At 53.7% G+C, this 115,343-nt stretch carries 91 protein-coding genes and 2 pseudogenes (2 of these 93 cut by a window edge); 51 read left to right on the top strand and 42 right to left on the bottom strand.

Going from position 1 to position 115,343, the window contains the following annotated elements; translation table 11 throughout:
• The 16 genes from atpD to QWF21_RS09105 form a co-directional block, all read left to right on the top strand.
• Window positions 1–719 carry the 3' portion of a F0F1 ATP synthase subunit beta gene (gene atpD, locus QWF21_RS09180; protein ID WP_330087751.1) on the top strand. It extends 670 nt beyond the left edge of the window, so the window shows 719 of its 1,389 coding nt (coding positions 671–1,389); its start codon lies beyond the left edge, outside the window; its stop codon occupies window positions 717–719.
• A 17-nt stretch (window positions 720–736) separates the two neighbouring features.
• Window positions 737–1,156, top strand: coding sequence for a F0F1 ATP synthase subunit epsilon (locus QWF21_RS09175; protein ID WP_330087750.1), 420 nt, complete (start codon window positions 737–739; stop codon window positions 1,154–1,156).
• 247 nt (window positions 1,157–1,403) lie between these two features.
• Window positions 1,404–1,703 carry a hypothetical protein gene (locus QWF21_RS09170; protein WP_330087749.1) on the top strand — a complete coding sequence of 100 codons (300 nt, stop codon included), beginning with the start codon at window positions 1,404–1,406 and terminating at the stop codon, window positions 1,701–1,703.
• Between the two features lie 174 nt (window positions 1,704–1,877).
• Complete coding sequence (locus tag QWF21_RS09165; RefSeq protein ID WP_330087748.1) at window positions 1,878–4,754, top strand: insulinase family protein; 2,877 nt, start codon at window positions 1,878–1,880, stop codon at window positions 4,752–4,754.
• Between the two features lie 327 nt (window positions 4,755–5,081).
• Window positions 5,082–5,336: a hypothetical protein gene (locus tag QWF21_RS09160; RefSeq protein WP_330087747.1), complete on the top strand. Its 255-nt coding sequence runs from the start codon at window positions 5,082–5,084 to the stop codon at window positions 5,334–5,336.
• Between the two features lie 27 nt (window positions 5,337–5,363).
• Window positions 5,364–5,498 (top strand): hypothetical protein, encoded by a 135-nt coding sequence (locus tag QWF21_RS09155; RefSeq protein WP_281248658.1) that lies wholly within the window; start codon window positions 5,364–5,366, stop codon window positions 5,496–5,498.
• Between the two features lie 16 nt (window positions 5,499–5,514).
• Window positions 5,515–6,300 carry a CPBP family intramembrane glutamic endopeptidase gene (locus QWF21_RS09150; protein WP_330087746.1) on the top strand — a complete coding sequence of 262 codons (786 nt, stop codon included), beginning with the start codon at window positions 5,515–5,517 and terminating at the stop codon, window positions 6,298–6,300.
• Entirely contained in the window at window positions 6,293–6,667 is a 375-nt protein-coding gene (locus QWF21_RS09145) for a hypothetical protein (RefSeq protein WP_330087745.1), read from the top strand. Before QWF21_RS09150 ends, QWF21_RS09145 begins: the two co-directional genes overlap by 8 nt.
• A gap of 64 nt (window positions 6,668–6,731) precedes the next feature.
• Complete coding sequence (gene glmU, locus QWF21_RS09140; RefSeq protein ID WP_330087744.1) at window positions 6,732–8,105, top strand: bifunctional UDP-N-acetylglucosamine diphosphorylase/glucosamine-1-phosphate N-acetyltransferase GlmU; 1,374 nt, start codon at window positions 6,732–6,734, stop codon at window positions 8,103–8,105.
• The gene (locus QWF21_RS09135) at window positions 8,105–8,806 is read left to right on the top strand and encodes a winged helix-turn-helix domain-containing protein (RefSeq protein ID WP_330087743.1); all 702 of its coding nucleotides are present in this window, start codon (window positions 8,105–8,107) and stop codon (window positions 8,804–8,806) included. The genes glmU and QWF21_RS09135 overlap by 1 nt, the downstream gene beginning before the upstream one ends.
• 142 nt (window positions 8,807–8,948) lie before the next feature.
• Window positions 8,949–9,317 carry a hypothetical protein gene (locus tag QWF21_RS09130; RefSeq protein ID WP_330087742.1) on the top strand — a complete coding sequence of 123 codons (369 nt, stop codon included), beginning with the start codon at window positions 8,949–8,951 and terminating at the stop codon, window positions 9,315–9,317.
• Window positions 9,318–9,422: 105 nt separating this feature from the next.
• On the top strand, window positions 9,423–11,579 hold the full coding sequence (locus tag QWF21_RS09125) for a winged helix-turn-helix domain-containing protein (RefSeq protein ID WP_330087741.1): 2,157 nt from the start codon (window positions 9,423–9,425) through the stop codon (window positions 11,577–11,579).
• A 144-nt stretch (window positions 11,580–11,723) separates the two neighbouring features.
• Complete coding sequence (locus QWF21_RS09120) at window positions 11,724–12,953, top strand: efflux RND transporter periplasmic adaptor subunit (protein WP_330087740.1); 1,230 nt, start codon at window positions 11,724–11,726, stop codon at window positions 12,951–12,953.
• Window positions 12,954–12,963: 10 nt separating this feature from the next.
• Window positions 12,964–13,677, top strand: coding sequence for an ABC transporter ATP-binding protein (locus QWF21_RS09115; RefSeq protein WP_330087739.1), 714 nt, complete (start codon window positions 12,964–12,966; stop codon window positions 13,675–13,677).
• Window positions 13,674–16,094 carry an ABC transporter permease gene (locus QWF21_RS09110; RefSeq protein ID WP_330087738.1) on the top strand — a complete coding sequence of 807 codons (2,421 nt, stop codon included), beginning with the start codon at window positions 13,674–13,676 and terminating at the stop codon, window positions 16,092–16,094. Before QWF21_RS09115 ends, QWF21_RS09110 begins: the two co-directional genes overlap by 4 nt.
• The gene (locus QWF21_RS09105) at window positions 16,087–16,608 is read left to right on the top strand and encodes a hypothetical protein (protein WP_330087737.1); all 522 of its coding nucleotides are present in this window, start codon (window positions 16,087–16,089) and stop codon (window positions 16,606–16,608) included. Before QWF21_RS09110 ends, QWF21_RS09105 begins: the two co-directional genes overlap by 8 nt.
• A gap of 35 nt (window positions 16,609–16,643) precedes the next feature.
• Here the strand turns inward: QWF21_RS09105 and QWF21_RS09100 are convergent, their stop codons facing one another.
• The 6 genes from QWF21_RS09100 to QWF21_RS09075 all read right to left on the bottom strand — a co-directional run bounded on the left by QWF21_RS09100 (window position 16,644) and on the right by QWF21_RS09075 (window position 24,944).
• Complete coding sequence (locus QWF21_RS09100) at window positions 16,644–17,870, bottom strand: sensor histidine kinase (RefSeq protein WP_330087736.1); 1,227 nt, start codon at window positions 17,868–17,870, stop codon at window positions 16,644–16,646.
• Window positions 17,870–19,213 carry a sigma-54-dependent transcriptional regulator gene (locus QWF21_RS09095; RefSeq protein ID WP_330087735.1) on the bottom strand — a complete coding sequence of 448 codons (1,344 nt, stop codon included), beginning with the start codon at window positions 19,211–19,213 and terminating at the stop codon, window positions 17,870–17,872. The genes QWF21_RS09100 and QWF21_RS09095 overlap by 1 nt, the downstream gene beginning before the upstream one ends.
• Before the next feature lie 77 nt (window positions 19,214–19,290).
• On the bottom strand, window positions 19,291–21,699 hold the full coding sequence (locus QWF21_RS09090) for an ABC transporter permease (protein ID WP_330087734.1): 2,409 nt from the start codon (window positions 21,697–21,699) through the stop codon (window positions 19,291–19,293).
• Window positions 21,696–22,400, bottom strand: a complete 705-nt coding sequence (locus QWF21_RS09085) for an ABC transporter ATP-binding protein (protein ID WP_330087733.1) — start codon at window positions 22,398–22,400, stop codon at window positions 21,696–21,698. The genes QWF21_RS09090 and QWF21_RS09085 overlap by 4 nt, the downstream gene beginning before the upstream one ends.
• Window positions 22,401–22,420: 20 nt before the next feature.
• A complete protein-coding gene (locus tag QWF21_RS09080; protein WP_330087732.1) occupies window positions 22,421–23,659 on the bottom strand; it encodes an efflux RND transporter periplasmic adaptor subunit in 1,239 nt (412 codons plus the stop codon).
• Window positions 23,660–23,801: 142 nt separating this feature from the next.
• Window positions 23,802–24,944, bottom strand: coding sequence for a dicarboxylate/amino acid:cation symporter (locus tag QWF21_RS09075; RefSeq protein WP_330087731.1), 1,143 nt, complete (start codon window positions 24,942–24,944; stop codon window positions 23,802–23,804).
• Window positions 24,945–25,084: 140 nt separating this feature from the next.
• On the opposite strand from QWF21_RS09075, the gene QWF21_RS09070 reads away from it, so the two are divergent.
• Window positions 25,085–25,648: a DUF1439 domain-containing protein gene (locus QWF21_RS09070; protein WP_330087730.1), complete on the top strand. Its 564-nt coding sequence runs from the start codon at window positions 25,085–25,087 to the stop codon at window positions 25,646–25,648.
• On the opposite strand, the gene QWF21_RS09065 is transcribed toward QWF21_RS09070, so the two are convergent.
• A complete protein-coding gene (locus QWF21_RS09065; protein ID WP_330087729.1) occupies window positions 25,645–27,330 on the bottom strand; it encodes a sulfite reductase subunit alpha in 1,686 nt (561 codons plus the stop codon). The genes QWF21_RS09070 and QWF21_RS09065 overlap by 4 nt on opposite strands.
• 234 nt (window positions 27,331–27,564) lie before the next feature.
• Here QWF21_RS09065 and QWF21_RS09060 point away from each other — a divergent pair, with 234 nt between their 5' ends.
• Genes QWF21_RS09060 through glmS form a run of 3 tightly spaced genes read left to right on the top strand, consistent with a single transcriptional unit; the run spans window position 27,565 to window position 34,069 of the window.
• The gene (locus QWF21_RS09060; protein WP_330087728.1) at window positions 27,565–31,377 is read left to right on the top strand and encodes an ATP-binding protein; all 3,813 of its coding nucleotides are present in this window, start codon (window positions 27,565–27,567) and stop codon (window positions 31,375–31,377) included.
• A 50-nt stretch (window positions 31,378–31,427) separates the two neighbouring features.
• Window positions 31,428–32,198, top strand: a complete 771-nt coding sequence (locus tag QWF21_RS09055; protein WP_330087727.1) for a DeoR/GlpR family DNA-binding transcription regulator — start codon at window positions 31,428–31,430, stop codon at window positions 32,196–32,198.
• Between the two features lie 41 nt (window positions 32,199–32,239).
• A complete protein-coding gene (gene glmS, locus QWF21_RS09050; RefSeq protein WP_330087726.1) occupies window positions 32,240–34,069 on the top strand; it encodes a glutamine--fructose-6-phosphate transaminase (isomerizing) in 1,830 nt (609 codons plus the stop codon).
• Window positions 34,070–34,228: 159 nt separating this feature from the next.
• On the opposite strand, the gene QWF21_RS09045 is transcribed toward glmS, so the two are convergent.
• Together QWF21_RS09045 and QWF21_RS09040 are read right to left on the bottom strand one after the other, a co-directional pair.
• Window positions 34,229–35,632, bottom strand: a complete 1,404-nt coding sequence (locus tag QWF21_RS09045) for a DUF3482 domain-containing protein (RefSeq protein ID WP_330087725.1) — start codon at window positions 35,630–35,632, stop codon at window positions 34,229–34,231.
• Window positions 35,629–36,666 carry a DUF2868 domain-containing protein gene (locus tag QWF21_RS09040; protein ID WP_330087724.1) on the bottom strand — a complete coding sequence of 346 codons (1,038 nt, stop codon included), beginning with the start codon at window positions 36,664–36,666 and terminating at the stop codon, window positions 35,629–35,631. Before QWF21_RS09040 ends, QWF21_RS09045 begins: the two co-directional genes overlap by 4 nt.
• Before the next feature lie 286 nt (window positions 36,667–36,952).
• Here QWF21_RS09040 and ahpC point away from each other — a divergent pair, with 286 nt between their 5' ends.
• Both ahpC and ahpF read left to right on the top strand, forming a co-directional pair.
• A complete protein-coding gene (gene ahpC / locus QWF21_RS09035) occupies window positions 36,953–37,519 on the top strand; it encodes an alkyl hydroperoxide reductase subunit C (protein WP_305946123.1) in 567 nt (188 codons plus the stop codon).
• A 179-nt stretch (window positions 37,520–37,698) separates the two neighbouring features.
• On the top strand, window positions 37,699–39,243 hold the full coding sequence (gene ahpF / locus QWF21_RS09030) for an alkyl hydroperoxide reductase subunit F (protein WP_330087723.1): 1,545 nt from the start codon (window positions 37,699–37,701) through the stop codon (window positions 39,241–39,243).
• 63 nt (window positions 39,244–39,306) lie between these two features.
• Here ahpF and QWF21_RS09025 read toward each other — a convergent pair whose 3' ends face one another.
• The 4 genes from QWF21_RS09025 to QWF21_RS09010 form a co-directional block, all read right to left on the bottom strand.
• On the bottom strand, window positions 39,307–41,424 hold the full coding sequence (locus QWF21_RS09025; RefSeq protein ID WP_330087722.1) for a winged helix-turn-helix domain-containing protein: 2,118 nt from the start codon (window positions 41,422–41,424) through the stop codon (window positions 39,307–39,309).
• 211 nt (window positions 41,425–41,635) lie between these two features.
• On the bottom strand, window positions 41,636–44,506 hold the full coding sequence (locus QWF21_RS09020; RefSeq protein WP_330087721.1) for an insulinase family protein: 2,871 nt from the start codon (window positions 44,504–44,506) through the stop codon (window positions 41,636–41,638).
• Window positions 44,507–44,616: 110 nt separating this feature from the next.
• Entirely contained in the window at window positions 44,617–46,200 is a 1,584-nt protein-coding gene (locus tag QWF21_RS09015; RefSeq protein ID WP_330087720.1) for a serine hydrolase, read from the bottom strand.
• Between the two features lie 75 nt (window positions 46,201–46,275).
• On the bottom strand, window positions 46,276–47,565 hold the full coding sequence (locus QWF21_RS09010) for a DEAD/DEAH box helicase (RefSeq protein ID WP_330087719.1): 1,290 nt from the start codon (window positions 47,563–47,565) through the stop codon (window positions 46,276–46,278).
• Window positions 47,566–47,845: 280 nt separating this feature from the next.
• On the opposite strand from QWF21_RS09010, the gene cysG reads away from it, so the two are divergent.
• From cysG to cysQ, 6 genes are read left to right on the top strand one after another with little or no spacing between them, the layout of a single operon-like run.
• Complete coding sequence (gene cysG / locus QWF21_RS09005) at window positions 47,846–49,252, top strand: siroheme synthase CysG (RefSeq protein WP_330087718.1); 1,407 nt, start codon at window positions 47,846–47,848, stop codon at window positions 49,250–49,252.
• A 9-nt stretch (window positions 49,253–49,261) separates the two neighbouring features.
• Window positions 49,262–50,158 (top strand): sulfate adenylyltransferase subunit CysD, encoded by an 897-nt coding sequence (gene cysD / locus QWF21_RS09000; protein WP_330087717.1) that lies wholly within the window; start codon window positions 49,262–49,264, stop codon window positions 50,156–50,158.
• Complete coding sequence (gene cysN / locus QWF21_RS08995; RefSeq protein WP_330087716.1) at window positions 50,158–51,621, top strand: sulfate adenylyltransferase subunit CysN; 1,464 nt, start codon at window positions 50,158–50,160, stop codon at window positions 51,619–51,621. Before cysD ends, cysN begins: the two co-directional genes overlap by 1 nt.
• Entirely contained in the window at window positions 51,618–53,342 is a 1,725-nt protein-coding gene (locus QWF21_RS08990; protein ID WP_330087715.1) for an SLC13 family permease, read from the top strand. Before cysN ends, QWF21_RS08990 begins: the two co-directional genes overlap by 4 nt.
• Before the next feature lie 18 nt (window positions 53,343–53,360).
• Complete coding sequence (cysC, locus tag QWF21_RS08985) at window positions 53,361–53,978, top strand: adenylyl-sulfate kinase (protein ID WP_330087714.1); 618 nt, start codon at window positions 53,361–53,363, stop codon at window positions 53,976–53,978.
• Window positions 53,979–53,991: 13 nt separating this feature from the next.
• Entirely contained in the window at window positions 53,992–54,756 is a 765-nt protein-coding gene (cysQ, locus tag QWF21_RS08980; RefSeq protein ID WP_330087713.1) for a 3'(2'),5'-bisphosphate nucleotidase CysQ, read from the top strand.
• Here cysQ and QWF21_RS08975 read toward each other — a convergent pair.
• A complete protein-coding gene (locus QWF21_RS08975; RefSeq protein WP_330087712.1) occupies window positions 54,753–55,394 on the bottom strand; it encodes a hypothetical protein in 642 nt (213 codons plus the stop codon). The genes cysQ and QWF21_RS08975 overlap by 4 nt on opposite strands.
• 125 nt (window positions 55,395–55,519) lie before the next feature.
• On the opposite strand from QWF21_RS08975, the gene rsuA reads away from it, so the two are divergent.
• The 4 genes from rsuA to QWF21_RS08955 all read left to right on the top strand — a co-directional run bounded on the left by rsuA (window position 55,520) and on the right by QWF21_RS08955 (window position 59,040).
• Window positions 55,520–56,224, top strand: a complete 705-nt coding sequence (rsuA, locus tag QWF21_RS08970; RefSeq protein WP_330087711.1) for a 16S rRNA pseudouridine(516) synthase RsuA — start codon at window positions 55,520–55,522, stop codon at window positions 56,222–56,224.
• A gap of 96 nt (window positions 56,225–56,320) precedes the next feature.
• Window positions 56,321–56,791, top strand: a complete 471-nt coding sequence (locus QWF21_RS08965; RefSeq protein WP_330087710.1) for a DUF3015 family protein — start codon at window positions 56,321–56,323, stop codon at window positions 56,789–56,791.
• Between the two features lie 63 nt (window positions 56,792–56,854).
• Window positions 56,855–58,735, top strand: a complete 1,881-nt coding sequence (locus QWF21_RS08960) for an Lnb N-terminal periplasmic domain-containing protein (RefSeq protein WP_330087709.1) — start codon at window positions 56,855–56,857, stop codon at window positions 58,733–58,735.
• 59 nt (window positions 58,736–58,794) lie between these two features.
• Entirely contained in the window at window positions 58,795–59,040 is a 246-nt protein-coding gene (locus QWF21_RS08955; RefSeq protein ID WP_330087708.1) for a GlsB/YeaQ/YmgE family stress response membrane protein, read from the top strand.
• A gap of 7 nt (window positions 59,041–59,047) precedes the next feature.
• Here QWF21_RS08955 and QWF21_RS08950 read toward each other — a convergent pair whose 3' ends face one another.
• Complete coding sequence (locus tag QWF21_RS08950) at window positions 59,048–59,293, bottom strand: DUF1289 domain-containing protein (protein ID WP_330087707.1); 246 nt, start codon at window positions 59,291–59,293, stop codon at window positions 59,048–59,050.
• Between the two features lie 401 nt (window positions 59,294–59,694).
• Here QWF21_RS08950 and ilvG point away from each other — a divergent pair, with 401 nt between their 5' ends.
• From ilvG to ilvA, 4 genes are all read left to right on the top strand, one after another.
• On the top strand, window positions 59,695–61,353 hold the full coding sequence (gene ilvG, locus QWF21_RS08945) for an acetolactate synthase 2 catalytic subunit (protein ID WP_330087706.1): 1,659 nt from the start codon (window positions 59,695–59,697) through the stop codon (window positions 61,351–61,353).
• Window positions 61,350–61,604, top strand: coding sequence for an acetolactate synthase 2 small subunit (ilvM, locus tag QWF21_RS08940; RefSeq protein ID WP_305946141.1), 255 nt, complete (start codon window positions 61,350–61,352; stop codon window positions 61,602–61,604). The genes ilvG and ilvM overlap by 4 nt, the downstream gene beginning before the upstream one ends.
• 57 nt (window positions 61,605–61,661) lie before the next feature.
• Window positions 61,662–63,512 carry a dihydroxy-acid dehydratase gene (gene ilvD, locus QWF21_RS08935; RefSeq protein ID WP_330087705.1) on the top strand — a complete coding sequence of 617 codons (1,851 nt, stop codon included), beginning with the start codon at window positions 61,662–61,664 and terminating at the stop codon, window positions 63,510–63,512.
• Window positions 63,513–63,700: 188 nt separating this feature from the next.
• Window positions 63,701–65,260 (top strand): threonine ammonia-lyase, biosynthetic, encoded by a 1,560-nt coding sequence (gene ilvA / locus QWF21_RS08930; protein WP_330087704.1) that lies wholly within the window; start codon window positions 63,701–63,703, stop codon window positions 65,258–65,260.
• Between the two features lie 116 nt (window positions 65,261–65,376).
• Here ilvA and QWF21_RS08925 read toward each other — a convergent pair whose 3' ends face one another.
• Both QWF21_RS08925 and QWF21_RS08920 read right to left on the bottom strand, forming a co-directional pair.
• A complete protein-coding gene (locus tag QWF21_RS08925) occupies window positions 65,377–66,213 on the bottom strand; it encodes a DUF3037 domain-containing protein (RefSeq protein ID WP_330087703.1) in 837 nt (278 codons plus the stop codon).
• Window positions 66,210–66,695, bottom strand: coding sequence for a HipA family kinase (locus QWF21_RS08920; RefSeq protein ID WP_330087702.1), 486 nt, complete (start codon window positions 66,693–66,695; stop codon window positions 66,210–66,212). Before QWF21_RS08920 ends, QWF21_RS08925 begins: the two co-directional genes overlap by 4 nt.
• 239 nt (window positions 66,696–66,934) lie before the next feature.
• Between QWF21_RS08920 and QWF21_RS08915 the strand changes: the two genes are divergently transcribed.
• Window positions 66,935–67,135, top strand: coding sequence for a ribosome alternative rescue factor ArfA (locus QWF21_RS08915; protein ID WP_330087701.1), 201 nt, complete (start codon window positions 66,935–66,937; stop codon window positions 67,133–67,135).
• Here QWF21_RS08915 and QWF21_RS08910 read toward each other — a convergent pair.
• The 6 genes from QWF21_RS08910 to QWF21_RS08885 form a co-directional block, all read right to left on the bottom strand.
• Window positions 67,119–68,882, bottom strand: coding sequence for an alpha-amylase domain-containing protein (locus tag QWF21_RS08910; RefSeq protein ID WP_330087700.1), 1,764 nt, complete (start codon window positions 68,880–68,882; stop codon window positions 67,119–67,121). The two genes, QWF21_RS08915 and QWF21_RS08910, sit on opposite strands and share 17 nt — an antisense overlap.
• 303 nt (window positions 68,883–69,185) lie before the next feature.
• Window positions 69,186–69,965, bottom strand: coding sequence for a substrate-binding periplasmic protein (locus tag QWF21_RS08905; protein ID WP_330087699.1), 780 nt, complete (start codon window positions 69,963–69,965; stop codon window positions 69,186–69,188).
• Window positions 69,966–70,060: 95 nt separating this feature from the next.
• Window positions 70,061–70,945 (bottom strand): DUF4097 family beta strand repeat-containing protein, encoded by an 885-nt coding sequence (locus tag QWF21_RS08900; protein ID WP_330087698.1) that lies wholly within the window; start codon window positions 70,943–70,945, stop codon window positions 70,061–70,063.
• Between the two features lie 181 nt (window positions 70,946–71,126).
• Window positions 71,127–72,104, bottom strand: coding sequence for a methyl-accepting chemotaxis protein (locus QWF21_RS08895; RefSeq protein WP_330087697.1), 978 nt, complete (start codon window positions 72,102–72,104; stop codon window positions 71,127–71,129).
• A 19-nt stretch (window positions 72,105–72,123) separates the two neighbouring features.
• Complete coding sequence (locus QWF21_RS08890; protein WP_330087696.1) at window positions 72,124–72,753, bottom strand: MCP four helix bundle domain-containing protein; 630 nt, start codon at window positions 72,751–72,753, stop codon at window positions 72,124–72,126.
• Between the two features lie 149 nt (window positions 72,754–72,902).
• Window positions 72,903–73,160 carry a hypothetical protein gene (locus tag QWF21_RS08885; RefSeq protein ID WP_330087695.1) on the bottom strand — a complete coding sequence of 86 codons (258 nt, stop codon included), beginning with the start codon at window positions 73,158–73,160 and terminating at the stop codon, window positions 72,903–72,905.
• A gap of 146 nt (window positions 73,161–73,306) precedes the next feature.
• On the opposite strand from QWF21_RS08885, the gene QWF21_RS08880 reads away from it, so the two are divergent.
• A complete protein-coding gene (locus QWF21_RS08880) occupies window positions 73,307–74,545 on the top strand; it encodes an NRAMP family divalent metal transporter (protein WP_330087694.1) in 1,239 nt (412 codons plus the stop codon).
• A gap of 6 nt (window positions 74,546–74,551) precedes the next feature.
• On the opposite strand, the gene QWF21_RS08875 is transcribed toward QWF21_RS08880, so the two are convergent.
• The 3 genes from QWF21_RS08875 to QWF21_RS08865 all read right to left on the bottom strand — a co-directional run bounded on the left by QWF21_RS08875 (window position 74,552) and on the right by QWF21_RS08865 (window position 79,430).
• Window positions 74,552–76,993 (bottom strand): penicillin acylase family protein, encoded by a 2,442-nt coding sequence (locus QWF21_RS08875; RefSeq protein WP_330087693.1) that lies wholly within the window; start codon window positions 76,991–76,993, stop codon window positions 74,552–74,554.
• A 200-nt stretch (window positions 76,994–77,193) separates the two neighbouring features.
• Window positions 77,194–77,688: an acetolactate synthase small subunit gene (ilvN, locus tag QWF21_RS08870; protein WP_228591362.1), complete on the bottom strand. Its 495-nt coding sequence runs from the start codon at window positions 77,686–77,688 to the stop codon at window positions 77,194–77,196.
• Between the two features lie 2 nt (window positions 77,689–77,690).
• On the bottom strand, window positions 77,691–79,430 hold the full coding sequence (locus tag QWF21_RS08865) for an acetolactate synthase 3 large subunit (protein ID WP_330087692.1): 1,740 nt from the start codon (window positions 79,428–79,430) through the stop codon (window positions 77,691–77,693).
• 308 nt (window positions 79,431–79,738) lie between these two features.
• Here QWF21_RS08865 and QWF21_RS08860 point away from each other — a divergent pair, with 308 nt between their 5' ends.
• Entirely contained in the window at window positions 79,739–80,587 is an 849-nt protein-coding gene (locus QWF21_RS08860; protein ID WP_330087691.1) for a tetratricopeptide repeat protein, read from the top strand.
• Between the two features lie 20 nt (window positions 80,588–80,607).
• On the opposite strand, the gene QWF21_RS08855 is transcribed toward QWF21_RS08860, so the two are convergent.
• Window positions 80,608–80,991: a response regulator gene (locus tag QWF21_RS08855; protein WP_330087690.1), complete on the bottom strand. Its 384-nt coding sequence runs from the start codon at window positions 80,989–80,991 to the stop codon at window positions 80,608–80,610.
• A gap of 92 nt (window positions 80,992–81,083) precedes the next feature.
• Here QWF21_RS08855 and QWF21_RS08850 point away from each other — a divergent pair, with 92 nt between their 5' ends.
• On the top strand, window positions 81,084–82,268 hold the full coding sequence (locus tag QWF21_RS08850; protein WP_330087689.1) for a methyltransferase: 1,185 nt from the start codon (window positions 81,084–81,086) through the stop codon (window positions 82,266–82,268).
• Here QWF21_RS08850 and QWF21_RS08845 read toward each other — a convergent pair.
• The 3 genes from QWF21_RS08845 to speA all read right to left on the bottom strand — a co-directional run bounded on the left by QWF21_RS08845 (window position 82,265) and on the right by speA (window position 86,066).
• Complete coding sequence (locus tag QWF21_RS08845; protein ID WP_330087688.1) at window positions 82,265–83,200, bottom strand: acyltransferase; 936 nt, start codon at window positions 83,198–83,200, stop codon at window positions 82,265–82,267. The two genes, QWF21_RS08850 and QWF21_RS08845, sit on opposite strands and share 4 nt — an antisense overlap.
• A gap of 3 nt (window positions 83,201–83,203) precedes the next feature.
• Window positions 83,204–84,097, bottom strand: coding sequence for an acyltransferase (locus QWF21_RS08840; protein WP_330087687.1), 894 nt, complete (start codon window positions 84,095–84,097; stop codon window positions 83,204–83,206).
• A gap of 82 nt (window positions 84,098–84,179) precedes the next feature.
• Window positions 84,180–86,066: a biosynthetic arginine decarboxylase gene (gene speA, locus QWF21_RS08835; RefSeq protein ID WP_330087686.1), complete on the bottom strand. Its 1,887-nt coding sequence runs from the start codon at window positions 86,064–86,066 to the stop codon at window positions 84,180–84,182.
• 198 nt (window positions 86,067–86,264) lie between these two features.
• Between speA and speE the strand changes: the two genes are divergently transcribed.
• Entirely contained in the window at window positions 86,265–87,131 is an 867-nt protein-coding gene (gene speE, locus QWF21_RS08830; protein WP_330087685.1) for a polyamine aminopropyltransferase, read from the top strand.
• A gap of 54 nt (window positions 87,132–87,185) precedes the next feature.
• On the opposite strand, the gene QWF21_RS08825 is transcribed toward speE, so the two are convergent.
• Window positions 87,186–87,836, bottom strand: a complete 651-nt coding sequence (locus QWF21_RS08825) for an OmpA family protein (RefSeq protein ID WP_330087684.1) — start codon at window positions 87,834–87,836, stop codon at window positions 87,186–87,188.
• 150 nt (window positions 87,837–87,986) lie between these two features.
• Between QWF21_RS08825 and proB the strand changes: the two genes are divergently transcribed.
• The gene (gene proB, locus QWF21_RS08820) at window positions 87,987–89,123 is read left to right on the top strand and encodes a glutamate 5-kinase (protein ID WP_330087683.1); all 1,137 of its coding nucleotides are present in this window, start codon (window positions 87,987–87,989) and stop codon (window positions 89,121–89,123) included.
• Here the strand turns inward: proB and QWF21_RS08815 are convergent.
• The 5 genes from QWF21_RS08815 to QWF21_RS08795 form a co-directional block, all read right to left on the bottom strand.
• Entirely contained in the window at window positions 89,108–91,222 is a 2,115-nt protein-coding gene (locus QWF21_RS08815) for a DUF6351 family protein (protein ID WP_330087682.1), read from the bottom strand. The genes proB and QWF21_RS08815 overlap by 16 nt on opposite strands.
• A gap of 52 nt (window positions 91,223–91,274) precedes the next feature.
• Window positions 91,275–92,597 (bottom strand): amino-acid N-acetyltransferase, encoded by a 1,323-nt coding sequence (argA, locus tag QWF21_RS08810; protein ID WP_407935280.1) that lies wholly within the window; start codon window positions 92,595–92,597, stop codon window positions 91,275–91,277.
• A gap of 231 nt (window positions 92,598–92,828) precedes the next feature.
• Window positions 92,829–93,977 carry a glutathionylspermidine synthase family protein gene (locus tag QWF21_RS08805; RefSeq protein ID WP_330087680.1) on the bottom strand — a complete coding sequence of 383 codons (1,149 nt, stop codon included), beginning with the start codon at window positions 93,975–93,977 and terminating at the stop codon, window positions 92,829–92,831.
• Between the two features lie 21 nt (window positions 93,978–93,998).
• A complete protein-coding gene (locus QWF21_RS08800) occupies window positions 93,999–94,616 on the bottom strand; it encodes a DUF1190 domain-containing protein (protein ID WP_330087679.1) in 618 nt (205 codons plus the stop codon).
• Window positions 94,617–94,641: 25 nt separating this feature from the next.
• Window positions 94,642–95,052, bottom strand: a complete 411-nt coding sequence (locus tag QWF21_RS08795) for a DUF350 domain-containing protein (protein ID WP_330087678.1) — start codon at window positions 95,050–95,052, stop codon at window positions 94,642–94,644.
• A gap of 233 nt (window positions 95,053–95,285) precedes the next feature.
• On the opposite strand from QWF21_RS08795, the gene QWF21_RS08790 reads away from it, so the two are divergent.
• On the top strand, window positions 95,286–97,346 hold the full coding sequence (locus QWF21_RS08790) for a M13 family metallopeptidase (RefSeq protein WP_330087677.1): 2,061 nt from the start codon (window positions 95,286–95,288) through the stop codon (window positions 97,344–97,346).
• Between the two features lie 57 nt (window positions 97,347–97,403).
• On the opposite strand, the gene QWF21_RS08785 is transcribed toward QWF21_RS08790, so the two are convergent.
• Complete coding sequence (locus tag QWF21_RS08785; protein ID WP_330087676.1) at window positions 97,404–97,964, bottom strand: porin family protein; 561 nt, start codon at window positions 97,962–97,964, stop codon at window positions 97,404–97,406.
• Window positions 97,965–98,171: 207 nt separating this feature from the next.
• Between QWF21_RS08785 and QWF21_RS08780 the strand changes: the two genes are divergently transcribed.
• On the top strand, window positions 98,172–100,586 hold the full coding sequence (locus QWF21_RS08780; protein ID WP_330087675.1) for a S9 family peptidase: 2,415 nt from the start codon (window positions 98,172–98,174) through the stop codon (window positions 100,584–100,586).
• 71 nt (window positions 100,587–100,657) lie between these two features.
• Here the strand turns inward: QWF21_RS08780 and malQ are convergent, their stop codons facing one another.
• A complete protein-coding gene (gene malQ / locus QWF21_RS08775; RefSeq protein ID WP_330087674.1) occupies window positions 100,658–102,796 on the bottom strand; it encodes a 4-alpha-glucanotransferase in 2,139 nt (712 codons plus the stop codon).
• A 409-nt stretch (window positions 102,797–103,205) separates the two neighbouring features.
• Between malQ and QWF21_RS08770 the strand changes: the two genes are divergently transcribed.
• From QWF21_RS08770 to QWF21_RS08760, 3 genes are all read left to right on the top strand, one after another.
• Complete coding sequence (locus QWF21_RS08770) at window positions 103,206–105,899, top strand: TonB-dependent receptor (RefSeq protein ID WP_330087673.1); 2,694 nt, start codon at window positions 103,206–103,208, stop codon at window positions 105,897–105,899.
• A 71-nt stretch (window positions 105,900–105,970) separates the two neighbouring features.
• On the top strand, window positions 105,971–107,467 hold the full coding sequence (locus QWF21_RS08765) for a tryptophan halogenase family protein (protein ID WP_330087672.1): 1,497 nt from the start codon (window positions 105,971–105,973) through the stop codon (window positions 107,465–107,467).
• Between the two features lie 167 nt (window positions 107,468–107,634).
• Window positions 107,635–109,350 (top strand): hypothetical protein, encoded by a 1,716-nt coding sequence (locus QWF21_RS08760; RefSeq protein WP_330087671.1) that lies wholly within the window; start codon window positions 107,635–107,637, stop codon window positions 109,348–109,350.
• Between the two features lie 24 nt (window positions 109,351–109,374).
• Here QWF21_RS08760 and QWF21_RS08755 read toward each other — a convergent pair whose 3' ends face one another.
• The gene (locus tag QWF21_RS08755) at window positions 109,375–110,952 is read right to left on the bottom strand and encodes an ATP-binding cassette domain-containing protein (protein WP_330087670.1); all 1,578 of its coding nucleotides are present in this window, start codon (window positions 110,950–110,952) and stop codon (window positions 109,375–109,377) included.
• A gap of 216 nt (window positions 110,953–111,168) precedes the next feature.
• Window positions 111,169–112,368 carry an MFS transporter gene (locus tag QWF21_RS08750; RefSeq protein ID WP_330087669.1) on the bottom strand — a complete coding sequence of 400 codons (1,200 nt, stop codon included), beginning with the start codon at window positions 112,366–112,368 and terminating at the stop codon, window positions 111,169–111,171.
• A 115-nt stretch (window positions 112,369–112,483) separates the two neighbouring features.
• On the opposite strand from QWF21_RS08750, the gene QWF21_RS08745 reads away from it, so the two are divergent.
• Entirely contained in the window at window positions 112,484–112,990 is a 507-nt protein-coding gene (locus QWF21_RS08745; protein WP_330087668.1) for a MarR family winged helix-turn-helix transcriptional regulator, read from the top strand.
• 18 nt (window positions 112,991–113,008) lie between these two features.
• On the opposite strand, the gene QWF21_RS08740 is transcribed toward QWF21_RS08745, so the two are convergent.
• Together QWF21_RS08740 and QWF21_RS08735 are read right to left on the bottom strand one after the other, a co-directional pair.
• Window positions 113,009–114,268: a mechanosensitive ion channel family protein gene (locus tag QWF21_RS08740; protein ID WP_407935278.1), complete on the bottom strand. Its 1,260-nt coding sequence runs from the start codon at window positions 114,266–114,268 to the stop codon at window positions 113,009–113,011.
• Window positions 114,269–114,359: 91 nt separating this feature from the next.
• A pseudogene (locus tag QWF21_RS08735) lies at window positions 114,360–114,578 on the bottom strand (phosphoadenosine phosphosulfate reductase domain-containing protein); the annotation flags it as partial.
• Window positions 114,579–114,631: 53 nt separating this feature from the next.
• Here QWF21_RS08735 and QWF21_RS08730 point away from each other — a divergent pair.
• The 3 genes and pseudogenes from QWF21_RS08730 to QWF21_RS08720 form a co-directional block, all read left to right on the top strand.
• Window positions 114,632–114,850: pseudogene (locus QWF21_RS08730) on the top strand (transposase); the annotation flags it as partial.
• Between the two features lie 145 nt (window positions 114,851–114,995).
• The gene (vapB, locus tag QWF21_RS08725; RefSeq protein WP_330087667.1) at window positions 114,996–115,223 is read left to right on the top strand and encodes a type II toxin-antitoxin system VapB family antitoxin; all 228 of its coding nucleotides are present in this window, start codon (window positions 114,996–114,998) and stop codon (window positions 115,221–115,223) included.
• Window positions 115,220–115,343 carry the start of a PIN domain-containing protein gene (locus tag QWF21_RS08720; RefSeq protein ID WP_330087666.1) on the top strand. The gene runs 293 nt beyond the window's last position, so the window shows 124 of its 417 coding nt (coding positions 1–124); its start codon is at window positions 115,220–115,222; its stop codon lies beyond the right edge, outside the window. Before vapB ends, QWF21_RS08720 begins: the two co-directional genes overlap by 4 nt.

The raw sequence follows: 115,343 nt of genomic DNA, 5'->3' as shown, positions 1-115,343 counted from the left end.
CCGGTCTGACCATGGCGGAAAAATTCCGTGATGAAGGCCGCGACGTACTGTTCTTCGTAGATAACATCTACCGTTACACCCTGGCCGGTACCGAAGTATCAGCCCTGTTGGGTCGTATGCCTTCAGCAGTTGGTTATCAGCCAACACTGGCTGAAGAAATGGGTGTGTTGCAAGAGCGTATCACCTCTACCAAGACCGGTTCCATCACCTCCATTCAGGCCGTTTACGTGCCTGCGGATGACTTGACCGATCCATCGCCAGCAACTACCTTCTCGCACTTGGATGCGACGGTGGTACTGAGCCGGAACATCGCTTCTTTGGGTATCTACCCGGCGATTGATCCGCTGGATTCGACCTCACGTCAGCTGGATCCACTGGTGATTGGTAAAGAGCACTACGAAGTAGCCCGTGGCGTACAAACTGTACTGCAACGCTACAAAGAGCTGAAAGACATCATCGCCATCCTCGGTATGGACGAGCTGTCGGATGAAGACAAAACCACGGTATTCCGGGCTCGGAAAATCCAGCGTTTCCTGTCTCAGCCGTTCTTCGTGGCGGAAGTATTTACCGGTTCACCAGGTAAGTACGTGTCACTGAAAGATACCATCCGTGGCTTTAAAGGCATCCTGGATGGTGAGTTTGACCATTTGCCAGAGCAGGCTTTCTACATGGTTGGTTCCATCGAAGAAGCCATCGAGAAAGCGAAGAAGCTGAAATAATCAGCTGAGGAGGCAAGATGGCGATGACAGTGCATCTGGACGTAGTCAGTGCAGAAGATAAAATCTTCTCCGGCCTGGTCGAGTATGTCGAAGTGAGTGGTGCGGATGGTGAGCTGGGTATTTTGCCCTTTCACACCCCGCTGCTGACGACAATCAAGCCTGGCATGGTGCGCATCGTCAAGCAATTTGGTGAAGAGCACTTCATCTACGTTGCTGGCGGCGTGCTGGAAGTGCAGCCGGATGGCGTCACCGTTTTGGCCGATGTGGCTAAACGGGCAGAAGATCTGGATGAGCAGGCGATTCTTGAAGCACAAAACCGTGCCAAAGAAGCCATGCAACATGCCAGCGCCGACTTCGACTACGCGGAAGCCGCGGCTCAGTTGGCAGAGGCCATTGCGCAGCTGCAATTGATCCGTAAATTGCGCAAAACCAAATAAGCAGGCCCTGCGCCTTGCCAAAAAGCCACCTTCGGGTGGCTTTTTTATTTGGGGATTTTTTATTCCATTCTGGTTGGTTACTCCGTTAGCATTCACTCTATAAAAACGCGCAGCGATGCGCTATTTCGCGCATATAAGCGATAGGTTTTACTTTACTTCATTGATTCTAAAGGCTTTATAGTTTTGGCATGTATCTTTCATTGTAGTGATAGAGCCATACACATTCACGCTTTGAAAGGAAACCACTATGAAGAAATTAACTGCAATTAGCCTACTGCTTATCTCTACTTTACTAGTAAACCCAGCAACTACAGTTGCAAATGAGCAATTTTATAGTGCTCAGGCTGCTTCAGCTCAGCTATCGATGACCGCACCAGCGCAGTTATCCGCTGATTTGCAGATCTTGATCAGTCAGGAACTTAGAGCTTTGACTAAGCAGAATCTACAACAGTCAGTACAAGCCTATTTTGAAAAAAGTGATGAGAAGTCTTTAGCGATGTCCATTGCTCTGGCAAAAGCTTGTAATGAACAGTTCAGTTGCCTCTAACTTGGTGGAATACTAATTCCAATATAAAACAATAATATAGGTTGGTTATAACTATGGTTATACGGCCGTTACCGCGAAATCACGCTTTACTCCGATCCTTGTCATTGGAAATTTGCTTTCGACTGAGTAACTTAATGTGCAACCAACAAAGCTGCATTAATTAAAGGATAAAACATGATGAAAAAGCACAGCTTTACCCTAAGTACAGTTAGTCTGGCACTAATAATTGCTGGTAGCAGTGTCGTTTTGCTAAATGGCTGTAGCAGTGCACCTACCCATACGATTGCGGTGGAGCAGCCTGCTGCTCAGTCCATTATCACCAGCCCGAACGATGCACGTCAGTATAAAGCCATTACTCTGCCCAACCAGCTTCAGGTAGTGTTGGTGTCGGACCCTGCAGCGGAAAAATCGTCCGCAGCTCTTAGTGTCGATGCAGGCTGGCTGAACGATCCCAAGGAACAACAGGGACTGGCGCACTTTTTGGAGCACATGCTCTTTATGGGCACCGAGCGTTTTCCAGACCCGGATGGTTTTATCAATTTTATGAGCCAGCATGGTGGAACCTACAACGCCTTTACCAATCAGCTCACCAATTACATGTTTGAAATCAACTACAGTCATTTTGATGAAGCCTTGGATCGTTTTTCCGATTTTTTCAAATCGCCGCTGTTGCTGCCGGATTACATTGAAAAAGAACGTCATGCGGTGCATTCCGAGTGGTCGATGATGCGGACTCAGGATGGCTGGGCCATGCTGGCCTTGGCTGCCAAGTTGCTGGGTGACCATCCATCCAATCAGTTTTGGGTCGGCAATCTGGACACCTTAAGCGATAAAGAAGGCAGCAAACTGCATGATGAGCTGTTGGCGTTTTACCAGAATTACTACTCAGCCAACCGCATGCAGCTGGTGTTGATTAGCCCGCAGCCACTGCCTGATATGCAGTTGCTGGCGCAGCGCTTTTTCGCCGACATAGAGAACAAGGATCTGGCCAGCCCCCGCCCAAGCCACTGCATCAACTTCGAACAGCACGGGCCGCGTTTGGTGCACTTTGTCCCCAACACTGAAATGCAACAGGTTCGATTGGGCTTTACCATCAAAAACAATCTGGAGCAGTTTGCCAGCAAGCCAAACGAGTTTTTAGCGCATCTTATCCGCTCGGAAATGCCAGGCACGCCGGCACAACAGTTAAAAGCCATGGGCTTGGTGGATGCTGTGTCTGTCGACTATGATCCGAAGTTTTATGGCAACTACGGGCATTTCAATATCAACATTGCTTTAACGGCGGCTGGTATGCAGCAACGGGATGCTATTACCGCAATTTTTATGCAGTACCTGGAGCTAATTCGGCAGCAAGGCGTGAATGAACGTTATTACCAGGAAATCCGCACCTCGTTGCAAAACCAGTTTCACTTCCTGGAAAAGCGCGATGGTTTTGGCTATGCCGCTCAGTTAAGTAGTGCCATGCAGTATTACCCGGTAACCTCTGTGGTCAGCGCACCTTTTCAGTACGATGGTTTTGATGCCGAAGCCATCAATACCTTGCTAGCGCAGCTGGTACCGGAACGTTTGACAGTCTGGCACATCAGTCAGCAGGAGCCCGCCGAGCAAGAGCTCACGTTCTTTCAAGCGCGCTATTCGGTGCAGCCGATTGGCGAAGAGCAACTGCAGGCTTGGCAGCAACCGCTGTTGCCACTGAGTTTGCCAGCGCTGAATCGCTTTCAGCCGGAAAGCTTTGCGGTGCAGCACAGCGACTACAGCCAGCCGACGCAGGTATTGAATGAAGACGGTGTTGAGGCCTGGTTAATGGGCAGCGAACATTTTTCCGACCAGCCGCGGGGTCATTTACTGATGCAATGGCATCAACCTACGGCGAAGACCACAGCGCAAGACGCCGTGATGCATGGTTTATGGCAATTGATCTTTATGATCACTAACCAGGCATTGCTGCAAGAGGCCAGTGCCGCTGGCATGCAGTTGCAGCCAGAAGGAGAGGAGTACGATCTGGTCTGGCGCCTGGCCGGCTTTACCGATAAACAACCGGAATTGGTGCAGGATATAGGCCGTTTACTGGCCAGCGAGGTCAGTGCTCAGCAGTTTGCTCAAGGCATGGACTTGTTACAGCGGCAATTACGCTCTTTTGAGCAGCAAATGCAGGCTCGTCAGGCCAGTGAATGGATGAGAACCACCATGCTCGGCGGCCGTTTTGAGCTAAGTGCCATGCTGGAGGCCAGCAACCAGGTTAGCCTGGAGCAGCTGAATGCGTACATCCAACAGACGTTGGCCGCAAGCCAGTTGCGCGTGCTGGCGCAAGGCAATTACAGCCAAGCCGATGTCGTTGCGATAGCGCAGTCGCTGCGCGGCAGCCAACAAACAGAACACGCTTATCAAATTTCGCCTCGTTGGCAGCCCAAAGCCGGCGAGCGCTTGCTGGTGCTACGCAGCAGTCCACAAGACGATAGCAGTCTGGTGCGTACCCAGTTGCTGCCTAATGCTGGTGTCAGCGGACAGGCCGCAGCTAAAGTGCTGTCGGGTCATCTGCATCAGGCTTTCTTCAACCAGCTACGGACTGAAGAAGGCTTAGGCTATGTGGTGCAAGCGGGTGAGTTGCCATACAACGAGCATGCTGGGGTAGTGTTTTATATCCAGAGCCCGGTATTGTCGGCCGAGCAACTGCAGCAGCGGGTTGAGCGTTTTTTGCAGGAGTACAGTGCGCAAGTGGCGGCATTAACCGAAGAGGAGTTTAATCGCTTAAAAGAGTCTCAATTGCTGGAGCTGCGCCGGGCCCCAAACAATCTGACCGAAGAGTTTGCCTCGATGCGAACGGATTGGCTGCGCAACCGGCTGGGCTTTGACAGCAAGGCGCGCTTAACCGCAGCGGTTGAAGCCCTGACATTGCCAAAGTTGCAACACTTCTATCAGCAGGTAGCCTTATCGGAGCAAGCGGCCGCCTTGCAGGTGATTTTGCAAGGCCAGTCGCAGGAGCAGGATTTTACGCCACTGCCTGGTTTTAAGGCGCTGGATGACCTGGCGGAGTTTCATCAAGGCTTCTAAGGTGCTGTAATAACCTTAATCCAAGCCCCTGCCTGTCAGGGGCTTTTTCATCTGTCATTTTTGTGGTCAAACTGTAAATCCATGCGGCTTCAAGAAGCAGGCTTCAGCAGGAGATATCATCGCTGTAACAAATAGTCAGAGCAGTATGCCATCAGTTTTGCTGGATTTTATTTAAGCTGTTGATTTTGTTTTCCTTAATTTTGGTTATAACCTGGTTATAACCAACGGCATCACTCTGTCACAGCAAAGTCCTGCCACCGTTATCGTCTTTGTGCCCTGCTCTGCCTAAGCTGGCGTTGTCTTAATCAAACGCCATTGGAGGCACTTATGAAAACATCACTAAAACGCTATATCGCTGCTATCGCCATCTTATCTGTGAGCAGCTTACCTTTGACTGCTGCGGAACTAACCGGGCAAGACGATGCTTTTCCGGAACTGACACAATACATTCAGCAGGATTTACGACAACAACTGCAAGACCAACTGGAAGTGCTAAAGCAAAGCACGAAACAGCAATTGCAGCAGCAAGTAAAACAGTTGTTGCAGCAGTCCATCCAGCTGGTGTTGCCAGAGCGCAACTAAAGAATAAAACATGGCAGGTAGCGCTTTATGAAACCAGTGATCGATAAATGCATGCCCGTTTTGAGCTATGGCTGTTGGTTGTTGTTGTGCCTGGCTCTGCAGCAGGGGCTGATTGCGCTGCTCAATACCATGGTGCCATTGGGCTGGTACCTGCCGCTTTGATGAAAAGGAATACAACATGACAACTCAGACACTGAACGAAGCGCCGGCTGCTGAAGCCATTGAGCAGCCGCAAACATCGACAAAGGCTCAACCTTTTAGCCGTTCCATCAAGTTTTTGCTGGCCATGGTGGTGACTTACTTTGTAGCGGCATTTGTGTATGGAATTGGTGCTGTGATTTATGGTACAGCCACTCAGCCGGATTTGTCACAGGCAGAGAGCCAGGCCTGGATAAGTGCGCATTTGATCAGCCCCAATGGCATCACCTGGATGTATTTGGTGACCGCCATCCCTGTGCTGCTGGTGTTGCTTAAAGCAGCCAGCTTGCCGCAGCAGCGCTGGACACAAACCTTGGCGTTAACACCGGTCGCGGCCAAGCGCTACTTGCCATGGCTGGGTGCTTTTGCGCTGTATTACGCGTCGGCCTGGCTGATCAACTGGCTGTGGCCGGTAGAGTCGGGTGAATTTATTGAATCCCTGGTAGGGGTGCGTCATCTGGGGCTTTTTGTCACCATGGTGTTGGTGGCTCCGGTGGTAGAGGAACTGGTGTTTCGTGGTTACTTCTTTCAAGCCTGGCGCAACAGTTCTCTGGGTTTGTGGGGCACCTTGTTGCTGACCTCGATGCTGTTCACCTTGGTTCACGCTGGCCAGTACCCGCTGCTAATGATGGCGATGCTGTTTAGCTTTAGCTTAATCCTGGGATTGGCGCGGGAAAAAACCGGTTCGGTCTATGTGCCGATGGCAATGCATGCGGCGAATAATCTGCTGGCATTTATCCTGATCAACTGGATAGGTTATGTCTAAGCGGCGCCTGTGCATCGCCTTGCTGTTGGGAAGCCCGGTGTTGAGCCTGGTTTCCCTGCATGGCTGGCAGTGGTATCAAACGCCCAGAGTGACGTTAAGCCCGGAGTTGTGGCAACCGACTTCTTCAACCAACACGGCTGTCGTGGATCTTAGCTTCTGGACCCAAAAGCGTCATGCCCACCAGTTGCAACTGACGAAAGACTTTGTGTTGCAAAGCCGCAGCGGCAGCATTGGCATCCGCTTAACCTCGCTTAGTTACCCCAGTTTGTATCCGTCCAAGGTTCGGGTTGGCTTTGAGCTGCTCGAGCCGGAGGATTTTGAGGTGCTTAGTCAACAGCAGAACTTTGTGCTGCGTCCACAAGGGTAAATGCTCTGTCATCGGGCGGTAATTTCGGTAGAATAGAGCCATTACGAACAAAGGAAGCATCGTTATGGCATTAAATGTAGTGATACTGGCGGCCGGTAAAGGCACACGGATGAAATCGGACTTGCCCAAGGTGTTGCACCGGGTGGCGGAACGGCCGATGGTGCAGCATGTGATTGATACCGCCCGCGCTTTGGGCTCCGACCAGCCGCAGCTGGTGTATGGTTATGGCGCTGAAGCGTTACAAAGCGCCCTTGGCGAGCAGCCGCTGCACTGGGTGCTGCAGGCCGAGCAACTGGGCACCGGCCATGCGGTGGCGCAGGCGGTGCCGAATATCGCCGATGAGGATACCGTGCTGGTGTTGTACGGCGATGTGCCTTTAACCCGGCTGGATACTTTGCAGCAATTGCTGGCAGTCAAACCTACCAATGGCCTGGCCATTCTAACCGTCAATCTGACCAACCCAACCGGTTATGGCCGCATTGTGCGTGAGAACGGCAAAGTGGTTGGCATTGTTGAGCAAAAAGACGCTACGCCCGAGCAGCTGCAAATCAACGAAGTCAACAGCGGCATCATGGCGCTGCCCGGCAAGCAGTTAAAAGACTGGTTAAGCCGTTTATCCAACAACAATGCCCAGGGTGAATACTACCTTACCGATGTGATTGCGATGGCACATGCCGAAGGCGTTGAAATTGCCACCGCTCAGCCGCAAGATCCGATGGAAGTAGAAGGTGCCAACAATCGGGTGCAATTAGCCGCGTTAGAGCGCGCCTATCAGCAACGCCAAGCCGAAGCATTAATGCTGGCAGGTGCCAATTTGCGCGATCCGGCTCGCATTGATGTGCGTGGTAGTGTGGAAGTAGGCAATGATGTGATGATCGATATCAATGTCATTTTTGAAGGCAAAGTGGTGCTGGGCAAAGGCGTGACCATTGGTGCCAACTGCATCTTAAAAGACTGCACTATCGGCGATAACACCGAGATTAAGCCTAACTCGATGATTGAAAAGGCAACGGTGGGCGCGGATTGCTCCGTAGGTCCTTATGCCCGTCTGCGGCCGGACTCGGTGATGCTGGATGACAGCCATGTCGGTAATTTTGTCGAAATGAAAAAAACCACCCTTGGCAAAGGCTCCAAAGCCAACCATCTGACCTACCTCGGCGATGCCGTCATTGGTGAAAAGGTGAATGTGGGTGCCGGTACCATTACCTGTAATTACGATGGTGCCAATAAGTTTGTTACCACCATCAAAGATGGTGCTTTTATTGGCTCAAACAGTTCATTGGTAGCACCAGTCTCGGTAGGGGTAAATGCGACTGTTGGGGCTGGCACTGTATTAACCCGCGATGCAGGCGATGGCGAACTGGTGGTCGCCCGCGCCAAACAACGCCATATCACGGACTGGCAGCGGCCAGTGAAGCAGCAGCCAGGTAAAAGTTGATGCGAACATTGTGGTGGACTGCGTTGCTGCTGCTCATGCTGTTTCCTGCAGGTGCTCAGGCGCATTGCTTTATGCTGGAAGCTTTTGGCAGCTCTCCTTTTGGTGTTTGTTACACTGACGGACCTGTGTATGTGATCACGTGGGTATTTTTACTGTGGCTGATGGCCACCATCACCTTTGGTCTGCTGCTGTTAAACCCCAGAGTGCACTTGTTGATTAAAGTGGTGCTCTTTGTGTTGTCGTTGCCAGTCAGTCTGGTATTGCTGCCGCTGTTGTTTGCTTTGCAGTGGTTGCAGCAGCGTTTGGGTTGGCTGCAACCTTTGGCTGTTCCTAACGTGCAAGAGCAAGAGCTTGCTAAGGAAGTCGCTGTGGCTGGTGTGCAAACGGCCTCGCCAACTCAGTTACTGCAGCTGGGGCATTGGCAACTGAACCCGGTGACGCATCAACTTGGGTTGGAAGGTGAGTGGCAAACGTTGGAGCCTAAGGTTTATCAATTGCTCGCCTATTTTATAGAGCATCAGGGGCGGGTGATTAGTCTGGAGGAGTTGCATCAAAATATCTGGACCGGTCAGGTGGTCACCGATACGGCGGTGCGGCGCAGCATCAGCAAATTACGCCACGCCTTAGGGGATACGGATGCAAAAAATCCGCGTTTTATCCACTCGGTGATGAAGCGTGGCTATCGCTTTGTTATGGATTAAGCCATTGAAAATAAATGTGGTTATAGCTTGGTGGCCACTCGTTCCATGCTAAGTCCACCCTTGGTTGTCGCGATCATCAAGCGCTGGGGGTAGCCTGCTGGCATAGACTGACACGGGGTCAGTCGTTGCAAGAGGATTACCCATGGATATGTTAGCCATTATCAACGTCAGTACTGAATTGGGCGCTGTAGTCACCAGTAGCCTTGAAGCCGCCAGCAGCGCGCAACTGGCTACAGCAACTGAGCCAGCAGCGACAAGGGGCCCTTGTTATCGGCAGGGCAGTTTTGGCTTTGGCGATTGCAGTATGTCTGAATCAGTCCCATCGGCTGGCTCCACCAGCTTCAGCTGGCTGTGGCTGAATGTACTTTTTGCCATGATGTTCCTGCGACAAGATATCCACCGCTTTTGGAAACTAGCCACCTTCTTGTTTGGGTTACCGGGTACCGCCCTGATAGCTGGCTTTTTGTGGTTGATGGGCCGAAGTCGTACTGCAACGGATCCTGGCCGTTAGAACCCGATAAGTGGCTTGTCAGGTGACGTGGCGTTGGTAATTTAGTTTGTTTGTCGATGCAGCTGCGGTAACATCTTATTATGGTGTGTTGAGTCTTTGAGTGCTGTGTCTAAAATCGTTGTTGGTGACTACATCCTGGATACGAAGCAGCAACTGCTGTTTCAACAGCAGCAAGAAGTGGCGATTGAGCCAAAAGCCTTCTCCTTGTTGCTGTATTTGTATCACCAACGTGAGCGCTATGTCAGTTTAGAAGAGCTGCACCAGCAGGTCTGGACTGACCGGGTGGTCAGTGATTCCGCCGTGCGCAGCTGCATTAAAAAGCTGCGCACTGTGCTGGATGATCATGATGTTCGCCAACCACGCTACATCAAATCGGTCGCCAAGCGCGGTTATAAACTGGTTTGTCCGGTCAGTGAACTCGACGCAGAGCCAGCGATGGAGACGGCTACAGCAGCCGATATTGCAACGACGATTCCTACTCTGGCTCCCGGCTCACCGGCTATCGTGCTGGCAAAGCGCCCTGCTCAATTCATCCGGTGGCTGGTACTGTCTGGTGTTGCACTGGTGCTGTTGTGGTTGCTGTTGCCATGGCTTCAGACCCCCAAGACTACTGAACTATCGCTACCATCACCACTAGCGAGCCAGCTATCATCCAGCCAGCTACTATCTGGCCTGCCTATTTCCACCCCGGCCGGAGAAAAGCGTGGTCTGGCCCTGTCCCCGGATGGTGCCTACCTGGCATTTCTCGGCCGCTCCAATCAAAGTGAGCTTTGGCAAGTTTATCTGATGAATAGGGAGAGCGGTGATATCCGCCTTCTTCCAATCAGGTCCCAGCAGCCTAAAAAACTGCTGTTTGATGGTGAACAATCCCTGTTAGTGTTGGATGAGGTGCTAGGAAGCTCCGCGATAACTCGTCTGACACTGATAGAGAATATGCAACCGACTAAAGAGGAAAAGGTAGCAGGTTTTCCCTTAATCGGGCATTTTAGCCCGGCAGCAGAAAGCAAGACTTGGTTGGTCAATGCTGTTGATGATTTGCAAGGCACCGTTAAATTGTATCGTTGGTACGAAGATTCGGGAGCGTTTAAACTGCTGCAGGCACGAAGCAGTGCTATCGACCATATTTATCACTCAGAGCTTTCCCCCTCTACACAGCGATTAGCTAGCGCCGTGTTCCTTAACGCCTCTGAATTTCGACTGGAAGTTCAGGACGTACAGTCAAAGCAAATCCTCTATTCAGAGAAAGTAGCAGGCCGGGTAGATAGATTGGCATGGCGCGATGAAGCGTCAATTATTATGCTCGACGCTGAGCAAGGTCTGGTATTGGTTGAGCTGGCATCAAATAGCCAGAGGGTGATCCTGGGGCATGGCGATGAAACAATCAAAGATTTTGTTCTTGTCGGAACTGAACAGCGGCTGCTATTGCTGCGAAATGAATATTTATCAGAGCCAGTGTTTCAAGAGTTTGCACTGAACCATGGATTAGCGGCCGAACGCATTATAAAAGTACCTAATGGCGTACGCCGACTCAATTATGCAGAGAGCGAACAGTGGTACTTCGGTCTAGTCAACCAGCAGAGTCATTGGGAGTTAATTAAATATCATCAACTCAGTGATAATAGGGAGACCCTGTTCACTAACGATAAGGCCATTGAACTAGTGGATTATCACGCTGAGCGGCATGCCTTATTGCTGCATGATGGTCAACGACTGATAGTGCTAGATTTGCAGCAAAACTCGATAGAGTTGGTGTCTACTTCACAAGTGTTTTTCGATAGTCATGCCGCATTTTCTCTGGACGGAGCGAGTGTTTATTTTGGCCAGCTTATTGCCGGCGAATGGGGAGTGTACCAGTTTGATCGTGCCAGTCGCTCTAGACGTCAGCTTGTTAAAGGCTATCGCGCATTACGTGAAACTTCCGATGGGTTTATTGCTGCCTCGGCACGGGGAGAGCTGTATCAGCTGGATCAACAATTTCGTCAGCTAAAATCGCTTGGACATAGCATTAACACTGAATTTATCAGCCGTTGGTATGTCAAGGGGCCGCAGTTGATTTGGAGTGATTTCGATTTTGTCTCTACCTGGTTAAACCAGCTCAATTTAGACAGCGGTCAGTTTCAGCAAAGCCGTTTTCCATACCAAACAGTCTGGCCTCGATTTGCCATTAATCAGGATGGTAGCCGTGTGCTGGTTTATGGCTTAAGTTCACGTACCACAAATCTTATCGAAGTTGATTTATCTGCTGACCACTCTTCCCTTTAACCGTTAAAGCCGCATTTATTTACCATTCTTGCTAGTGATCGCTTGGTGATAAAAAAGCGATCATAAAATTATTGTGTTAATTCCCTTTTGTTCATACTATCAAATGTAAAAAATAATACATCAAAGATGAATTTAGGGAGTGCTATGAAAACCAATCTAAGTACGCTGGTCTACAGCGCTGTTGGTTTGGTGTCTGCTTTATTGCTGATCAGTGGCTGGAGCATCGGTTTTGCCGGTGGGCTGCACTACCTCAGTGCATCCAGTGTCAGCGTGGCGACGGTGCAAAGTGGCGACTTTACCCAGCGCGTGACCGGCTATGGCAGCTTACAGTCGCAAAACCAGCGTTTGCTGACGGCCAGCAGCATGGCGACGGTGGATGAAATCAAGTTGCGTCCCGGTGCTGTGGTCGAGCCGGATACGGTGATCCTTACGTTAAAAAATCCTGCCTTGGAAATTGCCGCCCAGCAGGCGCTGGCCAACCTGCACAACAAGCGCAGCAACAGCCGCCGGCTGGCGCTGGAGCAGCAGCGCGAAATTCTGGAGCAAAGCTCGCGCTTAGCTGAACTGAAATCCGATTCTGAACTGGCCGCGCTGCAAGTGGAAGCCGAAGCGCCGCTGGCAGTAGCCGGCATTATTTCGGCGATGGATGCAAGGCGCAGCCGGGCCCGGGCCGAGCAGCTGGCCGAGCGTTATCAGTTGGAGCAACAAAAACTCGCTACCCTGCAGGAAGTGCATCAGCAGTATTTATTGATCCAGCAAGAAGATATCCAGCAAGCGGAAGCCGAGCTGAACAATGCCATCAGCCAGTTGCAGCAACTGGTGGTGCGGGCAGGTCTGGCAGGTGTATTGCAGCGCTTGCCGGTTAGTCTCGGCCAGAGCGTCAATGTCGGCGATCAGCTGGCGTTGGTTGGCAGTTTGTCGCCTTTGGTGGCCGAAGTCAAAGTACCGCAAATGCAGGTAAGGCTGTTGCAGACAGGGGCTATGGCGGAAGTCGATACCCGCCATGGCATTGTCACTGGTCAGGTGGTGCGGATAGATCCTGTAGTAGCCGATGGCGCGGTGCAGGTGGATATTTTATTGCCCGAGCAATTATCCGCCGATATCCGGCCGATGCAGATGGTGGATGCGCGCATTCATGGCCAAAGTCGTGGTCAGGTTAGCTTTGTCGATCGGCCGGCAGGTGTTGCCGAGGATGCCAGGGTGGAGCTGTTTAAATTGGATGCGAATCAGGTGGCCAGCCGGGTAGCGGTGCAATTTGGCAAGGCCTCTGGCCAGCAAATCGAAGTGGTGTCGGGCTTAAACCCGGGCGACCGTATTATTATCAGCGATCTGCAGCTTGATAGCAGCGTGCGGCAACTGAAACTGACTCAGTAAGGATTGGACGATGAAAACCGATGTACTCAAAGTAACACAACTGAAAAAAGTATTTCAATCCGGCCAGCAACAGCAAGCGGTGCTTAATGGGGTTAGTTTCAGCGTGCAGCAAGGCGACTACGTGGCAATTTGCGGCCCTTCTGGCTGCGGTAAATCCACCCTGCTGAATATTCTTGGTTTGCTCGATACCGCCGATGGCGGTGAATACTACATTGATGGCCAACTGGTATCCGATATGAACGCTGAGCAGCGGGCGCAAATGCGCAGCCGCCGTATCGGCTTTGTGTTTCAGGCCTTTAATCTGATTGATGAATACACAGTGCTGGATAATGTCGCTCTGCCGCTGAAATACCGTGGCGATAGTGTTAAACAGCGCCAGGCACGGGCACTGGAGTGTCTGGAGAAAGTTGGTCTGGCCGATAAAGCCGCGCTTTTCCCCAACCAGTTATCCGGTGGTCAGCAGCAGCGGGTGTCGATTGCCCGGGCGCTGGCGGCCGACTCCGGCATTATGCTGGTGGATGAACCTACCGGTAACCTGGACTCCAAAAATGGCGATGCGGTGATGGCGCTGCTGGCCGATTTGCACCAGCAGGGTACCACCATAGTACTGGTCACCCACGACCCCCGCTACGCCACCATGGCGCACCGGCAAATTCATTTGCTGGATGGTCAGGTGGTCGCCGCCGAGGCGCTGCAGACTGATGCAGAGGAGCAAGTGGCATGAATGGGCGCCTAATCTGGTCGATGCTGTGGCGCAACTTTCTACAAGCCAGGCAATACTACCTGACTGTCGTGGTCAGCCTGGTGTTTACCCTGACACTGCTGTTTAGTGTGCTGAGTTTGGTCAATATTACCTTCTTTGCGCCCCTGCCTTATCAGAATGATCGCGAGCTTTATTTTGTGGGCGGTGAGCTGAATTATCAGGGGGCCGTGCATCAAGCCAGCAATGTACAGACTTTGTTTGACCTGCAGCAAAACAGTCAGTTGCTGCAGCAGATGGCGGTGTATTTTAGCTTTCAAACTGAGTACAAGCTGCTGGATCAGCCAACACGGCCAAGAGTTCCGGTACTGTTTGGCGCGCACGATATTTTCGAGGTGATGGGGGTAGAGCCTTTATTGGGTCGGCTTTTTAACGAGCAAGAACAAATGGGCAATAAGCAGCCCTCGGTGGTGCTCAGTCAGGCCATCTGGCAGCAGCATTATGGTGGGCGGCCGGATATTGTTGGCCAAAGCATTCAACTGAATCAGCGCCAGTTTACCGTGATAGGGGTGGTGAAGCAGGCGCTGGAGTTGCCGGGCTTTACCGATGCGCATGAGGCCATTTGGCTACCGCTGGATATGGATGAGCGTATTGATATTCGCGGTTTTGGGGGGTACTCGGGTGGTTTTGCAGCGCTGGGCCGGTTAAAGCCCGGAGTAAGCCAGCAGGATGCCAATGCCGAAGCCTATCAGCTGTTAAAGCAAGCCTCGGCTGAGCGCGACCCTGACTTGCAGGGGGTGTTTGAGTATTACGGTAAAGTCGTGCCACTGCGCCAGCAAATTCAGGGCGACTCCGGCCGTTTGGTGTTGATGCTGTTGGCCGGAGTGTCGTTGCTTACTTTAATTGCGTTGGTCAATTTATCCAGCATGCAGCTGGCGCGGGCGGTCAAGCGCTTGCAGCCACTCGCGGTTTGCTATGCCTTTGGTGCCAGTAAAAAGCAAATGTTTCTGCAGGTGTTTCGCCACAATATCGCCTTGCTGGCCGGTGCCGGCTTACTGGCGCTGCTGCTGACCTGGCTGGGCTTTGGCGTGATTGCCAGTGTGGCCAGCGAGCAATTGCCACGCATCAGTGCGCTGCGTATTGATGGCATGATGTTGCTGTTCACAGCCCTGGTGCTACTGGGAATAGCCTTGCTGTTTAGCTGGATTGAGCTCAGCGGCGTGCGCGAACAGCAGTTGATGGCCAGTTTGCAAAGCAGCGGCAAAGGGGCCGGCAAGCAACTCAAGCAGGGGGTGGCGCACAGTTTGATTGGGGTGCAGCTGATGTTGTCCTTGCTGGTGCTGCTGGCAACCGCCCATGTGTTTGTTGCCGCCTGGGCGGAAGCCAACCGACCTACCGGCATCGACAGCCGCGATCTGTGGTCGCTTGACGTAAATTACAGCGATCTGGATAACCGCGAGCAGCGGCAAAACCAACATCGGGCCTTGCTGCAAAGTCTGGCTGCCTTGCCGCAAGTGCAGCAAGTTACTGCGGTATCTGAGCCACGGGCACCCCGGGTGCGTAACCAGGATACGGTTAGCAATGCGCAAGGGGAAATCATCACCTCGGCCCGTATCATTCGGGTGCTGCCAGGTTACTTCCAATTTTACGGTCTTGAGCTGAGTGGTCAGGATTTTACTGCGGAGCAAGTCGGGCTGGAGCATTACCCGCTGATTATTAATCAGCGATTGGCTGATCGTATTGCCCGCACTTCCGGCAAGCCTGCGTTGGGGCAAACACTATCCATTTACCAGGACAGTACCCAGCGGCAAATTATCGGCGTGGTGGCCAATACCAACTTCCCCGGCGATCCGGGCTATGAGGTGGATGAAGTCTATTACCCGGCAGAAAACCCCGGCTGGCGTGACTACAGCTATCTGCTTAAGTTAACTCCTGGTGCAACCCTGACCGATATCGCCTTGCTGGAGCTACTGCGCCAGCAAGATCCGCGACTCGATTTGATTGAGCTCACCACAGTAGCAGCCGCTTTTGCCCGCTATTCGCTGGCGCACCGGCTGGCGGCGGCCTTGGCGGCCACCCTGGCACTGATGAGTTTACTGACGGTACTGGCCGGTATTGCCGGTATTGTCAGCTACCTGGTGCAGGCGCGGCGGTATCAGCTGGGAGTAGAAATGGCGATGGGTGCCAGCTTAAAGCAATTGCTTAAAGACAACCTGGTTAAGCTGGCGCAGCCAATAGCAGCCGCGTTGCTGCTCGGCTTTTCCTGCTTCTTTTTCCTGGCCGGCATCAGCCGCACCCAACCCGAGCTGATGTTTCAGGCCAACTGGACCTTAGTTGCCGCCCTGCTGGCGCTATTGGCATTAGCCGCCCTGCTCTGCAGCTTTGTGCCATTGCGCCGGGTGCTGCTGACCGATCCGGTAAAGGCACTGCGCAATGAGTGATAACAACGTGAGTGAACCTGGCAAAACAACCGTAAACTGGGAAAAGTACACCGCGCTCAGCTCAATGCTGGTTGCGGTTTGTGCCCTAGTGATTTCCATCTGGCAAAGTTACAGCATCCAGCAGCATAATAAATTGTCGCTTAGACCTTATTTGGAAGCTGAATTTAACACTTCTTTAGAGGGCTACTGGGAACTCTATATTAACAATCAGGGCATGGGGCCGGCACAAGTCACTAGCCTGAAGTATAAAGTGGATGGCAAGCTTTATCAGAATCGTGACGAGTTCTTAATTGCGTTGGGCGAAGATCCGGAATGTTACAGCACAGGCAATATTGGCCGCTTTTATAAAATTGCGGATAGACAGATAGCTTTTCGAACCTTAAATGCTTCTTGTTATAAGCCCCTGGAGCAGATGGAAGCATCCTTGAGTCGGATGCAAATTGTACTGGAATATCAGTCACTCTATGGTGAAAGTTATCGGTTGGTTATTGGTGATCAAGATGCTGCTGGTTAGCCCACTGAGTTGCTTGGTGGGTTTAGTGGCAATACTTAAACCGGCAGTGGCCACTGCATCCGAATCTCGGCGCCGCCCTCTGGTGGGTTATGGGCTTCAATGCTGCCGCCGTGTTGCATCACAATTTCCCGGCACAGCATCAGGCCAATGCCGGAGCCGCCTGTTTTGGTGGTGTAAAAGGGCGTAAAGAGGTTGTCGATATTGGCAAAGCCGGGGCCATTGTCCCTTACCAACAGCCATTGCTGCTGCCCTTGTTGATAGGCAGTGATCTGGAGTTTGGTATCGGCTGAATCCCCGGCTGCCTCGGCGGCATTTTTGGCCAGGTTCAGCAGCAGCTGGCGCAGTTGGTTTGGGTCGGCGTAGCAGCTGCTTTCGCCATCCACTATCAGTGGGATCGGGCTGGTAAGCTGCAGCTCATCCACCACCGCGGTTAAATCGCACCACTCGGGTTGGCTGGCCGGCAATTGCTGCACTTTCGCATACTGATCAATAAAGGCCAGCAGCCGTTGGCTGCGCTGTTGTATGCGCTCCAGCACCAGCCGGGTTTGTTGCTCGGCGAGTTGCGGTTGGCTCAGTAAGGTTTCGGCCATCGAGGCCATCGGTGTCAGGGAATTGCGCAGCTCATGGCTGAGTACCCGGATCAGTTGCTGCTGGCTGTGCTTTTGCTGTTGATACAGCGGGTGACGCAAATCCAGCGCATAGTAAAGATGCTCCTGTGCCTCAGCCGGCCCAAATGTCAGGCAAAGCTGCTGCCAGCCTGTTGTCAGCTCAGGCCGTTGCAGCCCATGCGTTTGCGGCACAAAACCAAGGCTGCTGGCATGGCTGCCCAACAGCAATGGCTGGGGGAAAGCCTGGCTGGCTGCCGGATTGGCAAAGCGTAGCTTTAGCTGGTGATCAAACAGACAAACCGGAAAGGGAAGTTGTTGCCACAACAGATCGTCGGGTCGCCAGGCCTGTTGCTGCTGCTGGCTGGCCCATTGTGCCAGATCCTGCTGCAGCCATCGGTACTCCGGCAGTGCCGGCCGGTCGCTGGTACTATCTGCTTGCTGCAATGCCTGGCCCAGCGACAGCCGAAGTTGCTGCAACTGTTTTTTTCGTTGTTGCCAGAGTCCATACCAGAGTGCTGCCAGAGGCCAACTGAGTACAAATGCCAGGGTGCCGAGCTGCAGTGGGCTCCAGCCGCGCTGCTGCAGCAACAGCAGTAACAGCACCAGCGTGCTCAGGCTAAACAGCAGCAAGCAGCGATACAACAGCGACGGCATCAGTGGCTGCCCAGCTCAGGGTATTTTTCCAGCCGCCGTGCCAGTGCATGGCGGGAAATGCCGAGCAGGCGTGCCGCTTCCGTCAGTTGCTGGCCACTGCTAGCCAGAGCTTGCTGGATCAGCCGCTGCTCCGTTTCGGCCAGGTTCAGGCTGTCCGCTGGCGCGCTGGTTTGGTTGTTTTGCAGCAGCAAGTGCTGCGGTTGAATGGTTTCGGCCTGGCAAAGCAACACCGCCCGCTCCAGCGTATGCGTTAACTCCCGCACATTGCCCGGCCAGGGATACCCCAGCAAGGTCTGCATCGCCGCCGGGCTGATACTCAGCGGTGGCTTGTGGTATTTCTGACACAAACCGCTCATTATCTGCTGACACAAAAGGGGGATGTCCTGCTGGCGCTGACGCAGTGGCGGTAACTCCAGTACAAAGGTATTAAGGCGATACAGCAGATCCTGCCGGAACAGCCCCTGCTTTACCAGTTGCTGCAAATCGGCATTGGTGGCGCTGATAATACGGGCCTGGCTGCGCTGCGATCGGCTGGAGCCGACAGCTTCAAACTCGCCGCTTTCCAACACCCGCAGCAGTTTGGGCTGCAGCTGGGGTGGCAGACAGCCGACTTCATCCAGAAACAGGCTGCCCTTACCGGCTAGCGCAAAGCGTCCGGTGCGGCTTTGTTTGGCGTCGGTAAATGCGCCTTTTTCATGGCCGAATAACTCCGCTTCAAACAAGGATTCAGGAATAGCGGCCATATTGACCGCCACCAGCGGTTGCTGACTGCGCTTTGATAATTGATGCAACCGGCTGGCCAGCAACGACTTACCGGTGCCGTTTTCTCCCAGAATCAGCACCGAGGCATCGGTTGGTGCCAACTGCTGCACCAGTTGTTCCAGTTGTTGCATAGCCGGGCTTTCGGCAACCCATTGCTGCTGCTCCGGTTGCAGCAGTTGCTTCAGGTGCTGGTTTTCTTGTTGCAGCTGCTGGTGCTCCAATTGCTGGCGGATCAGCTGCAACAACTGCTGGTTGTTCCAGGGTTTCTGGATAAAAGAGCGGGCGCCTTGCTGCATGCCTGCAACGGCCAGTTCAATGCTGGCCCAGGCCGTCATCAGGATCACTGGTAAATCCTGCATTTTAAGTTCAGCGAGCAGGGCCAGGCCTTCTTTGCCTGAGGTGGTGTCTTGCTGGAAGTTCATATCCAGCAGCACCAGATCCGGCTTTTGCCCGGCTTGCTGGCGGACTGCCTGAGGCGTGGCAGCGCTGATTACCCGGTAACCGGCGCCGGCCAGTAATAGCTCCAGTGCCAGACGGATATCGTCATCGTCGTCGGCAATCAGGATCAAAGCATTGGTCATGGTTGGTTCCTTTTCCAGATGTTGCAAAATGGCCCTCAGGCCATTTTCGGGGCAGGCTGTCGTACCCTACCTTGCCTTTATAAGGAGCGCAAGGACTGCATCGGATCACGGCGAATCACCTGCCAGCCCGGTAACAGCAAGGCCGGTAGTGCCGCCAGCAACAGCAGGGCGTTGAGCAGCAGCAGGTTGCTGCTGCTAAAATCCGGCAGGCCTGGCAGTTGCAGTGCCAGTTGCTGGTACAACACGCTGCAAAGCAGCGCCGCAGTGCCAAGGCCCAGCCCAATCAGGGCCAGTGGCAGCCTGGCCAAAAACCACAGCACTTGCTGCTGGCTGGCACCTGTAGCCAGCCGAATAGCCAACTCATAACGGCGCTGTTGGCTATTCTGCCGGCTTACCCCGGCGATGCCCAGCAGCGCCAGCAGCAGGCTGATACCGGCAAGGACGGCAATTAACGCCAAATGCATCCGCTGCTCCGCGGTGATGAGTTGCCACAAGGAATGAACCAGCATCACATCCGCCTGGTAACTGGCATCCAGTGACTGGATGGCGCTGCTGATGTCCGCTTCTAGGAGCTGCTGGCCCGCTGGAAACAGCAAGGTAAACTGGCCGACAATACTGTCTTTCGCCTGATTAAGTGCACCAGTCGCTGGCAAATACAGGCTAGGGATAGCCATTAGAAAGTTTTTGCTATTGCCGGCAATACCGATGATTTGGTAGTGGCGCTCACCAAGCATTTGAATGGACTGACCAAGCAATTGTTCTGGCTGATCGGGGCTCAGCAACAACGCCAGCCGGTGTTCCAGGATCACACTCTCTATTGGATCATCGCTCTGAAAGCTACGACCATAGAGGATAGGGGTTTGAAAGCTGGCAAAGTAGGCTGGATCCACCGCCATTGAGATGGCATCAATCGCCAGCTCTTGCTCGGGATGCTGCACTTTGGTGACGGACAACATATTGGTGATGGGGGCTGCCCCTGCCAGCACCTGGGCTTCTGGCCAGAGTTCTGCCAGCTGTTGTTGCCAGTTGGTATAGTGCTGCCGAACCAGCCCATCTTCATCGTCTGTGTAGGTACTTACCAAGGGTTGCTCCAGCCTGACCTGCACACTGTTGCCTGGGTCAAACCCCCAGTTGTGGTATAAGTCCTGATAAGCCGTGACCGCAATCATGCCTGCCACAAACACCATGCAGCCAGAGAGTATCAGTTGGGCCAGCAGCAAGCTGTGTTGCAACCAGGGTTTTTGTTGTTGTGCCCGTCCTTTACCACTGCTTTGCAGTTGCTCGCTAAGCAAAGCAGTGCTACCAACCGGCCAGCTGAATATTGCCAGCAGCAGCAGGCTTAGCAGGCATAGCAGCAATAAACTGGTGACATCCAGCCCGATGCTTTGCACCAGTGGCAGGCTGGAGCCAGCCAATTCAGGCAGCCACTGCAGCAGCCAGAGGCAGCCCAGCATGCCCAGCAGCATGGCTGCCAGTACCAAAGGCAGATTTTCGCAGGCAACCAGTAGCCGTAATTTGTTGCGGCTACTGCCGCAAAAGCTTTGCACGGCAAACTCATGCTGGCGTCCCTGATAATGGCCCAGTAATAGATTGGCCAGATTTAAGGTAGCCATCGCCAGCAAGGCCAGGGTGACCAGCAGTAATAATACCAACAGCCGCTGACTGTCGCGCAGCAGGTATTGGCGGTAATCGGTCGCTTCCGGCACAAAATCAAAGTGCTGTGCCAGCATGGCGACCGTTGGTTGTTGCTCTTTCAGTTGCTCCAACCAATGCAAGATATCGTTTTTAGTGGGCAGGGCTTCCTGGTGCTGGCGTAAAATGGCAACACCACTGGATCCCATCGAGAAGCTACCTTGTGCGGCCATTGTCTCTGCAGGCTGGAAGAAATGCCATACTTGCTCGGAAAGGGCAGGATCTTTAAATGGGGTAGCATAAAAATCCTGCAAAACACCGCGGATCAGATAGTCGCCACTTGCCAACTGCAAAGGCTGGCCGACGATATCCGGGCGGCGTTGAAACTGGCTGTGCCAGAAAGACTCTGAGATCCACACATCCTGTGTGGAGGCCTGTTTAGTGCTATTACCCAGCAGCAAGGGGAGCCCCAACAGTTCAGTGAAGCCTGAGCTGGCGGTGAATTCGCTGAGTGATGCCTTGCTGTCAGCCTGATCTGTCAATCGGGTAGTGGATTGCAGTAAAAAGCCTGAGTCACCGTAGGGAGCAAGTGCCTCTTGATACACTGCAAAAGAAGCTGCATCGATCAGGTTGAGTTGCATGCCTCCTACCGAAAAGCTCAACTGATGCACACTAAGCTCATCGGCTTGAGCAATGCCCGGCAACGGCTGCCATAAAATGCGATTGCAAAGCGTTAGCACTGTTAGGACTGCTGCTAAGGTTAAGCCCAGGCTGACTACTACCGGCAGGCTGAACTTGGGCTGCAGCAGCAGGCGGTGCAGGCCAAAGGAAAAACGTTGCCAATAGAGCATCATGCGACCTCCTGCTGCTGGGCTGCCAGCACCTGGCCATCCAGCAATTGAATATGGCGGTTGGCACAGCGGCTGTAGCGCTGATCGTGCGTCACCATCACAATGCTGGTGCCGCTACGGTGCAAATCCAGCAACAGCTGCATCACGGCATCGCCGTTTTTGCTGTCCAGGTTACCGGTGGGCTCATCCACCAGCAGCAATTCCGGCGCACCCACCAGGGCCCGGGCGATGGCAACACGCTGCTGCTGTCCCCCGGACAGCTGGTGCGGATAAAAATCGTGGCGATGGCTCATGCCGACCTGCTCCAGGCAGTGCTCTACCCGGGCTTTGATGCTGCTCTGGCGCTCGCCGCGGTGTTGCAGCGGCAGCGCGACATTATCAAATACGCTGATGGTATCGATCAGATGAAATGCCTGAAACACAAAGCCTATATGGCGGTTGCGGATGCGTGCCCGTTGATTCACGCTCAGCGGTCGGGTATCGATACCAGACAGCAGGTAGCTGCCTTCATCAAAGGTATCCAGTAGGCCCAGAATATTCAGCAAGGTGGATTTACCGCAGCCGGATGGCCCGGTAATGGCGGCAAAATCGCCCTGATAAATACTAAGATCAATGCCTTGCAGCGCCAGGGTGGCGGTGCTGCCCTGAATAAACTTTTTGTGCAGGTTTTGTACCTGAACCAGCGGTTGTGTTGTGGTGGTCATACGAGTGTCCTTTGTCCTGTTTAGCGTCTTAGCGCCAGTGTGATTTGTGTCGGCCATTGACTGGCATCGATGGAAAGTACTTTGTCACCGGGGTTCAGCCCGTCTTCAACCAGCAAGCGGCGTTGACTAAGCTCGCCAAAACGCACCTCACGGACTTCGGCGCGATCACTGCTGGTTTGAATAAACACCCGTTGGCTGCTGTTTGGCCGCAGCCCGGGCAACTGTGGCAACGACAAGGCTTGCTGCAGCTGCGTCAGCTCCACCTGGGCATGAATTTGTTGCATCGGGCGCAGCCCTGCAGGCAAAGGTTGCGGCAGCTGCACTTCGGCCGCTACGGTGCCCTGGTTTATCACCGATTCGATGCGACTGATTTCGCCCTGAATAACACCGGCTGGTGTTTCAATCAGCACGGGCTGGCCGGGCAACACCTGGCTGGCGTGGCGCTGATGCAGCTGAATACGGGCATTCAGTTGATGCTGGCTGCCGACCCGGGCCAATGCCTGGCCTTGTTGCACGCTTTCGCCAATTTCGACCTCCAGTTGCTGCAGGATCCCCACCATACCGGCACTTAGTTGCATTTGGCTTTGTTGCAGTCTCAGCAGATCGAACTCTTGCTGCAGCTGCGTCAGCTCAAGCTGCTTTTGCTGCTGCTCAGCCAGCTGCAATTGTGCAAACTGTTGGTATTTGTGTTGTTCAAAGTGAAGCCGCTGCTGCTGTTGGTGCAGTCGAAGCTCTGCCCGTTGCAATTCGATGCGGGCGGCGATGCAATTGGCGGCCAACTCCTGATTAACGCTCAGCTCCAGGGTTGCCTGATCAACCAGGGCTTGTAGTTCTGCCAGCACGCCCTGCTGTTCCAGCAGGCTACTTTGCTGGCGAGCGGTAAAGGCTGCAATTTCAGCCTGCTTTTGCTGCAAGGCCCGTTCAGCCGATTGCACTTTATGATTCAGTTCCGGGTTTTCCAGCTGCAGGATCACGGTATCTTCTGTCAGCGGGCTGCCAGGCCTGTGTGCGATGGCAACCACGGTGCCGGCTGCGGGCGCTGTCAGCAAGCGTTGCTCGACAGCTATCAACTGGCCGAGCGCATTGCTGTAGAGGGTGAGATCCCCTTGCTCGACGGTTGCTGTGCTGTACTGCGCCAGTGAGATTGAAGGCAAGGTGGCGCGACTGAGCGCAAACGCGGAACCTGCCAGAACCAGTAACAGGCCGCCCAGCAGCACTAAGCGGGGCCAGCGGCGGGTTGGTGTGAGTTGAATATCCATAGTTAAGCCAGCGTCGTTTTGGTTGTATGGCTTAATGAAAGAAGTGTGCCAGTTTTATTTTTGTTTTAAATCATGTGTTTAAATGTTCGTTTGTTCGGTTGGTGCGCGAAAGCGCGCCTGGCTGCGCGCTTTCGCTCTCGTTTTAGCTGGCTTTATCCACCAACACGGAAATAGCCCCATCGCCGGTCACATTACAGGCAGTGCCAAAGCTATCCTGCGCCATATAAAGCGCAATCATCAGCGCAATGGCGGCGTCGCCAAAGCCCAGCATCGAAATCAGCAAGGCAACGGCCGACATCACGGCGCCGCCCGGTACCCCTGGCGCAGCCAGCATCACCAGGCCCAGCATCAGGATAAAGGGCAGCATGGTGATAAACGATGGAATGGCCAGGCCATCCTGCATCACCATCACCGCGACCGCGCAGGCAACGATGGTAATGGTGGAGCCCGCCAAATGGGTAGTGGCGCACAGCGGTACGGTAAAGTTGGCAATGTCGTCTTTGACGCCATTGTTTTTGGTGGCCTCAAGCGATACCGGAATGGTGGCTGCGCTCGACATGGTTCCCAGGGCGGTAAAATAGGCGGGCAGCATGTTTTTCACCAGGCCAAAAGGCGAGCGGCCAGCTTTGATGGCCGCCAGGGTAAAGAGCGCAAAGATCCAGACCCAGTGCAGTGCAATCGAAAGCAGCAACACCACACCAAAGGTTTTCAGGGTAGCAAACACTGTACCGGTCACCGCCATCTCAGCAAAGACGCCGGCAATGTAAAACGGCAACAGTGGGATAATCACCTTGGTCAGCAGCAGCTGAATGACATCCCGGCCCTGATCGGATAATTGTTTCAGTTGCTCGGCTCTGGTGGCGGCAATGCCAAGACCAAAAATAAAGGCCAGCGCCAGCGCCGTCATCACATTAAACACCGGCGGAATGGCCAGCTCGATAAAGGGGCTCAGCACAGTGCCATTGCCACTGGTCGCCGCGGCATCGGCCGAGCCTGCCAGCATCGGCACCAGCAAGGCGGCGATAAAAAACGCCAGGCTGCCGGCTAAAATGGTGGAAAGGTAAGCGGTGCCTAAAGTGCGGCCCAGCAGCTTGCCGGAGTTTTGCGGCAAACTGGCAATACCGCTGGTTATAAAAAACAGGATCAGCAGTGGAATGGTAAAAAACAGCAGCTGAGCAAAGAGGCCTTTAAAGGTGATCAGCAGTTGGGTCAGTACCGTCGGGGCATAGAGGCCCAGCAGCATGCCGAGTACAATGCCGGCAATCAGTTTTAAAATAAGCAGCATGGTCGTTTCTCGTTGTTATTCACCAGCAGAGCGCTGGCTGTTCCCTGGTAACTGCCAGAGCATATCATAAAAAAGCTACTTACAAGACTCGTCAGAGGGATTACACTGCCAGTTGTCACTACGATGAAGGGAACCTTTGAATGAAAAAATTCAGCTTTTGGTTAATGGGAACCATAGCACTGGTGTTAGCGGGCTGTGCTCAGGTTAGCAATTTAGCCAGTTACAGTGTCACTGAGCAGCAATTGCAGCAGTTGATGCTGCGTCAGCTCGGCCAGTTGCAACAGCAAACGCGCCTGGCTGGCATGCCGGTGGCTTTGGCGGTAGAGGATATGCAGGTGCAAATAGGGCCGGATAACAGCGACAGTGTGCGGCTTGGCACCACAGCTAGTGCAGTATTCTCAGCTTTTGGCTTGCACTATCCAGCTAGTCTGGCTTTGCAAATTGAAGCCTCACCTTATTACGACTCCAATGAGCAGGCTGTTTATTTGCGTAACTTGCGTCTGCTGGACTCCAGCATTGATGCAGCTGGTTATCGTGGTAATTTAGCGCCACTCAGTACTGAGGTGCTGCAGTTGGTCAATATGTGGCTGCAGGATCAGCCGGTGTATCGCTTGGATGAGAGCGACCCGACCCAGCGTTTGCTGATGCAGATGCCACTGAATATGGCGGTGCAACAAGGCCGGATCCGCTTTAGTCCACGTTAATACAAATCGCGCCGGTAACGCCCCTGTTGCTGCAATGCCTGTAGTTGTTCCGCTCCCAACTCAGCTTGCAGCAGCCGATCAATGGCTTGTCCCATGCCTTGCAGGCTACCACAGAGGTAGATTGCAGCTCCTTGCTCCAGCCAGAGCTTGAGTTCAGGCATACGTTCAGCCAATTGGTGCTGCACATACCGTACTTCAGAACCATCACGTGAAAACACCCGATCCAGTTCCGGCAGGAAACCAAGTTGCTGCCACAGTTGGAGATCTTTGGCAAAGAAGCTATCTACTCCTTGCTGACGTTCACCAAACAGCAGCCAGTTTTGTGTGTGGCCCCGCTTAACCCGCTCCGCCAGCAAACCACGGATACCTGCGATGCCGGTACCATTGCAGATAAAGACCATGGGTCTGTCATCGTCGGGTAGATGGAAATTTGGATGTGTGCGCAGCCGAAGTTGAATAGGCTGCCCTTCCAGCGCATAGCTGGTGAGCCAGCCAGAGCCCAACCCTAAACCATGCTCTTTTTTTACCTGCCGTACCAGCAAGGTTAGCTGGCCTTCATCGGCAATGCTGGCAATGGAATAACTGCGAAGTGGCAGCAAGGGTTGTTGGTGCAGCCAGTTTTCCAGCGATTCATGCTCTGCTGGTCCCTGTGCCGGTAACTCGATTTGTGCCAAAGCACGACAGAGCGGTAGTTGCTGCTGATAAAAGCTGACCGTCTGGCAACCAAACACCTGATGTTCGGTGAGCCAGAGAGCAACGGTGCAACGGCTGTGTTCTGGTTGTATCTCTACCAAATCACCTGCTTGCCAATGCATCCCCTCTTGTCGCGGTAGCTTAACGACAAAGCAGGGGTTACCCTGGCTGCCAGGGTTGATGCAGTAACGGCTTTGCAGTGGCACTTTTAGCCAGCTTTGATGGGTTTCCTGCTCTGCCTGGCCTGCACCAAGTTTTTGCAGCAGTTGTTGCCATTGTTGCCATGGGCTGTTATCGCGCTGGCCCTGATCCCAGGGCACCAAAGGTTGGATGGCTGATGCCCGGTGTTGGGTTAACCAATCCTGCAGCCAGTGACCAAAGGCACAGAAATGCTGGTAGCTGCGATCGCCTAATGCCAGCACAGCAAACTTTAGTTTGGACAGGTCCGGTTGTTGCTGCATGGCATGACGTAAAAAGTGTTGGCCATTATCTGGCGCTTCGCCTTCACCGTAGGTGCTAACAATAAACAAAGCTTGCTCAAAGCTATGCAGGGGCGTAGTGGCTAACGCATTCAGCGGCAGCATTTGCACTTTCTTGCCGGCGGTTTGCAGTTGTTTGGTGCTGTGTCGGGCCAGTTGCTCAGCTGTGCCGGACTGGCTGGCATAACCGACCAGCCAGGCAGCTTGCTCCGGGCTGTGGCGCCCGGCAACTCTGCGTTGGTACCTGTGTACGACCAGATGCCACCCCAGAAGCAGCAGCTGTGTGCTCAGGCACCATAGCAGCATAAAATGCAGACTAAAGGGTATGGGGGTGAGCCAAAGCAGAGCCAGCAACGCGACAAAAGCCAGCAGGCTGACCAGCTCGAGCCAGGTTGCAGAAAAAAAACGCTGCGATGGTTTTGCCGTTGTGCCGGTTAGAACCCAGCCAAGAACGGCAATGGCGATGATTAAAAAAAGTTCGTCGATAAAAGGCAAGGATAGTGAAAGCATAACCAGCACCCGGGATAGGAAAAAAGGGGCAGCATTCGCTGCCCCAAAATGCAGGACAAGTTAACAACGACCAGGAAAAAAACGCTGTGAAGCGTACGCCAGTTTCCCGACAAGAGGCATCATAGCAAATGACAAAACTAAATGCAAATAATTATCATTAATATGACGGTGCCTGATTTGAATTTGTTAATTTCAGCTGCAATACTCTAAGCACCCCAGTCTGTGAGACGAGTTATGCGTCGGTGTCGTATCCAAGCCCTGCTTTGTCATGTTGGTCTGTGGCTGCTGCTGTTATGCACCGGCTTTGCCTGGTCTGCTCCTCAGGTTTATAGCCGTTTCATCCACTTGAATGATAGTGTTGATATTTCGCCACTGGCGACCCGTATGGTGCAGGATCAGCATGGCTTTCTTTGGTTGGGTACCCAGCATGGTTTGTATCGCTTTGATGGTGGTGATCTAACTCGTTTTCAGGCGGATGCAGCGGATAGTAATAGCCTTTCTGCTGATTGGGTTACCAGTTTACTGCTGGAGGGTACCAATACCTTGTGGGTGGGAACGCGCTATGGTGGCTTGAACCGACTCGATTTAACGACCGAACGTTTTGAACAACTTCGTTTTGCCATCGATACGGATGATGCTACGCAGAATGAAATTTCTGTGCTGTATCAAGACAGCTCAGGCCGAACCTGGATTGGTACCAATGGTGCAGGGCTGTTTTATTGGGATCCGCAGCTCCAGCGGATCCTGGCTTTTGAATTGCCCGCCGAGATCGATGGTGTTTCTACAGCTTATATCAACGATATCTGGCTGGATGACGGCCAGCAACTTTGGTTGGCAATAGGGGATGCTCCACTTCGAACCAAGGGCACTGCGACTGGAGGGTTGATTCGCTGGGATCTCATGATGCAACAAGGCCAGGGTTGGCATCCGGGAAACTCTTACTTAAGCCATGATTCCGTGACGAACCTGGCCGTACACCCTGAGCAGGGTTTACTCATTGCTTTATATGGCGGAGGACTGTGGCGCATGAACCCACTGTCTTTGCAGCCTGAGCCGATGCCAATGCCGGAAGCTATGCGACGGATCCAGACGACTTCTATTGCCTTAGATGCTGCAGGCAATATATGGGTTGCCAGCGATGGGCAAGGCCTTTGGTTGTATTTGACAGCCAGCCAGCGCTGGCAACAATTTCAATATCATCCTGAATTTGCTGGTGGTTTGCGTAATTCTGCGATAACCGGATTGTATTTTGATGCACATAATGCTTTGTGGTTGTTAAGCCAATCTGGCTTTAGTTTGCTGGGGCCTGTTGCGCAGCAGGTCCGTACTTTGCCTTTTGGTCGCCTTGATCCAAACTTGCTTGGCGCAGCCAATGTATTTGGCCTCAAAGCGGCTGATGAGCAGGAGGTCTGGATCGCCAATCGTGAGGCCGGAGTGGCTTTGTTTAATCCGTTAACTGGCAAGTTGCAGCGTTTTGCCTTGCCTGAGGATGCCAATGGTCCAACCTTAGCCCGGGCTGTATTAAAAGAGCAAGACTGGCTGTGGGTAGGCACTGACCGAGGTTTGTACCGTTTATTTCCGGCGACTGCTGACTGGGAGCATCAGGCATTGCCGGGTATTGGTGGGCCACCCACTATCTCTATTTTTTACCCGGACGCGCAAGGGCGTTTGTGGTTAGGCAGTCGGGGAGCCGGTTTGTACTTGCTGGATCAGCAGCGTCAGTTACTACGTCATTATCACACCGGCTCTAAGCAACACCCATTGCCCTTTGATACCATTACCAGCATGGTGATGGATCCAGAGGGACACTTTTGGTTAGGCTCACTGGACCGAGGGTTGGCTCGTGGTGATCCGGAGCTTACCAAGTGGCAGCACTGGCGCCAGTTTGATGGCAGTGAGCATGGCTTGGTCTACAACGGTATACAGCTTATCTACCCACAAAATGGCCATATCTGGATACGGGCTGGTAACCTGAATCATCGTTGGTTAGATCGCACTGAGCCGCCATTCTTTCAGGCTTATCCTACGGATGAATCGGTTGATGCTGCCTTAATTGAAGCCGATGAGTTTCGCTTGCTGTACCGTATGCACTGGCTTCCTGCCAGCCGCACATTGCTGGAGCTGAATCTATGGCATGGCATGCAGGATACTACCTGGATTGGTGCCTGGGAGCTGTACGATGGCATGATTTACCGCGGCGGCAGCAGTGGTATGGACTATTTTAAGCCGCAAGCGTTGCCCAAGGAACAGCCCCTGCCCGCTGTGCAGCTCACCCGGTTTAGCTTATTTAATCAAACGGTACAGCCTGGAAGCAGTTCGTTGTTGCCGCAGGCATTACCCTACCTGGATCGCTTGGTTCTTAGGTACAAAGAAGATATGTTCAGTATCCGTTTTGCGGCACCTTCCCTCTTGCATCAGCAGCAATTGCAGTACCGCTACCGGCTGCAAGGCTTTGATCGGGACTGGATCCTAACCAGTGCCAATGAGCGTATCGCGACTTACACCCGTCTTCCTCCTGCGGTCTACCAGTTTGAAGTCGCCGCCAGGCTGGGTAATGGCGAATGGCAGGAGCCTGCATTACTCACGATTCAGGTGTTGCCACCCTGGTGGATGACCTGGTGGTTTCGTGGTCTGGTTTTGGCTGCTGTTATTTTTTCTTTTTGGTTGTGGCTGCAATTGAAAATACGCTCAGAGCGCGCTATGCGTCGGGAACTGCAGCATCAGGTTGATGAACGTACTTTGGAGTTAAAAGCAAAGCGTGATGCTTTACTGGCCTCGAATCAGGATTTGATGCTATTGCAGCAAATTGGCCGTGAAATTACCGCCTCGCTGGAGCTTGATCTGGTGTTGTCTCGTTGTCATCAGATGTTAAGTGCCCTGATTGATGTGCATGTGATGGTGATTGGGTTGCACCGGCCACAATTGCAGCAAATTGAATTCGTTTTTTGGCAGGAAAATAACCAGCAACTGCCATCCTTTAGCATTGATGATCAGGCGCCGGATGTGCTGGCCGCGGTCTGCTTTAGTCGGCAGCAAGAAATCCAGATTAGCCACTGGGACGAGCTGAAACCTTATTTGGGTGACATTCCAAAACCACTCTGTGGTGAGCCAATGGAATCCGTTCTCTATATTCCTTTGATGCTGAATCAGCAGGTGGTAGGGGTGTTTTCAATTCAAAGCCCTAACCCGAATGCTTATAGCCCATCGCAGCTGGACTTGCTGCGTACTCTGGCCAGCACCATTGCCATTGCTGTGGTCAATGCCGATACCTTTACCCGCTTGCAGCAAACCCAGCAGCAGTTGGTTACGCAGGAAAAAATGGCCTCTTTAGGTGGCTTAGTGGCTGGTGTGGCACACGAAATAAACACCCCGCTCGGTATTTGTGTTACTGCCACCAGCCATTTAAAAACGGAGTTTGAACAATTGCAGCGGGCCTTTGCTGAGAAAAAACTGCAGCAGTCACAGTTCAATCGCTTTTTGCAGCATATGCAGGATGGCCTGAAAATTTTGGAAGTGAATACCGAGCGGGCCGCGGCCCTGGTACAAAGCTTTAAGCAGGTATCGGTTGATCAATCAGCCGATGGCAGCCGGGAAATTGAGCTTGGCAGTTACCTGCACGATGTGTTGCTGTCGCTGCAGCCTCAGTTGAAAACGCTGGCATGTAAGTTTGAACTAAGCTGTCCTGAAGGTATCTACTGGCATACCGATGCCGGCGCGGTGGCTCAGATTATTACCAATTTGGTGATGAACAGTATCAAACATGCATTTTCAGAGGTAGAGCAGCCACAGATTTCCTTGAACGTGAGTCAGCAGGGCCGACAGCTGTTGTTGCATTACCGGGATAACGGCCTGGGTATGGATGAAATGAGTTTGCAGCGTCTGTTCGAACCATTTTATACCACCAAGCGCTCGCTGGGTGGCACCGGTTTAGGTGCGCATATTGTCTATAATCTGGTCACAGCGCGGTTAAAAGGCCAGATCAAAGTCAGCAGTGAACCGGGCCAGGGCTTGGATTATCAGATAACCCTGCCAATGGATGCTTGCTAATATCTTTCTTTTCGTTAAAATATCTTTCAAATCGAAACTTGTGGTGCTGAATGAATAAACGCAATACCCAGCAACGCCGTCATTTGATTATGACTGAGCTGCAGCAGCATGGCGAAGTGTCTGTGGAGCAATTGGCCGAGCGCTTTCAAACCTCGGAAGTCACTATTCGTAAAGACCTCACTGTGCTGGAAGAAGCCGGGCTTTTACTACGCCGTTATGGTGGTGCTGTGTTGGTGCCACAGGACTTTGTTACCGACTCCAGCCTGGAGCAAGTTTCGAAACGAAAGGTAGCCATTGCCAAAGCCGCTGCCAGCTTGATCAAAGATCACTACCGCATCATCATCGACAGCGGTCGCACCACAGCGGCGTTATTGCCGGAGCTGGCGCACAAACAGGGCCTGGTGGTGATGACCAACTCGCTGGCGGTGGCCAATGCGCTGCGTGAGCTGGAAAATGAACCGACCTTGCTGATGACCGGCGGCAGCTGGGATTCGCAGTCCGAGTCCTTTCAAGGCCAGCTGGCTGAACAGGTACTGCGTGCCTACGATTTTGATCAGCTGTTTATCGGTGCCGATGGGCTGGATTTAGCCCGAGGTACCACCACCTACAACGAGCTGTATAGCTTAAGTCGGGTGATGGCCGAAGTAGCGCGGGAGGTCATTGTAATGGTGGAGTCCGACAAACTGGGCCGTAAAATTCATAATCTGGAGCTGCCCTGGCAGGCGATCAAAGTGCTGGTCACCGATACCGGCTTAGCCAAAGCCGATGCGGCCATGATTGAACAACAGGGTGTCAGCGTGATCCGCGCTGAGGCCGACTAATTAACCTTAGTAAACGTATCTGAATTGAATAGGGAGTTTGTATGTGTGGCATTGTAGGCGCTGTGGCGCAAAGGGATGTGGCAGAGATTTTACTGGAAGGCTTACGCCGGCTGGAATACCGCGGCTATGACTCGGCCGGTTTGGCCGTGCTGAACCCAGACATCGGCTTGCAGCGTTGCCGTCGGCTGGGCAAAGTGAAAGAATTGGTCGATGCGGTAGCGGCCGAGCCGCTGAGTGGCGGTACCGGCATCGCCCATACCCGCTGGGCCACCCATGGCGAGCCGAGTGAACGCAACGCCCACCCGCACGTCTCCAGCCGTATTACCGTGGTGCATAACGGCATTATTGAGAACCACGAACCACTGCGCCAGCAGCTGCAACAGCAAGGCTATGTCTTTAACTCCGATACCGATACCGAAGTGATTGCCCATTTGGTTGAGCAGGAGCTGCAGCAGACTGATTCCTTACTCAGCGCGGTGCAAAAAGCCGTGGCTCAGTTGCATGGTGCTTACGGCACTGTGCTGATGGACAGCACCGATGCCAGCCGTTTGGTGGTGGCCCGCTCCGGCAGCCCGCTGGTGATTGGCGTCGGTATTGGTGAGCACTTTATTGCCTCCGATCAGCTGGCGCTGTTGCCGGTGACCCGTCGTTTTATCTTTTTGGAAGAAGGCGATGTGGCCGAAATCACCCGCCATAGCGTGCAGATCTTTGACAAAGACGGCCAGCCGGTCGAGCGCGAGCTGCACGAGTCCAACGTCAGCTACGATGCCGGCGACAAAGGCCCGTACCGCCACTTTATGCTCAAAGAAATCTACGAGCAGCCGCATGCGGTCAGCAATACGCTGGAAGGGCGTTTAAGTGCCGACACTGTGCTGGACGAAACCTTCGGCAATGGTGCCAGCGAGCTGTTTAAGCAGGTACAGCATGTGCAAATCGTTGCCTGTGGTACCAGTTACCACTCCGGCATGGTGGCTCGCTACTGGTTAGAGGCTATGGCTGGCGTGTCCTGCAATGTGGAAATTGCCTCCGAGTTTCGTTACCGCAAATCCTTTGTGCAGCCGAACAGCCTGCTGGTCACCATTTCCCAGTCCGGCGAAACTGCCGATACGCTGGCGGCACTACGCCTGGCCAAAGAGCTGGGCTATCTTGGCAGTTTAACCATCTGCAACGTAGCGGGTTCCTCCCTGGTGCGTGAATCCGACTTAGCCTTTATGACCCGGGCCGGTGCTGAGATCGGCGTGGCTTCCACCAAAGCCTTTACCACGCAATTGGTCGGCCTGGCCATGCTCAGCCTGGCCATTGGCAAACACCATGGCATGGATGCGGCCACCCAGCAGCAGCTGGTGCAGGCACTGAACCAACTGCCGGCGGTGCTGGAACAAAGCTTAACTCTGGCTGGCCAGATTGAAGCCCTGGCCGAAGAGTTTGCCGATAAGCACCACGCGCTGTTTTTAGGCCGCGGCGATCAGTACCCCATCGCGATGGAAGGGGCGCTGAAGCTGAAAGAAATCTCCTACATCCACGCCGAAGCCTACGCCGCCGGTGAGCTTAAGCACGGCCCGCTGGCACTGATCGATGCCGATATGCCGATCATCGTGGTAGCGCCGAACAACGAGCTGCTGGAAAAACTGAAATCCAACGTCGAGGAAGTGCGCGCCCGCGGCGGGATCCTGTACGTGTTCGCCGACGCCGACGCCCGCTTCCAGTCCGACGACACCATGCGGGTGATCAACGTCCCCCACAGCCACCCCTGGCTGGCCCCGGTGCTCTACACCATCCCGCTGCAGCTGCTGAGCTACTACGTTGCCATTATCAAAGGTACGGATGTGGATCAGCCTCGGAACCTGGCTAAGAGCGTTACTGTTGAATAAGGGTTTGTTTTTGCAGGGCTTACTTGTTGGGTCGTAATAAAGATTCATACTGAAACTTGATTGGAAAGCCAGCACTTTTGCTGGCTTTTTCTTAATCGGTTGATGCGATTCAAAAAGTTGTTGCAGTGGACAGTCTGGCCGCCTCTCAAACACCTTTAGTCAGGTAAAGCTGTGCTGCTGTTCCTGCTGCCAGATGTTGTGCAATCGTTGCTGCAATTGTTGACGGATCCAGTCACTCAGCGCCTGACTGTGCGCCGCTTTCCACTTACCCTGCTGCAACTGCTTGCTCCATTGCAGCAGTTGCACCTGCGCTTTCTTATCCCAGTCGCTGGCCTGAGTTGTTAGTGCCAGCCGGCTGCGCTCGGCGTGCGGCCTTAGCCACAACAGCTGCACAAAAGTCAGCGCCCGGGCCATCAGTACCAGCGGAAAATTTGGGTGCTGCACCGGGCCGATATAATGCCGCTCTTGGCTAAGCGGCAGCCAGCCCAGTTTTTTGCCGGGCAACTGCTTGCTGGCCAGCCAGCCGGCGGCCGATCCCAGCACACCGCCGGATAACGCGCCCAGCATCAGTGAGCTGCCGCCAAGGCCCAGATCCAGCATGGCCCCGGTTGCCATACCTGCGCCGCCGCTGACCAGCAGCAGCTCCTTTTGCTGCAGCCCCCACAGGTACCAGGTTTCGGTATTCATCAGCCGGTCGCGCTCTATCGGCCAGTCGAGCTGACGGGCCAGCTCGCTCTGGCCATGGCCCCAGCTTTGCGCCAACTGCTCGAACAACTGGCTTTCGGCTTGATCCAGTTGTTGCTGTAGCCAGACCTCCGGCTGCTTTAGGAGCGAAGGTGGCAGCAACGACAACGGCTGGCGAAAACTCAGCTGGGCACACCAGTAGCCAGCCAGGTCAATGCTGACCTGCTGCAGCCGCTGCTGCTCACGTTGCAGCAACTGGCGGTTGAGTTCGGTCAAAGCAGCGGTCCAGTCCGGGGTGAGCTCTGCCATGGCCTGAAACAGTGCCTGGCGGGCCGGCAGGGTGGCGGTCATTGGGTTAAACACCCGCACCCACTGGAAGCTTTGGTTCAAGCTAAGCTGCCAGCTTTGGCTGTGGTTGCTGGGGGCTATCGGGTTGATCAGCGCCATCCGTGGTTGCCCGGTCCAGCGCAGAATTTCCATCTCTGCCTCGTCGGTGGCACTGACCGGGCTGCTGGCATCGGTGACAAATAAAATGCCGCTACCGGCCATAATGGGGCTTAACAGCGCCACCTCATCCGGAAACTGCTGCTGGTGCGAAGGTTCGGCCAAAAAAGCCCGTACCCGGGCCGGCCGCTCGGCTGGCGCTACCGGCACCTGCTGCAACCAGGCCAGCACCTGGCGGGCACGCTGAAAACCCGGGGTATCGGTCAGCGCCAGCAGCACCTTGCCATTTAATACGAATTCAAAGCGCTCGGCTTCACGGGTGGTGCCAGATTCTACCCCAACCCGCACCGTGTCGTTTTCTACCAGGGTCGATACTATCGACGACTTGCCCTGGTTCGGATGGCCGACTACACAAAATTGTGGTGCTGTTGTCATGCATTCTCCTCCAGCCAGGCCAGCTGCTCGGCTTTGGCAAAGGCCTGCCAACTGGCGCTGTGCCGCGCGTTGCTGGCATCCTGTTGCAGCCAAAGCGCCTGTGCAATGCCCTGCTTGCGGGCCAGCGCCATCCAGTCGGAAAGCTCCGCCACCGGGCTGCGACTGGCCGGCACCCGCCACAGCAGTTGCTTAGGCTTGGTTGCCAGTAGCGAACAAAAGGCATCGTTATCCTGCTGCCAGTCGTCCTGCCCCAGGGTCAGCGCCTCAGCGCTGGCTGGCAATTGCCACTGCAGCAAACTGGCCTGTTGCCACTGTGCCAACGAAGTAGTGGTAAGCTCGGTAGCTGGTTCGGCTCTGGGTGATGACGCTGGGCTGGCTTGCTGGATTTTCAACTGCGGTTGGCTGCGCCGGCTTTGCCACTGGCAAAAAAGCGCCAGCGCCAGCCGTGGCAGCAGGTTGTAACACAGCAGGCTCATGGCCAAGAAGGGCCACCAGCCACTGGTTTGCGCAAGCAGTACCGATTGTTGCTCAATACGGGCAAAGCGGCTCTGCTCAATTAGTGCTGCATCTGGCACCGCGGCAGGCCAAAGGCTGTGCCAGGGCCAGCTAAGCCACTGGGTTAACTGAAGCACGGCCCTTTGCTCCAACAGCAGGGTAGAGCTCCAGCCAAAAGCCAAGTCCGACAGTAACAACAACAGCAGAAAGACCAGCCCGAGCCCCAGTCCAAACCAGCACCACAGCCAGTTCAGCTGAGCCAGCAGCCACCACTGCTGATCACGCTGCGGCTGCCAATACAGCGGTAGCTTGCTAAATCGAGCCAGCCAGGGCCGGCCAGGGCGCAGCATCAGCCCCAGTGCCAGCAAGCTACCCAGCAAGGGCAGGCCAGCCCACAGCAACCAGAGCAACAGCACATTAAGGCGGCCATCGGCGCTGTAATTCAGGCTGGCAGCGCCCAGCAGCATGCCCAACAAGCCCGCCAGCGGCCAGCGCCACCAGGGCAACACCAGTTGTTCCGGAACTGCATTCAATAGCATTGGCCTCTGTGATTGGATTCATGTTCTGGTCATTATCTTATGTCAGGATAGCGCAGTGGAACACTCTTTACTGTTTGTTTTTGCAGGCAAGCTGGTCATAGCTGGTTGAAATTGCCGCAGATGCCCCCATTAATCTGCACATCAGGCCACTGTGCGATAAGAGTTAACCCTTATCGATATAATTGATTAAAGCTATTTGTTTTATTCATTTTGCATAATGGGTGCCACTTGGTACAGTAGCACCTGTCGAAACACCCAATGTTATTAACTGAAATGGAGGAAGACAATGTCTTCAATTATCAATACCAAGATCAAACCTTTTAAAGCCACTGCTTTTCAAAATGGTAAATTTATCGAAGTAACCGAGCAGGACTTACTGGGTAAGTGGTCTGTTGTGTGTTTCTACCCGGCGGATTTCACCTTCGTTTGCCCAACTGAGCTGGGCGACCTGGCTGATTTCTACCCGCAGTTCCGTGACATCGGTGTGGAAGTGTTCTCTGTGTCTACCGACACCCACTTCACCCACAAAGCATGGCACGATGCGTCTGAGACCATCAAGAAAATCGAATACCCAATGATCGGTGACCCGACTGGTGCTATCACCCGCAATTTCGGCGTGATGATCGAAGAAGAAGGCCTGGCTCTGCGTGGTACTTTCGTTATCAACCCTGAAGGCGAAATCAAAGTTGCTGAAATCCATGACCTGGGTATCGGCCGTAGCGCTGCTGAGCTGTTCCGTAAAGTGCAAGCGGCTCAGTACGTAGCAAACCACGACGGCGAAGTCTGCCCGGCCAAATGGACTCCAGGTGAAGCTACTCTGGCTCCATCGCTGGACCTGGTAGGCAAAATCTAAATGCCGCACCACCGTTGCCTGGCAGCGGACGCTGAAACCACGCCTCACTACTGAAGCTGGTTTCAGCTTCTCCCCCTGCGCTGTAAAACGGTACTCAGCCAGCATCTTTGGATGCTGGCTACACTCAAGCTTTGCCCGAAACAACGCGCTAAACACAGTCAAGAGATGGAGTAGACTCAATGTTAGATACCAACCTGAAACAACAATTAAGCAGCTATCTGCAGAACCTGAAATCCCAGGTAGAGCTGGTCGTATCTCTGGACGATAGCGCCAAAGCTCAGGAATTAAATACCCTGGCGACTGAGATTGCCAGTTTGTCGGATCTGGTCAGCTTGCGCCGCGACGACAGCGCGTCCAAGCGTGCCCCGGCCATGCAGGTGCACTCGGTCGACCAAGGCACCGTCATTACCTTTGCCGGTGTACCGATGGGCCACGAATTTACCTCTTTGGTGCTGGCTTTGCTGCACTCAGGTGGCCATCCGATCAAGATTGAGCCAGAGCTGATTGAACAAATCCGCCAGCTGACCGGCCGTTTTGAATTTGAAACCTATATTTCGTTAAGCTGCCAGACCTGCCCGGAAGTGGTGCAGGCGCTGAATATGATGGCAGCCATTAACCCCAATATCACCAGCGTGATGATCGACGGCGCCCTGTTCCAACAGGAAGTCAGCGATCGCAATGTGATGGCGGTACCGACCGTGTTTTTAAATGGCGAGCAGTTCTCCCAAGGTGCCATTACGCTGGAGCGTATTATCCAGAAAATTGATGTCAACGCCGAAGCCCGTCAGGCTGAAGCGCTGAAACAAAAAGATGCCTTTGATGTGCTGGTCGTTGGCGGTGGCCCGGCCGGTGCTTCTGCTGCAGTCTATGCGGCCCGTAAAGGCCTGCGTACCGGCGTGCTGGCCGAGCGTTTTGGTGGCCAGGTAGCCGATACCGTCGGCATTGAAAACTTTATCTCGGTGCAATACACCGAAGGCCCGAAGCTGGTCAACGCATTGGAAGCCCATGTCCGCCAGTACGAAGTGGACATTATGAACAACCAGCGTGCGACTAAGCTCAGCAAGTCTGAGCAAGTCGAGTTGGAGCTGGCCAACGGCGCTGTGCTGAAAAGCAAAACCCTGATTCTGGCCCCGGGTGCCCGCTGGCGCGAAATGAATGTACCGGGCGAGCAGGAATACCGTGGCAAAGGTGTCGCCTACTGCCCGCACTGCGACGGCCCACTGTTTAAAGGAAAAAAAGTTGCGGTGATTGGCGGTGGCAACTCCGGCATTGAAGCGGCCATCGATTTGGCCGGTATTGTCGAGCATGTCACAGTGCTGGAATTTGCAGCCGAGCTGCGCGCCGATGCGGTGCTGGTGAACAAAGCCAACTCCATGGGCAATATCACCATCATTACTGAAGCTCAGACCACCGAAGTGACCGGTGATGGCAACAAGGTGAATGGCATTCAGTACACCGATCGCAACAGCGGAGACAGCCACCACATCGAGCTGGCAGGTATCTTCGTGCAAATCGGTCTGGTACCGAACACCGAATGGCTGCGCGGTGCGGTGGAGCTGAGCCCACGCGGTGAGATCATCGTTGATGAGCGCGGCCAAACCTCCTTGCCAGGTGTCTTTGCAGCCGGCGATGCCACCACAGCCCCTTACAAGCAGATTGTTATTGCGATGGGCAGCGGCGCCAATGCTTCACTCGGTGCCTTTGACTACCTGATCCGTCACTAAATTTAAAGCGCGTCCCCTTTGCGGCAACCTTCGGGTTGCCGTTTTTTTTCATGATAATTGTGGCTAAAAGCGGCTTTGAGCCGGAAATATTTGCGTATCTATCCGTGGGACATGGCGCAACAACCACTGGGTCGCATCCGGGCTGATATCGAAATATTGCAGCATTTGCCTGCGATCGGCCTGCCACTGTTGCAACTCACCCGAGGTCAGATCGTAGCGGTAAATCCAGGTATTCTTTAAGTCGGTCTCTCCCCAAAACAGCATGTTCTGCCGCAGGTGAATACTGCCAACAAACTGTTGCCTGGTCTGGATAGGCAACAACTCCGTTTTCCCATACCGGACTCTGGCAAAGTGCTGATCATCCCGCAGCACAATAAAGTCATTGGCAGATAGCGAGGCCACCACGCGTTCCCCTTGATGCATCGGGGTGATCTGCCCATTATCCAGTTGATACCGCACAGTGACCGGCGCAGCATTTTCAATGTAGGTTAGAATCACTGCCTGGCCGGAGCCTTCAAACCTGGCGCTTTGCCAAAGTTGCGGACGAACTGACAGAGCCGTTAGCTGCCCTTCAGGGATACGAAACAAATGGGGACGGCCATGCAGAAACAACACTACCTGCTCCCCATCTGGATGCACCGCTTGAATCATCAAATTGGCATCTTCAACATCCAGTAGGGTGAGGCTTTGACCATCCGGTTGTTGCAACACTAAACGACTCAGTGCCGCCTGCCGCTGTACCATCAGGTACTGGCCTGGTGTTGCTGTCAAATACATGGTGGCGCCAGGAGCTAAACTGGCAACAATGGCACGGTTTGACAAATCACCGATGGGTCCAAATTGATGCAGAAAGCCTTGGACATTTCCGACAATACGACTTTGCAGCCAATCCTGCTCTGAAACCCGAACCAGAAAACGACTCAATCCCGGACCACCTTGCTCCTGGTTGCTTTCGATCATTTGGCTGGCTCCACTGGGCCAGTGCATCAGGGTCAGCGCCTTGTCGTCCAATATCAGCAAGTGTTCATCGTCGTAGAATTTAAGCCTGAAAGCGATGTCGGGGTACACTTGTTGGTGCAGTACGCGCCCGGTTTCACGCTGCACTACAGTGAGCAAATGTGGCTGTGCTTTGGCGGTCCGAATATAAGCCAGCATAGAGTTGTCTGCGGAAAGGGCAAACGGATAGTCCGAAGAGTTGCCTATTACGGCATGGGTCAATGGCTGTAACTCCCCACTAATCAGATCCAACTGCTTGATCTGCATGGCATCTGATTGGCCCATACTGAGCAAGAGCTTGTCTGTACCAGGAATAGATGTTAGCTGCAACATTCTGGGCTGTGGTGGCAATAAGGCTTCAGCTGGCCCAAGCCACTCGCCACTTGAACTGATAGGTCGCCGGTATAACTGATACAAACCTTGTTGGTAGTCATGATAAAACAGCGATTGACCATCGTGATGATACTCAGCCCACATGATTTGGTGATTACCCGAAGTAAGCTGTCGTGTTCTGCCACTTTCCAAGTGGTGCCAATACAGCTCTTGCCCGGCATGATTCATGGAGTTGGAGGAATACACAATGGCGTTTCTGTCCGGGGAAATCGCCAGCGCCAACTTTTCACCTTCAATGGTTGGCAAAGGATCTAACCGCTGCCAGGTCGGCTCGGTTTCCGGAAACATCAGCCAGCCCAGTAAGCCGGCTAACAATACCAGTGGCATAGCCAGCCACCAGGGTTTCAGCGTTTTTCGTGCACTGATGGTTGGCGAGTCCATCTCCTCGGCGGCTGCTACGGAGGTATCGGAAATAGTGTGAGCTGGTGTCAGAGAGGGTTCTCTTGCAGGCTTTATGGATGAGGTGGTTGCTACCGGCTCAACCTCAGCAAGCCAACGGTAGCCACGCCTGGCTGCGGACTGGATGTATTTGGGTGTTTCGGCTTGATCCTGTAAGGCAGCGCGCAATTTACTGATGGTGCGGCGCACAGCCGTATCACTGACTACGCGGCCCGCCCAGACCTGCTGGTGCAACTCCTCCAGGCTAACAAATCGCTGATGATGGGTCATCAGATAGCACAGCACACTGTAGACTTTAGGCTCCAGCGTGATATTTTGCTCCGTTGTTTGCAATTGCTGATTGACCGGGCAAAGGATAAAGTCGCCAAAGCGCACGGGCTGTTCCGGCATCATAACTTTACTTCCATCCTACGTCGTTTCCTGGCTGCGCTGCTGCGGGTACAAAGAGCGTATGCTAGCACAAAAATTTGATAGCATTGACAATTTTGCATCAGTTCAAGTCATTCAGGCAACACGCATCTACCAGGCAAAGAAACCGCTCGCTTGGAGAGTAAGAATAAATAACCTTCGGACAAAAAAATGCCGGGAACCCCGGCATTTTCATTTATTGTGTTGCCATCCGACGCTGGAACTCGGCTAAATCGGTTATCAACCGCTGGTTTGGCAAGCTAGCGAACGGTTGCTCACTGAACGCAGTGCCACGCATCTGCACCGATATCCGTGCTGCTTCCGGGTTCAGTAAGGTTTGCTGATAAAAGGCTTGTACATCCGCCAGCGTCACCTCCTCAACGGCTGCAATCAAGCGCTCACGGCTAGCAAAGTCAAAGCGCTCGCGGTACCAGTCGCTGACCAGCGGCCGCATTTCTTCCTGTAGGTTTTTCGGTGGCTCCTTTAAGCTGATCAGCAAGCTTTGCTGCAGCGCCGCAAATTGCTCTGGCGTGACCTGCTGCAAGCGCTGCCAGTACTCGTGCTTAAAGTCATCAAAGCGCTGCTGCATATCGGCTGGGCCTTTGACCGGGGTCTGAATGTACAAACCAAAACCGGTGTAGTTATTCAGATCGATGGCGGTACCGCCCACTGCATAAGCCAGTTGCTCTTCACTGCGCAAGGTGTCAAAGGCCTGGTTGGAAAAGTGCGATGCCAGCACATTGGCAGCGGCACGCACCGCCATGCCTTGCTCTGGATGCACATGCATATCGATCAGCGCCACATCGGTGACATGAATATCGCGCTGCAGTACCAGCGTCTCACCCGCTGCTGGCTTCCAAAAGAGGCTTTGGGCGTAAGGCGTGGTGGTTCGACTGGCCGGCAAGGCTGCATCCAGCTTGCTCACCAGCGTCTGCACATCCTGCTGATCGTAATTGCCAAAGGCAAAGACCCGCACCTGGTTGGCACTCAGCGTCTCGGCCATAAAAGCTGTCAAGTCGTCAGGTGTCATCGACTGCGCTGCGGCAATCAGTTGCTCCGGGTTGAAGTTGCCACCGCGATACAGGCTGTTAAAAGCCCAGAACGCCTGACGAAAAGGCACCTGACGACTTTGGTTGGCAAGGCTCCGCACATAACGATCGACCGCTTGCGAAAAACCCGTTTCGGTAATGCGTGGGGTCAGTCCGCTTAGCAATTGCTCCAGCAACTCGGGTTGCTTGTCGGTAAAGCCATCCAGATTTAAAGTTAAGCCATTGCCATCGCTTAACCAGACGCCGATGCCTGCAACACGGGCTTCGGTGCGCAGTGCACTTTGCTCAAGATTGTACAAATCCCGCCACAGTGCAAAAGCAACCCGGGCCTTGATGTCATTTTGAGCCGTGGGGCTGTTAAGCACAATGTCCAACCGGCCTCGTGGCTGGTCGCTAAATGCCTGACTTGGGTACAACCAGGCAGCGATGCCGTTGTGCTCGACCACCAGTTCAGGCTTTTGTTGCTCGGTACGTGCTTTAATCGCAAAGCTTTCCGGCAACAAGCGATTGATCTGTGGCAAATTCAGCGCCAGCTGCGGCTGCTGCCAGGCCGCCACTTCTTCAGCGCTGATATCGACAATTTTATACTTGCCAACATGGTGCACTAACTCGCTGTCGTGCGGCTCTTGTTGGCTGATGTACCAGACCCGGAGATTCTCCGGCGTCAGCTGCGCCAGCACCTGCTCAATGGCTTCAGCATCAAAACGCTCATAGATAAAGGGCGCTGCAATGGCATGCTGCACCGGGCGTTTCAACATGCTGGCCGTCAGCCCTGAGGCATAGCCAAAGCCATCGGTTTTTTCCAGAAACTGAAACTGGTTAGCCAGGCTGGTTTTGATTTCCTGGTAGTATTTTTCATCCACACCTTGTTGCTTGATCAGATCCAGGTACTGCATCACCACCGCCGTAATGGCCTCGCGTTGCTGCATGCCGGCATCGGTCAGACTCATGTCAATGTTCAGACTGCCGTAGTTGCCGTATAAGTCTGGACTCACCGACACATTAAAGCTGGAAACCAGACCAGAGGCTATTAACTGTGCCGCAGCGGTACCCGGCATTTCCGAGCGCAGCAAGTAGGCGATAAACTCATTCGGTTTCACCGCATACTGCTTGGAGTTATCCCGAATGGTGAAATCCAGTCGCAGCTGTTTCACATCCTGATTGGGTACATAGTGAATGCGCTTGCCACCGAACAGGCTGTTGTCCAGCTCGGCGGTCACCGTTGGAGTGGCAATCTCTTTGTTTTCGATGTCGGAAAAGTGTTGTCGTGCCAGCAGCTCCATCTCCGCCAGTGGCCGATTGCTGATCATCGCCAGCTTCATGGTGTTGGCTGAGTAATAACGGTCGAAAAACGCCAGCATTTCCTCATGCAGTTTGCTGCCCGGCTTATCGCTTAAGCTTTCCAGGCTGCCAGCCAGGAAACGATTCGATGGGTGGTCACCAAACATCCGGCGCATCAGCTCAAACTGCGCTAAAGAATCCTGCTCGCGGCGCATCGAGTGTTCGGCGTTAACCGCATTGCGTTCTTTGTCCGAGTATTCGGGGTAAAACTTCGGCGATTTAAAGAAATCGGAGAAACGATCCAGCGCTTCATCGTACACGCTGTTATTGATTTCAAACATGTAGTTGGTGATATCGAGCCAGGTATAGGCGTTGTATGCACCATTGTGCTGACTGAAAAATGCTGCGTACTCAGCAGGATCCGGGTAACGCTCCGTGCCCATAAACAGCATGTGTTCCAAATAATGAGCCAGGCCTTGCTGCGTCATTGGGTCTTGCAACATGCCAGCCGCAACACTAAGCGATACCGCAGATTTTTCTGTGGCAGGGTCCGACACCAGTATCACTTCCAGTTGGTTTGGCAGTGTCAGTGTTTTGTAGGCCCGCAGATCATTGGGGCTTACCAGCACAGCAGCCGCTTGCTGCTGCGCAGCGGTTTCCTGTGGCACCCTGGGTTGTTGGGCGCAACCGGTCATCACGGTCAGAGCAATGGCGCTCACCACGAACAGTTTCTTCATCATCTTATTCCTTGGCAACAGCACGATAAATACCTGGCCGAATGCTACTGAATACCAGCGATGCAAGCCAGTTGGGACTGTCCCCAATTTGTAAGCGGATATGTCTCGCTTTACGGCTGCTGTTGCCGGAAAGCAGAAATACGGCTGTAGGGCGTCGGGTAAATGCCAACCTGCAGCAACTGGGGTCTTAGTGTCCACTCCACGCTTAGTTCGATGGTACCATCCTCATTTTTGGCAAAGTGTACAAACTTCTCCCGCTGTGCTTTGTTGTGCCAGTGAGCCCGGTAGCTGTCGCCCTGCCAGTGCTCCAGGGTAAGTTTAGAAACCCCATCGTCCCAGAAGCTTAACAGCAGCTCGCCAGCTTCGTTTTGCTGCACGTTGGCACTGCCGTACAAATTGTGCTGATAACGACCTGTGATTTCTGCTGCGCTTAAACTAGCCGCTGCATCGGGCTGACGCTGTTGCTCTATCTGCTGTCGTGCTGCGCTGGCTTCGGCAAAGTTCTGCTGGTACTGCGCTAAATAGGTGCTGTGCCAATCGTGAGGTGGTAAGCCGGCGATACGATCGATAATGGTGCGGGTCACCGCCGGGCGGAAGTTTTCAAAGGTATTGCCAATCACCACGATGCCGAGCTCCAGCTCCGGTACCAGAGTTACCAGCGTATTAAAGCCATCGGTTGCACCACCATGGCTGGCGGTTTGGTAGCCACGGTAGTCCTCCAGATACCAGCCCAGGCCATAAGCCCGTACCGGCTCGGTCCGGCTGGCGCGACTCACCGCCATTTGAGGACTGAAGATCTCGGCCATCACATTTTCGCTGACCAACCGTTGTCCTTGATAGACACCAGCCTCGCCCAAATTAAGCCGCAGCCACTGCGCCATCTCATAAACACTGCTATTGACCGATGCCGAAGGGCCAACATTATCAAAGTTACGGCGGGCGATTTCGACCACAGCGTCTTCGATGTATTGATGCGGCAAGGCAATATTGGCGTCGTCCGGCGCAAACTGGGTAATGGAGGTATTGCTGCGTTGCATGCCAAGCGGCACAAATAAGCGCTCATGCATAAAGTCATCCCAGCTTTGGCCGCTGACTGCCGCCACCACTTCACCGGCCACGGAGTACATCACATTGTGGTAAACGAACCCCGAGCGAAAGGGCTGCTCAAAGTCGTGATAGCGCATTTGCCGGATCACTTGCTCACGGCTGGCGGTAGGCATAAATTGAATGCGGTTGCCGGTGATGCGGCCAAGGCCTACCCGATGCGTGAGTAAGTCACGAATACGCACTTCCTGCGTCACCCAATCATCGGCCAGTTGAAAATACGGCAGATGATCGACCACTTTATCGTCCCAACTGAGCTTGCCTTCATCCACTAAGATGCCGAGCGCCGTCGCTGTCATCGCCTTGGTAGTCGAGGCCACACCAAATAAAGTGTGTTCATCGACCGGGCGTTCGGATGAAAGCCCCAAAGTGCCAAAACCACGGGCATAAATGACTTCATCCCGGTATACCACAGCCACCGCCAACCCCGGCAATTGCCAGTCCTGCCGCCCTTGCTCAATCCAGTGATCCAGCCCAGCCAATGGCTCTGAGCTAGTGGAATGCAGGGCACAGCCAGCCAATGCCAAGGCAGCCAGGCTGCTAAGCAGCAAGGAACGAACAAAGTAAGAAGAGAAAAGCGTTGGGTGCATGCCGGGCCTCGAAATTGCAGTTCAAGGCCAGCATACTAGCCGATTTGGCCGCCGGGGCCAAATCGGTCAGGCCAGCTAGCCGGCGTTGGGTGTTCTGGCCGGGCGGCGATGCTGGCTGCGGGCTTTAGCCTGAGCAGAGCCCTCGGCACGCTGACCATCGCGGTGTTCGCTTGGTTTTTTTGGCTTTTTCGGCCGGCGTGCTGGCTGCGTCGGGTTGGATACCGGCACATTATGCACGGGCTCATAGCCCGCTTTTACCTGACGCGGTATTGCTTGTCGAATCACCCGCTCAATATCGCGCAGCAACTTGGCATCGTCGGCGCACACCAATGACACCGCATGGCCACTGGCTCCGGCGCGGCCGGTGCGGCCAATGCGATGCACATAATCTTCCGGCACATTCGGCAAATCAAAATTCACCACTTGTGGCAATTGATCGATATCCAGACCTCGGGCAGCAATGTCGGTAGCAACCAGCACCCGCACTTCACCGCTTTTAAAGCCTGCCAGCGCCTTGGTACGGGCAGCCTGGCTTTTATTGCCATGAATGGCCGCAGCCTGAATGCCCACCGTTTCCAGTTGCTTGGTTAACTTGTTGGCACCGTGCTTGGTTTTGGTAAACACCAACACCTGCTGCCAATGGTTGTCGACAATCAGGTCAATCAGCAACTGGGCTTTGCGGTTTTTATCCACCGGGTACACCAACTGCTCGACCCGCTCGGCCGTACTGTTGGCCGGGCTGACCGACACTTCCAGTGGGTTATTGACCATGGTCTTGGCCAGGGCACGGATATCATCGGAGAAGGTCGCCGAGAACAACAGATTTTGCCGCTGCTTGGGCAGCAGCGCCAGGATTTTGCGAATATCGCGGATAAAACCCATATCCAGCATGCGGTCGGCTTCATCCAGTACCAGGATTTCCAGCTCGGAAAAGCGCACTGCATTTTGCTGGTACAAGTCGAGCAGTCGGCCTGGGGTGGCAATCAGAATATCGACGCCTTTACGCAGCTTTTGCATCTGTGGATTGATTTTTACCCCGCCAAAGACGATGGTTGAACGCAGCGGCAAGCGACTGCCATAACGCACCACGCTGTCTCCGACCTGAGCCGCCAGCTCCCGGGTGGGGGTTAAAATCAAGGCACGCGCCTGATTGGCCGAAGCAGGCTTGCCTTCAGCCAGCCGCTGCAGCAGTGGCAGGGTAAAACCCGCCGTTTTGCCCGTCCCGGTTTGGGCGGCGGCCATCAGATCACGACCAGCCAGCACAGCAGGGATCGCCTGAGCCTGAATAGGTGAAGGGGTGTCGTAGCCTTCAGCCTGAATGGCTGCAAGCAAAGGGGCCGATAAGCCCAGGGAGGCAAAACTCATAAATTCTCACTTGTTGTACAAAGAACCGCCAAAAGGGCGGCCGGGCAGGATACCTGAAAACCGTTGCCAGTGCCATCGAAACCACAAGTTAGCTGCCTATGGGGTCAAATCTAGTACTTAAAGCATAGATAGAAGATCACTAATTCCTTTTGGTTATATCTGAGCGCGATCCATTATTTTATCAAAGCCATACAGACGGCTATTCTGCAAACCTGAAGGTCCCCTTGCTAATCATGGCTGGGCGTCAATTGCTAGTAGCCAGTGTGGGCTGAGGTGTGTGATGGATTTTTTACCAATTTTTACCCAGTTGCAGCAGCAACCCGTGCTGGTGGTCGGTGGCGGTGCTGTGGCCTACCGCAAAATTCAGCTGTTGCTGGCCGCCGGTGCTCAGGTCACAGTGCTGGCCAAACGCATCAGTACAGAAGTACAAGCGTTGCAAGGCGATCAACTAACCTGCATTGAAGCGGCCTTTGGCGAGCACAGCATTGCTCACTACAAACTCATTATTGCTGCTACCGATAAACCAAAGGTCAATGCCGAAATTTTTCAGGCCGCCAACGCCGCCAATATCTGGGTGAATGCTGTGGATGATCCCGAGCACGGCAACTTTATTTTCCCGGCCATTGTCGATCGCAGCCCAATAGTGGTGGCGATATCCTCCGGCGGCCATGCCCCGGTGCTGGCTCGTCGTTTGCGCGAGCGCATTGAGCAGCTGTTGCCGCAGTCGGTCAGCCTGATCGCCCGCTTCGCTGCCGAGTGCCGTCATCGGGTCAAAGCTGCGCTACCGTCCATCAGTGAACGACGTGATTTCTGGGAGCGCTGGTTCGCAGGGCCGGCCCAGCAACTGCTGGCGGCGGGTAAAACCGAGCAAACCGAACAGCTGTTTCAGCAGCAACTGCAGGATTTTGTGCCCAATCAGGGCGAAGTCTGGCTGGTGGGGGCTGGCCCGGGCGATCCGGAGCTGCTCACCATCAAGGCGATGCAATGCATGCAGCAGGCCGATGTGCTGGTGTACGACGGTCTGGTCAGCGCCGATGTGCTGGCGTTGGCACGGCGCGATGCCGAGCGCATCTGCGTGGCCAAACAAGCCGGTTTTCACAGCCTGCCGCAGGATGAAATCAATGCGTTGATCGTCCGGCTGGCGCAAGAAGGCAAACGGGTCTGCCGGTTAAAAGGCGGCGATCCCTTTATTTATGGTCGTGGCGGCGAAGAATGCGAAGCCCTGGTGGCCGCCGGTATTCGTTACAGCGTGGTGCCTGGTGTCACCGCAGCCGCAGGCTGTGCTGCCTATGCCGGCATTCCGCTGACCCACCGCGATTATGCCCAAACGGTGCAACTGGTCACCGGCCACTGCCGCGCCAATGGCGACGAGCCGGACTGGCCGTCACTGGCCAAAGCCCGGCAAACCCTGGTGGTTTATATGGGGCTGATTAACAGCGGCACCCTTAGCCAGCAACTGATTGCCCATGGCCGCAGCGGCGATACGCCGGTCGCCATTATTGAAAATGGCACCCGGCCCGAGCAGCGCACCATTACCGGCACGCTGGCGCAGCTGCCCGAGCTGATCAGCGAGCATCAGGTGAAAAGCCCGGCGCTGATTATTGTCGGTGAAGTGGTGGCACTGGCACCGAATTTACACTGGTTTCAAACATTTGTGGCTGAGCCAAGCGCCAGCCAGGCAGCCTAGGAGCAACTGATGGCTTTATCGCATTTACAACAACTGGAAGCCGAAAGCATCCATATTTTCCGCGAAGTCGCGGCCGAGTTTAAAAAGCCGGTGATGCTGTATTCGATTGGCAAGGACTCATCGGTGCTGCTGCACCTGGCCCGTAAAGCCTTTGCACCGGGAAAAATTCCTTTTCCTTTGCTGCATGTCGATACCGACTGGAAGTTTCGCGAGATGATTGAATTTCGCGACCGCATTGCCAAGGACTACCAGCTGGATTTGCGGGTGCACAAAAACCCGGAAGGCCTGGCCATGGGCATCAACCCCTTTGTACATGGTAGTGCCAAGCACACCGACATCATGAAAACTCAGGGCTTAAAGCAGGCGCTGAACCAGTATGGCTTTGATGCAGCTTTTGGCGGCGCCCGTCGTGATGAAGAAAAATCCCGCGCCAAGGAGCGGGTGTTCTCCTTTCGCGATAAGCACCACCGTTGGGATCCGAAAAACCAGCGGCCTGAGCTGTGGAATATTTACAACAGCGCCATCAACGAAGGCGAAAGCATCCGGGTATTTCCGTTATCGAACTGGACCGAGCTGGATATCTGGCTTTATATCCTGCAGGAAAACATCGACATCGTGCCGCTGTACCTGGCGAAAGAGCGCCCTGTGGTCAAGCGTGATGGCACCCTGATTATGGTGGATGATGACCGCATGCCGATCGAACCGGGTGAGGTCATTGAACAGAAATCGGTGCGTTTTCGCACCCTCGGCTGCTACCCACTGACCGGCGCCATTGAGTCCACCGCCAACACGCTGGAAGGCATTGTCGAAGAAATGTTACGGGCCCGCACCTCTGAGCGTCAGGGACGGGTGATTGATCAGGATCAGTCCGGGATGGAGCTGAAAAAACGCGAGGGGTACTTCTGATGAGCAGCACCGTTTTGGAAAACACCAGCTTAGAGCAGCAACTGAATGAGCTCGGCATTCGCGGCTACCTGCAGCAGCATCAGGACAAAAGCCTGCTGCGGGTGCTGACCTGTGGCAGTGTAGATGATGGCAAAAGCACCCTGATTGGCCGCCTGCTACACGACAGCCAGCAACTCTATGACGATCAGCTGGATGCGTTAAAGCGCGATCACAAAGGCCGCAACAGCGATGGTGAGCTGGAACTGGCGATGCTGGTAGATGGCCTGCAGGCCGAGCGTGAACAAGGCATCACCATCGACGTGGCCTACCGCTATTTTTCCACCACCAAGCGCAAATTTATTCTGGCCGATACGCCGGGCCATGAGCAGTACACCCGCAATATGGCCACCGGTGCCTCCAACGCCGATGTCGCTATCTTGCTGGTCGATGCCCGCCATGGTGTGCTGACCCAGACCAAGCGCCACAGCTTTATCTGTGCCTTGCTTGGCATCAAGCATTTTGTGGTGGCGGTGAATAAAATGGATTTGATTGGCTATGCCGAAACCGAGTTTAGCCGTATCAAAAAAGACATTCTGGCCATTACTACCCAGTTGCAGGTACCACAGGTCGATGTGGTGCCACTGAGTGCGCTAAAAGGCGAGAACATCATGAGCCTGTCGGCCAGCATGCCCTGGTACCAGGGCCAGCCACTCTTGCCTTTGCTGGAAACACTGCCGGTGCCGGATCGCAGCGGCCAGCACAGCCGCTTCCCGGTGCAGTACGTCATCCGGCCGGATCTGAACTTCCGTGGTTTTGCCGGTACTGTCACCGGTGGCCGGCTGGCCGTGGGGCAAACAGTGAAAGTCTATCCTTCCGGCCAGCAGAGCACCATTCGCAGCATTGAAACCTTTGCCGGCGCCCAGCCTTCGGCCGAGGCTGGTGAAGCTGTGACGCTGACGTTGCAGGATGAAATCGACATCAGCCGTGGCGACTGGCTGGTGCCAGTGGAAGAAAGCATCACCCAAAGCAACCGAGCCCTGGCCTATCTGGTGTGGTTTAACCAGCAGCCGTTGCAACAAGGCCGTTTGTACGACCTGAAACTGGCCAGTCGCAAAAGCTCAGCCAGCATCAGTAAGCTGGACCATAAGATGAATATCAATACGCTGCAAAAGGTCGAAGCCGACAGTGTGCAGATGAACGACATTGCCCTGGTCGAGCTGGAACTGACCGAAGTGCTGCCACTGGATACCGCCAGTGAGCACCCGGGTACCGGTAACTTTATCCTGGTCGACAGGCTGAGCAACGCCACGGTCGCTGCCGGCCTGGTGCAAACCGTGCTGGCCACCGAGCAAGCCAGTGTGCCGGCCAATTTCTCTGCCTTTGAACTGGAGCTCAACGCCCTGATCCGTAAACACTTCCCGCACTGGCAAGCGGCCGATTTATCGGCATTGAGTCAGGCGCTGTCGGCCTCGGATCGGTCATGACACTGCAGCAGCTTGGGGTGATAGGCCTGTTGCTGGCGCTGATCGCAGGTCTTATCTTTAGCAAACGCTCGCCAGCCTTTTGGTTTGGCGGCGCTTTGCTGTTGAGCTATCTGGTTGGCTGGCAGCCGCTGGAAAAAGCGCTGACCAACTTCAGCAACCCCTCGCTGATCACCTTGATGCTGTTGCTGCTGGTCTCGCTGGCGATTGAAAAATCCCAGCTGGTGAGCTGGCTTAGTCGCAGCTTTTCCGGTCAGAACCTCAGTCTGGTGGTGGCCAGACTCAGCCTGGCCAGCGGCTTTTTGTCGTCCTTTGTCAACAATACGGCTGTGGTCTCCACGTTGATGTCGTCGTTACGCCAGCATCCGCATTTTGCTGCCTCCAGACTGCTGATCCCGCTGTCCTACAGCGCCATTTTGGGCGGCATGCTGACCCTGATTGGCACCTCCACCAACCTGATCGTCAATGGTTTTGTTGAAGAAGCCGGCCATGCCAGTCTGGGCTTTTTTGATTTTACCCTGCTGGGCCTGATTGCCTTTGGCGCCGGCTTGCTGGTGCTGATGGTGGGGGCGCACTTTTTGCCCGACACCGGCAAAGACGAACAGACAGCCGCACCTTATTACGTCAGTGCCCGGGTTGCAGACGACAGTCAGCTGATTGGCAAAAGCGTCAGCGACAACGGCCTGCGTGAGCTGCAGCAGCTGTTTTTGGCCGAAATTCAGCGCGGCGAGCAGCTGATTTGCCCGGTCAAGCCCGAGACGGTGCTGGAGCCCGGTGATGAACTGCATTTTGTCGGCGACCTGCAGGCGGTGTCCAAACTGCAGAGCTTTCCCGGCCTGACGCTGGTGCCCGGTGAAGCCGAGCACAGCGGCGAGCTGATGGAGGCGGCCATTAGCTACAGCTCCAAACTGGTTGGCAAAACCCTGAAGCAGGTACGCTTTCGCGAGCAGTACAATGCGGCCGTGATCGCCGTGCGTCGTGGCCATGAGCGCTTAAACGGCGGCCTCGGCAATCTGGTGCTGCATGCCGGCGATGTGTTGATTCTGGCCACCGGCAAGGACTTCCCCGGCCAAAATGAGCTGGGACAGGATTTTATTTACGTTAATGGCCTGGCGATCAGCCAGCCACTGCCGGCCAAACGCAGCCACTGGGTGCTGGGCAGCTTTGCACTGACCCTGCTGCTGTCGATGCTGGATCTGGTGCCGCTGGTAAAAAGCCTGCCGGTGCTGCTGGTGCTCTATCTGGCCAGCTCGGTGATCAACGTCAACGAGCTGAAACGCCGTTTTCCACTGGAGCTTTTTATTATTGTCGGCTCGGCCATTGGTCTGGCGCAGCTGATGATCCAGTCCGGCGTGGCCGGCATGATTGCCGGAGGCCTGAATCAACTGGTGGCCGGTTACGGCCCCTACGGCGCGCTGATTGCCATTTTTGTCGCCACCTGGCTCTTTACCGAAGTGGTCACCAACAACGCCGCGGCCGCCTTGACCTTTCCTATTGCGTACGCGATGGCGCTGGATCTTGGCACCAGCCCGCTGCCCTTTTTTATGGCGGTGGCCTTTGGCGCCTCGGCCAGCTTTATTTCCCCTTTTGGCTACCAGACCAACCTGATGGTCTACAGTGCCGGCAACTATCAGCTGAAAGACTATGCCCGGATCGGTATTCCGATGGCGCTGGTGTACTCGACGGTGGTGCTGCTGTGCCTGCCGTATTTTTACCCGTTTTAACTCTCGGACTGAACACAGATGACTGACAACATTGTATGGCAACAGCACCACACCAGCCGCGCCCAGCGAGCCGAACTGTTCGGCCACCGCAGTGGCGTGATCTGGTTTACCGGCTTAAGTGGCTCGGGCAAATCCACCGTGGCCAATGCGCTGGAACAAGCACTGGCCGCCCGGGGCTTTCACACCTACTTGCTCGATGGTGACAATGTACGGCATGGCCTTTGTGCCGATTTGGGCTTTAGTGCCGAGGACCGTACCGAAAACCTGCGTCGGGTGGGCGCCGTCTCTGGCCTGATGGTCGATGCCGGCTTGCTGGTGCTCAGCGCCTTTATTTCACCCTACCGCAGTCAACGCGCTCTGGTGCGCAGCCTGGTGCCGGAGCAGTCCTTTTTGGAGGTGTACATTGCCACGCCACTGGCTATCTGCGAACAGCGCGATGTCAAAGGCCTGTATCAAAAAGCCCGTAAAGGCGAAATCAGCCACTTTACCGGCATCTCCGATCCCTACGAGGCACCGGAGAACCCCGATCTGGTGATCGACACCTCCAGCACAGAGCTAAGCGACAGCATCGAACAACTGTTGCAACTGTTGGCAGAGCGTGGTTGGATCAAGGCAGCACAGAGTACCACCCTTTGATGGAGTGAAGACGATGAAACTACTGCTGCAACAAATCATTCAGTTGGCTGAGCAGGCGGGCGATGCCATTTTAGAAGTCTATCAGCGTGATATTGCGGCGCAGGGCATTCATGCCAAGCAAGACGACTCGCCACTGACCGATGCCGATTTGGCCGCCCAGCAAATCATTAGCGCTCGCCTTTATCAACTAACACCGGATATTCCGGTGTTATCGGAAGAAGCCGCCGCCACCCCCTGGCCCGAGCGCCAGCACTGGCAGCGATTCTGGTTGGTCGATCCTTTGGATGGCACCAAAGAGTTTATTAAGCGCAATGGTGAGTTTACCGTCAATATTGCGCTGATCGAGCAGGGTAAGCCGGTGCTTGGCGTGGTGCATGCACCTGTGCTGGAAAAAACCTGGGCGGCACTCAAAGGTGAAGGCGCCCTGGTACAACATCAAGGCGAGCAGTACCGCATTCATGCCAGCAAGCCAAAGTCTGGCGAAACAGTCAAAGTGGTCGGCAGTCGCAGCCATCCCAGCCCGGAGCTGGCCGGTTATCTTGAGCAGTTTGAATGCTATGAGATGGTGCCGGTCGGCAGTTCGTTAAAATTCTGCCTGGTGGCTGAAGGGGAGGCCCATGTCTATCCACGCTTTGGCCCCACCATGCAGTGGGACACCGGCGCCGGTCATATTGTGGCCGAAGAAGCCGGTGCCACTGTTGCATTTGATGGCTTAGATGATGCCCCTTATCATCGTGAACAGCTACTGAACCCTAACTTTCTGGTATCCGCGCTTTAGAAGCTAAAGCGCGCTCCCAGCTTGCCCTGGGTGAAGGTGCCGCCCAGAAAGTCACCACGCTCAAACTCAGCCAAAAAGGACAGATTGCGGCTTAAAAAGTAGTGCAGGCCGATGGCCTGGGTGAACTGGTTTTTATCCACAATACCGGGCTCATCCAGATATTCATAGCCCAAACGGCCATACAGCTCTACCTGTGGTGAGATCATGCTGCGCAGGGTTGCTTCGGCTTTCAGGTAATCGTATTTGTCCCTATCCAGGAACATCACATTGCCTGCAACGATTTTATCTTCCAGCCGGTAATTGCCAAAATAGCCGGCCAGATCCAGCACAGTATTAGGCGCTACTGGCGTAATGACACCCAGGCCGATGGCGCGGTTGTAGATACGATAATTGTCGTAGCCATCGGCAAAGCGCACCGTATCTTCCACCCGACTGTACTCGCCAGCAACAAACAGATGCTGATTGATTAAAAAAGAGCCCTTTAAACCGAAGCCGCTGTAATCATTGCGCTCGCCTTCAAACTTATCTTCAAAGGATAAAAAGCTGGCTTCAACAAAACGATGGCCTGGCCAGTCACTGGCGGACGCTTGAAAACACAACGCGGTGGCAACCGCTGATACCAATAAAGTAAAACGCATACTGCATCCTCCGGATAAATGGTCAGCTTTTAGCCTAATGAGTTGGGCTTAATTGAAGCTGAACAAGCTTTTGTGATCCCGATTCAGTACACTATGCCAATACTTTCCTGTTACCACGAGCTTGTATGCGTCTGGATAAATTCATCAGCAGCTGCACCGGCCTGACCCGCTCTCAGGCCACCAAAGTGATCCGCCAAGGTCGGGTCGGCGTCAATGGCGAGCCTTGCAAGCAAGGAGCGACCCAGCTCAAAGCGGACGCTACCATCACTCTGGATGACGAACCGCTGGCACTGAGTGGCCCCCGCTATCTGGTGCTGCACAAGCCGGCTGGCTATGTCTGCTCCAGCGATGATCCTGAGCACCCAACGGTGATGATGCTGCTGGATGAGCCGGCGCTGGAGTCACTCAATCCAGTGGGGCGGCTCGATCTCGATACCACTGGCTTGCTGCTCATTACCGACGATGGCCAGTGGTTGCATCGCATTACCTCGCCAAAACACCATGTCGCTAAAACCTACCGGGTCTGGCTGGCCGATCCCATTCCAGCCGATGCGGCAGCACAGTTTGCCGAAGGCGTGCTGCTGCGCGGTGAGAAAGATCCCACCCTGCCCGCCGAGCTGGAAGTCATCGCTGAGCGCGAAGCTCTGCTGACTATTCACGAAGGCCGTTACCATCAGGTGAAACGGATGTTTGCTGCTGTTGGCAACAAAGTGGTGCGGTTGCACCGCGAAAAAATCGGTGATTTTCAGTTGCCGGAGGACTTGTCTGAAGGGGAGTATCGGTTGTTAACAGAGCAGGAAAAGTACCAGCTACAAACAGTGCAAAAATAAATTTAATAAAAGCTTATTTACCATATTGACTAAATTGTAATCTTTGAGTATTTTCAGCCAGCGCCAGGCGCATAAAATAATGATTATGGAGATCTCATGAAAAATACACTTCTTGCCGTTGCTTTAGTCGCAGCAGCAGTTACTGCAGCGCCATCTGCAGAAGCCAATACCTCAATTAACCCATGGAAACACTGTGGCATCGGCGCCATGATTTTTGATGACAACAACACGGCTGCCGCTATCTCAAACGTTATTTGGGATCTTGGAACGACCGCTATTTCTTCTAAAATTTCTTCTGAAGACTCTTGCAAAGGTCAACGTGTAGCTGCCGCTCAATTTTTGCAAGACACCATTGCACAGGTTGAAGAAGAGACCGCCATTGGTGAAGGTCTGCACCTAACAACCGTACTAAACCTGATGGGCTGCGATGCAGCAGCGCACCCTGCATTAATCGGCGAAATGCGTTCACAGTTGGATCTGAACTCTGAAGCAAAAGCTGAAACTTATTTCCTGCAATTGGAAGCTACCATTGCAGAAAATTATGCCACTCAGTGCGCTGTGATTTAAGCCTACTGAAGCTCTGATCTGCCCGCTTTATGCGGGCTTTTCTTATTCTCATGCAGTATGACTATGACAATCCGATTATGGCTTCTACTTTTTCTCTTAACAAGTTCCCTAAGCGAAGCACAAGCCTCAACTCTTGAGCGTTTTCAACAACAAGCTGCTAGTTTGCAATTGCAGCATGAGCCTTACTGGCATGCCTTACTCCATTATAAAAAGCACCGGCTGAATACACAGCGTGTTCGTAGCGAAATTCTGGATGACGATTTCTTTCTTGCACCGGATGGACGTACCAACCCGGCCAGCGAGCTGCAAGCTACCCTGGCTGCAATGTTTCAAGATATCAACGAGGACTCAAATCAGCATGCCAGCTGCCGATTTATTGCCCGTACTCATTGGCTCGAAAAAAAGCTCACAGGGTTAGCAGAAGTGCGCCCCCGCTCTGCCTGTACTTTGTTTGAACAGTGGGCAGAGCCCGAGTATCTGGACTCCGTGAGCTTAGTATTTGCCAGTGGTTACTTGGGCAACCCAGCCTCATTTTATGGCCATATCCTCCTGAAACTGAACAGCAGCAACCCAGTCAAGACCCACCTGCAGCACCAAAGTCTGAATTATGGCGCGGCAGTGCCGGATCAAGAGAATCCTTTTGCCTACATTATCAAAGGACTTTTTGGCGGTTATCAGTCCACCTTCTCGTATGGTGAGTTTTATAAAAACTCCTTAACGTACGGTGAGCATGAACTCAGAGACTTATGGGAGTATCAGTTAAACCTGACAGATGATGAAGTCTTGCAGCTAACCTACCATGCCTGGGAGTTGATTGGACGCCACCACACCTATTATTTTCTAAAAGAAAATTGTGCTTTTCGCATGGCTCAGTTGCTGGAGTTAATTATTGATGCCCGGTTAAAGCCAGACCTGCAACCCTGGGCTATGCCGATCTCTGTTTTCCACGCAGTTTCTGGCATCGAGCATCAGGGGCAGCCTTTGATCCGAGCAATCAAACTCCATCCCTCCAGGCAACACCGCTTTTACCAGAAATATAAGCAACTGAATGCTGTTCAACAACAAGCCGTTGCAGCCATTATCCATCATGACTTCAGGGTGCAGAACTTCTTAGAGCCACTGCCATCAGCAGAGCAGCAAGCTCAAGTATTAGAAGCCTTATTCGACTATGTGGAATTCGCTGATTTGGGCGAGCCTGAAGCTATTCAGCAAAAAAAACAGGGGCTGCTGCAAGCAAGATTAATGCTGCCAGTGCTACCGCCAGCTCCATTTCCACAACCAGAGCAATTTCCTCATCAAAGTACGCGCCCCTCCATGTGGCAACTGCAAGCTTCGCATAAAAGCGACAAATTTATACCCGGTGTGCGATTCCGGGCAGCCTATTACGATTTATTGACCGCTCAGACGGGCCAGCCACCTTTTTCTGCGTTAGGCATGTTTGATGTCACTTTAGCAAGAGAAGAGCAACGTTTCGTCATCCAACAATTTGAGCTGTTACGTATCGAGCAAATGAACTTATCCACTACAGGCTTACCTGCCGACTCTGGTTTTGCCTGGAAAGTTGCACTTGGTTACCGGTCGCTGACCCGTCACTGTTCTGATTGCCGTCACCTATATGCCGAAGGTGGTCTGGGGAAAGCCATTCGCTTCCAAGAGTATGGGATTGTCTATGCCATGCTGGATGGACGGCTTCACCCTGCCGGAGAACAGCTTAACTTGGTCAGCGCTGTTGGCAGGCTTGGCGCTATTGTCGATATCCATCCAGGCTGGCGCAGCCAACTGGAGTTTGGCTGGAGTAGTTACGCTCAATCCGGTCATCAGAGTTATGGCTGGTACCGCTGGCACAACCGCTTTGGTCAGAGTCCTGATTGGGATATCCGGCTCTCCTTGGGCACTACTCAGGACGCTACACAGTGGACACTGTCCTACAGTCGTTATTGGTAACGATGTGACTTTTACCAAATCATGGCTAAACTTAAAAAAACAACAATGAGGGCAACTGCATGAACTTTATTATCTTTTTATTGATTGGCGCCTTAGCAGGCTGGTTGGCCGGGCAATTAATGAAAGGCCGGGGCTTTGGCCTTATTGTGAACATTGTGGTCGGGGTCGTGGGCTCATTTATCGGCGGCCTGGTGTTTTCTGCACTGGGGCTTGGGCCAACCAACCTGCTCGGCACCTTGATTATGGCCACCATTGGTGCTGTGGTGCTGCTGTTCTTACTCAGCTTAATTAATAAGAAAGCCTGAGCTGCGCTTAATCAAATAAATCCGGCTCGGTAGCAGGGCTGTTTGCGGCCCCGCTGCCGCCATTTTTTTGTTCACGCCGCTTTTTACGCTGTGCCAGCAATTTTAAAATTCGAGCTTTTTCCGCTACCGGCTTTTGTGGCCAGTTAAAGCGTTCTTCGCGTGAGCGCAGGCAGCCTTTGCAATAACCACGATTATCGCTTTCACAGACCCCAATGCAGGGGTTGGGCAAATCAAACAGCTCTAACTGATCCATCCGGGCTCGCTGGCAATGGCCGATAACTGCAGTGTACTCCGCCAGACAGAAGCTGTGCAAATCGCTCTACAGCGGCTTTTTTGCGATAAATTGCCTGTCAACAGAAAAAATCGTTGACTTCAGACTGATAGACGGCTATTTATATAAGCAACTGGCGTGGTTTTTCACCACAGCCCCAATTAACCGTTAGAGTTAGTGAAGAATTACAAAATGCGTTTAGCAACCGTTCTGAACATTATTGTCCTCGTAGTCGTGGTGATTATTAGTCGCTGCGGGGGCTTGCGTTTGGAATTTACCAGCTAAATAACCAGATTCCAGAAAACCCCCGCTCCGCAAGGACCGGGGGTTTTTTCGTTTCCGGGCCTTAAAAAAGCGGGCTGAATAAGTCCAGAGGAACAACGATGAAAGGCGCAGATTTGGTAATGAAGGTGTTGCAGCAACACGGGGTAGACAGCATCTTCGGCTACCCCGGTGGGGCCATCATGCCGATTTACGATGCCATCTACCAAAGCCCAATTAAGCACTATTTGTGTCGGCATGAGCAAGGTGGTGCTTTCTCGGCCATAGGCTATGCCCGCAGCTCCGGCAAGGTGGGTGTCTGTCTGGCGACTTCGGGCCCTGGCGCGACCAATCTAATCACCTCGCTGGCCGATGCCTTGCTGGACTCGGTGCCCCTGGTAGCGATCACCGGTCAGGTGGCACAGGGCGTGATGGGTACCGATGCCTTCCAGGAAATTGATGTGCTGGGGCTGAGCCTGCCGGTCACCAAACACAGCTTTTTGGTGGAGCACATCGATGCACTGGAAGACACCCTGCACCAGGCCTTTGCCCTGGCGCAAAGTGGCCGCCCCGGCCCGGTACTGGTGGACATTCCAAAAAACATCCAACAGGCCGAAGTCAGCTGCAGCTTAAAACCGGTGTCTGCTGCGCCAAAATCGTCATTACCACAGGTGGCGGCCGACCAGCTGCACCAAGCCCGCGCATTGATTGCTGCCGCCGAACGGCCCATCGCGTACATCGGTGGTGGCGTCCATATGGCTGATGCCATCGCCGAGCTGCAGCAGTTTTTAACCGAAAGCGCCATGCCATCGGTCACCACCTTAAAAGCCATGGGATCAGTGGCCAAAGACAACCCCTATTATCTCGGCATGCTGGGCATGCATGGCACTCAGGCGGCTAATCTGGCGGTGCAGCAATGCGATTTGCTGATCTGTCTGGGGGCCCGCTTTGACGATCGGGTCACCGGCAAGCTGGACAGCTTTGCCCCAGATGCCAAGGTGATTCAGCTGGATATCGACCCGGCCGAAATCAACAAGCTGCGCCAGCCCGATTGCGCCATGCTGGGCCCAATGCAGCAATTGCTGCCGGCGATGACGGTCGCGACCCACTGCCAACCCTGGCTCGAGCACTGCCTGGCGCTAAAGCAGCAGCACGGCTGGCGCTACGATCATCCGGGCGAGCGGATTTATGCGCCGCTGATGTTAAAGCAGCTCAGCGACCGCCTGCCGGATAACAGCGTGGTCTGTTGCGATGTCGGCCAGCATCAGATGTGGGTGGCGCAGCACATGCGCTTTAATCACCCACGCAATCATTTAAGTAGTGGCGGTTTGGGCACTATGGGTTTTGGCTTGCCGGCCGCCATCGGTGCCAAGCTGGCCCGGCCAGAAGATACAGTGCTGGCCGTCAGTGGCGATGGCTCCTTTATGATGAATGTGCAGGAGCTGGGTACCATCAAACGTTTTCGGCTGCCGGTCAAGATCGTCATCATCGACAATCAACGCCTGGGCATGGTGAAGCAATGGCAGCAGCTGTTCTTCAACGAGCGCTACAGCGAAACCGATTTATCGGACAATCCCGACTTTGTCGCTCTGGCCGCCGCTTTTGCGATACCGGGCCACACCATCAGCCGCAAAGACGAAGTGGCCGATGCGATAGAGGCCATGCTGACCTGGCCCGGCCCTTATTTGCTGCATGTACGGATTGATGAGCAAGACAACGTCTGGCCCCTAGTGCCGCCTGGGGCTGCTAACGAAGACATGTTAACGGAGAGAGCGCAATGAACCATGTACTGACCATCCAAACCAAAAACCAGACGGTAGTGCTGGAGCGTGTGCTGCAAGTCACCCGTTACCGCGGCTTTCAGTTAACCGGCCTGGAGATGAAGCCACAAAGCAGCCAGGCCGGCTTGCTGCTGACCTTGTCGATTGCCAGTGACAAACCGATCCATCTGCTGACCAGCCAACTGAACAAGCTGGTCGATGTCGAGCAATTGGAGCTGCACAGCGAGCAACTGGCATCGCTGCGGGCCTAATCACTTATTCTTTGCTAATGTTAACGATGCCCAGCGGCATCAGGGAGTATCCACGCAATGCCAAAATTACGATCCGCCACCGTCACCGAAGGCAGAAACATGGCTGGCGCCAGAGCGCTGTGGCGTGCCACCGGCGTCAAAGACACCGACTTCGGCAAGCCCATTATCGCGGTGGTGAATTCTTTTTGTGAGTTTGTACCCGGCCATGTGCATCTGCGCGATCTGGGCAAGCTGGTCGCTGCCAGCATCGCCGAAGCCGGTGGTATCGCCAAAGAGTTCAATACCATAGCGGTGGACGATGGCATTGCCATGGGCCATGGCGGCATGCTGTACAGTTTGCCGTCGCGCGAGCTGATTGCTGATTCGGTCGAGTACATGGTCAATGCCCATTGCGCCGATGCCATGGTGTGCATCTCCAACTGCGATAAAATCACCCCTGGCATGCTGATGGCTGCGATGCGGCTGAATGTGCCGGTGATCTTTGTGTCCGGCGGCCCGATGGAAGCCGGCAAAACCAAGTTGTCGGATCAAATCATCAAGCTCGATCTGGTCGATGCCATGGTGTCGGCGGCTGATCCCAAGGTCAGTGACAGCGACAGCGAGGCGATAGAGCGCAGCGCCTGCCCAACCTGCGGCTCCTGCTCCGGCATGTTTACCGCCAACTCGATGAACTGCCTGGTCGAAGCACTGGGCTTAGGCCAGCCAGGCAATGGCTCCTTACTGGCCACCCATGCCGATCGCAAAGAACTGTTTGTCCAGGCTGGTTACCGCATTATGGAGCTGTGCAACCGCTGGTACCACAACGACGATGCCGGCGCTTTGCCGCGTAACATTGCCAGCAAGGCTGCCTTTGAAAATGCCATGATGCTGGATATCGCCATGGGCGGCTCCACCAACACCGTACTGCACTTGCTGGCCGCAGCGCTGGAAGGCGAGGTGGATTTCAGCATGGCCGATATTGACCGGTTATCACGGATAGTACCGCACCTGTGCAAGGTCGCACCCTCGACCCAGAAGTACCATATGGAAGACGTGCATCGCGCCGGTGGCGTGATGGGTATTCTGGCCGAGCTAAACCGCGCCGGCTTGCTGGATCCCAGCACCGGCCATGTCTGTGGGGGGAGCATGGGTGAAGTGCTGGCCAAGTGGGACATCAAAACCAGTCAGCACGAACAGGTGAAACAATTTTACATGGCCGGCCCGGCCGGCATCCGCACCACCCAGGCTTTCTCGCAGAATTGCCGTTACCCCAGCCTGGATGATGACCGCGAACAAGGCTGCATTCGCAGCAAAGAGCACGCTTATTCACAAGATGGTGGCCTGGCAGTACTGAGCGGCAATCTGGCACCCAATGGCTGCATTGTGAAAACAGCCGGCGTCGATGAGGAGTGCCTGGTATTCAATGGCCGGGCACGGATCTTTGAAAGTCAGGACGACGCCGTTGCCGCTATTCTGGCTGGCAAGGTCGTGGCCGGTGATGCGGTGATTATTCGCTACGAAGGCCCGAAAGGTGGTCCAGGCATGCAGGAAATGCTGTACCCGACCAGTTACCTGAAGTCGATGGGGTTGGGTAAGTCCTGTGCGCTGATCACCGATGGCCGTTTTTCCGGTGGCACCTCCGGCCTGTCCATTGGCCACGTCTCGCCGGAGGCCGCCAGTGGTGGCGCTATAGCGCTGGTGCAGGATGGCGATCGGATTGAGATTGATATTCCGGGTCGCAAAATTGCCATTGCCATCAGCGATGACGAACTGGCTGAGCGCCGCGCCGCGATGGAGGCGAAAGGGACCGCGGCCTGGAAACCGCTGGATCGACAGCGCGTGGTCAGCAATGCGCTGAAAGCTTATGCCATGCTGGCCAGCAGTGCCGATAAGGGTGCGGTGCGGGATTTGTCGAAGTTGGAAGGCTAGTATCCAGCATAGCGCAGACAGGCAGCAACACGCGGGGACGGGGTAAATACTTCCCTGTACCCTCTTGTCCGGCATCCATGCCGTACAGGCCCCGCTTAGTTGCTCCCTGTCTCCGCTCGAGACCTGGATGCAGCGGCGAGAAAAACAGTCAAAAAGTAGTTAGCAGTTATTAAGTCAACGGAGTAGTAATGAATAACCTGGCAACAGCACAACCCGCCCCGACAGATACCGATGTGATGCAGCAGTATCTGCGCGAGATTTTGCTGTCGCCGGTGTATCAGGCGGCGGTGGAAACCCCGACCCAGCCGATGGCCAAGCTAAGCCAGCGGCTGGTGCAACAGGTATGGCTTAAGCGCGAAGACAAGCAGCCGGTCTATTCCTTCAAACTGCGCGGGGCCTTTCATAAGCTGCACAAAGTGAAACAGCACAGCCCGGATGCGCGGGTGGTTTGTGCCTCGGCCGGTAATCATGCCCAGGGGGTGGCGCTGTCGGCCAGCAAGCTGGGCCTGCAGGCCACCATAGTGATGCCAATCACCACGCCGGAAATCAAAGTGGCGGCGGTCAAAGCACTGGGCGGTAAGGTGGTGCAACACGGCACCGGCTTTGATGAGGCCAACCGCTTTGCCATGGAGCTAGCCGAAACCGAAGGGGCCTGCTACATCCCGCCTTTTGACGATCCGGATGTGATTGCCGGCCAGGGCACGGTCGCCAAAGAACTGCTGACCCAGCACAATCAGCTGGATGCGGTTTTTATCCCGGTCGGTGGCGGTGGTTTGCTGGCTGGTATGGCGGTCTACATCAAGGCGGTGTTGCCGCATGTCAAAGTGATCGGAGTCGAGCCGGACGATGCCAACTGTTTGCAGGCAGCGCTAAAAGCCGGTGCGCCGGTGACGCTGGAGCGGGTTGGCCTTTTTGCCGATGGGGTGGCGGTCAAGCGCATTGGCAGCGAAAACTTCAAACTGGCGCAGCAGTATTGCGATGATGTAATTACTGTCAGCAGTGATGAAATCTGCGCTGCCATTAAAGATATTTTCGATGATTTGCGGGCAGTGGCCGAACCTGCCGGTGCGCTCGCACTGGCGGGGTTAAAGAAGTACAGCCAGCAGGCCGCTACCGCGCCCAATCTGCAACTGGCGGCGGTGTTAAGCGGGGCCAACCTTAATTTCGATACTCTGCGCTATGTCTCTGAGCGTTGCGAGCTGGGTGAGAAAAAAGAAGCCGTGCTGGCTGTGACCATCCCAGAGCAGACTGGCAGCTTCCGCCGCTTTTGCCAGACGTTGGGCGGTCGCGCCATCACCGAGTTTAACTACCGCTATGCCAGCGACCACAAGGCCCATATTTTTGTCGGCATCAAACTGCGCCATGGGGAACAGGAGCTGAATACCGTCAAGCAGGCACTGCAGGATGCCGGTTACGACTTTCTGGATTTATCCGACGATGAGCTGGCCAAATTGCATGTGCGTCATATGGTCGGCGGCCTGCCTCCGCGACCCTTGACCGAGCAGGTGTACCAATTCAGCTTTCCCGAGTACCCGGGCGCGTTGATGAATTTCCTGAATACGCTGGGCGAGCACCAAAACATCACGCTGTTCCACTACCGTAACCACGGCGCCGCTACCGGCGATGTGCTGGCAGGCTTTGAAGTAGCGGAACACCATGACATCGCCGAGCATTTAAACACCCTGGGCTATGAATACCGGCTGGTCAGTGATAATCAAAGCTACCGGACGTTTTTAACGGCAGGGTAAAAGAGCTAGCTGCTTCCCATGAAATAGGGTGTAATTCAATTGATTACGCCCTTTTCGTTGCTAGACTTAATGAAGTTCAGACTAACTGATACTCTGAGAGTTGCCGTGGTACACCGCTATTGCAACTTAAACCCATTGGTCTGAAGCGCTTGCCTGGCAAACTGACTAATGCCTGCTTTATCCTGATATTCCAGAGTTTGCACTCCAAAAATAGTCAGCTCTTGTTCAACTTCTTTGAATGCAGCTTGAAGTTTGTTATCTGTACTAACAGGTCCCTGTAAAGGCAACAGTATATTCTGCTTTTGCAGTACTTGGTGGTTTACCAATCGACGGAAACGGCCAAGCCAATGTTCAGCATGGTCAAGCACCCTGGTAGCCGTTCTCTGCCGGAAAGCTAAAGGCCTTATAACAAATAGGTCATTTGTTTTGGCTACCAGCGGCAATGTAACCTCTATTAAGTTATCCTGAATCTTTTGCTGCTTAAAGTGCGTAAGCTTTTCATCGCGGAGTTGCTGGCGAATCACCTTAACCATCAGATTTTCCTGATACTCTTCTGTCAGGAAGGTGCGATGGACCAGTTGCTCAAACAATTGATTGAGCACAGCTTCCGGTTTTTTTTCAAGGTACAGCGTACGTAGTTCAGAGTAACGGACTAATGTTTCTCTTGGCCGAACCACTTCCTGCATGTGCAATGCGAGATCTTTTGCCGCCAGTTTACCAGCATATGCATTTAGGCGCTGCAGCTCTTCTTCCACTGTTTGTAAGGTGGCTTTATACAACTTACCATTTAGGTCTTCAAAAAAGTCCGTCACTCTGGCAAAGCGAGTGGGGGCCAAGCGAAAATCAATTAAGCCAAGTTCTGGAGCACACAGCACGATGCCGACATTAGCGAATTCGCCTGTCTCTGCATGTGGCATAAATCGTACTATTGCATACTGATACAGCGTTTTCATATCAGCACCTCCCAAAACTCATCATCATTATACTGCAACAAAGTCCTTCGTATCTGTTGCAAATAGTCGGTCTCGTCATCAAGCCATGTGGCTGGTAAGGTTGCAGCATACTGTTCAAAGCCTTGCAAAGCAATGGTCAGCTTCGCACTGTAGTGGTCCTGCCACAACACATCCCGCTGGCTGCTTAACCATACTTTATTACCGGGGTGTAAGTATGCGTTTCTACCGAAATTATAGTCCTCATCAAAGGCAAGGTTGTGATCAAGCACTACATAGTTATCTGAGCCTGCTTGGTAAAATAAGTTCGGATTACCACTATACTCCGTCATGGTGCGATCTTCATTTTTTATCCAATAATCAAATAAGAATAAGTCGCGGGCAAATTGAGCAGGAAGTTTTAAGGCATTTGAGTATGTTATTTCTATTAGGTCAGGAATGAGCCGGGAACCAAAGACAACGGTGTCTCCATCACCTAGCACCATGAATCGACACACTAAATCTAAAGCTATGACAATCATCTGGAAAAAACAAACTTTACTTTGGTCTGGCGACAGAGATTAAAGTAAAGAACTCTGTTTGGACGTTGCGGCTACTTACCACGACTAGTATGGACTAAGCAGCTTTTTACTATACATTGCTGCACTGCAAGTACACGTATGATGCTTGCTCAGGCCTGGAGCCTCAGCTACACTTTGCGCGATTTTCACACAGGAGCCATAACATGAGTAAACCAGCAACAACCGAGCATGGCCGCGGGGAAATCCGCGATAATGCGATGAAAGCCTTAGTCACCAGCAAAGTATTTCAAACTAGGGTGGTGAAGGCGAAAAAGGGCAAAGGGTCCTACCAGCGAAAAGGGCGTAATTCCAACGATTACGCCCTTGTTGTTTTACTATATAGCTTTGTTAAAACCCACCATTAAAACTGGGGTGCAAATTGGTCTGGTTGTGGTTGCTGCCACTTTCCCAGTCCTGACCACTGCCGCCGGTTGGGCCTTTACGGGTTTTCCATTCAAAGTTGCCCGGATCCGGGATGGTCACTTCCCAGACATGGCCACTGGTCCAGGTGCCTTCAATACCGCCGCCCCAATTGGTGAGCTCTGCACTGCTGCCAGTGAAGAACAGTGAAAAACCATAGCCAACATCCTTGGTCATCCGCAGGGTAATGGATCCCGGCTGAGTGCCACCACTGGATTGTGGTACCCAGACTGACCAACCGGTACTTTCCGTTATAGTGACCGGGAAGCTGCCATAACCCTGCGCATTGGTGGTCACCGTGCCGCTGACATTGCCGGTATAATCGTAAAAGGTGGTATTCGGCTGATGGCTGTTGATGGAGAACGACTGCTGACCACCCCAGTTACGACCCGACATCAGCATCACCAGACCGGTGCCCGGCACAGTGCTAAGCCCTTCGCGCACATAGGCGTAGACGGCCTCGGTATTGCCGGAGTACTCATGGCCGGGGCCATAGGCAAAGTAGCGGCGCGCCTCAATCAATTTATCCAGCGTTGGCGCCATGCCAAATTCGTCGTAATCGCGGGCAAACACGGTCGGCACCCCATGTTCACGCAACAAAATGTAAGCGTAGGCCTGGTTCTTGTAGTTGATCACCTGCGGCATGCCATAAGGATTGCCGGCCCGGCTGGTGTCGTGGTTATCGACAAAAGTGACCGCCCGATCGCGGTGCTGGCTATTAACCAGACCACCCCACCAGCGCATATCTTTGCCGCCACTGCTTAAAGCAACAAAGTCTTCGCGCAAATTGAAATCAAAAGCGCGCAAATGCGGCGTATTGACGGCATCCAGATAGCCGTTGATATCACTGACCCAGGCTTCGGCGACAAAGAACACATCCTCGCTGGTGGCCCACTGTACGTGATTGATCCAGTCACGGGTAAAATCGGTATCAACATGGGCAATGGCATCCATCCGAAAGCCGCTAAAACCAACGCTGTTGATGATCCACTCCCCCCAGGCTTTCATTTCCTGCTGCACTTCAAAACGGTTGTAATCGACATCCTCACCCATCAAATAAGGGAAGTGGAAGGTATTGCCCCACCATTTTCCGGGGTAGAGCTGATTGTCGGAGCCATTAAACGCGGTCCAGTTCCAGTCAAAGTCATGCCACAAGTAGCCCCAGTTTTGCTGGGTATAATGCGCCTGCCGACCTTGCAGATGATACGCGGTCCAGGCCAGGCCAAAGCCAGGAATATGCTCCTGTGCATCGGCACCCATGCGGTGGTTAAACACCACATCAAAATAGGCCTGAATACCCAGTTGGTCCAGAGCACTCAGTGCTTGTTGCAGCTGCTGACGGGTACCGTAACGGGTGGCGGTGGTGCCTTTTTGGTTAAACTCGCCCAGATCCCAGAAATCGTATACATCGTAACCGACACTGAAAGTACCATTCATGCCTTTGGCGGCGGGCGGCAACCACATCGAGGTAATGCCACGCTCGGCCAAAGGGGCCGCCATGGCCGGTAAATTGGCCCAAAGGCCAGGGTAGGCATCCCAATAAAATGCCTGGTACATGGTGTTGTTCACCTGCTGTGGTGGAATTTGTGGTAACTCGCTGGCCTGCAGGCCAAAGGATAAGCTGAGAGCGGATAAGGCAATGGCGCTGTGGCGCACCCTCTGCCAGATGGCGTTTTTCGCTGTGTTTTGCATGATTCTACCTGAAAATAAATGGTTTTATTTCCGGCCTGTAGTTGTACTACCCGGCTTCATGCCTTGCCGTCCTACGACTTTGTCCTTGTTGTTACCCCCTGCGTCTCCAAACGCCACCAGCTGTACTAAACAGGCCTGCGATCTCTGCGCTTAAAACTTGCACAAAGCCTTACCGTTATGGCCAAGTTGGTGCAGGTAAACAAGATGAATACGTATGCAAGCACAAATTAACGAAATATTTGCACTATTTTGGGGAAATCAGAGTGAATGGCGGGCATGATCGTCTTGCTGATCTCAGAGAAATTAAGGCGCCTCCACAGCTGAAAAGTAACGTTGTTGCAAGCCGGATAGAGCGCCATCGGCTACCAGTTGCTGCCAGGCCAGTTGCAGCTGGTGCAAACGCTCTTTATCAAAGGCTGCTTTGCTCACTGCCAGGTAAACCGGACTTTCATACAAGGTAAAAAGCGCAACCAGCTCCTGCTGATCCAACACCTGCTGTTGATACAGCTGTTGCAGCGTCAGACTGTCTTCAAAGGTCAGTTGTATCCGGCCACGTAGTAGTAAATCCAGCTTTTGCTGGCTGGTACCAACATAAGCAAGGCGTTCTTGCAGATGTGTATTCTGCGCCAGCTCATTGGCAAATTCCTGACCGTAAAACACCCCCTGCATCAGGCCGATATGCCCATCCACCTCTGCCAACTGCTGCAGATTGCTCACCTGACCAAGCAATGAGCTCGACCCAACTACCATAGTACGCTCGGTGCTGACCGGACCGATAAAGTGAGCAAACTCAGCGCGCTCTGCATTTTTCGACACATTGCTCATCATGCCAAGCTCACCCTCTGCCAACAGTTGCATGGCCCGGCCAAAGGGGATTTCCAACAGCTCCAGCTGACAGCCCATCCGCTCAGCCAACTGCTGATACAACTCCGCATTGAAGCCTTGCCACTCCACCTCGCCGGTGGCCGATTCCAACTTAATAAAACGCGGAGGAAAATGCTGTGCCTGCACCTTGAGCAAGCAGGGTTCTGCCTGCAGTGAAGTGGCGCTTATCATCACCAGAACCAACAGCCATCGGACCATAGCCATGCCAAATAAAAAATCGGAACCTAAGTATGGATAAAGCTGAAAAAAATAGCCAGACCAGGCAGCTTGGTACCGCCCGGTCTGATGTCAATTTAGCGCGATGGCAAGCGCACCTGACCACGCACTTCCTGATGCCGTACTGAGCCGCTGCCTTTGCGCTCCAGGCTCAAGTCCCCGCCAATGCGCTCGGCACGGATGCTGCCGGAGCCGATGGAGCCAAAGGCTGCATTGCCGGTCACATCACTGATCCGGGCTGAGCCGGAGCTAATGCGGTCTACGCTGACCGAGCCCTGCACATCACTGGCCCGGATCTGGCCTGAGCTTAGGCTGTTGAGCGTGACATCACCGGCTGCACTTTCAATACTGAGCTGTCCCGAACTGACACTGCTGGCCTGCACGGCACCGACCTGACGCAACGTGACCTGACCAGACGACAGCGCATTTAACTGCACCGGGCCAGCCTCGACCAAAGTGAGTTGACCACTGGACACCGTGCTGCTGACCGGGCCGGCTACCTTGCTGGCCTGCACCCGGCCAGAGCTTACTACCAAATCTAAACCGGCAATATTTTCAATACTGGCCGAACCAGAGCTGACCGTCAGATCCAGCAGCATGGACGCAGGCACCTGCAACGTTAAATCGAACCAACCATAGTTGCCTCCCCGCCCAAAGAGCCCTGAGCCAAACTGATTGGAGCGCCGCTCAGGCAACAACTGCAATTGCGTAGACTGGCCCTGCTGCCGGCTTGCCAGTTGCAATTCATCCAGACGCTTTTGCGATGAAGCACACAACCGGGCATGCACGGTCACTTCATTACTATTGCCACCTGTCAGCTTCAGCTGATCGGAGGCCATGGTCAGTTGCAAGCGCTGTACGTCCGACAAATTAAGTGTCCGCTCCGCACTGTAGGCACAGCGTTCATTCGCCAGTGCCAAACCAGAGCTAAGTGCCAACACGGCGATACCAAGTTTCCACATACTGTATTCCCCTTTTGTTTGTTTGAGCCTATCCAGCTCTAAACTCAAAAGCAAAGAATGGGCCAAAATACAATAGTGATACCTATCAATAACTTAACAAAAAATTATTGACTACCCATACCCCTGAGATCAGCAAGTTCGCCAATAAGTGGCGGATTTGAGCAAGCAAAGCGCTGCCCCATCAGGCCACTTTAAATTCTGCCACTAAATTGTTCAGCTCTTCTGCCACACGCGCCAGCTCCTGACTTGATGCGCTGGTTTGATTAGCGCCCGCTGCTGTTTGGGTAGATAAATCCTGAATCGTGGTCAGATTCGAGTCCACTTCTTTCGAGACCATGGATTGCTGCTCAACGGCAGCAGCAATAGCGGCATTTTGCTGGTTGATATTATCAATCACCTCCGTCACCTGCTGAATGGCCTCTTCGGTTTCTGACGCGGCCTGCATGGTACTTACCGCCTGCTCGTTGCTTTCACTAATGGCCTGGACCGTGCTGTTGGTTTCTTGCTGCACCGCATTGATCATGGTTTCAATTTGTTTAGTCGACTCCTGAGTGCGGTGTGCTAAAGCCCGTACTTCATCCGCCACCACCGCAAAGCCCCGGCCACTCTCACCGGCCCGGGCGGCCTCAATCGCTGCATTGAGCGCTAACAAGTTGGTTTGCTCAGCAATGGCACGAATCACATCTAGCAAAGAGCCTATATCTTTGACCCGACCTGCCAGTGACTCCACCCCACTCAAGCTATTTTCTATGCCGCTAACCAGGGTTTTTAAAGTCTGCATGGTTTGCAGCACCTTTTGCTGCCCTTGCTTGCTGGCAGCTTCGGCGGCATCGGATTCGCGTGAGGTTTCGCTAGCACTTTCAGCCACATTTTCAATGGCAGCCGTCAGTTCATTGACCGCTGTCGCAGCCTGCTCCAGTTCACTACTCTGGGTATGGAGGTTGGCGGTAGCCTGCTCGGTCACCACACTCAGCTCTTCAGAGGTGGATGCCAGCTGACTGGCCGATTGGCCAATATGATTCAGTGTTTCTTTTAAGCTCTGTTGCATCGCAAGCAAAGCTCGTAACATCGCGGCAGGCTCGTCCTTACCTTCGACTTCAAACTGTAGGTTTAAATCATTGCTGGCTATGGTCTCAGCTAAGATCACGGCTTGTTGCATGGGTCCTATCAGACTTCGGCTATAAAGCCAGGCAAAAAAGTGCACTTAACAGCAACACGATCACCAAACCAAGCCCCAACAATAACTGAGCCTGATCGGGTACCCGCTCAACGTCCTGACCGGTAGCTGCAACATTCGTACGAATCTGTTCCACCACAGCATCAATCGCAACCATCAAATCATCGTCCTGTTGACGTAAAGTGCCGGTCTGTAGCTGTCTGGCCTCTGCTGAGCGGCCAGCCTGCACATGCTGCACCAATTGCTGAAAGCTTTGCTGATACTGCTGGAATTGCTGTTCAGCTGAGCGCAGCGCTGCCTGCGACGGCCCATCAGGCAGCAACGCACTGAGGGCCTGACTATCACGTTGATAATGCCGAACCAAGACTTCCGCTTCTGTCAGTAGCTCACGAAGTTCAGTGGCATTTTCTGAAGTGCGGATACGATGCGACTGAATAATCAACGCCATTAAATCTCTGCGCAGATTGCCTGCCTCATTGGCAGCACTAAAATCTGTCGTCACCAACTGGCCGGTAATGCTTTCAACCCGCTCCATCTGTAGAATCGCATTCAGCCCCAGCACCAGAGTAAGCAGAGCAACCAAGCCAAAAGCAAACGCTGAGCGCATGCCCAGTTTTATTGAACGAATCAAAAGAACTCCCGAAAATTCAGAACTATACAGCAGACGCACTATCTATCAGTGCATGATAACAACGAGTGCAAAACAACAAGCAGCTTCCAGCTAACTATAGACAAAGCAGTGGGATTGCGCCAACCAGCGGTTGGCGCTGAAGGGACTGTCTAGTTCAACCAGGGGGTATCAGGCAACATCGCCAGATGCTGGCAATAACGGGACAAATTAAAGGCTTCTTTGCGCTCTATCACCGCCTCCATTTCCGGTGCTAAGGCGCACGCCATCAGTTCAATCGCTTCTTCGCGGCTATGGCCGGTCAGTTGCAGTCGCATCAGGGTTTCAGTGGTTTCTTTCGGGTAACGGTCGGCCAATTGGTTTTCAATCACTTCAAACAACAGGCTTTGATCAAGCTGAGCATCGTCCATCGGGGGATCCTAGATTCGATTGAGTGACCTTAGTATGACGGATCCGACCGTCCTTGTCAGGCCAGAAAGATTGGAAAAGGCCACTGACGAAGAGCCCGGTTTACTGCTAAGATGTTTTCTTTAAAAAATCAGATAACTGCTGCGCTATGCTCTTGACACTCAAACACAAAATGTCCGCTCTCGGCCCCGGTTTGCTGATGGCCACCGCTGCCATTGGTGGCTCGCATCTGGTGGCTTCCACCCAGGCTGGCGCGCTCTTTGGTTGGCAGCTGTTGGGGCTGATTTTGCTGGTCAATGTGCTGAAATACCCATTCTTCCGTTTTGGGGTGCAGTACACTCTGGAGCAGGGTGAGAGTCTGTTGCAAGGTTATCAACGCAAAGGCCGCGGCTACTTTTACAGCTTTATCGTACTAAACCTGATAGCGGCTGTGGTCAATACCGCTGGTGTGCTGCTGTTAACCGCCAGCTTACTGCACTATGCGCTGCCCTGGCAGGTGTCGGTGACCCTGTTGTGCTGGCTGATTCTGGCCGTCTGTCTGCTGATTTTATTGCTTGGCCACTATCGGGCGCTGGATAAAGTCGCCAAGTTGATTATGGTGTTGCTGACGCTTGGTACCATCATCGCTGCTGTGATTGCGGCGCTGAATGGCGCCATGGCGCCAGCCGATTATCAGGGACCAAGCCCCTGGCAACTGGCGATGCTGGGTTTTCTGGTCGCTTTGATGGGCTGGATGCCGGCCCCGATAGAGATTTCTGCTATCAGCTCGCTCTGGCTAACCGCCAAGCAGCGCCAGCAGCCGATCAGCCGCCAGCAAGGTTTGTTTGACTTTAACCTGGGTTACTGGCTGACCGCAGGTCTGGCACTGGTGTTTGTCTCCTTGGGAGCTCTGGTGCAATACGGCAGTGATCAGCCGATAGCGCTGGCAGGTGCTGCGTTTGCTCAGCAACTCATTGGCATGTACGGCAGCACCATAGGGGACTGGTCGCGGCCGCTGGTCGCCGCCATCGCCTTTTTGTGCATGTTTGGCACTACCATCACGGTACTGGATGGCTACGCCAGAAGCTTGAATGAATCTTTTACCTTGCTGGGCTTACACCAGCGTGGCCAGCGCCGCAGTTACCAGGGCTGGCTGTTGGGCCAAGCCCTGGCTGGCATGGCGGTGATCCTGTTTTTCCGCTCAGCGCTTGGGCCTATGCTGACCTTTGCCATGACATTGGCCTTTTTAACCACGCCGGTCTTTGCCTGGCTGAATTACCGGTTGATGCGCCGCCACAGCAGCCAGCCCCTACCTGCATTGCTGGTGTGGTGGAGCCGGCTTGGCCTCTTGTACCTGCTCGGCTTTGCACTGCTGTTTTTGTTGTGGTATAGCAAGCTGTTGGACTAACCCCTGCTATTGAGCATCTTGCTGCGGCAAGGTGAGCACCAGCTGCTTTACCTGATTGGCGGCAATATCCTCGGCTTTAAACAGCACCGGCCGCCATTGCAGTTGGCTAAAGTGCTGTGTTTGATCATCAAAATGCACCGATTCTGGATCGTGCGACTGGCTATAAGCCAGCAACATCGTAGCCTGAGGGCCTTGCTCGCTAAACTGCAACGCCAGCACATAACTGCTGCCATAATTGGTGCGGTAACCGTATGTGTTGTCTTCCAATTGCATCAAAGGCGAGCGATCTGGCCGGGCTTGACCGGTAACAATGGTTGCCAGGCGCGAGGTGCTGCGTGATTGTGCTACCCCTTCCACCATATTAAAGACGCCTTCATACGAATAGCCGCCATGCATCGGAATGGGTTGCTGGCCGCTGGCCTTGACCAGGTGTTGTACGTCGGCAAGGGCAGCCTGAGGATTGATGTTGGCTTGTTGCAGGCGATGTAGTGCTGCGGCCAGTGCCAGTAAAATAGGATCCTGCTCTGCTGGCTCCACCGCCGGCGCCAGCCCTGTTGGTGTCTCTGTTGGCAGCGCTGGATCAAAGGGGATAGCAAACAAGGTATCGGATAAATCCCGATGACCAGGCACCCGGAACTCTGCCAAAAACTCCCGCATTAATAGCGCACCCTGGCTACTCAACTGATACTGCCCATCCCATTGCGCCAATGCCTGGCAGGCGGGTGTCAGGTCGACTGCTTCATCCAGTTGCAATAAAGGAGCATCCTGACAGCGCTGCAACAAAGGTTGGTGCAATGTCTGGCCAAAGAGGGAGCCATTGTGATCCAGCACCTGCTGCAAGGCTGCTAAATCAAACTGGCCATCGCTGCCACTGACGATGGGGCTTGCCAGTAACATTGCATTGTAGCGGGTACGTGGGCTGCGAATACTTTGCTCGGGCCCGTACACCAGGCTATAGCCTTCCAGCCGCTCCGTGAGATGGCTCAACCAGTGGCTGCTATTGGCATTAAAGGCATAATCGTCACGTGTCAGCTTTGGCGCTTCTGACAGGGGCACCAGGCCTGGGGTATGCGTCTGGCCACTATCGTACCAGGCAAACAATGGGTTGTTGCCAGGCAGCAACAAGCTGCCAGCACCATCCTGCCATAATACTGACAACGGCGGGGCGCCGATGGCCTGACGCATGATCTGCTCGGCCTCAGGATGCAAGCGCGGTACCTGGGAAGCATCGACATAACTGGCGGTGCCTTCACTGCTGGCCATTAAGGTATTGACCCAGGGGATCCCCTGGTGCTCGGCCAAAGCATCAAAGAACTCGGCGGTGGTGCTGGCTTTATTCAGCGCCAGCCACTGCTGCAGCATCCGGCTGTTGCCAAGGTTAGCATCTTTAATGGCCACCGCACTTTGGCTGGTCCAGCCCAGGCTGGGATCCAGGCTGGCTAAATTGACCAAAGGACCAAAGTGGCTGTGGTACAGGGTGTGCTCATGGCTGATCAAACTACCATCTGCTTGCCGAATTTCAACGGTGACCTGCTGCGGCGTGATGTCCCGATACTCGTCACCGTAACGATAACGCATGGAGTTGCCAGGCTCCAATTCCAGTTGATACAGGGTAAAACGCTTGCCCTGCGATACCGTATGGGTCCAGCCAAGCTGTTGGTTAAAACCAATCAACACTGCCGGCATGCCAATCATGCTGGCACCGGTCACATCCAGGGTGCCAGGAATGGTCAGGTGCTGCTCAAAAAAGCGCAGCTCCCCATCCCAGGGGAAATGGGGGTTGGCCAGTAAGCTGGCTTTGGCACCGGCACTGCGTTCTGCCCCCAATGCCCAGCCATTGCTGCCAAGGCCATTGGCACTAAATAACTGCGTCGGGTTCAGAGCCAGCTCAATCCCTGCTTCGCCGGATGGTGGCTGAGCGGCAGCCATAGCAGTTAAAAAGTTACGGCTGCTGGCGAGCAGAGCTAAATCCATATGGTAAGCCAGCAGGTCGATTTCGGAAATGGGCTGCACCCAGTCGGCATCACGGCAAGGGCTGGGGTAAGCCGCCGGACTATCAAACTCGCTTAAGCGTTGGTTAAAGCCGGCCACATAGCCATTGAGTGCAGCACGGGCATCTTCCGGTAAAGCCGCCAGCCGTTCTGCAGCCATTGCTGGCAAGTTCAGCCCGAGATAGCCAGCATCCATCAATACAAAATACTGATTGGGGCCGGGGCCGAAGGTGCGTGCCTGCTTGCCTTGCAATTTTAATATTTGCTCCGACAAGGTGCAGAGGTTCTCGCTGGCCTGACTGTAGCCAACGCCATACCCCAAACCACGATAACTGCTGGCTTCGATATGCGGCACGCCATAGGCCGTGTAGGTAATCTGTACTTGCTCAGCGGGGTCTTTGCTGCTGTTGCAGGCGGTGAGTAGAAGAGCCGCTACGGGCAGAAGTTGACGCATCATAACTTTAAGCAACCTGAATGAAAATACTATGTAACCATCATAGACCATTGACATTGAAAGATCAGGCGGCAAAGTTCACACAGTATTCATTAAAACACTATGAAAGGCACACTTTGAACTGATAGGACTGGCTTCAAAGATGTGCCCTGACTGTCTCTCCGACGCAGACATAAAGAGTGCTGCAGTCGTAGCAAGTACTTTTAAAGCGCCAGAGTTTTCTCTCCGCGGGCAATGCCGGAAACACCGGAGCGCACCACTTCGATAATGGCTGAGCCTTTGAGCGCCTCGATAAAAGCATCCAGCTTGTCCGAAGTACCGACCACCTGAATGGTGAAGGTTTTAGCAGTGACATCGATGATTTGACCGCGAAAGATATCGGCACAGCGTTTAACTTCATCGCGCTGCTCATTGCTGGTGGCTTTGACCTTGATCAGCATCAGCTCGCGCTCGACATGGGCGCTTTCGCTTAAGTCCTGTAACTTCACCACCTCGATCAGCTTATGCAGCTGCTTGGTGATTTGCTCGATCACCTGATCGTTGCCATGGGTCACCAGCGTTAGCCGCGACATAGTAGCATCCTCAGTCGGTGCTACCGTCAGCGAGTCGATGTTGTAACCACGCTGCGCAAACAGGCCTACCACACGCGCCAATGAGCCCGGCTCGTTTTCCAGCAAAACAGAAATAATATGACGCATGATTAAGTCCTCTTTGTTTTGCTTAAGAACATCTCATTGATGGCACCACCGGGAACCTGCATTGGATACACATGCTCCTTTGGATCGACATGAATGTCTAAAAACACCAGTTGATCCTTAGTGGCAAAGGCGCGCTCCAGCGCCGGTTGCAGCTCTTCCGGTTTGGTGACCCGAATGCCGACATGACCGTAAGCTTCAGCCAGTTTGACAAAGTCCGGCAACGAGTCCATGTAAGAGCTGGCATAGCGCGACTCGTAGTTCATGTCCTGCCACTGCTTGACCATGCCAAGGTAACCATTGTTCAGGTTGATGATTTTCACACCCAGGCCGTACTGCTTGCAGGTGGACAATTCCTGAATATTCATCTGAATCGAGCCTTCACCGGTGACACAGACCACATCGGCATCGGGGTAATTCAGCTTCACGCCCATGGCGGCTGGCAAGCCAAAGCCCATGGTGCCAAGGCCGCCGGAGTTAATCCAGCGGTTTGGTTTGTTGAACTGATAATACTGAGCGGCAAACATCTGGTGCTGACCGACGTCGCTGGTGACATAGGCTTCGCCTTTGGTGATGCGGCTGACTGCTTCAATCACCGCCTGAGGCTTTAACACTGGCGTATCGCTGTCGTAACGACCGCCATGCACAGCGCGCCACTCATCAATTTGCTGCCACCAGGTCGCCAGTGCGGGCGCGTCCGGCTGAGCTTTCTTTTGCTCCAGTTGCGCCAGCATGGCTGACAGCACCGGCTTCACCAGGCCAACAATCGGAATATGGGCATTGATGGTTTTGGAAATGCTGGCCGGATCGATATCAATATGGATGATGGTGGCATCCGGGCAGAATTTTTTGGTGTTGTTGGTGACCCTGTCATCAAAGCGGGCGCCGACCGCCAAAATCACATCGGCATGGTGCATGGTCATATTGGCTTCATAACTACCGTGCATACCCAGCATGCCAACAAACTGCCGATCGGCGGCAGGGTAAGCACCAAGGCCCATCAGGGTATTGGTCACCGGGTAGTTCAGCTTACGCGCCAGCGCAGTCAGTTCGTCGGACGCCTGGCCCATAATGACGCCGCCACCGGCATAAATCACCGGTCGCTTGGCTTTTAATAAAGCAGTGACCGCTTTTTTAATTTGCCCAGGGTGACCAGCTGCGGTCGGGTTGTAGGAGCGCAGCTTGATCGACTCTGGGTATTGGTACGGATAGCGCTCATTCGGCATCGTCATATCTTTCGGAATATCCAGCACCACAGGTCCCGGCCGGCCGCTTTGCGCAATATAAAAGGCTTTTTTAATCAGGTAAGGGATATCTTCCGGCCGCCGTACCGACATGTTGTGTTTCACAATGGGGCGGGAAATGCCGAGCATATCGGTTTCCTGAAAAGCATCTTCACCAATCAGGTGGCTCATCACCTGACCGGTCAGCACCACCATTGGGATCGAGTCCATGTAGGCGGTAGCAATGCCAGTCACCGCATTGGTCGCACCGGGGCCAGAGGTAACCAGCACCACACCGGCCTTGCCACTGGCTCGGGCATAGGCATCGGCCATATGGGTGGCAGCCTGTTCATGGCGCACCAGCACGTGCTTGACTTTGCTTTGCTGAAACAGCGCATCGTATATATGCAGCACAGCGCCACCCGGGTAGCCATACAGGTATTCCACGCCCTCGTCGGCCAGTGCACGGATCACCATGGCGGCGCCAGACAGCATCTCAGTTTTGGTATTCTGGCTTGTCATTGGTTCATTCTCTTTTGGTTCTAACATGCAAAGCAAAACAGCCTGCATGTCGCAGGCGTTGGAAACAAACTTCGACTGCTTACAGGCAAAGTTGTGGTTGTACGTGGCTGGTTGGAGGTGCCGCTTCGTTGGCGGCTGCGGCTGTTGGAATTATTTTAAGCCGTCTGTATGGCTTTAATGTACGTGATCGTTGGCACGATGTCGATGCCTTTTGCTGGTTTTTTCATGGCCTCGGTGCCTTGCCATGCCTTGCAAAACAAGGGTGCTGTCCTCATAGTATAACCATTGCCCGCAAACAAGGAACAACCGTGTCTTCCAGCCCGATTTTTGATGTCAGTATGGACAATGTGCGTGAACTGCTGGCCGCCTCTCAGCAACAACCGGTGGTATTTTTATTCTGGTCGGCGCAAAGCCAGGAATCACTGCAACTGGATCAGCAATTAAGTCAGCGCATGGCTAAAGCCCAGGGACAGTTGTTACTGGCCCGGGTCAATTGCGATGAACAGCAGCAAATGGCGATGCAATTTGGCATTCAGGCCCTGCCTACCACATTAATCATCAAAGATGGTCAGCCGGTCGATGGTTTTGCCGGCCCGTTGGACGACAAGGCTCTGGATGACAAGCTGGCCGCTTACCTGCCCAAAGCGGAAGACGAACTGGTGCAGCAAGCCTTGGTTTTGTTGGATGAGGCCAAACATCAAGACGCCTTTCCACTACTCAGTGAAGCCCTGCAACTGGCCCCTGAACGGGTGGATATCAAGCTGTTACTGGCCGACTGCGTGGTAGAGTTGGGCCAGTTGGAGCAAGCAGAAGCCCTGCTGGCAACCGTGCTGCTGCAGGATCAGAATGCCGATTATAAGGCCGTCCAGTCCAAGCTGGCCCTGGCCAAAGAAGCAGCCGATACTCCGGAAATTCAGGCATTGGAAGCAGCTCTGGCAAGCTCCCCGGATGACATGCAGTTACAAGAACAGCTGGCAGTGCAGTATCAGCAGGTGAAGCGCTCGGCTGAAGCGCTCGAGCTGCTGCACGGCATTTTGCGGCAGGATCTGAATTTTTCCGAAAGTAAAAAGCTCTATCTGGATATTCTGGCGGCCTTGCCCAAAGGCGATCCCATTGCCAGTCAGTACCGTCGGAAGTTGTACAGTTTGTTGTATTAAATAAGTTTGCTCAGGCCAGCCTAATGGCTGGCTTGCCAGATTTGGCGGATGCGATCCGACAGAGTCATAGGATCAAAAGGTTTCACTACCACGTCGATAGCACCTAAGTCTTTGTACGATTGGACTTCATGGCTTTGTACCTTGGCAGTCATGAATACCACGGGTATGGTGCTAAGATCAAAACGTTGTTGCAGTTGTCGCAGGGTCTCAGGCCCATCCATGCCAGGCATCATCACATCCAGTAATACCAACTGAGGATTAAAGTTGGCAAACTGTTCCAGCGCCTGCTGACCGCCATGGCAGCTGCATACTTCAAAACCACCTACGGCCTCCAGGGCGATTTTGGCGATTTGCTGAATGGAGGGGTCATCTTCTACATGAAGAATTCGAACCAGTTCGGTCATCTCAGGCAATTCCTGTTGAGCTGTCGCATAACCTCACTATAATGCAGTTCTTTCATCCAGGCAAAAGCCTTCAGACGTTTCAAGGAGCAGCAATGTCGCATCAGGCCAGCTTTCTGCAATTGCAGCGGTTGCTGAGCAGCTACCAGCCTTACTGGCAGCTGATGCCTTTTGCCTGCCGCAAACTGCCCTGGCAAAACAGTTCCCTGTTGGCTCAACTGAATTTGCTTTCTGATGACGCTATCCGCCAGCTCGACAGCAACCCAACCAAACGGCAAGCCTGGTTTATCGGTTGTTTTCCGGAGTTGGCACAGTTACCGGAGGTGACAGCTTTTGACCGACTGCGGCCAATGCCCGAGCTGCCTTTTTGGCTCAGCAACGGGATTCCGGGGCGCAAAGTGGAGCAAATCCAGCAGTTTTGTACCCTGGTACCTGACAGTGCAACCCCGGTGCTGGAGTGGTGTGCCGGCAAAGGGCATTTAGGCCGGATGCTGGCTTTCAGCCAACAACGTCGGGTACTCAGCCTGGAATGGCAGGATGCTTTGTGCCAGCAAGGTGCAGCACTGGCAGAAAAACACCAGTTGCCCCAGCGCTTTGTAAAGGCTGATGCGCTTTCAGCAGAAGGCCTGGCGGTACTGAAGCCGGAGCAACAGGTACTGGCGCTGCATGCTTGTGGCGAACTGCATCTGCAGCTGCTTCGCTCTGCCAGTCAGCAGGGCTGTCAGCAACTGCAACTGGTGCCCTGTTGTTACCATCTGATCCCAGAGCCACAGTATCAACCACTCAGCCAATTAGCGCAGCAGCACGATTTAGCGCTAAGCCAGCACGATTTAAAGCTGGCGGTGCAAAGCCAGGTCACAGCTGGAGCCCGTATCGCCAGGCTCAGAGAAACCGAAGTAGAATGGCGGCTGGCCTGGCAGGCATTGCGGGCAGAACTAAGTGGGGACAGCCACTATCAGCCGCTGGCGTCGGTCAGCAAACAAATATTCAGCACCGATTTTCGCCAGTTTGCTGAGTGGGCTGCCGAGCAGCAGCAAGTGACTTTGCCTGCCGGGCTAAACCTGGATGGCTATCTGGTGCAAGGGCGGTCACATGCTCGCTTAGTGCAACGCATTGAGTTGGTAAGGCACTTGTTTCAGCGTCCATTAGAGCTTTGGCTGCTGTTTGACCGAGCCTTGTTCCTCGAGCAACAAGGCTATCAGGTCGAAGTGGGTACTTTTTGTGCAAGAGAGCTGACACCACGCAACCTGATGCTGCGGGCTGAGCGCATCCAGCGCTAAGCGGAGCTGGCGCGTGACTCAGCCAGAGAAGTTAAGCGCTGACCAGAGCGGTGAAAGTCGGTGATCAGTTGGTCTTTACGCTGCCAGCGCTCATTGAGCCACTGCTGGAACTGCTGGCGAAAACTGTCATCACCAAAGTAATCCCCGATCATTGCCTCGGTGACTGGCAAGCGCTCTACCTGCAGCACCACCCGTTTCAGTTTGCCGGATAGCATTGCCAGCACGATATGCTTCGGATTGTCCGGATAAATCAGGGTGACATCCAGGATGGCATCGAACTGCTCGCCCATGCTGGCCAGGGTAAAGGCAATGCCACCGGCTTTCGGTGGCAGCAGATGTTCAAAGGGGCTCTTTTTCAGGCGTTGTTTGGTTTTGCTGCAGCGAGTGCCTTCGACAAAGTTGATGATGGTGGTCGGCTGATGACGGAATTTCTCACAGCTGCGCTTGGTGCTTTCGATATCCTGACCTTTCAGCTCCGGATGTTTGGCTAAGTAGGCCTGGCTGTAACGCTTCATAAAAGGCATATCCAGTGCCCAGGCACCCATGCCGATAAAAGGCACCCAACGCAGCTCTTCTTTTAAGAAAAACTTCGGCAGCGGCATCCGGCCATGGGTAAATTGCATCAGTAAGACCACATCCAGCCAGCTTTGGTGATTAGCAATCATCAGGTACCATTGCTCACGGCTAAGGCCTTCGGCTGGCAGTTGCTCCTGCCAATCCAGGTTATTTACCAGCTTAATGAAAAAGGCATTGATGCCAATCCATTGGTGGTAACAACCATGCACCGCCCTGCTGCAAAAGCGCTGCCAGCCGGTTATCGGCAACAAACGCAGCAGACTAAACACCAGCACAATGCTCCCCCAGAACGCCAGATTTAAAGCGAACAAAGCAAAACTAATGGGGGCCAATACCCAGGCTGGTAAGGTCGACATGGCTCAGGACTCCTGCTCTGCAGCCATTTGCTGCAACTGCTGATCTTTGTATTGCCAGAGTTCATTCACCCACTGTTGGAAGGAAGCGCGAAAAGTCGGATCCTGATAATCTCCCAGCAGTTGGTCGGTGATTGGCAATACTCGTACTTTGACGTTTATAGCATGAACAGCGCCGGAAATGTAATCCCAGAAAGTTGGGATCCGCTCCGGGTAGTGAATGGTAACATCCAGTATCTTATGCAACTGATGGCCCATAGCACCCAGCACAAAAGCGACTCCGCCAGCTTTGGGTTTGAGCAAATGCTGGTAGGGCGATTGTTGCTTATCGTGTTTCATCTGGGTAAAGCGGGTGCCTTCGACAAAATTCATCACCGTTACTGGCTTAAAACGGAATTTGGCACAGGCTTTACGGGTGGTTTCGATGTCTTTACCTTGCAGCTCTGGTTTTTTTGCCAGTTCAGCTTTGCTGTAGCGCTTCATAAAGGGGAAATCCAGCGCCCACCAGGCCAGCCCCATAAAAGGAACATACAGCAGCTCTTTTTTCAGGAAAAACTTGAGAAAAGGAATTCTGCGGTTAAACAGATTCTGCAGTACCAGAATATCGGCCCAGGATTGGTGGTTGGCTAGCAGCAAATACCAGTCTTTGCGCGATAATGCATCCATTCCTTCCACTTGCCAGTGAATGCGGGTAAATAGACGCGTAGTGACATTGTTCATGCTGATCCAGGCCACCGCAATGGCATCCAGCAGGTAAGTTAGCCAGGCCTGCCAGCGTTTCACCGGCAGCAGCTTTAACACGGCCAGCAACATCAGTGGCAAAAACCAGAACAGAGTATTAAGAGCGTAAAGCAACAAAGCCAGCGCGCCTCGCACCGGCTTTGGTAAAAAGTACAGCATGATTCACCTTAAACGTACAGTCGGCAGGCAAGCGCAGCTCCAGCTGCCTGCCGACACTGATCGGATCAGTGCTTAGTGTACCTTAATCTTCAAAATAGGTGTATCCATTGACACCGGCTTTCAGCTCTTCTAACAGCTCGGAGCGGCGCTCTGCCGGGATAGCCAGAGTTTCCAACTGCTCGCTGTACGACTGGATCAGCTTATTGGCATCAAAGTGCACATAGCGCAGCACATCGGCTACCGTATCGCCTTTAATTGCATTGGTTAGCTGGTAGCCACCATCGTCGGTCAGCTCCACATGCACCGAATCGGTATCGCCAAACAGGTTGTGCAAATCACCGAGGATTTCCTGGTAGGCGCCCACCATAAACATCCCCAGCAAGTACTGTTCGTCTTCTTTGTACACTGGCATCGGCAGACTGCTTTCAATACCATTACCATCGGCATAGCTTTTTAGCATGCCGTCGGAGTCGCAGGTAATGTCCTGAATGATGCAGCGGTGGTCCAACGGCTCGTGCATCCGCTCCAGCGGCATCACCGGAAACAGCTGATCAATGCCCCAGGCATCCGGCATCGACTGGAACAGCGAGAAGTTAACAAACAACTTATCGGCCAGCTTTTCGTTCAGCTCGTCGTGAATAGCCCGGTGCGAGCGCGAGCTTAAATCCAGGTTATCACGCACCCGGTTGATGGTGGCAAAGTAAATTTGCTCTAACAAGGACCAGTCTTGCAGGTTCAGTAAGCCATGCACATACTGGGTATGGGCATCGCTGAAATAGTGCACCGCATCGTGATAGGCCTCAACTGCTGTGCGAGGCGTAACATTGGTGTAGGCATCCCACAGCCCCAGCACCACGGATGGCGCATCTTCGCCTGGCTCTGGCAGGTATTTCAGCCCTGGTGCCCGCTCAATATCAATCGCATCGGTCACCAATACCGCATGGTGCGCTGTCATGGCACGGCCGGACTCGGAAATAATATTTGGATGCGGCAAATCATACTCATCGCACACTTCTTTTAAACCATTGACCACATTGCGGGCATACTCGTACATGGTGTAGTTCATCGAGCAGGTCGAGCGCGAGCGCGAGCCTTCGTAATCGACCCCGAGGCCACCACCGACATCGACCGTATCAATCGGCACTCCCAAGGTGCGCAGCTCGGCGTAGTGACGGGCACACTCACGAATGGCATTGTGAATATCGCGGATATTGGCGATTTGCGAGCCGATATGGAAGTGCACCAACTGCAGCAAATCCAGCTTACCGGCTTCTTTTAACACCTCAATGGCCTGCAGCACCTGGGTAGCAGTGAGGCCAAACTTGCCTTTCTCGCCGCCGGTGTTTTGCCACTTGCCTTTGCCGATGGAGTTTAGCTTAATGCGAATACCGATATGCGGTGCCGCCCCTAGCTGATCGATTTCACGCAGCAGGGTTTTTAGCTCGGACAGTTTTTCCACCACAATGTAGACCTTATGGCCCATCATCTGGCCAATGGTGGCCAGTCGTAAAAACTCACTGTCTTTGTAGCCATTACAAACAATACTGAGTGGTTTGTCCGACACACCAAGAATGGCCATCAATTCCGGTTTACTGCCAGCCTCCAGTCCTACGGTGCCGCTGTCGTGGCTAAGCAACTTTTTTACCACCGAGTACTGTTGGTTCACTTTGATTGGATAGACCGCCGTGTACTGGCCCAGGTAGTCTTTTTCCTGTTTGGCTTTTTGAAAGGCGGTGATCAGGGAATCAATGCGGTGCTGCAAAATATCGGTGAAACGCACCAGCACCGGCAGCGTCAGACCCTCGTCTTTAAAACGCTGCACCAGCTCCGGGAAGTGAATACCCGGCTTGCTGTGATCCTGATCAGGGTAAGCTACCAGCTCGCCTTTTGGGTTAATATCAAAATACCCTTCACTCCAGGTGGCGACATTGTAGATGGAACGTGCTTTTTCGGTACCCCAGTCAATCATGGTGGATCCTTATCCTGTCATCGCAGCAGAAAAAAGAAAGCGAATGCTGTCAGGACAGAATTCGCGGCAATGCCTCTATTTTAAGCCCTATCACGGCTACTTGCAGCAAAATGCGATCAAAAATTTGTTTGTAGGGCGCAATACAGGCAAAATAATGGCCCTAAAATGCAATGCAAGGCTTTCACAAAGGGGACGATGATGTCTGGTCTGGATACACAACAATGGTTTACCGAAGTCTTTGAGCCCAGTGGCAGTGCCTTTGGCCTGGCCATTACTGCCAAGCTGGATGAAGTGCAATCGCCTTTTCAGCACATTGAAATTTTTGACACCACCCACTTTGGCAAGTTGATGGTAATCGACGGCTGCACCATGGTCAGCACGCGCGAGAACTTCCTCTACCACGAAATGATGAGCCACCCGGCGCTGTTTACTCACCCGAACCCGAAAAATGTGGTGATCATTGGTGGTGGCGACTGCGGCACCCTGCGTGAAGTGTTAAAGCACCCAGGCGTAGCAACGGTGCATCAAATCGATATCGACGAACAGGTCACCCGGATGGCGGAAAAATACTTCCCGGAGCTCTGTGTCTCGAATCATGATCCGCGTGCGACCATTTTGTTTGATGATGGCATCAAATTTATGCGCGAAGCCGCGCCTGAATCGATTGATGTGGTGATTGTCGACTCAACCGATCCGGTTGGCCCTGGTGAAGGCTTGTTTAACCGCGCTTTTTACCAAAGCTGTCTGAATGCACTACGCCCGGGTGGTATTCTGGTGCAACAAAGCGAGTCACCTCTTATTCACCTGCAATTACTGACCGATATGCGTCAGGCTATGCTGGATGCCGGCTTTGCTGCGCTGCAAACGCTGAACTTTCCACAAATGATTTATCCGTCCGGCTGGTGGACCTGCACCCTGGCCCGAAAAGGGGAAGCCTTTACCGGTTTCCGTGAAGCCGATGCCGCCGCAGCCAATCTGAATACTGACTACTACAATGTCGACATTCACAAAGCAGCGATGGCGTTGCCCAACTTTGTGCAGAAGGCCTTTGCCGAGCAAAAGTAAGGGCTTTACCGACAAAAAAACCTGCCGTGCGGCAGGTTTTTTATTCGCAAAATTTTAGCTTTGCGTGACAGGTTCGATATGAATTTCTACCCGCCGGTTCAAAGCCCGGTTGGCTTCCGAGGTATTGGGCACCATCGGGTAGGTTGGTCCAAAGCCCTGAGTTTCCATTCGTACTGGCAACACGCCCTGGGCTGCTAAATAACTGCTGACGCTATCGGCCCGCTGCAGCGATAAACGCATATTGAAATCGTATGGTCCGGTATCATCGGTATGACCAGAGATAATCAACATGGTTTTGTCGTAGTTGCCGAGCACCCGTGCTATATCGTTTAGCACCGGGTACAGCTGAGGCTGAATATCGGCCCTGTTAATGACAAAGGTCAGCTGAGATGGAATTTCCAGCCGCAGATTATCGCCTTCACGGTGCACCTTTACACCAGTACCGCTTAACTCTTCACGCAGCGCTTTTTCCTGGTTATCCATATAGCTGCCTACAGCAGCACCCGCCAGAGCGCCGACCGCAGCACCAATCACCAAGCGTTTATTGCTGCGATTGGCTGTAGTTTTACCAGCAATGGCGCCAGCAACTGCGCCGATAGCAGCACCTCGGGTGGTATTCTGATTGTCGGTACTGGCACAGCCCACCAGCCCTCCCAGCGATAAACTTCCGGTTAATACACCGACCATCACAAGCTTTGACTTCATCTGCATAAACTCCTTTGACGTATAATAAATAGCATAATCCCACAAGCTGAATCACGGCTGAACTATTTTTGCATCCACTCACGAAAATGCATAGACATATGGCCATCCAAAATTATAATCAGAGCATCATTTCAGCAGTGAGCATTGGGTATGTTGGGGCAGTCTTGGCAGCGTTTGGTGTTAAAAGTGGGCAGCGCCTTAATAGCGCCGGAAGGTAAAGGTTGCTCTACCCGCTATTTGCTGACGCTGGCGCGCTTTATCAGCGAGTGCCGCTCGCGTGGCATTGAAGTCGTGTTGGTGTCCTCCGGCAGTGTCGCCGCCGGGCGCAGCGCCATTGCTTTTTCGCATCAGCCGCTGCCTATTCCGGTGAAGCAAGCTATGGCTTCCGTTGGCCAGTACCAGATGATGCAGTTGTGGCAAAATTTGCTTGATTGCCACTGTGGTCAGTTGCTGCTGACGCACGATGATTTTCACAACCGGCGCCGCTACCTGAATATTGAAAACACCCTGCGCACTCTGCTGGATCATCAGGTGCTGCCGATCATCAATGAAAACGACAGTGTCGCCACCGCCGAGCTGAAGCTGGGCGATAACGACAATCTGGCGGCTTTGGTGGCGACCGCCGTCGATGCCGATGTGCTGATTATCTGCTCGGATATTGACGGTTTGTACAGTGCCAACCCACGTAGCAACCCCCAGGCGCGCTTTATTGCCGAGGTGGAGTGCATCACACCAGAGATTTTCGCTATGGCTGGCGGCAGCCATCACAGTGTTGGCACCGGCGGTATGGTGACCAAGCTGCAGGCAGCGCAAAAAGCCGGGCAGCAGGGCATTGATACGCTGATCGTCAACGGGCAAAAAGCAGCGGTATTTGAAGCCTTGTTGGAAGGCAAAGCTGCCGGCACTTTGTTTCATCGCCAACAGGAACGGCTCAGTGCCAAGAAACACTGGCTGCTGCACGGTTTAAAAAGTCAGGGCCAGATCCAACTGGACGCCGGTGCGGTGAAAGCGCTGCAGCAACAGGGTGCTTCTTTATTGGCCAAAGGGGTTAGCGCTGTGAACGGCCAGTTTGATAAAGGCGATGCGGTGCTGCTGTGTGACAGCAGCGGAGCCCCTTTTGCCAAAGGTATTTGCCAGTATCCGGCATCAGAGCTTAGCCGGATTAAAGGCCTGCACAGCCAGCAAATCGCCGCCACCCTGGGGTATTGCCCACGTGAAGAAGTTATTCACCGCGACGATCTGGTGCTGTTGTCCGCTGCCGAAGCTGCTGCTCAGTCCTCGAAATAACGCCAATCCGGTGGATAGGCCAGATCCGGCTGCTGATAATCGCACAGCCCATCCGGAAAAATGTGCTTGAGTTCGCCCAGCCAGGGCGTCATATCCACTGCACCAAAGTCACCGCGCGCCAGCGCCTGCTCAATTGGTATTAGCGCGCACTGCAGCAGTAGGCCATGGCTTGGTGCGCCAGCCTGTTGCCGACTGTTGCTCAGTACCGGATAAGTTTGGTGACAGCGGCCCTCGGACTGCCAGACCTTATTACCGCTGGCAATCACCTGACCATCGGCTGCAAAACAACGATCCGAAGCTGCAGCCGGAGCTTTGCCACCACGAACCCAGTCCACCACAGCCGCAAAGGCTTCGCTTTCCGGAGTGTAATCCGGATGACTGACCCAGATGCGTTGCCAGGCTTGGTTTCCTCGCTGCGCCAGCCGCTCACGGACCATAAAAGATGGCTGCAAATGATGCATATCCAGCACAGGATCCAGGTAGTGGCGCAAATCCAGCACTGGGATCGACAACTCGCCGGTAAACAACTGGCCATAGCGATAGGCCCGCTCAATCGCCTTCGGGTTGGCCCGATAGCGTGGTGCTACCTTGATGCCAGCCTCCGTCATCTGTAGCGGAGCCATATTGTGCCGGCCAAAGGCACTCAGCCAGATGGGCGTATCCCAGATGGGCAGAAAACGTGCCCGCTCGGGCTGCATCTGATGCTGCGGCAGCCAGCTGCCAATGCGGGCATTCAGCTCTATAAACTGCTCGGGACTTAGCTGGCCTGCTCTAAGAGCCAGCAAACCATAGGGCACGCCAACATTGTCCCACAAGCTATGGGCAAAGCCATGCTGATCGCGGCCATAGATATCCACCAGATCTTCCCAGTAACTCCAATGTTGTTGTTGCAGCAACCCAGGGCTTACAAAGGGCCGTAACCGACCCTGCTGTGGGTTATGCACCATGGATGACAAGCCAAACCAGGCATTGATGCACTGGGTTGCTCCTGCCATCGGTGTTGGTTTGAACCCGGACAGCAACTGGATGGCGCTGATTTCCCGTTGGAAGCGCACCTGCTGATCCGGCACAGTGCTCAGCCCTTCAATCCACTGCCGGTGTTGCCAGTCTTGCCAGAAGTTTTTATCGCTGGCATTGAAGTAGTAATAGTTGTGTAGCAAATCGCAATCCAGCGCATAGACGACCTGGCTCAGCATATCCGGATAGCTGTATTGGGCAATGGCTGCATACAGCAACCCAGGGGCATTTTGTGCCAGCAGATATTGCGCGATACCACCGCCGGAACCGCCAATACCAATGGTCATCTCCGGCTCGCCATAGAGGCTGATAAAATGCTGCTTTAACTGGCGAGCCACTTCTTCGGCCCGCAGAAAGTGGTAACTATGGCTGGTGCGGTTGGCGCTGCTGCTAATGACTGCATAGCCCTGACGCAGCTGGGCAGCCCGGTTGCGCAGCAAACGCTCAATACGCAGCTCGCCCTGACGAAAACCGATGCCAACCCCGCCATGAAACTGGTAAATCAGTTTGTCATTCCACTGGCTTTGACCAGTACGCAGCGGAAATTCATCGGTTAGTACCGGCATCACCAGCAGGTAAAAATAGCGCTGTATGGTGCCAAGTTCAGCCCGAAGCAACAGCTCACCATCGGCCAGCGCCCCCCCCTGATAAGCTGCTACAGTCCCGTCCTGGCTGAGCCGGTACCAGAGCAGACGACTGGGGTGCAGGCAGTCCTGGCTATACCCCTGCAAAGCGCCATCATCGGCATAAATGGCAACGCCATAGCCCTGGTCATTATCGACCAGTGGTGGCTCGATGCCCATCTGATGCCAGGCGCAGTAGAAAGGGTATTGCTTGGGGCCGGAAAAAAGGGGTGTTGATGGGCCCACCGCACCAAGTGGGATAGGGTACGGGTAGGTATCCAATGGCCGTGGCGTGCGGCCAATAAAGTCATCGACTTGTAACAGCTCACCAGCGCGCTCTGGTGGCACTGCCAGCACAGGGTGGGGCTCAAAAAAGCTGGCCGGGATCTCACTGCGCGGCCACATCAGAATCAAAGCCAGCACCAGGCCAAGCAACAACAACCATTTCAATAAGCGCACTTTGCTCTCCTTACTCGTTCTCTACTAAGGATAGCAATACGCCAGACTTGTGCTAGCTCAGAGGCAGAGCCAACACCTTGGATTTACGCTGATAATTGTACAGCTGCTGTTTTTGCGCCGGTAAATCTTCCACCGTGGCCAGCTCAAAGCCATGCTCCAAAAACCAGTGGATGCTACGGGTGGTCAGTGCAAACAGGGTATGATAACGCCGCTGTTTGGCCTGCTGGATCACGTATTTCAGCAAGACACTGCCCCTGTCAGCATCGCGGTAATCCGGATGCACCGCCACACAGGCAAACTCACCGACCTGCTCATCGGCAAAGGGATAGAGGGCCGCGCAGCCGATCACCAAGCCTTCTTTTTCAATCAGCACAAAGTAGTCGATTTCCATCTCGAGCTGCTCACGCGAGCGACGCACCAGCAAGCCCTGCTGCTCCAATGGCCGGATCAAGTCCAGAATACCGCCGATATCCGCAATGGTAGCCGGGCGCAGCTTCTCAGCCGACTCATTGACCATCTGAGTACCGATACCATCACGGGAGAACAGCTCCTGCAACAAGGCGCCATCGGCATTGTGGCTGATTAAATGACAACGCGGCACGCCGGCACGGCAGGCGCTAATCGCAGCATGCAAAAAAGCCAGACTGGCAGCACAACAACTGTCTTGCAGCTCTAACCGCTGCATAATTTGCTCAGCATCATTGGGAAGGAGTTCCGGGATAATATCGCCATCGTCGGATACAATGCCGCCATCGGCACTGAAGCCTATCATTTTATCGGCTTTTAACTTTATGGCGACCTGGGTAGCAATTTCTTCTGCCGTCAGGTTAAAACTTTCACCGGTGACGGAGGCCGCGATTGGCCCCATCAGCACCATGCCATTGCTATCGAGCTGACGGCGAATGCCCTGCACATCAATGCGCCTTACCCGGCCGCTGTGGCAATAGTCAACGCCCTCATCCACGCCAAGTGGCTGAGCAATGACAAAGTTGCCACTGACCACGTTGATTTGCGCACCCTGCATCGGTGTATTGCTTAAACTCATCGACAGCCGGGCGGTAATATCCAGTTGCAAAGCACCGGCTACCTGCTTGATCAGCTGAAAAGTATCGTCATCGGTGATCCGTACCCGCTTGTGGTAACTGGCATCCAAACCGGCTTGCTGCAGCGCCTGGTTGATTTGCGGCCTGGCACCATACACCAGCACAATTTTAATGCCCAGGCTGTTCAGCAGAGCAATGTCATTGATAATGCTACGAAAACCAGGCTGAGCAATGGCTTCGCCTCCCAGCATCACCACAAAGGTTTTGCCACGGTGAGCATTGACATAAGGGGCAGACTGGCGAAAGCCAGAGACAAGTTCAGTAGTACGCACCTTGGCAAAATCCTTCATCGGTTGAACACCCAGGCTGATGCAACACCACTGTATGAACACATCATGACAGCCGGATGAATCAGGAAAGAATAATTATACGGAAAAACAGGATAAATAATCAACAAATATTCACGTACACCCTGGCACCGGTCAAGCTGTTCTGCCCAATCAAGCACAAAGCCAACGTAACGCTGGCTTTGTGCTTGATTGGCTTGCTGTAGAGCTAAACCATCAATCCAAAATAATATGCGGTAAAAAACGCGAGCTGTCTTTGGTGATCAGGCTGTTGTCTTCGCGGATGCCGATGCCGGCTGCGCTGTCGCCGACCACCCAGCTACCGATTAAGGTATAATTGCCGTCAAAGCTTGGCAAGGGCTGCAGCCGCTGACGGATAAAGGGCGCGTCCTGATAAGGGCCGGGTTCGCTTAGGCGTTTGCCATCGGCAGTGACCAATTCGATATTGGCCCCTTCGCGTGAAAACAGCGGCTTGCGCAGCCAGCCTTTATCCAGTGCCTTGCCGCTATCAAAATGACTTTCCAGCAGGTTCGGATGGCCCGGGTGTTTTTGCCACAGCAAGGGCAAAATGCCTTTATTGGATAGCAGCAGTTTCCACAGTGGTTCCAGCCAGAGAGTCTGGGAAGTTTTTACCTGCTCAGCAAAAGCTTCTTCCAGCATAAATTCCCAGGGGTAAAGCTTGAACAAACCGGTAATGGGCTCGCCCTGCAGATCGTAGTATTGCCCATCCAGGCTGCCGATGTCTTCCAGTGCGATGTAGCGGCTGTCGACGCCACTTTGGGTGGCAATATCCAGCAGGTAATCGACGGTACCTTTGTCTTCGATGCTTTCGCGCACACTGGTAAAGTGAAATGGCTGCGGCAGTGTAAGATTGGCAAAGGCCTGCTCCAGTTTGTCCTGCAGTGAATTAAACTGATCGGCTCCAGCCGGCAGCTCGCCCCGCATGAGTTGGTCTTCCAACCAGACCCATTGAAAAAAGCCGGTTTCGTACAAAGAGGTCGGCGTATCGTAGTTCAGCTCCAGCAGTTTGGCCGGGCCGCTGCCGTCGTACACCAGATCCATCCTGCCGTAGAGATGCGGATCGCCACGCTGCCAGGATTCGGCCAACGCATCACGGTAGTCTGCTGGAATAGCCAGCTGATCCAGTTTTTGTTCATCGGCCAGAATATCCGGTACCAGATCCAGCGCCATTGCGTGCAGCTCTTCGGTCACATCTTCCAGATCCTGCTCAATCTGGCGCAGACTAAACTGATAGTAGGCGCTTTCATCCCAATAGGGCTCGCCATCAATGGTATGAAACTTAAAGCCCAGGCTTTCGGCATAAGCCTGCCAGCCCGGCCGGGGCGTGCTGTTTACTCGCTTCATCGTACTCGCTTCTTCGTCTGCTTAACTGCCGTAACTGCGCTGGCGATTTGCCTGCTGTCGGGCCGCTTGCTGGCGCACCGCGGCTTGTTCGCCAAAACCACCACGACGGACCAGTTGCGCCCGCTGCGGCTGCACCGCCGAAGGCCGGACCCTGGCCACACCCGGCTGGCTGGCTACTGCCTGGTTACCGGCCGTACGGAAGGTGGAGCGATCATCGCGTGATTTGTACAACGGCTGGGTCGGTACTGCGGAGCGGTTGTTGGCGGTGCTTTGCTGCAGCTGCTGCGCCTGCCCTCCAGCCAGGTTGCCACGATTCATCATTTGGCCAGCCATATAGCCCATCATCATCGGCATAAAGAAACTGCCGCTTTGATGGCGCTCAGGGGCGGTTTCACACTGACCTGCGCCAAAATCTGCTTCGCATTCAAACTGGTCCTGATAGCGTGGCGCTACCTGCGTATGCAACACCGAGGCCCGCTCAAATTCAGCCTGACACTCTGCTGGTGGGTGATAAAAAGCGGCGCATTCTTCAGCATTATGAAAAACATGCACTTCCTGTTGTTGCTCGCCACAGCCTGCCAACAACAGGGTGGCCGCTGGTGCCATTAAGACCAGCGCGGCTTTTTTACTGCGTTTCATGAAAAAGTCCTCCGGGCGGAATGAATCAATAGCTCATGCTGGCAGAGTTCAGCATGCCCACAGCAATGGAGCAGGCAGCAGAGAAAATACCAGCAGCCAGTTCACCTTGCTGAATACGGGCCGGCAATTGCTTTAAGGTCAATTTAACAACAAAGAAGGTCAATACTTGCACGACCAGGGCAACGCCACCCCAAATGGCGCAATCGAGCAGCGACATCGAGTGGGTGATAGCACTGGCCAGCGGAATAGAGAAACCTATCAGCGCGCCACCAAAGGCGATTGCCGCTGCGCTGTTGTTGGCGCGGATCAGATCAAATTCGTGATGTGGCGTCACCCAGCTGTAAATGCGGGCAAAACACAGCAGCAGTATGGCTGCCAGCGTAAAGTACAACAGAAAGTAGGGAACTCCCGACAACGACAACCAAACCGTTTCCATGCAATGACTCCATAAGGCTGTTGAGAAAGAGCGTCGATCCTGACGAAAAAATCAGCCCAGTACAAGCTTTTTACCGCCTTTTTGCAGCGATTAACCGCTTACGGCCTGGTACAGAGCGCGTCTGACTTTACATCACAGCCGAACTTTATACACTGAGCGTTACAGAACGAGCAAAGTGAACGCTTTGTGCAAAATCGTCATGACTATAAAAAACACAACCACAGGAATCCCCGATGAAAAAAACACTTCTCAGCACAGTGGCGCTGGCTGTTAGCCTGGCTTTAACCGGCTGCAGCGGCGAAGCTCCGCTCCAGCAAGCATCGTCCAGCCAGCAGCAAGTAGAACTAAGCTCTGGCATTGAGCTGCACAATATGGATACCAGCGTAGCGCCGCAGCAGAATTTCTTCCGCTATGTCAACGGCAAATGGCTGGAGCGCACTGAAATTCCTGCCGACCGTGCCCGCTGGGGCAGTTTTGATGAACTGCGGGACCTGTCCGAGCAGCATGTATTGGCCATTATTCATGAGCTGGCGTCAGAGCAACACGCCAAAGACAGTGATGCGCAGAAAATTGCCGATTTGTTTCGTTCTTTCCTGGATACCGATACCATCGAAGCGCTGGGCCTGACACCATTGCAGCAGGATCTGGCACGCATTGAGTCGCTGCAAAGCCATAAAGACCTGGCAAAAGTTTGGGGTGAATGGCAAAGCATCCGTACTGGTACTCCTGTTGCTGTTTTTGTCAGCCAGGATCAGCGCCAGTCTGATCAGTACATTACTGCAGCCAGTCAGTCTGGTCTGGGCTTGCCGGATCGCGACTATTACCTGAAAGATGATGAACGTTCGCTGCAAATCCTCCAAGAATACCAGCAGCTGATCCAGCGCTTTTGGCAACTGGCTGGTTGGCAGCACGGTGAGCAGGCCGCGGAAAGCATCGTTGCAATTGAGCGGCAACTGGCAGAAGCTCAGTGGAGCCGTATCCAAAACCGCGATCGTAATGCCACTTACAACAAAATGACACCGGCAGAGCTGGCAGCACTGGCACCAGGTTTTGACTGGCCGGCCATGCTAAACGCAGCGCAACTGGGCGATATTGATGCATTGGTGATCCGTCAGCCCAGCTACTTCACCGATTTTGCAGCCCTGCAGCAACAAATTCCGTTAGCCGACTGGCAAAGCTACCTGCGTTTCCACCTGCTGCGCAGCAGTGCTGCTATGCTGCCCACTGCTTTTGATGACGCCAGCTTTGATTTTTATGGCCGGGTGTTAAGCGGCCAACAGGAGCAACGCAGTCGTGAGAAACGTGCGGTGCAAACCACGGAGCGGATGCTGGGCTTTTTGGTGGGCAAAAAGTATGTCGAGCGTCACTTTCAGCCAGAAGCCAAGGCGCGGATGGATGAATTGGTGAAAAACTTTATGGTGGCTTTTAGTCAGGCTATTGATGAACTGGAGTGGATGAGCGATGCCACCAAGGTCGAGGCTCAGGCTAAACTGGCCAGCTTCAACACCAAAATTGGTTACCCGGACGTGTGGCGTGATTACGATTGTCTGAGTATTGCTGCCAATGATTTGCTGGGTAACGCCCGGCGTAGTGCCGAGTGTGAATATGAGCGGATGATTGGCCGTTTAGGTCAGCCGGTAGACCGGGATGAATGGGGCATGACACCGCAAACGGTCAATGCTTATTACAGTTCCACCATGAATGAAATTGTGTTCCCGGCTGCTATTTTGCAACCACCTTTCTTTGATGTGAATGCCGACGATGCACTGAACTACGGTGCTATTGGCGCAGTGATTGGCCATGAAATTACCCACGGCTTTGATGATCAGGGGCGCCGCTCCGATGGCGAAGGCAACCTGCGTGACTGGTGGAGTGAAGAGGATGAGCGTCAGTTCCGGGAGCGGGCGCAGTTGATGACTGAGCAGTTCAATGCCTTCAACCCGATTGACGATCTGTACCTGCAGGGCGCGCTGGGGCTAGGTGAAAACATTGCCGATCTGGGCGGCTTAACCGTCGGTTACCGCGCCTATCAAAACTCGTTGCAAGGCCAACCTGCACCTGTGATTGATGGCTTTACCGGCTCACAACGGTTCTTTATTGGCTGGGGCCAGATCTGGCGCATCAAGTTCCGGGATGAAGCCTTACGCCAGCAAGTGATCACCGGGCCACATTCACCGGGCAAATACCGGGTACTGGGACCTTTATCCAATATGCCGGAGTTTTATCAGGCGTTTGATGTACAGCCGGGTGATGGTATGTACCGTGAAGAAGCGGTGCGGGTGAAAATCTGGTAAGTCAGTCCCTAAAAAAATGCCGGCTAAAAAGCCGGCATTTTTCTTACTATAAATTTATTAGAATTTATAGCTAAAACCAAGGCTGATAGCACTTGCACGTGCTTTCGCGTCTTCAATTTTAGCTTTTGGTAAGTCGTTGTACTCCAGATGAACTGCAAACTGGTTATTAATGGCGTAGGCACCACCTACTCCCCAGGTAAAGCCTTTACCGCTTGGGCTTACGCGCACGGAGTCCTGCTCATCAGACCAATCAAGGCGATACTTAGCATGGCTATAACCTGCCAGACCATACAAGGAAAACTCATCCGTCAGCGGAACCATACCTTTGCCAAGCAAAGCAAAACGATTTCTGAGTTTCACTTCCGTACGACCATCATCAAAATTCTTAGATTTATCCTGGACGCCAAAGTGCCAGCGTCCTTCTATAGCAAAGTTTTCAGTGATTTGATAACCGCCTAATAAGCCGATAGTACCCAGGTTGTAGCTAACGGAGCCTTCTTCTTCGTTCGCTTTCAAGTTATGACGCTCGTATTGAGCTCCGGCATAAAAGCCTTCATTTGCCACTGCTTGCCCGGCCAACAATGCTACTGCACCTGCCATCAATGCTAACTTTTTCATCCTGAACTTTCCTTTTGGTTTGTTTAAAACACAAGCATCCTATCGAGCTAGAAATGAACAAAAACTTAACGCAAGATACAGTTGTTTACTCTTTGTACAATCAGGGTTCCGCGCTTTATCCTGTATTCCACACGGATCAACGCCATAAACTCGCTACTGCTGTCTTTTTTTGTTACAAAAAGGCATTGAAATGCTCAAGGAAGTAGGATGAAAACTCTCTCTCTCTTTTTGCTAGGGCTTCTTCTTAGTCTTAGCCAACCCGTTTGGGCCGAAGCCGTTGATATTGGCTATATGGAGCCTGCCGCGGAAATCACCGCTATCGTGGATGCACCACCACCGCCAGCGGCCAGTTTAAGCCCGGATGGTCGCTGGTTGCTGTCGCTGGAGCGCCCGGCGCTGCCATCACTGGCCGACCTGGCCGAGCCAGAGTACCGGCTGGCCGGCATGCGCTTTAACCCTCGCAATCAGGCCCCATCGCAGCCGCGCTATTTATCCGGTGTGCAACTGATTGAGCTGGATAACCAGCAAAGCAAAGCCATTCGCGGCCTGCCGCGCAATCTGCGGGTGCTGTCGGCAAGCTGGTCGCCCGATAGCCGCTATCTGGCTTTGCTGCAACTGGAGCAGGACCATACCGCCTTGTGGCGGGTCGATGTGGAACGCGGCCGCGCAGAGCGCTGGTCAAAGGTCAAAGTAAACGCCATTCGTGGTGGTGAACTGCAATGGTCTGCCGATAGCCAGGCGGTGTATCTGCTGGCAGTAGACCCCAAACGGGGTGCAGAGCCAGCTGCGCCGGCAGTACCGGCAGGCCCGGTGGTGACAGAAGTACGTGGCCGTACGGCACCGGCCCGGACTTATCAGGATCTGCTGCAAAACAGCCATGATGAAGCCCTGTTTAATCATTACATGGCCAGCCAGCTGGTCCGGGTTGGTCTGAACAACCGTATTCAGGTGATTACCGATGCCAAACCCTACTTAGGTTTTTCACTGGCACCGGACAATCAGCATCTGCTGACCACCCGCCTAACGGAGCCTTATTCCTATGCGGTACCGATGTCCCGCTTTGCCCGCACCAGTGAAGTGCTGAACCGCCGTGGTGAGTTGCTGTATACCGTGGAGCAGCAGCCGCTGGCCGATAACCTGCCGATTGCTTTTGATGCTGTGGTCGATAGCCGCCGCGCTATTCAGTGGCGTAGTGATCAACCGGCTACTCTGGTCTGGGCCAAAGCTCAGGACGGTGGTGACCCGCGCCAGGCGGCTGACACTCGGGATCAGTTGCTGCAGCTGGCCGCACCTTTTAATGCAGAGCCCACCCCCTTGCTGGAGATGCAGTACCGTTTTGCCCGCCTGCTGAGTGCCGAAGATGGTACCAGCCTGGTGTGGGAGCGCTGGTGGCAAGATCGGCAGGAAAAACTCTGGTTGCTGACCGATACCGAACCAAAACTGCTGTGGGAACGCTCGTACGAAGACCGCTACGGCGATCCGGGCACGCCACTGACCCGCCTGGATGCCAATGGTAACCGGGTACTGCGACTGGATGATGGCGCCATTCTGTTAACCGGTAGCGGTGCTTCCGATGATGGCGATCGCCCCTTTATCGATCGGATGCAGCTGCACAGTGGTGAAACCGAGCGACTGTGGCGCTCCGAAGCACCTCACTACGAATACCCGATCACACTGCGGGCCGATGGCCGTTTGCTGACCCAGCGGGAAAGCATCGATACGCCGCCCGACTTTTACCTGCGCGACTTGCAAAGCGCTGAGCTGACTGCAGTGACCCAAACCCCACACCCGATGCCACATACGCTTGGTATCAGCCGGGAAATGATCCATTACCAGCGCGAAGATGGTGTGCCGATGTCTGCTACGTTGCTGCTACCGGCTGGTTACGATAAAGAACGCGATGGCCCGCTACCGACCATTATCTGGGCTTACCCGCGCGAATTCCGTAGCAGTGCTGCTGCCGGTCAGGTCAGTGGTTCGCCCTATCGTTTTAATCGCATTGGTTACTGGAACCCACAGTTTTTGGCCACCCAGGGCTATGCGGTGCTGGATAGCGCCACCATGCCAATCGTCGGTGAAGGTGATAACGAGCCGAACGACAGCTTTATCGAACAGCTGGTGATGAACTCTAAAGCAGCGATTGAAGCCGGCGTTAGCCGTGGCGTCACCGATCCGGAGCGGGTAGCGCTTGGCGGTCACTCGTACGGTGCCTTTATGACAGCCAATGTGCTGGCGCATTCCAACCTGTTCCGCGCAGGTATCGCCCGCAGCGGTGCCTACAACCGCAGCTTAACCCCCTTTGGTTTTCAACGTGAGCAGCGCACCCTGTGGGACGATCCCGATCTCTACATCCGGATGTCGCCGTTTTTTCATGCCGAGAAAATCAAAACCCCGCTGCTGCTGATCCATGGTGCGGAAGACAATAACTCCGGTACTTTCCCGATGCAGAGCGAGCGTTTGTACCAGGCCATCAAGGGCAACGGCGGCACCACTCGGCTGGTAATGCTGCCACTGGAGTCGCACGGCTACCGCGCCCGCGAGTCGGTACTGCATATGCTGTGGGAAACGGTGAACTGGCTGGATGAGTTTGTCAAAAATGCTGAACCGCGCTCTGCAGATTAAGCGGTAGGCGCAATAAAAAACCAGCTTCACAGTGAGCTGGTTTTTTTATACCCGTGATACTAGCAGCAGATCTAGTTGCCCCTAGCCGCTTTTATCTCGGCCAGCAGTTGCTGCACATCAGCCCGCTTTAGCAGTTGCTCGGCCGGCTGTGGCAAGCGACGCTGCCAGTTCGGGTACTCGGTGCTGGTACCCGGCACATTGATTGGTGTATCCACCAGCACCAGATCTTCCAGCTGAAAAGCCATTAGCTTAGCCGGCGTAGCCGCCACAAAACGGTGACTGTGACGGATCAAGGCCGCATAGTCACCCTCTGGCAAAGCAAACTGATGACGCAGGATCTGCTTTTCTTGCTCGCGCAACTGGTGCAACTGCTCAGCCACCTCTGCGCTGGGGTACAAATCCAGCCGGTGGCGCAGCGCCAAGTCGTGTTCCTGCCAGTAGCCCACCATGGTGGGCATATCGTGGGTGGTGACCGTCGCCATCGAGCGCTCCGGGTAGGTGGCATCGCTGTGCTGGTAACTGCTGTCTTTTTGCTCCAACAAAAACACCCGGTACGACAGCACCTGGAACTGCTCCAGCAAACGGCTGATCTCGGCCGGCACTGTGCCCAAGTCTTCGCCAATCACCACACAGTGATTGCGCTGGCTTTCCAATGCCAGGATGGCAAATAAATCATCCGCCGGAAAACGGACATAGGCGCCCTCGGTGGCACTTTTGCCCACCGGCGTACACCACAATCGCAGCAAGGCCATCACATGGTCAATGCGCAGAGCACCGGCATGCTGCATATTGGCCTGCAGCAAATCAATAAAGGGCTGGTAGGCTTTGCTTTTTAGCACCGCCGGATTGTAAGGCGGCAAGCCCCAGTCCTGGCCTTTGGGGGCCATAATATCGGCTGGTGCACCCACGCTAAGCTGTAAGAAGTAATTTTCCGGCTCGGCCCAGGTCTCGGCACTGCTGCGGTTGGTGCCCACCGCCAGGTCGCGGTACAAACCAATGGCCATACCGGCCTGCAGACAGGCTTGCTGAGCGGCAGCCAACTGACGGTAGGCCAGCCACTGGGCGTACAACTGCTGCTGAATCGCGTCCTGATGCTGCACAGCAAACTGCTGCACTGCCGGGCTATGTGGCCACTGATACTCGGCCGGGAATTGCTGCCAACTGGCCATCTGCCAGTCTTTGGCAAACATTTGCTGCTGCAACACCTTGTACACCACCAGTTGATACAGGCTATCGCCACCATCTTCAACAAAGCGTTGAAAGGCTTTGGCTCTGGGGGTTGCTGCCTGCAGCTCCTGCTGCTGAAAATGCGCAAACATCAAACCGGTAATGCGCTGCTTCAGCCTGCTGACCGTGGCGTAATCCACATCGGCAGCCTGGCGGCACTGCTGCAATTGTTGTTTAAAGTCGTGGCTTTGGACTGCCTGCTGCACCGCATCGGCCTGGTACTCAGGCTCCAGCGTTAAATCGGCATAGAGGCTGTTCAGCCACAAACGGCTGTTCGGGCTGTACGGGCTGCAATCTTGCGGCAATGCCGGATAAAGCGCATGCAGTGGGTTTAGACCAATAAAGTCACAACCTGCGGCAGCAAACTGTGGTGCCAACCGGATCAGATCGCCAAAGTCGCCGATGCCCCAGTTGTGTTCGGTATTGAGTGCATACAACTGAATGGCTGGGCCAGCCGTTTTACGGAACACGGCTTTATCCTGCAGTTGGAAGCAGCGTGATGGCGTGATGATTAAACGCTGGGTTAGCTGATTCTGGCCAGCAGTTAACGTTAATTGGTGATAGCCAGGTTCCAACTCGACCGGGATCTGTAAGTGAAACGCCAGCCAACTGCCATCTGTCAGCTCGGCTTGTTCGACAATATCGCCCTGATGCAGCTCCAGCTCACCTTGCAGTTGCTGGCCATGCTCGGTACTCAGCTGCCAACGCCAATGGCTTTGGGCACTTTGTTGGGGCTGCTGCAACCGGACTTGCAGCGGCTGATACTGCTGTATTACCGTCACCGGTTGCAGATAATGGTGCCAGTGCTCAGTTTCCAGTTGCTGAATATGGGCAGCGATGCTGTGTTCATTGCTTAAGTCATAGCCCATTGCCTGCAACACGCCGGCAATCACTTGTGCGGAGATGGTCTCAGGCTGGCCATGGGCATTGATGTAATGATCCTGAACCCCGGCCAGCTCGGCCAAACGTTTTTGTAATTCCATAGTGCACCTGTTGCCGGAAAAGCTGCTTGCTGGCAGCCAGCATATTGTGCTGGCATTCATAAAAATAAATCACTGAGCCAAGCATAAACAGCACAGCATAGGAAAGGAATGCACTGCATACGTATGCATTCACTGATAGGCAAAAAACCTGTAAAAACACCGGCTTCCAGGAGCAATTCAGAACCAGGCAAGCAAAAAATCAACCAAATCAATGGTTAGAAATCAAGCGGTCGCACCAAATGGGGGCGATCTTACAAAAAATAGCCCCGCTTCTGTGCAGAAGTGCCTGTATGAATACGTATTCATCTTGTTGTTGCACCCGAATAAGTTTAATAAATAGCAAGATGACAGGATTAGCTGCTGCTGAAAAAAGCCGTGGCATATAAAAACCAACACGGGGATAAAGGGCATGAACAAGTTTAAACTCAGTCTGCTGACTATGGCGATGGCAGGCATGGCCACGCAGGCTTTTGCCAATGACAGTACCACCGAGGTGCAAGCCGATGAAGTGGAAGTGATTCAGGTTACTGGTTTTCGACGTAGCCTACAGGAATCTCAAAACCTGAAGATGTTCAGCAGTAGCATTGTAGAAGCGGTATCCGCGGAAGACATTGGTAAGCTGCCTGATGTCAGCATTGCTGAGTCCTTAGCCCGGTTACCAGGTTTAACTGCTCAGCGTCTGAATGGCCGTAGCCAGGTGATCAGTATTCGTGGCTTATCCCCTGACTTTTCAACTTCCCTGCTAAATGGTCGTGAGCAAGTAAGCTCTGGTGATAACCGTGGTGTTGAATTTGATCAATTTCCATCTGAGCTATTAAGCGGTGTTATTGTTTATAAAACACCTGATGCAGCATTGCTAGGTCAAGGCCTGGCTGGTACTGTCGATATGAGGACAGTCAGCCCCCTGGCCCACGGTGAGACCACGGTAGCAGTGAATGCCAGATATGAATGGAATCAAATTGATGCTTTAAACGCTGGTGCAAAAGATAATGGCCGACGTTTAAGTCTGTCGTATATCGACCAGTTTGCTGATAATACCATTGGTATTGCTCTTGGTTTTGCTCATATGTCCACTCCAACACAAGTGGAGCGATTTGAAGCCTGGGGTTACGCAGATACTGATGATGGCGCCCGAGTCATAGGTGGTGGAAAAGTATTCGCAAATTCAAACTTGTTGGAGCGGGATGGTTTTATGGGGGTTTTTGAGTACAAGCCCAACGCAAACTTCAGCTCCACAATCGATTTGTACTACTCAAAGTTCGATGAAACACAGCGTATCAGCTTTATTGAGCTACCCTTATTTTGGGCTGAAGCACCGTTGGTTGATCCAGTGGTGACTGACGGGCTCGTTAGCTCGGGTGGCTATACCGATGTGAAAAGTATTGTGCGTAACCATGGCTACTATCGTGACAGTAAGATGTTGGCTGCCGGCTGGAAAACGGAGTTTAGCTTAGCGGATAATTGGTTTGCTACCCTGGATCTGAGCCACTCCTCCATCAAACGTACCGATTTAATTCTGGAATCAGATGCTGGCACTGGCCCGGCGGGCTCAGGGGCCTTGGATCGGCTTGGCTTTACCATGACCAAGAGTGGACCTGTTTTCACAAATATTCTGGATTATTCGGATCCAAGCCTGGTGTTATTGACCAGCCCTCAGGGGTGGGGGGGAGATATTATTCCTGGTGGCCAGCTTGGCTATTCTAACTCTCCTTCCATTGAAGATGAGCTTAACCAGCTTCGCTTTAGTGCCAAAACACTGTTGGAAGGTGGTGTCATTAGTGAGCTAGAGGTTGGTGTCAACTACAGCCAACGTGAAAAAGATAAAAAAGCAAATGAGTTTTTCCTGGCATTGCCCGATGGAGCTCTTAGTGCACCTATTCCGAATATAGCTGGATCAACCAGCCTTGCAGCTTTTGGTTTAGGCAGTATGGTGAGCTATGACCCACGTGAGCTATTGGCCAGTGGTGCTTTAGTGCAACTCCGTAATCCTAATGCGGATGTGCTGATTAAAGACTGGAATGTTCAGGAGGATGTGTTCACCAGTTACATTAAACTTGGCATCGACTCCTACATTGGCAGTATTCCGGTAAGTGGTAATGTTGGCACGCAAGTCGTCCATACGGATCAATCCTCGTATGCTTTGGGAGCTTCAGGTACAGGTGACAACGTAACCTCACTAAGGTTAGAAGGTGGCAAAAAATACTGGGAGATTTTACCCAGCCTGAACCTGAACTTTGAAGTTGACCAAGGCCAGTATGTGCGGCTTGGTATTGCCCGTACTATGGCTAGAGCCAGGATGGATCAAATGCGTGCAAGCCAGGACTTCAGCTTTAACCCAGCCTTGAATAACGAGCAGGCAACCCCAACGCAGAATTCGCCATGGTCAGCCGGAGGCGGTAACCCTGAATTGAAGCCCTGGATCGCCAACTCAATTGATGTGTCCTATGAGCGTTATTTTGACAACAGTCTGGGCTATTTCTCGATAGCTGCTTTTTATAAAAATCTGGAAAGTTACATTTATGACCAACAAGTGATTCAGGACTTTACTGGCTTCCCAAGTGGTGGTGAAACACCGGTCATCAATGAAGGTTTAGCAACTACGCCCCAAAATGGTGATGGTGGTCGAATCAACGGATTTGAAGCGGCGGTGTCATTAAGTGGGGGTATGCTGCACCCTGTGCTGGAAAACTTTGGTGCCATCCTCAATGCATCCTGGACTGACAGCAGTATTCAGTCGAACCCTGACGATGCCGCAACACCGCTACCTGGTTTGTCTAAAAAGGTCGCAAACCTGACTTTTTATTATGAAAATGAAGGCTTCTCTGCGCGGGTAAGCAGTCGCTACCGTTCCGAGTTTTTAGGGGAGGTGTCTGGTTTTGGCAGTGGTCGAGAGCTTCGAATGATTGCTTCGGAAACTGTGGTTGATGCTCAGGTCAGCTACAGCTTTGAGTCCGGCAGTTTTGATGGCCTAACCGTGCTGTTTCAGGTGAACAACCTGACTGATGAGCCATTTATTCGCACGGATGGTGGGGATAGCCGTTACGTGCTGGAACATCAACGCTACGGTCGTACCTTTATGGCAGGCCTTGCGTACAAGTTCTGATCACCGGCTAGCAGAAACCCAGCCCCTGAACTACCTTGGTAGCCAGGGGCTTTTTTATCAGAGGCACTAAAATGAACACAGATCCTATCCGTAAGGTGGTGATTGTCGGCGGTGGCACCGCTGGCTGGATAAGTGCAGCCCTGTTGGTCAAAATGCTGGGAAAGAGTGTGCAGATATGCCTGGTGGAGTCCGAGGACATTGGCATTGTTGGCGTTGGTGAGGCAACCATTCCCCCCATTATTCATTTTAACGAGGGCCTGGGGCTGGATGAGCGGGCATTTTTGCGTGAAACCATGGGCACCATCAAGCTGGGGATCCAATTTGAAAACTGGGGCCAACAAGGGGATAGCTACATGCATGCTTTTGGCAGCTTTGGCAAAGATTTCCCGTTTTGCAGCTTCCACCACTTTTGGTTAAAAGCCAAAGCCGAAGGATTAAGTGAGAACTTCTGGGATTTTTCGCTCAACTTTCAGGCAGCAAAAGCCAACAAGTTCAGCAAACTAGAGCGTATTGCGCAGGCCAACCTGCCGGGCCTGGTGTATGCGTATCATTTTGATGCTGCCCTGTATGCCAAATTTTTGCGCCGTAGCAGTGAAGCGATGGGCGTGTGCCGCATTGAAGGTAAAATTGAACAGGTTCATGTGTGTGAACAAAGCGGCTTTGTGCAAAGCGTACAACTGGCCAATGGGCAGCAGATTGCGGGTGATTTATTCATTGACTGCAGTGGCATGCATAGCCTACTGATTGAAAAAACCTTAAATACCGGTTACGAAGACTGGAGCCACTGGCTGCCCTGTGACCGTGCGCTTGCGGTTCCTACTGAAGCCGTCAAACCTATTGTGCCCTACACCCGATCGATTGCGCATAAAGCCGGCTGGCAATGGCGTATTCCTTTGCAACACCGTACTGGCAATGGCCTGGTTTATGCCAGCAACTACCTGAGCGATGATGAGGCTCAGGCAAGGTTGCTGCAAAAGCTGGATGCGCCAACACTGGCAGAGCCCAGACTTATTCGTTTTCGCACCGGGCGACGGCTGAAGCAGTGGCATAAAAATGTGGTGAGTATTGGCCTGTCCAGTGGCTTTTTAGAGCCGCTTGAGTCCACCAGCATTCATTTGATCCAATCGGGCGTGATTCGGCTGGTAAACAGCTTCCCGCATCAGGGTATCAAGCAAGTGGAAGTGGATGAATACAATCGCCAGTCACAGATTGAATTTGAGCATATTCGTGACTTTATAATTCTGCACTACAAACTAACCAAGAGAACCGATAGCAAATTCTGGCGCGATTGCAGGCGCATGGATATTCCAGAGCGGCTGGCCCGAAAGATGGCACTGTTTGAAGCCAGCGGCAAAGTGTACCGGGAACAGGATGAGCTTTTTACGCCTATTGCCTGGGTTCAGGTGATGCTGGGCCAGGGGATGCTCCCGGCAGACTTCCACCCGATGGCTAATGCTTTGTCGCCTGCCCAATTGCAGGAGTTGATGGACAGCCTAAGCACCATCTATCAGGGTAGTTTGCAGCCACTGCCTTTGCATGATGTCTTTATTCAACAATTCATTCGCTAAGCCGCGCTTGGTCGCGGCAGCAAAACGCCACTTAGTACCTTTTCGCAACATCCATTGCGCCATATCAAAACTAAAGTTATTATTCATCACTTGCTAACTTAACAAATTTCGGTACTGCTTCACACCACAGGGACGAGGTGGTGCTTAGGCACTTTCAGGAGATTCCAATGCGTACTATCCTTATCGCCGCTGCTTTGCTGATAGCTGCATGCTTTGCTTACATGAAGCTCACCGCCAATGGCGTTGAACGGGCTGCCGGGCAGCTGAGCTACATACCGGCTGACACCGCCATGCTTGCCGTCCAACTGGAACCTCTGGAACTAGCCCATTACCTGCAACAGCTTCAGGGGCAGTTGTCACCTCAGGATGCGCAGCATACTGTGACTATGTTGACTGCTCTGCTTAGCACATCAGATACGAACAGTGGCCACTTTTTTGCTGCTTTACTGGAACAATTCCAGCACCTGCTCAAGCAGCCTGAACACATGGCCGAGCGTACTGGTATCAAACAGGAGTTCCGGGGGTTATTTTATCTGGTTGGTTTATCTCCGGTTAGTCGCTTTGAACTGGCGGATGAGCAAGCTTTCTGGCGCTTTTTTGATCGCATCGAGCAGCAAAGTCAGCTTTGGCATCAGGCTGAAGAATTGCATGGCGTGGCGTATCGCCGTTATACCCTTTCCTCATTGAATGGGCACAATCTGGATTTGCTGGTCAGTAGCCGGGATGGCTGGGGCACCTTGGTGCTGACTTCATCCGGCTTTGATTCGGCGCATCATGCCGAAGCTCTGGCCATTCATAAACCCGTCGACGCCCTGAGCTGGAAGAAAAGCATTACACCACTGACTAAACGCTACCAATTGGATGAAGCCAGCTTTGGTATGTTGAGCAGTGCCGAGTTGTTCAAGGCCATCACCAGCAACAACCAGAATCGCTTAGCCCGTGATCTGCATGCTCTGTTTGGCGATGAACTCAGTGTGACTTTGGCCGATTGGCGCACCCCTGGCTGTCAGGCCGATACAGCCGCTATCGCAGCCAACTGGCCCGGAATTTATTTTGATAACCAGCTCAACAAACAGCCAGCGAGCAGCCGGGTACTGATTGCCAGCAGCGATAAAACCGCCATGGCGTCACTGCGCCAACTGCGTGGGTTTATTGCTCCTCATATCCAACAACCAACCGGTGATAATCTGCTGCAATTCGGCCTGGGGCTGAATGTCGGCCAGTTACTCCCTACTATTGGTGAGCTTTGGTCCGCCACCGTACATGCCAGCTTCCAATGCAAACCCTTGACTGAAGTGCAAATGGCGCTAGAAACCAGCAACCCGCTGGCAGCCATGGCCATGGTAGCCATGGGCGGTTCCATTAAAGGATTATCCCTTAGTATTCACGATGTACAGATAGATCCGGCCACACATATGCCGACGGCAGTCGATGCCTTAGTCAGCTTATCTGCCGATAACGCCCACAGCCTGTTGCATAGCCTGATGATGCTTGCACCCAACCAACTCGATATTGAACTCCCGGAGCAAGGTGTAGCAGTAGAGCTGAATGAACTGTTCCCAATGGCTGCGGCCTATGGTCTGGCTCCGAAATTACTGTTAGCCCGGGATCATGCGCTGATTTATCAGGGTGAACAAGCAACTCAGCAGGCCAAAGTGCTGGCAGGCACAGCCTTGAGCCAAAATGGGATGCTGCATTTTGGTTTGAACTATGCCCGCTTGTTTGGTGTGCTTGCCGATAGCATGGCGACAGCTGGAATGGATCTCCCAGATGATCTTGCCTCGATAAAAGATAATCCGTACCAATTGGATCTAAGTCTGGATATTGAAGCTCAGGGCATTGCCATTGAAAGCCGGATGTATCTGGATGCCAAAGCGGACTAATCCTCAGCGCCCGGCTTAGCCGGGCTATTGATGTAACCTAAGGTGTTGGTTGCAGCCGCAGTCGCTGGCAAAGTGCTGATCGTGTGAAACCAGCACAAAGCTTCCCGGCCATTGTGCCAGTTGCCTCGCCAGATAGGCTTTGGCCTGCATATCCAGATGATTGTCTGGCTCGTCCAGTAACAGCAAGGGCATTTGAGGCTGTGGTCGGGTCAATGCCAGCAGCGCCAATTTCATCCGCTCACCACCACTTAGGCGGCTTACCGGTTGCAACCACTGTTGTGTCGTTAAACCAATGGCTACCAGCGCCGTTCTGGCCTGGGTATTATCCAACAGCGGTGCCAGCCGCTGCAGGTTATCCAAAGCGCTTAGTTCAGGCTTGAGCAGGCTAAAGTATTGATCCAGATAATGGCAAGGTGACGAGCAACGCAACAGGCCGGCCGTGGGGGCTAAGCTGCCGCTGATGGTGCGCAGCAACACCGATTTGCCCGTGCCGTTATTACCCTGCAACCAGAGCTTATTACCACACGACACCACCAGGCTGACAGGTTCGGCCGAACCATAACATAGCACCAGATCCTGCAGCCTTAGCTGCTCACCCGCTTGCTGTGCTTGCGCTGGCAGTTGAAAGCTCAGCTCCTGCTCGTTGTGCTGGCGCTGCGTCAACTGGTTCAACTGCTGTTGCAAACGCTGGCGCTCGGCATCGGCCTGGCGTTTTCTGGTTGCACCGGACTGCTCGGCACTGTTTTGCCGCGCATCCAGCAACAGCTTAGACTGACTGCCACTGGCACGTTGCAACTTGCCACTGCGAGCCCGGCGCTGCGCTTTTTGCTCGCGCTGTGCAATGCTGTGTTCCAGCTGCCGCTGCTCTTTTTTACGCTGCGCCAGCGCCTGCGTCACCGCCTGCTGTTCGGCCAGTTGTTGGCTTTGGTACAAGGAAAAGCCGCCACCATAGCGCTGCAGCTTGCCTTGCTGCAGCTGATACAACAGTGGCACGGCCTCCAGCAAACAGGCATCATGACTGATCAGCAAGACAGCCCCGGGGTAAACCAGCAACTGCTGCTGAAGCCAGGCGCGGCCACTGGCATCCAAATGATTGCCTGGCTCATCCAGCAGCAACCAGTCCGGTTGCTGGCGAAACAACTGCCATAGCAGCAAACGGCTGAGCTGGCCGCCACTTAGCTCGGCACAGGGCTGCCAGACATCACCGCTAAGACCAAGGGCTTGTAATTGCGCGGCCAGCTCGTCTGCCAGGGTCCACCGCTCTGCCAGCACTTCAAAATCGGCTTCGGCGCAGCTGCCCGCCAGGATCCGCGGCAAAGCTTCCAGCGGTGCGCGCAGCTGTAGCAGATCGGCCACAGTGCCTGCTTGGCGCCAGCCATGCTGCTGCAACTGGGCAAAGTAGCCCAGACTGCCCTGGCGCTGAATACTGCCTTGCTGCAGGGCCCGTTGCCCGGCCAGCAGCTCCAGCAACACCGACTTGCCACTGCCATTGGCTCCGGTCAGCCCCTGCAAACCGGGTTGCAGGCTGATATCAAGCGACTGGAATAACAGCCGGCCATCTGGCAGAGTATAACTAAGATGATGGGCAAAAAAATACGACATACAGCCTCCTTACGGGGGCGGCATAGCCTGCAACAATCAGTAGTGGGTATCAATCACCGCAGCAAGAAACGCTGCAATGCAGGACGATGCCAGCAGACCCCCGAAAATCCAGAAATAAACAAATGCGGATTGTCAGGTGTCATTGAATCATGTCGGCATCGGCTCCAAAGCGAAAAGTGGTGAAATTCTAATCAGTGCTGCAGCAAAAGTAAAGCGTCAGGCACCAACCTCGGCAGGCGCATAATGCTGCTGATAGCTGGCAACACTGAATTTGGCACCCAACCAGAGCGCCAGCACACTGGTGGCAGCCAAAGCCAGCCAGGCCAGGGTAAAGCTTTGCAGCCAGTCACGCAGCATCCCGGCCAACCAGGGCGAAAAGGCTGCAATGATGTAGCCCACACCTTGTACAAAAGCCGTTAAGCGGCCGGCCTGTACCGGATGATCGATATGATCCATGGTAATGATCATCGCCAGCGGGAAAATACCGCCAATACCCAGGCCGATAAAAGCGACCCACAGCAACAAAGCGGTATCAGGCACCAGAGCCAGCGCAGTAAACCCAATCAGCTGCAACACGCAGAGCACCGCGATCACCGGCCGGCGATCGGCCCGTTGCGCCGCCCACCAGGGAAACAGCAAGCCCGCCACCACTTCACAAGCCGTTAAAAAGCCCAGCAGCAAGCCGGCTTGCCTGGCGCTGTAGCCCAGTTCCAGCGCATAAGGTGCCAGCCAGGCCAGCACTGAGACATAACAGCTGGTGCCCAGGGCAAAGAAAACCGCCAGTTGCCAGCTACGTGCTTTGCGCCACCAGGCAAAAGCAGGTGGGGCCGGCTGGGCACAGGCCTGTGTAGTGGATGGCCGCATCGTCCACAGCCACAACAACAAGGCCAGCAATACCAGCCAGCCCCAATGTCCCAGGCTATGACGCCAGCTCAGACTGTCAGCCAGCAGTGGCGTACTGATAGCGGCAATAGCAGCACCTGCCATAATGGCAGTGACATAAAGCCCCATCATAAAAGGTGCTTTTCCGGCAAAGCGGGCTTTGATGATGGCGGGCATCAGGGTTTGGATCATAGCTATAGCAATACCGGCCAGCAAGGCGGTGGCAATCAGCAGGCTGGCAGAGGGGGACCAAAATCGCAGCAGCGTTGCCGCGGCCAGCAGCAGCAGAGCGACTCCTATGGTGCGCTCCAGCCCTAGCGGGGCGGCCAATCGAAAGCCCACAAAGCTTAACAAGCCCATGGCGAGCACCGGCAGGGTAGTTAGCATCGAAGCGGCGCTAAAACTCAGCAACAAATCGGTTTGGATCCCCTGCAGCAGCGGCCCTATCGCCGCCAGCGCCGGTCGCAAATTCAGTGCCACCAGCACAATGGCAACCAGGTACCAGCCGTGTTTTTTCTGCAGAGCAGTCGTCATGTTCGTTGCGCCTCTAAAATCTTTTTGAAAAGTATCTTTATATAAAGATATTTTTATTGTGCCGATTTTTCGTTAAGCTGTAAAGCATCCATTGCTGCTAAAAGCTGTAACCTTCGTGATAACAGATGATTTGGATCGCATTACCGCCCAGTGGCAACGCCAGGGGATAGCAGATGAACTGCTCGCCATGCAGTTGCTGGGACGTTTTGCCCGACTGAACAAAACACTGGAGCTGGCCTTTTTGCATTGCTACGACCAGCATGGTTTGAAACAGGGTGAGTTTGATGTGTTGGCGACCTTACGCCGGGCTGGCGAGCCTTACTCCTTGTCACCCAGCCAGCTGCATCAAAGCATGCTGCTTAGCTCCGGCGCCATGAGCAGCCGGCTGGACAAGCTGGAGCAACGCCAGTTAATTGCCCGCCGTCACTGCACCGAAGACCGCCGGGTGGTACATGTCAGCCTGACCGACAGCGGCAAAGACCTGATTGAAAAAGTACTGCCGGAGCATATCGCACTGCAGCAATCGCTGATGGGCGATCTCAGCCCAGAGCAGCAGCAGCAACTGAATGCTTTGCTAAAAGTATGGCTGGCAGGGCTTGCTACCCTACCAGCGAAGGATTAATTTTTTCAGCTCAGGCTTTTACTCCCTTGTATCGGCTGTGAAACCTTCAATCCGCAGCTGACGCAAATCCAGCCCGCTGGGGTGCTGATAGACCCGCAAGCCAAACTCCGGCAAAATTGCAAACAGGTGGTCGAAAATATCGGCCTGAATGCTTTCGTACTCGACCCAGGCCACGGTATTGGTAAAGCAGTAGACTTCCAGCGGCAGGCCATCCGGTGTGGGGGAAAGTTGTCGCACCATTTGGATCATGCCCTGATGCACCCGCGGATGGCTTTGCAAATAGCGCTGCACATAGGCACGAAAAGTCCCCAGGTTGGTAATGCGACGGGTATTGACCGGCTCTTTGCCCTGCTCTTTCAGTGCCTCGTTCCAGGCTTTGATATCGCGATCCTTTTCCGCCAGATAGTCTTTCAGCAGCCGGAACCGATCCAGATGTGCCCGCTCTTCCGGTGTTAAAAAGCGCACACTTTGCTGATCAATCATCAGGCTGCGCTTGATGCGCCGGCCACCGGATTGCTGCATGCCGCGCCAGTTTTTGAAAGGATCGGTCATAAAGCGGCGGGTCGGGATGGTGGTGATGGTGCGATCCCAGTTCTGGATTTTCACCGTATGCAGTGCAATGTCAATCACATCGCCATCGGCGTTTAATTGCGGCATTTCGACCCAGTCGCCGACCCGGATCACATCATTCGAAGCAATCTGCACACTCGCCACCACCGATAAAATAGTGTCCTGAAAAATCAGCAGCAGCACCGCCATCATGGCGCCCATGCCCGACAGCAAGATTAGTGGCGAGCGGTCAATCAGCATTGCCACCATCAGCACAAAGGCGACGGTGTAGACAATGATTTTCAGCAGCTGAATGTAGCCTTTAATCGGTTTGGTTTTTGAGTTGGGCCGGCGCTCGTACAGACTGTTGACCATGGTAAGCACATTGCTGAGCGACATGGCGATGGTCAGCACAATAAAGGCATTGCTGACATTGCGGACCACTTCCACCACCAGATGCGGCAAGCCCTCAATCAAGCCGATCCCGGCCGCTAGCACCAACGCCGGCACCACATTGGCCAGGCGGGCAATGATGCCAAAATCCTGCTGCAAGGCTTGTTGGGCAAAAGGAGTGGCGTTAAAAGCTTTTGAGACAGCCCGTACCAGAATATTTTTGGTAATCCAGTTGGCCAGCCAGGACAACAGCACCAGCAGCAGCAAGCTGCCAGCCATAAAGAGTTCGGGCGAGAGTTCGCGCCAGTGTTCCAGGGTTGCAAGCCAGTCGTTCATGTCCACTCGTTAAACAGGGGAAGTTGTGGCTAGTGTAACCGATTCTTGGCAATGACAAAATGACGATAATGTAGTGCTGAATAAGCGATGGCTAGATGCCATCGCCATCGATATGCAGGCCGCATTCACGGCCAAAGCGGTTAAAGCGGGTGTCTTCTTCGCTCATGCCGGGCTCAAATTTGACGGTGGAGTGGGTATCGCCGACCGATAAATAGCCTTGCTCCCACAGCGGGTGGTAGCTCAGGCCGTGCTCTTTTAAGTCATAGAACACATCCTTATTGCTCCAGTCGATGATCGGCTGCACCTTGACCACTGTCAACAACAATCGAAAAGTGATCCACTACTCTTTGGGTTTATCCATTAATCCGGCTTGCTTCCCACTGGTTAAAAGAGTATTCAGACGCTTTTGGTGTGCACGTACATGCCTGGGTGTTCATGACCAACCATGTGCATTTGCTGTGTACTGCCAGTGATGCGCGTGGTATCAGTCTGATGATGCAAAGTCTGGGGCGGCGATACGTGCGGTATTTTAACCGGCAATACCGCCGTAGCGGCACGCTCTGGGAAGGGCGCTGTAAATCGTCTTAATGTGGCAGCGTAAGCTGACCATAATAAAAAGCTTCTGATTTTAATCAGGAGTTGTTTACGATTCAATCATGTATATGCTTGACATATCCAGTCTAATATTTATACTGACATATACAAGCGATATGCTTTGGAGGTTGACATGAAAACAGCATCATTATTTATCAACGGTCGCAGTCAGGCTGTTCGCATACCAAAAGAGTTCGAATTTGAAGGCGTTGCCGAAGTTGAAATAAGTCGTGAGGGTGATGCTCTTATATTGCGCCCAGCACGAAAAACGTGGACAAGTTTTGCTGATGCCCCTATGGCTGATGCCGATTTCCTAGCTGATCGCGTTGATGTTATTGAAGATGGGCGGGTAGTGCTTTGAAAAAGACTTACATGCTCGATACCAATATCTGTTCTTTCATCATGCGTGAACGACCTGAAACACTGCTGAAGGTGCTGCAAGGGCATGTTGAAAATAAAGATCGCCTGGTTATTTCTGCAA

The organism is Alkalimonas mucilaginosa, assembly GCF_036327005.1.
GTDB lineage: Bacteria > Pseudomonadota > Gammaproteobacteria > Enterobacterales > Alteromonadaceae > Alkalimonas > Alkalimonas mucilaginosa.
Note: the sequence above shows the minus strand (reverse complement) of the source record. Positions and strands in the feature narration are given on the sequence as shown.

Excerpts from the sequence above, each read along its gene's own strand:
- QWF21_RS08885 (WP_330087695.1), bottom strand. The coding sequence starts at position 73,160 with ATGGACGATGCTCAGCTTGATCAAAGCCTGTTGTTTGAAGTGATTGAA.
- QWF21_RS09020 (WP_330087721.1), bottom strand. The coding sequence starts at position 44,506 with ATGAAGAAACTGTTCGTGGTGAGCGCCATTGCTCTGACCGTGATGACC.
- QWF21_RS08845 (WP_330087688.1), bottom strand. The coding sequence starts at position 83,200 with ATGTCGACCTTACCAGCCTGGGTATTGGCCCCCATTAGTTTTGCTTTG.
- speE (WP_330087685.1), top strand. The coding sequence starts at position 86,265 with ATGTCTGGTCTGGATACACAACAATGGTTTACCGAAGTCTTTGAGCCC.
- QWF21_RS08755 (WP_330087670.1), bottom strand. The coding sequence starts at position 110,952 with ATGTCGTATTTTTTTGCCCATCATCTTAGTTATACTCTGCCAGATGGC.
- QWF21_RS09110 (WP_330087738.1), top strand. The coding sequence starts at position 13,674 with ATGAATGGGCGCCTAATCTGGTCGATGCTGTGGCGCAACTTTCTACAA.
- QWF21_RS08850 (WP_330087689.1), top strand. The coding sequence starts at position 81,084 with ATGTCGCATCAGGCCAGCTTTCTGCAATTGCAGCGGTTGCTGAGCAGC.
- ilvG (WP_330087706.1), top strand. The coding sequence starts at position 59,695 with ATGAAAGGCGCAGATTTGGTAATGAAGGTGTTGCAGCAACACGGGGTA.
- QWF21_RS09085 (WP_330087733.1), bottom strand. The coding sequence starts at position 22,400 with ATGACCACCACAACACAACCGCTGGTTCAGGTACAAAACCTGCACAAA.
- glmU (WP_330087744.1), top strand. The coding sequence starts at position 6,732 with ATGGCATTAAATGTAGTGATACTGGCGGCCGGTAAAGGCACACGGATG.
- QWF21_RS09150 (WP_330087746.1), top strand. The coding sequence starts at position 5,515 with ATGACAACTCAGACACTGAACGAAGCGCCGGCTGCTGAAGCCATTGAG.
- ilvM (WP_305946141.1), top strand. The coding sequence starts at position 61,350 with ATGAACCATGTACTGACCATCCAAACCAAAAACCAGACGGTAGTGCTG.
- QWF21_RS08965 (WP_330087710.1), top strand. The coding sequence starts at position 56,321 with ATGAAAAATACACTTCTTGCCGTTGCTTTAGTCGCAGCAGCAGTTACT.
- QWF21_RS08955 (WP_330087708.1), top strand. The coding sequence starts at position 58,795 with ATGAACTTTATTATCTTTTTATTGATTGGCGCCTTAGCAGGCTGGTTG.
- QWF21_RS08770 (WP_330087673.1), top strand. The coding sequence starts at position 103,206 with ATGAACAAGTTTAAACTCAGTCTGCTGACTATGGCGATGGCAGGCATG.
- QWF21_RS09055 (WP_330087727.1), top strand. The coding sequence starts at position 31,428 with ATGAATAAACGCAATACCCAGCAACGCCGTCATTTGATTATGACTGAG.
- malQ (WP_330087674.1), bottom strand. The coding sequence starts at position 102,796 with ATGGAATTACAAAAACGTTTGGCCGAGCTGGCCGGGGTTCAGGATCAT.
- QWF21_RS08785 (WP_330087676.1), bottom strand. The coding sequence starts at position 97,964 with ATGAAAAAGTTAGCATTGATGGCAGGTGCAGTAGCATTGTTGGCCGGG.
- QWF21_RS08790 (WP_330087677.1), top strand. The coding sequence starts at position 95,286 with ATGAAAAAAACACTTCTCAGCACAGTGGCGCTGGCTGTTAGCCTGGCT.
- QWF21_RS08800 (WP_330087679.1), bottom strand. The coding sequence starts at position 94,616 with ATGAAACGCAGTAAAAAAGCCGCGCTGGTCTTAATGGCACCAGCGGCC.
- vapB (WP_330087667.1), top strand. The coding sequence starts at position 114,996 with ATGAAAACAGCATCATTATTTATCAACGGTCGCAGTCAGGCTGTTCGC.
- cysD (WP_330087717.1), top strand. The coding sequence starts at position 49,262 with ATGGCTTTATCGCATTTACAACAACTGGAAGCCGAAAGCATCCATATT.
- QWF21_RS08875 (WP_330087693.1), bottom strand. The coding sequence starts at position 76,993 with ATGATGCGTCAACTTCTGCCCGTAGCGGCTCTTCTACTCACCGCCTGC.
- speA (WP_330087686.1), bottom strand. The coding sequence starts at position 86,066 with ATGATTGACTGGGGTACCGAAAAAGCACGTTCCATCTACAATGTCGCC.
- QWF21_RS09080 (WP_330087732.1), bottom strand. The coding sequence starts at position 23,659 with ATGGATATTCAACTCACACCAACCCGCCGCTGGCCCCGCTTAGTGCTG.
- QWF21_RS08765 (WP_330087672.1), top strand. The coding sequence starts at position 105,971 with ATGAACACAGATCCTATCCGTAAGGTGGTGATTGTCGGCGGTGGCACC.
- QWF21_RS09075 (WP_330087731.1), bottom strand. The coding sequence starts at position 24,944 with ATGCTGCTTATTTTAAAACTGATTGCCGGCATTGTACTCGGCATGCTG.
- QWF21_RS08855 (WP_330087690.1), bottom strand. The coding sequence starts at position 80,991 with ATGACCGAACTGGTTCGAATTCTTCATGTAGAAGATGACCCCTCCATT.
- QWF21_RS09090 (WP_330087734.1), bottom strand. The coding sequence starts at position 21,699 with ATGATGCTCTATTGGCAACGTTTTTCCTTTGGCCTGCACCGCCTGCTG.
- QWF21_RS08760 (WP_330087671.1), top strand. The coding sequence starts at position 107,635 with ATGCGTACTATCCTTATCGCCGCTGCTTTGCTGATAGCTGCATGCTTT.
- QWF21_RS08895 (WP_330087697.1), bottom strand. The coding sequence starts at position 72,104 with ATGCAACAAGCCGTGATCTTAGCTGAGACCATAGCCAGCAATGATTTA.
- QWF21_RS09165 (WP_330087748.1), top strand. The coding sequence starts at position 1,878 with ATGATGAAAAAGCACAGCTTTACCCTAAGTACAGTTAGTCTGGCACTA.
- glmS (WP_330087726.1), top strand. The coding sequence starts at position 32,240 with ATGTGTGGCATTGTAGGCGCTGTGGCGCAAAGGGATGTGGCAGAGATT.
- QWF21_RS09070 (WP_330087730.1), top strand. The coding sequence starts at position 25,085 with ATGAAAAAATTCAGCTTTTGGTTAATGGGAACCATAGCACTGGTGTTA.
- ahpF (WP_330087723.1), top strand. The coding sequence starts at position 37,699 with ATGTTAGATACCAACCTGAAACAACAATTAAGCAGCTATCTGCAGAAC.
- QWF21_RS09065 (WP_330087729.1), bottom strand. The coding sequence starts at position 27,330 with ATGCTTTCACTATCCTTGCCTTTTATCGACGAACTTTTTTTAATCATC.
- QWF21_RS09135 (WP_330087743.1), top strand. The coding sequence starts at position 8,105 with ATGCGAACATTGTGGTGGACTGCGTTGCTGCTGCTCATGCTGTTTCCT.
- cysC (WP_330087714.1), top strand. The coding sequence starts at position 53,361 with ATGACTGACAACATTGTATGGCAACAGCACCACACCAGCCGCGCCCAG.
- QWF21_RS09025 (WP_330087722.1), bottom strand. The coding sequence starts at position 41,424 with ATGATGCCGGAACAGCCCGTGCGCTTTGGCGACTTTATCCTTTGCCCG.
- QWF21_RS09120 (WP_330087740.1), top strand. The coding sequence starts at position 11,724 with ATGAAAACCAATCTAAGTACGCTGGTCTACAGCGCTGTTGGTTTGGTG.
- QWF21_RS09095 (WP_330087735.1), bottom strand. The coding sequence starts at position 19,213 with ATGACCAATGCTTTGATCCTGATTGCCGACGACGATGACGATATCCGT.
- QWF21_RS08960 (WP_330087709.1), top strand. The coding sequence starts at position 56,855 with ATGACAATCCGATTATGGCTTCTACTTTTTCTCTTAACAAGTTCCCTA.
- QWF21_RS09170 (WP_330087749.1), top strand. The coding sequence starts at position 1,404 with ATGAAGAAATTAACTGCAATTAGCCTACTGCTTATCTCTACTTTACTA.
- QWF21_RS08740 (WP_407935278.1), bottom strand. The coding sequence starts at position 114,268 with ATGAACGACTGGCTTGCAACCCTGGAACACTGGCGCGAACTCTCGCCC.
- cysQ (WP_330087713.1), top strand. The coding sequence starts at position 53,992 with ATGAAACTACTGCTGCAACAAATCATTCAGTTGGCTGAGCAGGCGGGC.
- QWF21_RS08880 (WP_330087694.1), top strand. The coding sequence starts at position 73,307 with ATGCTCTTGACACTCAAACACAAAATGTCCGCTCTCGGCCCCGGTTTG.
- QWF21_RS09175 (WP_330087750.1), top strand. The coding sequence starts at position 737 with ATGGCGATGACAGTGCATCTGGACGTAGTCAGTGCAGAAGATAAAATC.
- QWF21_RS08795 (WP_330087678.1), bottom strand. The coding sequence starts at position 95,052 with ATGGAAACGGTTTGGTTGTCGTTGTCGGGAGTTCCCTACTTTCTGTTG.
- QWF21_RS08900 (WP_330087698.1), bottom strand. The coding sequence starts at position 70,945 with ATGTGGAAACTTGGTATCGCCGTGTTGGCACTTAGCTCTGGTTTGGCA.
- QWF21_RS09130 (WP_330087742.1), top strand. The coding sequence starts at position 8,949 with ATGGATATGTTAGCCATTATCAACGTCAGTACTGAATTGGGCGCTGTA.
- QWF21_RS08805 (WP_330087680.1), bottom strand. The coding sequence starts at position 93,977 with ATGAAGCGAGTAAACAGCACGCCCCGGCCGGGCTGGCAGGCTTATGCC.
- QWF21_RS08950 (WP_330087707.1), bottom strand. The coding sequence starts at position 59,293 with ATGGATCAGTTAGAGCTGTTTGATTTGCCCAACCCCTGCATTGGGGTC.
- ilvN (WP_228591362.1), bottom strand. The coding sequence starts at position 77,688 with ATGCGTCATATTATTTCTGTTTTGCTGGAAAACGAGCCGGGCTCATTG.
- QWF21_RS08910 (WP_330087700.1), bottom strand. The coding sequence starts at position 68,882 with ATGCAAAACACAGCGAAAAACGCCATCTGGCAGAGGGTGCGCCACAGC.
- rsuA (WP_330087711.1), top strand. The coding sequence starts at position 55,520 with ATGCGTCTGGATAAATTCATCAGCAGCTGCACCGGCCTGACCCGCTCT.
- cysN (WP_330087716.1), top strand. The coding sequence starts at position 50,158 with ATGAGCAGCACCGTTTTGGAAAACACCAGCTTAGAGCAGCAACTGAAT.
- QWF21_RS09100 (WP_330087736.1), bottom strand. The coding sequence starts at position 17,870 with ATGCCGTCGCTGTTGTATCGCTGCTTGCTGCTGTTTAGCCTGAGCACG.
- QWF21_RS08915 (WP_330087701.1), top strand. The coding sequence starts at position 66,935 with ATGAGTAAACCAGCAACAACCGAGCATGGCCGCGGGGAAATCCGCGAT.
- QWF21_RS09145 (WP_330087745.1), top strand. The coding sequence starts at position 6,293 with ATGTCTAAGCGGCGCCTGTGCATCGCCTTGCTGTTGGGAAGCCCGGTG.
- QWF21_RS08780 (WP_330087675.1), top strand. The coding sequence starts at position 98,172 with ATGAAAACTCTCTCTCTCTTTTTGCTAGGGCTTCTTCTTAGTCTTAGC.
- ahpC (WP_305946123.1), top strand. The coding sequence starts at position 36,953 with ATGTCTTCAATTATCAATACCAAGATCAAACCTTTTAAAGCCACTGCT.
- QWF21_RS09160 (WP_330087747.1), top strand. The coding sequence starts at position 5,082 with ATGAAAACATCACTAAAACGCTATATCGCTGCTATCGCCATCTTATCT.
- QWF21_RS09015 (WP_330087720.1), bottom strand. The coding sequence starts at position 46,200 with ATGCACCCAACGCTTTTCTCTTCTTACTTTGTTCGTTCCTTGCTGCTT.
- QWF21_RS09105 (WP_330087737.1), top strand. The coding sequence starts at position 16,087 with ATGAGTGATAACAACGTGAGTGAACCTGGCAAAACAACCGTAAACTGG.
- QWF21_RS08825 (WP_330087684.1), bottom strand. The coding sequence starts at position 87,836 with ATGAAGTCAAAGCTTGTGATGGTCGGTGTATTAACCGGAAGTTTATCG.
- QWF21_RS08925 (WP_330087703.1), bottom strand. The coding sequence starts at position 66,213 with ATGAAAACGCTGTATCAGTATGCAATAGTACGATTTATGCCACATGCA.
- QWF21_RS09010 (WP_330087719.1), bottom strand. The coding sequence starts at position 47,565 with ATGAGTTTTGCCTCCCTGGGCTTATCGGCCCCTTTGCTTGCAGCCATT.
- QWF21_RS09155 (WP_281248658.1), top strand. The coding sequence starts at position 5,364 with ATGAAACCAGTGATCGATAAATGCATGCCCGTTTTGAGCTATGGCTGT.
- QWF21_RS09045 (WP_330087725.1), bottom strand. The coding sequence starts at position 35,632 with ATGACAACAGCACCACAATTTTGTGTAGTCGGCCATCCGAACCAGGGC.
- QWF21_RS09115 (WP_330087739.1), top strand. The coding sequence starts at position 12,964 with ATGAAAACCGATGTACTCAAAGTAACACAACTGAAAAAAGTATTTCAA.
- QWF21_RS08920 (WP_330087702.1), bottom strand. The coding sequence starts at position 66,695 with ATGGTGCTAGGTGATGGAGACACCGTTGTCTTTGGTTCCCGGCTCATT.
- QWF21_RS09060 (WP_330087728.1), top strand. The coding sequence starts at position 27,565 with ATGCGTCGGTGTCGTATCCAAGCCCTGCTTTGTCATGTTGGTCTGTGG.
- QWF21_RS08905 (WP_330087699.1), bottom strand. The coding sequence starts at position 69,965 with ATGGTCCGATGGCTGTTGGTTCTGGTGATGATAAGCGCCACTTCACTG.
- QWF21_RS08750 (WP_330087669.1), bottom strand. The coding sequence starts at position 112,368 with ATGACGACTGCTCTGCAGAAAAAACACGGCTGGTACCTGGTTGCCATT.
- proB (WP_330087683.1), top strand. The coding sequence starts at position 87,987 with ATGTTGGGGCAGTCTTGGCAGCGTTTGGTGTTAAAAGTGGGCAGCGCC.
- ilvA (WP_330087704.1), top strand. The coding sequence starts at position 63,701 with ATGAATAACCTGGCAACAGCACAACCCGCCCCGACAGATACCGATGTG.
- QWF21_RS08840 (WP_330087687.1), bottom strand. The coding sequence starts at position 84,097 with ATGCTGTACTTTTTACCAAAGCCGGTGCGAGGCGCGCTGGCTTTGTTG.
- QWF21_RS08990 (WP_330087715.1), top strand. The coding sequence starts at position 51,618 with ATGACACTGCAGCAGCTTGGGGTGATAGGCCTGTTGCTGGCGCTGATC.
- ilvD (WP_330087705.1), top strand. The coding sequence starts at position 61,662 with ATGCCAAAATTACGATCCGCCACCGTCACCGAAGGCAGAAACATGGCT.
- QWF21_RS08975 (WP_330087712.1), bottom strand. The coding sequence starts at position 55,394 with ATGCGTTTTACTTTATTGGTATCAGCGGTTGCCACCGCGTTGTGTTTT.
- QWF21_RS08865 (WP_330087692.1), bottom strand. The coding sequence starts at position 79,430 with ATGACAAGCCAGAATACCAAAACTGAGATGCTGTCTGGCGCCGCCATG.
- QWF21_RS09040 (WP_330087724.1), bottom strand. The coding sequence starts at position 36,666 with ATGCTATTGAATGCAGTTCCGGAACAACTGGTGTTGCCCTGGTGGCGC.
- cysG (WP_330087718.1), top strand. The coding sequence starts at position 47,846 with ATGGATTTTTTACCAATTTTTACCCAGTTGCAGCAGCAACCCGTGCTG.